Source organism: Arthrobacter sp. D1-17 (assembly GCF_054130535.1).
In genome coordinates this window covers 1,254,420-1,367,868 of the sequence record NZ_CP096382.1, presented here as the reverse complement: position 1 = coordinate 1,367,868, position 113,449 = coordinate 1,254,420, and the positions used below count along the sequence as shown (strand labels likewise).

The following is a 113,449-nucleotide window of genomic DNA, read 5'->3' as shown; positions in this document are numbered from 1 at the left end:
AGTAGCTGCCGACGGAGTCCCCAGTGGGAACAGTCCGGGACTCGTCGGAGCCGGGGACACCGGCCTTGGGAGCACCAAAAATGTTTGACATACCCCCATTCTTGCCCAAAAGGATGGGTGTGAGCTGAAATTCAGCTAAAAGTGAGCAGACTCGGTAGCCTGTAGTGGTGAGCACAAACCCTACCCGCGTCTTCGTTGCACGCCTCCTCGGGCTGGACGTCTTCGACCCTCTGGGCGACCGTCTGGGCCGGCTGCGCGACGTCGTCGTGCTCTCCCGCGGCACCCGCGGCGCCCCTCACGTGGTGGGCATCGTCGTCGAGGTGCCCGGCAAGAAGCGCGTCTTCGTTCCGATGACCCGCATCACCTCTATCGACCAGACGCAGATCATCTGCACGGGCTTGGTCAACCTGCGCCGTTTCGAACAGCGCGGCGCCGAGACCCTTGTTGTCGCCGAGATGTTCGACCGGCGCGTGACACTGCGCGACGGCAGCGGTGACGCCACCATTGAGGACATCGCGATGGACCAGCACCGATCCGGAGACTGGTTCGTCAGCAAGCTCTTCGTCCGCCGCGGGCACTCCCTCGCGCCGCTGAGCAGGCTCCGCCGCAACGAAACCCTGATCATCGACTGGGCGGATGCGCTTCAGGGCGCCAAGACAGAACCCCAGGCAGCAACCCAGTTCGTGGCCACCCACGAGGACCTCAAACCCGCGGACTTCGCCGAGGCGCTGCAGGAGATGAGCGACAAGCGGCGGTTTGAAGTAGCCAGCGAACTTCAGGACGAACGTCTGGCCGACGTACTGCAGGAGCTCCCCGAGGACGACCAGGTGGAAATCCTCTCCGCCTTGGATGTCCAGCGCGCTGCTGACGTTCTGGAGGAGATGGACCCGGACGACGCCGCCGACCTCCTCGGTGAGCTTCCCTCCGCCCAGGCCGAGGAACTCCTCCAGCTGATGGAACCGGAAGGCGCCGAGGACGTGCGGCGCCTGCTGGAATACGACGAGGACACCGCCGGCGGTCTTATGACTCCCGTGCCGGTCATCCTGCCGCCGGAAGCCACAGTGGCTGAAGCCCTTGCGCACGTACGCCGTGAGGAACTGTCACCGGCCCTGGCATCGTCCATCTTCATTACGCGGCCGCCACTGGAAACCCCCACCGGGCGGTTCCTTGGGGTTGTCCACATCCAGCAGCTGCTGCGTTTTCCGCCGTTCGAACCGCTTGGCAATCTCGTGGACAAAAACCTGGAACCTCTGTCGGACCAGGCGCATATCAGCGAGGTGGCGCGTACCCTGGCCACCTACAACCTGAATTCCCTACCCGTGGTCAACGATGCAGGGCGGTTGGTTGGTGCAGTAACGGTCGATGACGTCCTGGATCATCTGCTGCCAGACGATTGGCGGGCAAATGACGGCGAAGCTCCGATCAGAAAGCTTGGAGGCCGCATTGGCTGATAACGCAGCAAAGAGCCCTGGCCTGCGGGGCGCAGGGAAGGCGGCAGTAAAAGGCAGCCTGGACACCCCCCTGAGCGGGCGCCAGCGAATCCTGCCGAAGTTCTCGCCGGACCCCGATGCCTTCGGCCATGCCACCGAGGGTTTCGCTCGTTTCATGGGCACGCCGACGTTCCTGCTCTACATGACCTTCTTCTGCGTCTTCTGGCTGGCTTGGAACACGTTCGCGCCCGTTCAGTGGCAGTTCGACAAAGTGGAGCTTGGGTTCACCCTTCTGACGTTGATGCTGTCGCTGCAGGCGTCCTATGCGGCGCCGCTGCTCCTGCTGGCTCAGAACCGGCAGGACGACCGTGACCGTGTCTCCCTGCAGCAGGACCGTCAGCGGGCAGAACGCAACCTGTCCGACACGGAGTACCTGACCAGGGAGCTGGCCGCACTGCGGATCGCGCTGCGGGAAGTGGCTACCCGCGATTACGTGCGGGCTGAACTTCGGAGCCTCTTGGAGGATCTGGTGGAGGCCCAAGAGGAACTCCGCAGCCACGATCCCTCCAATGAGGGCAGCCACGAGTCACCGCGGGACCTGGTCCGGGAAAAGCTTAAGGAAAAGCGGGAGCGTCAGCGGAACCCGCGCACGCAGCAGATTCCCAAGATCAAGTCAGAAAAGCACCGCCATAGCCTGCCGGCGGACCCGCGCCCCACCACTCCGGAAAGCTGAGCCACAGCATGAGCACCTCCCTTGCTTCGGCAGTTGATGCTGCCCTGGCAACCGTTATTGATCCCGAGCTGCGCCGTCCCATCACGGAGCTTGGCATGGTCGACGCCGTAGAAATTTCCGACGGCGGCGCCGTGCGCCTTTCCGTCCTGCTCACGATTGCAGGCTGCCCGCTGCGGGAGACCATCACGAAGGATTCCGAAGCAGCCCTGCTGGGAGTGCCGGGCGTCACCTCTGTTGACGTCGAGCTGAAGGTCATGACGCAGGGCCAGCGCGAGGCCCTGAAAGAGCAGCTCCGTGGCCCCGGGGGCAAACGTGGCATCCCGTTCAACCAGCCCGGATCACTGACGAAGGTCTTTGCGGTAGCCAGCGGCAAGGGCGGGGTGGGGAAGTCCTCGGTCACTGTAAACCTCGCCTGCTCACTGGCGGCCCAGGGCCTGAGGGTAGGAATTGTGGATGCAGACGTGTACGGGTTTTCCGTGCCGGCGCTCATGGGCATCACCCAGGCTCCCACCCGCGTGGACGAGATGATCCTTCCGCCGGTGGCCTTCGGGGTGAAGGTCATCTCGATCGGCATGTTCGTCGCGGGCAACCAGCCCGTTGCCTGGCGGGGTCCGATGCTGCACCGCGCGCTGGAGCAGTTTCTCACCGACGTCTACTTCGGCGACCTGGACGCACTCTTCCTGGACCTGCCGCCCGGCACCGGGGACATCGCGATCTCCGTGGCGCAGCTGCTGCCCAAGGCTGAAATCCTCGTTGTCACCACCCCTCAGGCGGCTGCCGCGGACGTCGCTGAACGTGCAGGGGCTATTGCGACCCAGACCGGTCAGACCGTGGCTGGCGTCATCGAGAACATGTCGCATCTTGAGATGCCCGACGGCAGCCGCATGGAGCTGTTCGGAAGCGGAGGCGGGCAGCTGCTCACCGGGCGCCTGAGCGCCACGACCGGCACGCATGTGCCGCTGCTCGGCCAGATTCCCCTTGACATCCTCCTGCGTGAGGGCGGAGACGCAGGAGTTCCCATCGTACTCAGCCGGCCCGAAACGCCCGCTGCCGCTGCGCTTTCCGGCATCGCCGCGAAGCTCGCGTCCAAGCCCCGGGGGCTGACCGGAATGAAACTCGACGTCCAACCCCGCTGAACAGCAGGCGTTCGCTCAGGCGCCTGTCGACATCCGCTGAGGGAACCTGTAGGGAAACGCTCCCAGCGCGGGCCGGAATCCCGGCTAGGTAGCCTCGGTGTCGAAGGGTGCAGGCTCGCCGTCCGGCAGGCGCTCAATAGTCCGCCTCGACGGCTGTGCGGGTGCCTGGGCAGCCCCGGCGACAGCGGCAGTGACTGCGGGCCCTCCTGCACTGACAGGCTTCGGAGCATCCTCGAGCAAGGCTTCCCTGATGATGCGGCGCGGATCGTACTGCCGAGGGTCGTACTTTCTCCAGTCGACGTCATCGATATCGATGCCGACTTCTTCCTTGATCTGTTCCCGGGCTCCGGATGCCATCCGCCGGACTTCGCGGACCACGTTTGTCAGTTTCTGGGTGTATTCGGGCAGCCTCTGGGGGCCGATCACCAGAATGCCGATGAGCAGCAGAAGGAGAAACTCCGGGCCGTTGATTCCAAACACTATAGGAAGATTACCCTCTCGGGCGAGACGCTGACGATTTGGCCCCTGTCACGGCAGCGCGGCGCGGCGTCATCGGTCGGAACGGCCGGTCATATTGTCCAGCTGCAGGGCGATCTTGCGGAGTCCGCGCTGCAGCCGCTCCGTCATCTGTTCCCTGCCAGTGATCCCTGCGGAACTACCGGCATCGGCTGCCGCCGAAACGCCCGCCTGGTTCCCGCCGCTGCTGGCCCAGGCGCGTTCCGCCGCTGACAGCACCGCCAGGGCATCGTCGGCAACGTTCGCGGGCAGGTCGGAGACATAGGTGAATGTGCTGCTTGCGGTCTGGTAGATGGCGCTCCACGGCGCCGACGTCTTGACCCAAAGACGACCATTCCCGGCGCCGGACCCGGCCACCCGGGATCCATCCAAGGCGACGAAGCCGTCCTCGCTTGCGGCATGCCCCGTCAGGGGGTTCACCGGAATCGCTGTATCCGGTGCCGCTCCCTGCTGCCCCGCGCCACCCGCCGTCGTGTGCTGTTCCAGAACAGTTGCTGTATGTCTACCGTTTGAGAGTCGAAGTTCGACGGCGGGCTGGCCGCCGTAGGTCCTGGACGTTGCAGACGCCACGTGGAAGCCCATGGACGCAAGGTCCGGGCAGGCCCAGCCGCGGGAGCGCAGCGCCGCCACGAATGAATCTGCGGACGTCCCGCCGGCAGGTTGCCCGTCCCGCTGCGCCCTGTCCCCCGACTGCGCCGTCTCCACCGACTGCACCATCTGCTCCGGCTGCCCGGTCTCCTCGGACTGCACCGTCTCCTCCCACTGCGTGCCGCCTGGTTGCCCCGAGAATGACGCAGCCGCATACTGGGTAGGATCCCCCGCGGCCATGTATGCACCCGCCGCGACGGCACCGGCAGTCACCATGGCCGCGCCTCCAGCAGCCAGTCCAGCCAGCTTCAAGGGAGCTGTCCGGGCCGCCGGAGTTGGAGGTGCCGCAGCCAGCTCCCGCGTCCGGAGCAGGAGCCTCTCGGTCAGGTCCTCGCTCACGGCGGGGACTGCGGCGTCACGGAGCCTCTCAAGGTACTGGCGTTGCCGGCGTAGCGCAGCAGCACAATCGGCGCATCGGTCCGCATGTTCGGACGTACCCGGGTGCTGCGTTCCTGCCAGAGGAAGAGAGGCAGCTGCGTTCCTGAGATCCTTCAGCACGTGGGTGAAGCGGTGCATGGCGCCGATCAGAGAATCCCGGCGATGCGGGGCAGCTTGAGCCGCGGCGCCCGTGACTGCTGGGGTCGCGGATCGCGGTGGGCGAGCTTTTCACGCAGCATGGTGCGTCCGCGGTGGATCCGCGAGCGCACAGTGCCCAGCTTCACGCCCAGCGCCTCTGCCACCTCGTCGTAGGACAGACCCTCCAGGTCGCACAGCACGACGGCGGCACGGAAGTCCGGCGGCAGCTCCTCCAGGGCTGCCTGGACGTCCAAGTCAAGGTTGTTGAACTCGAAACTTTGTTCCGGCCCCGGTTCCCTCCCCGGCAGCCGTGATTCAGCGTCCTCCGCCAGGGCGTCAAAGCGGATCCGGGTCTTGCGCCGGGCCTGGTCCAGGAACAGGTTGGTGGTGATGCGGTGCAGCCAGCCATCAAGGGTGCCCGGCTTGAAGTTCTCCAGTGAACGGAAAACGCGGACGAACACCTCCTGGGTGAGGTCCTCGGCGTCGTACCTGTTGCCGGTGAGGCGGTAGGCAAGCCGGTACACCTTGGCCGAGTGGTTGGTCACCACTTCCTCCCAGGTGGGCATGACCCACTCTGCTTCGGGTTCTTCAACTGCAGGGACAGGTGCCGCAACTGATCCTGACATCGTCCACTCCCCTCGTGGATGTACTAACGCCTGATGTTTATTACATCATTGGTTCGACGCCGATCACCCCCTGGATGAGCGGATAATTATCATTTCAAACCTGGCTGGGAATTTCCTGATGGTGGGCCGGTCTTCAGCCATGGGCACAACCCTCACAGCCGTCCGCGCAACCCGCACGGAAAGCGGCCCCGCGGGGCCTGCCAGTTCCTCTGCCGGGGCGACCTTTGCCGGGTCCCGTCGCACTGCTGCACCGGGCCGTCACCGTCCGGCGCCACACTCCCGGACACAGTACTCTGTATGAAACACCCTCCTGCCGCCCAGAAAGCGATACCAATGAGCGCCGATAAGTCCACGAGCTGGTCCTATGCAGAAGATCTGCCTGCCGAGGATGAGGTCCTGTTGCGCGCCCGGGAACGCTCCTTCGAGCTGGGCGTGACCCCCATCGGCCGGGGCGTGGGGGCAGTACTCACGGTTCTGGCCGCAGCATCCAAGGCGCAGACCGCCGTGGAAATCGGCACAGGGGCCGGCGTATCCGGCGTCTGCCTCCTTCGAGGACTCGGGCCGCAGGCTGTGCTGACCACAATCGATGTGGATGTAGAGCACCTGAGGGCTGCGCGCGAGGCCTTCCAGGAAGCCGGCAGCCCCGCAAACCGCACCCGCACCATCTCCGGCCGGGCGGGCGACGTCCTGCCCCGGCTGACCGACGCAGCCTACGACCTCGTTTTTATTGACGGGGACAAGCCAAACTTCCCGCGCTATGTGGACCAGGCCGTGCGCCTGCTCAAGTCCGGCGGTCTCCTGATCGTCAACGACGCCCTGGATAAGGACCGCGTTTCCAATCCCGCTGCCCGTGACGCCACCACAGTGGTTCTGCGGCAGGTGGGCAAGGTTGTCCGCGACGACGATCGGCTGGCTTCGGCCATGCTGCCCACCGGCGATGGCCTGCTGGTCGCTGTCAAAAAGTAGGGCTGAGCGGCGCCGGGACTCGGATGTAATGCTGAGAGGTGGCCTGCTGCAGAGTCGTCAAGAGCGCTGGCCAGCGTAAAGGCCGCGGATAAGAAATGAGGCAGGGCCCGCAGCCTTCCGGCTGCAGGCCCTGGCTGCAAGCTATTCGGTGACGCCTACGAGGCATTCCTTGAGGTTGGCCGCTTCAGCGGCATTGAGTTCGACAACGAGCCGCCCGCCGCCTTCGAGCGGCACACGCATGATCAGGCTGCGGCCCTCCTTGGTTACTTCCATAGGGCCGTCGCCGGTGCGTGGTTTCATAGCCGCCATGAGGAATATCCCCTCCAGTAGTCCCAGGACTGAGCAGCCCGGCCGGGCTGAGTCCGCATGGTCAAACAAGCCGCTTGGCGACTGGTTTGGCAGCCGCCATGACTGAAGTCTTCGGAATGCTATTTGTCCTTGCTTAACCCCTATTATCCTGTAATTACCCGTCTGTAGCTAATCGATGGACAATCGCTCCGGGCGGCATTCCCGGCGGTCCCCGGTCCGGGATAGGACAGGCCGTCAGGGCGGGTAGTCACCGCCGCCGGGCAGTTCGGCCCATGCCCACAGCCAGACAACCCAGACAATCTGAAGCAGGATGAACATGGTCAGGACGGCTCCCCTGTAAGCCTTCGAGCGGGATACCAGGACAGCGCCCAGCGCAAGGGGAAAAAGCGGCAGCAACATCCGGAAGGTGCTGGTCTGCGGATGCAGGAACACGATCAGGTAGCCCATGTAGCAGACACACCACAGCCGCAGTTCGGTGCCCAGCTGCGCAACCGGCCGCGACAGCAGGAACAGTGTGAACACCGCGACAAACACGAAGGGCGCCGCAAGGCCCAGCACGGGGCCGAAGAGGAGGACGCCGGTATCAAACCACGGCTTGAAGGGAACGAGGTCGTGCCCGCGCCACACCGTCTCGGTCTTGGTGTAGGCCGCGATGTCGCCGGTGGTTGCCCAGGCGATGGCCGGCCAGAGGAGCGCGGATAACCCGCTGACTCCGGTCAGGGCTGCGAGTGCGCAGAGCTCGCGGGAGCTGTGGGCCTTTCCGTCCTGGTGGCCCGGGACAGCCTTCCTCCCGCTGCCCTGCCAGGCCTCCCACAGGCGGTACAGGAAGAGGATTCCAGCCATGGCTGCGAAGGGAACACCGGTCGGCCGGGACAGGGCCATCAGCACCACCACCGGTATCGCCAGCACGTAATGCCGCCGGAGTACCAGCAGCAGGGCTGAGGCGAGCAGGAGGATGTTCAGCGATTCCGCATAGGGAACCTGGAGTATGGGACTGATGGGGAAGGACGCAAAGAAGGCCACTCCCCACAGCGCCGGTCCATGTGCCGCCCTGTGACGGAACAGAAAGTAGACGACAAAGGACGCAGCGAGGCCAGCAAGCACTGCGATGAGGGTCAGGGAGACAGGCGGAATGAGTCCGGTGGCCGCCGAGAGCGCCCGTCCCAGCAGTGGAAATAGCGGATAAAACGCCCAGGCGTTCTCCTGGACGTTGCCTGCGCTGTCCACCGGAAGTTCCGCGGGATAACCGTTGTCGATGACTTCGCCGTACCAGCGTGCGTCCCAGATGTTGATGAAGTGCCAGTAATCGGGCTTGGCGGGGAACCACGGGTTGACTCCTTGGTGCAGGGCAGCAGCCATGAAGATGCAGGCACTGACCCCGCGGGCCGCCACGTAGATGGCGGCCACCTGTACCCACCAGGGCCACCGCATGGCTTTTCCCCACAGCCGTCCCGCGACGGCGCCCAGCGTTGCGGTCACGGCAGACGGCCGCGGGCGCTCATCTGTTTGTGCTGCATCAGCTACCGGACGGGTCACGACCGCTCCTCGGCGACAGGCCGTTCGCTGGGGGCCGCGCTGTCCTCGCTGCTGATACGGAACCCTGTGCCGTCCAGGGTAGAAGGCTTCGCCGCGGAGCCGGGGATTTCACCCCGTAGGTGGGCGCGAAGCCCTGCAATTTCGGCGTCCTTGGCCGCGAGCTGGTCCCGCAGATCATCGAGGACCTGGTCTACCTGATCCATCCGGTAGCCCCGCAGGCCGAGGGCGAAACGCACCCGGTCGACGTCGTCCGGCTTCGCTTCCTCCGGCAGCAGGACGGGAGGGAGCGACGTCACCGGCTCCTCAAATCCGCCGTCGGTCAATGGTGTGTCCGAAGGCTTCTTTCGAAAGATCTTGGCTCCAAGGTCGGTCCCGAAGATGACGGTGATGCCGATCAGGACGATCGCAAGGAAAACGAGGAAGTTGCTCACATCACCCATCGTGCCAGAATCGGGCGCCTCGGCTACTCAGGCCGCTGCTCCTCGTCCGGGGACGGCTCCCGGACGTGGCCGTGGAGGACGAAATTCACTGCCTCCTCCGGGGTGTCCACCACTTGGATGAGGTCCAGATCCTTCTCGGACACCATCCCTTCCGCCACAAGCGTGCCCTTGATCCATTCGAGCATGGGGCCCCAGAAAGCAGAGCTCAGGAGAACGATGGGGAACGAGGTCACTTTCTGTGTCTGGACCAGCACCATCGCTTCGAACAGCTCGTCGAGTGTGCCGAGGCCGCCCGGCAGGACGATGAACCCCTGGGCGTACTTCACGAACATCGTCTTCCGTGCGAAGAAGTAACGGAAATTGATGCCCAGGTCCACCCACTGGTTCAGGCCCTGCTCGAATGGCAGCTCGATTCCCAGGCCGACGGAAACGCCGTTGCCCTCCACAGCACCCCGGTTCGCGGCTTCCATGGAGCCGGGACCGCCGCCGGTGATGACGGCCACTCCGGCTTCTGCAAGTTTGCGCCCCACCTCAACGCCCATGTCGTAGAACATGCTGCCCGGCTTGGTACGCGCGGAACCGAAGACACTCACGGCCTGGCCGAGGTCGGACAGGGCGCCGAAGCCTTCAACGAATTCGCTCTGGATGCGCATGACACGCCACGGGTCCGTATGTATGAAATGGCCCGGCCCCTTGGTGTCAAGCAGCCGCTGGTCCGACATCTCCACTGCCGCCTGCTTGCGTCGGAGCTCGAGGGGCCCCTTACGGCGGGGTTGGGCGGACTTAGACGGATCTGCATTGATGCTCATCGTCCAAGGCTAACCTGCTGGCGTGCAGGTATCTCTTGAATTACGATCAGCAGGAAGTTGGAGTGATTGCCGTCATACGTGAGAGTTCTTCGATAGATTCATCTCATGACAACTCAAGTGCCCGACAATGCGCTCGTCTCCCTGAATGCCGTGAACAAGCATTACGGCCAGCTGCATGTTCTGAAGGACATTAATCTCCAGGTCCGCAAGGGCGAGGTCGTTGTGGTCATTGGGCCGTCGGGGTCAGGCAAGTCCACCCTGTGCCGAGCCATCAATCGCCTTGAGACCATCGACAGCGGCGAAATCAGGATCGACGGCAAGGTCCTGCCTGAGGAAGGCAAGGAGCTTGCACGCCTCCGCGCCGACGTGGGAATGGTGTTCCAGTCCTTCAACCTCTTTGCCCACAAGACCATCCTTGAAAACGTCACCCTCGGGCCCATTAAGGTCAAAGGCATGTCCAAAGGCGAGGCGGACAAGGAAGCCATGGCCCTCCTCGAGCGTGTAGGTGTGGGCCATCAGGCTCCGAAGCTTCCGGCCCAGCTCTCGGGCGGCCAGCAGCAGCGTGTAGCAATCGCACGCGCCCTTGCCATGAAGCCGAAAGTCATGCTTTTCGACGAGCCCACCTCGGCGCTCGATCCGGAGATGATCAACGAAGTCCTTGACGTCATGGTGCAACTGGCCAAGGAAGGCATGACCATGATTGTGGTCACCCACGAGATGGGATTCGCACGCAAGGCAGCGGACCGCGTGGTGTTCATGGCGGACGGCCAGATCGTAGAAGACGCCACACCCGAAGAATTCTTCACCAATCCCCAGAGCAGCCGGGCGAAGGATTTTCTGTCCAAGCTCCTCACTCACTGAACCCTCCGGTTCACTCTTGGCCGTCCTTGGCGGCCGCCCAATGAAAGGAATGTCATGAAGGCATTTTTGACCCGAAGGAAGTCCCTTCTGGTAGCAGCATCCGCAGCCCTGGCGCTGACACTGAGCGCATGTGGCGGCGGCACCGGCGGCGGTACCAACCCCAGCCCCGCTGAAAAGCCAAGCTTTGCTGCCGGTACCACCATGGAGAAACTCTCCTCCGCCGGCAAGATCACCATTGGCACGAAGTTTGACCAGCCGTTGTTCGGTCAGAAGGGCCTGGACGGCAAGCCTGTTGGTTTTGATGTGGAGATCGGCAAGCTCCTTGCAGCCAAGCTCGGCATTCCCGCAGACAAGATCGAATGGGTGGAAACCGTTTCCGCCAACCGTGAGCAGTTCATCAAGCAGGGCAGGGTGGACATGATCATCGCCACCTACACGATCAACGACAAGCGCAAAGCCGAAGTGGACTTCGCCGGCCCGTACTACGAAGCAGGCCAGGCTCTCATGGTGAACAAGGACAACACGTCCATCACCAAGCCCGAGGACGTTAAGGGCAAGAAAGTCTGCTCCGTGACTGGTTCGACTCCCGCCGCCACCATCGTGGAAAAGTACGACGCTGTCCTCGTTCCGGCAGCCACCTACTCCGCCTGCCTTGAGCCGCTGCGTAACAAGCAGGTAGAAGCGATCACCACGGACAACGTCATCCTGGCCGGCTTCGTCAACAAGGAGCCTGACGCCTTCAAGCTCGCCTCGGACGAGACGTTCACCAAGGAGCCCTACGGCATCGGCCTGAAGAAGGGCGACACCGAATTCCGCACCTGGGTCAACGACCAGCTCGAGGAGTTCGCAAAGGACGGGTCCTACAAGAAGGCATGGGAGGACACGGCCGGCGCAGTCATCAAGACGGCTCCGGAGCTTCCCACAGTCGACCGCTACTAAAACAGGGATGGCGGTCACCGGTAACCGGGCAATCCCCGGGCCCGGTGGCCGCCGCTTCCATTTACCGCAGATTTCCCACAAACGCAGCTGAAGGACCCTATGGACGTCATCATTGAAAGCCTCCCGCAGTACTGGGACGGCTTTCTCAGAACCCTGTTCCTGGCCGTCGTTTCCGGCATCATTGCACTCGTCGTGGGCACGCTCCTTGCAGCCGCCCGGGTGTCCCCGGTCGCGGCGCTGCGCGGATTCAGCATGGCCTACGTGGAGGTGGTGCGAAACACGCCGCTGACCATCGCTTTCTTCTTCGCCGCCATTGTCCTGCCCCGGCTCGGCGTCACGTTCGAGCAGTTCGAAATCGCAGCCATCATCGCACTTAGCGCATATACTGCCGCCTTCATCGCCGAAGCGGTCCGCTCGGGCGTCAACAGCGTCCCCGTGGGCCAGGCGGAGGCCGCCCGCAGCATCGGTATGACCTTCGGCCAGGTGCTGTCCCTGATCATCCTTCCCCAGGCCCTGCGCACGGTAATTCCGCCTCTGATCAACATCCTGATCGCGCTCGTCAAGAACTCATCCGTGGCCGGCGCCTTCTTCGTCCTGGAGCTGTTCGGCTACGGCAAGCAGCTGGCCAATGACCACGGCGACGCAGTCATGTGGGTCCTCGTTGGCGTTGCCTTCTTCTATCTCCTGATCACCGTGCCGCTGGGCTACATCGCCCATCAGGTCGAACGAAAGGTGGCGATCGCGCGATGACCTCCGTTCTCTACGACGTCCCCGGGCCCAAAGCCCGCAGAATCTCACTCATCGGCTCGATCATCGGCGTCATTCTCATCGGCGGCCTCCTCGCCCTTGCCCTGTACACACTCGGGCAGCAGGGAATCTTCGAGGCGCGGCGGTGGGCGATCTTCGGCCAGGCCGACGTCTGGTCCCTTATTTTTGACGGCATCGGCGCCACCTTGGGAGCAGCCGCCATCGCGGCCGTGATCGCCTTCCCGTTGGGGCTGCTGCTCTGCCTCATGCGCATCTCGGATATTGCCTTGATCCGGATACCGACGAGGATCGTGCTGGAATTCTTCCGCGGCATGCCCGTGGTGCTGATGATGCTGTTCGTCCTGCTGGTGTTTGCCACCAGTCCGTTCATCGCCGTGGTGGCCGGGCTGGTCCTGTACAACGCGGCGATCTTCGCCGAGATTATCCGCGCCGGCATCCAGTCCCTCCCGAAGGGGCAGCGCGAGGCCGGCTTGGCAATCGGCCTGACCAGTTTCCAGTCACGGCTCAGCGTGGAATTGCCCCAGGCCATCCGCCGGATGCTTCCGTCCCTGGTTGCCCAGCTTGTGGTCCTCCTCAAGGACACGTCACTGGGCTACATCGTCGCCTACGGCGAACTCCTGCGCGCGGTGCAGGTCATGGCGGACTTCCTGGGACCGCAGTTCCTGTTCCCCGTGTTCTTCGTGGCTGCGGCAATCTACATCGCCATCAACCTGGCTGTGTCCCGCCTGGCGATCTGGATTGAGCGCCACGGCTCCAAAAAGGCTGCCGGAGGCGTGGCGAAGGCTCCCACAGCCGGGGTCACCACCGCGATCAAGTAACCGCGATCAAGTCTGTGATCGAGTGACGGCGCCGCCAGCTCCCTCACGTGGAAGGGCCCGCAACCTTGAGGTTGCGGGCCCTTCTCTATTTGTCTGCAGACGCTCTGTTTGTCTGCAGACGCCGGTGTCTTTCTCAGGCCAGCCACTTCTGCAGCGCCCGAAGGCAGGCGCGGACGGCCTCGGCCTCCACGTGTTCGTTGTCCTTGTGCGCCAGGAGCGCATCGCCAGGACCGAAGTTGACCGCGGGGACGCCGAGCTCGCTGAAGCGCGCGACGTCGGTCCAGCCGTATTTGGGCTTGGGCTCGCCTCCCACAGCGGCCACGAAGGAGGCGGCGGCGGGATGGTTGAGTCCTGGCCGTGCGCCCGCGGCACTGTCGGTGCGCACTACGCTAAATCCCGCCAGCAGATCGCGCACGTGGGCCTCCGCCTGGGCCGGAGTCTTGTCAGGTGCGAAGCGGTAGTTGATCTCCACCACGCAGCGGTCCGGGATGACGTTGCCGGCGGTTCCTCCATGGATCTTCACCGCATTCAGGCTTTCCCGGTATTCCAGGCCGTCCACAGTGATGGTCTGGGGATCGTACGTGGCAAGTTTGGCAAGAATGGGTGCCGCAGCGTGGATCGCGTTGCTTCCCATCCAGGCCCTTGCTGAGTGGGCAGCCTCCCCCAACGTCGTAGCCTCGAACCGCATGGTGCCGTTGCAGCCTCCCTCGACGGTTCCGTCCGTCGGCTCGAGGAGGATTGCAAAGTCGCCATGCAGCAGCGCACCGTGATTACGCACCAGCCTGCCGAGGCCGCTCTTGACGGCTTCCACTTCCTCGTGGTCGTAAAAGACAAAGGTGACGTCCTTGGACGGCTGCGCACCGCCGTCGAACAGTGACGCAGCCAGCGCCAGTTGGACGGCGACCCCGCCCTTCATGTCGGTGGCACCGCGGCCGTACAAGACCCCTTGACCCGGCTCGCCGGAAGGCCAGGTGGACGGGACAGTTCCCAGCGAACCGCCGGTGACCGGCAGCGGAACGGTGTCCAGGTGGCCGGCGAGAATGACGCGTTCACTGTGCCCCAAAGACGTGCGGGCGATGATGGAGTCACCGTCGCGCACGAGGTCAAGGCCCGGGAGTTCCCGGAGGGCCAGTTCCACGGCGTCCGCCAGTTGGGTCTCGTTGCCGGACACACTGTTGATGTCGATGAGTGCCGCCGTCAGCAGCGCCACGTCCTGGCGGAGGTCGAGGGTTATGGGTTCGGTTTCGGCAATCACTCTCCAACTGTATCCCCCGCCGCGCCCGTTCCATTCGGGGCGGGCGCCCGTTCCATCCGGGGCGGGCGTCGGCCAGGAACAGTCCGAAATACGACTCCGTTGGTCGCGGACAGGTTTCGGTGCATGCAGGCCGTCTCGGTAGACTGGGGCCATGACTGAAACCGCTTCTTCCGCCGTGCCCACTGCCCAGCCACTGTCCGACGAATCACGTTCGGCCTACGGATTCGGGGTGGCCACCATCGCCACTGGCAATGGTGATGCCACGGTGCTGGATGTCTGGTTCCCCGCCCCTGCCCTTGGGGTGGCAGCCGATTCCCTTCGAGCGGTTGAGAACGCCGATGAATCTCTCACCGTAATCGCTGCAGACGGTGCCGACGCGGACCGCGGCACGGAGCAGAAGGTGGTGTTCGTCCAGATCGACCTGGATGAAGCTCCGGCGGACACCGCCGACGCCTACCTCCGGCTGCACCTGCTCTCACACCGGCTCGTCCAGCCGAACACCCTGAACCTCGATGGCATCTTCGGCAAGCTGCCGAACGTCGTGTGGACCAACTTCGGCCCCTGCGCCGTAGACGGCTTCGAACTGACACGCGCGAAGCTGCGCCGGCGCGGCGCTGTGACCGTGTACGGCGTCGACAAGTTCCCGCGCATGGTGGACTACGTTGTGCCCACCGGGGTGCGCATTGCCGACGCCGACCGTGTCCGCCTGGGAGCCCACCTCGCCGAAGGCACCACGGTCATGCACGAGGGCTTCGTAAACTTCAACGCCGGGACTCTGGGCACCTCCATGGTGGAGGGCCGCATCTCCGCGGGCGTCGTAGCCGGCGACGGCACCGACGTCGGCGGCGGCGCCTCGATCATGGGTACCCTCTCGGGCGGCGGCAAGGAGAAGGTTGCGCTGGGCCGGCGTGTCCTCCTGGGCGCCAACTCCGGTGTGGGCATCAGCATCGGCGACGACTCGGTTGTGGAAGCCGGACTTTACGTCACGGCCGGCACCCGGGTCCGCGTTGTCGGCCCGAAGAATGCCGACGGCGAAGACACTGCCAGGATCGTCAAGGCCGTTGAGCTCTCCGGCGTTCCGAACCTGCTGTTCCGCCGCAACTCCACCACCGGTGAGGTGGAGGTACTCCCCCGCAAGGGCGGAACGGTGGAACTCAACGACGCTTTGCACGCCAACTGACCCTTTACGGGCGGCCGGCGGTCCTGCCGGCCGCCCGTGGCTTTAAACCCGGCTTCTAAGGGAGTACCAACGTGACACGGCGACGCAAGCTGCGGGCAGCAGTGGTTGCAGCACTCTCCGTGGCATTGGTCGGCGGCGGCATTTATACGGGAGTGGCGCTGGTGCAGCGCTCTGAGCGGCTCATCGTGGAAGGGTGCACGGCCAAAGTCGGCGCACAGCAGGCAAACCTGGCCACCGACCAGGCCTCAAACGCCGCCCTGATAGTTGCTGTTTCGGTGCGGCGCCGGCTGCCTCCGCGCGCGGCCAGTATCGCCCTGGCCACGGCCATGCAGGAATCGAAGCTGCGCAACATCGATCACGGCGATCTGGCCGGCCCGGATTCGCGCGGGCTTTTCCAACAGCGCCCCTCACAGGGCTGGGGTACCAGCGCACAGGTCATGGATCCCATCTACGCCACCAATGCCTTCTATGACGCACTGGCCGAGATCCCTGACTATGCAGCCATGGACATCACCGACGCTGCCCAACGTGTGCAGCGCTCCGCGTACCCGAGGGCGTACGCACAACACGAGATAATGGGGCGTTCCTTTGCCTCGGCCCTGAGCGGGCAGACCCATGCTGCCTTGGACTGCACTCTCCGCTCCCCCGAACTCAACGGAGACCCGGAGGCATTGCTGACGCAGTTGGAAGCAGCGTACGGAAGCCTCCCCGCGTCATCGCGCGGACCGGTCGTGGAAGTGGAGGCCTCGGACAATCTCGCATGGTCCGTGGCCCACTGGGCTGTGGCCCATGCCAAGGAACTGGGCGTAGTGCAGGTGGATGTGGACGGAATGAGCTGGAACCGGCAGGCCAGGAACGGCTGGCAGGATTCCCCGGCAGCCGGCAGCACCGTGACGATTACATTGGCCGCGGAGGCAGGATGATATGTCCGGGTCAGACCAGGATTTCCACGACGGGCTGAAGGTAGCTGCGGAAGACCTCCGGCTGCTTCAGCAGGTCATGGCTCATGATGATCTTGTCCGGTTCCAGGAACCAGGCGCGCTGCTCGTCAAGAGGCAGTTCGATGATGGTCAGGTCGAAGTCCCGCGAATCCCTGCCTACCTCCAGCAGCCGGTCCTCCACGATGTCCTCGAGCAGGTGGGCGGATCCCCCGGCTGACCGCTCGGCTTCCAGCTCCGCGTACTCCTTGCGCCGTTCGCGGGCCCAGGTCAGGGCAGCGCCGAAATGCGCCTGCAGGACCCGGCGCAGTGCCGGGGAGTTCGCGAAGGCAGTGAATCCGGGCGGCGACATCTCCGGAGACATCTGCGGATGCGCCTTCAGCAGCTGCTCCCACCAGGCTTCCCACTCCGTCTTAAGGGCACTGATCCCGCCTACTTCGGCTGTCAAATGGGAATGGTCCGCGTGTCTGATTTTCGGGGCAACGTGTGAAAGCGCCGGAAAGCCGGCACCGTCGAGCCCCGCGACGTCTCTGATGTAAAGGGCAATGAGCATAGGCCCTGACGTGTCCATGGTGATCCGCCAGCCTGGACCGCCTGTGTGCTGCATCCGCATGCCTCCCTTGGCATCTAGACAATTCGCCCGATAGACGCGGCAACCCGCTCTCCGGCTCCAGTCTATGCCTCCAGCCCGGGGAGGGTAACGTCTGGCAGCTGGGCTCCTTCAGCCCCCTCCAGAGCGAAAAACGGCGGCCGCCCACCGTAGAAGGTGAGCAGCCGCCGTCGTAATCCCTAAAGAGGATCCACGCCGAAGAGGGGCCGAACCGAGCGTGCGGGGTCCGGGGCCGGTGGATTAGCGCGCCGGGTAGTCGCGCTCGGGCGATCCGATGTAGAGCTGGCGCGGACGGCCGATCTTGGTTGTGGGATCGCTCATCATTTCACGCCACTGTGCAATCCAGCCGGGCAGGCGTCCGATCGCGAACAGCACGGTGAACATCTTCTCCGGGAAGCCCATCGCCTTGTAGATCAGGCCGGTGTAGAAGTCCACGTTGGGGTAAAGCTTGCGCTGGATGAAGTAGTCATCGTTCAGGGCCTTCTCTTCAAGGCGAAGCGCGATGTCCAGCAGCTCGTCGTTTCCGCCGATCTTGCCGAGGATCTCATGGGCCGTAGCCTTAACGATCTTGGCGCGCGGATCGTAGTTCTTGTAGACGCGGTGTCCGAAGCCCATGAGGCGGACACCGTCCTCCTTGTTCTTCACCTTCTCCATGTAGTCCTCCGGCTTGGTGCCGTCGGCCTGGATCTGGCGCAGCATCTTCAGGACAGCCTCGTTGGCACCGCCGTGGGCGGGGCCGAACAGGGCGTTGATTCCCGCAGAGACGGAGGCGAACAGGTTCGCGTTGGAGGAACCAACCAGGCGCACGGTCGAGGTGGAGCAGTTCTGCTCATGGTCGGCGTGCAGGATCAGGAGCAGGTCAAGGGCCTTAACCACCACGGGGTCCAGTTCGTACTGCTCCGCAGGCAGGCCGAAGCTGAGGCGGAGGAAGTTCTCCACCAGGTTCATGGAGTTGTCCGGGTACAGCATCGGCTGCCCGATCGACTTCTTGTGCGCATAGGCGGCGATGACGGGGAGCTTGGCCATGAGGCGGATGGTGGAAACTTCCACCTGCTCGGCGTTGAACGGGTCCAGGGAGTCCTGGTAGAACGTGGACAGCGCGGAGACGGCGGAGGACAGCACGGGCATCGGGTGCGCGTCACGGGGGAAGCCGCCGAAGAAGCCTTTCAGCTCCTCATGCAGGAGCGTGTGTCGGCGGATCCGCTGGTCGAAGTCCTCCAGCTCGGTGGGAGTCGGCAGGTTGCCGTAAATGAGCAGGTAGGACACTTCGAGGAAGCTGGAGTGCTGTGCGAGCTGCTCGATCGGGTAGCCGCGGTACCGCAGGATTCCTGCGTCGCCGTCAATGTAGGTGATCGCCGAGGTGGTAGCAGCGGTGTTCATGAAGCCAGGGTCATAGGCGACGGCGCCCGTCTGCTTCAGAAGTTTGGAAACGTCGTAGCCTTCGTTTCCCTCTACAACCTTGATGCGCGGTAGTTCGAGTTCGCCGCCTGCATGTCGCAGGGTCGCACTGGTGGTCTCAGGCGCGCTGGTGGTCTCAGTCATGGAGTCCCCTTCATGAGGCCTCTTGGCCTCTCTAGAAAGCTTGATCCAACATCAGGTGAGCCGCGCGGGGATCCCGCACGGGCGGGACGTCCAACGGCCGTGCTGCCTTCTTGTAGAAAGCCACCATTGATAGTCAGTTAAAAGCTACCGCCACTTTCGGCCTGCCACTAATCCGGGAGGGCCGGTTCACCGCAAAAATGCGCCGGTTGTGGCCGGTGTCACACCTATTGTTACGAGGCCAGCCGGGCTACGGCGGCCTCGATCCGTTCATCCGAGGCGGTCAGTGCCACGCGCACAAATCCGCTCCCGGCCTCACCGTAGAAGACGCCGGGTCCTGCAACGATTCCCCGTTCGGCCAGCCTGCCGATCGTGTCCCAGGTAGCCTCTCCTGCTGTGGACCACAGGTACAGCCCTGCGTGGGATTCATGGATTGTGAGGCCGAAGCCTTCAAGTGCAGGAACGATCCGGTCGCGGCGGCCCCGGTACAGATCTTTCTGCTCCTGCACGTGCGAGTCGTCGCCGAGTGCCACGCGCATCGCTTCCTGGACGGGGTAGGGCACAATCATCCCTGCATGCTTCCGGCTGTTGACCAGGTTCGCCATAATGGCCGAATCACCGGCCACGAAAGCAGCCCGGTAGCCGGCGAGGTTGGACTGCTTGCTCAGCGAGTAGACGGCGAGGAGGCCCTCGTGGGAGCCTCCTGCAACGCGGGGATCAAGGATGCTGGGCACAGCCTCCCCGCCGCGCTGCAGGTCCCATTCGCCCCATCCCAGTTCCGCGTAGCACTCGTCCGAGGCCACCACAGCCCCGACCTCCCGAGCCTGGCCGACAATCCTGCGCAAGGACCTGGCGTCCCTAACGCTCCCCGTGGGGTTGCCCGGGGAATTGACCCAGATGAGCCGGACTTTGGACCGCGTAGCTGCATCGAGTTCATCAAGGTCATCGGCGGCAACTGCTGTGGCACCGGCAAACGTGGCTCCGATGTCGTAGGTCGGATAAGCGACAGTTGGACGCACCACAATATCGCCCGGCTTCAGCCCCAGCAGGAACGGCAGCCATGCCACCAGTTCCTTGGAACCGACCGTGGGCATAATGTCGCGCGGGTCAAGCCCGTCCACGCCGCGGCGGCGTGCAAACCAGGCGGCAATGGCCTCCCGAAGGGCGGCGGTGCCGTGCACCGTGGGGTAGCCGGGGGCGTCAGCCGCAGCGCGGAGCGCTTCCTGGATCACCCCGGGCGTCCGGTCCACCGGCGTTCCGATGGACAGGTTAACGACACCGTCCGGATGTTCGGCCGCTTTGGCGAGGTACGGTGCCATGGCCTCCCAGGGGTAATCGGGCAGGCTCAGGCCGAAACTGCGGACAGCTGTAGTCACCTACCCGCCTCAGTGGTCCTGGTTCTGCGGCGGAAGCGCTGCAATCATCGGGTGGTCGGTGTGGGTGTTGCCGATCTTGGCTGCACCGCCCGGAGAGCCCAGCTCATCGAAGAACTCGACGTTGGCCTTGTAGTAATCGGCCCACTCCTCCGGCGTGTCGTCCTCGTAGTAGATGGCCTCGACGGGGCAGACAGGTTCGCAGGCGCCGCAGTCGACACACTCATCCGGGTGAATGTAGAGGGAACGCTCGCCTTCGTAGATGCAATCGACGGGGCACTCCTCAATGCATGCCTTGTCCTTGACATCTACACACGGCTGCGCGATTACGTACGTCACGTCCCTTGCCTCTCCAGGTTGGTATCGGCCCATTGCCGGTTGGTGCTTCCGGCCTGCATGCCGGACTCTCTGACTTCAGAGCCTATTATCTCCCAGCCCCGCTTAGCGAACGTAGCGGTGCGTCACAGTCCACCAGGGTACTGCGTGCAGGCGTCACAGTAGGAGGTCGTCATACGATGATTGCGTGAACCAGCAACCCGCCGCACCCCGTGAGTTCCTCGCCACAGCCTCCGCCGGTACCCGGGTGGTCGTCCGGTACAAGATCGACGGCGGATTCACCGACGCACTGGGAGACCTGCTGGGGTGCAGCCCCACCGAATGCACCGTGCGTACCCGAAGTGCCGACGTCGTGATTCTCCTTGAGCGGGTGGTGGCCGCCAAGCAGGTGCCGCCCCCGCCAGCCCGGCGGGGTTCCCGTACCTAGCTGCCCTCCACCTGGTTGGGCAGGCTGCGCATGCGCAGCAGCGGCGAGAACACCACCGGGGCGGCTGCCAGGAAACTGCCTGCAGTTCCGATCCAGATGACTGCGATGAGGCCGAACTGCTCCGCGAGAAGGCCGGACGCCAACGCGGCCAGCGGCATGACCCCCCATACCACAAACCGGATGGATGCGTTCATCCTCCCCAGCAGGCGCGGCGGACAAACACGCTGGCGCATGCTGAGCTGCGTGATGTTGTAAACCAGCACCACGAACCCGAAGAAGAACTCTGACACCAGCACCAGCAGCAGGGAGGCAACTGGTTCGGCCACCATGGCAGCCAGCGGCAGGGGAACCAGGAGCACGGAACTGGCCACCGCGCAGAGCGGTATCACCCTGCCCTCCCCCACCCGGGCCGCCAGCTTTGGGGCCATCACTGCCCCCAGCAGGCCGCCGGCGGCGCCCACGGCCATGACCAAGCCCATCCCCTGCGGGCCCAGTCCAAGGGTCCGCAGAATCAGCACCGGCATCATCGTGAAAATCATCATGCCGCAGAAGTTCATGGCAGCTGTACAGGCTGCGATGCGGCTGATGAGTGGATGCCGGATCACGAACCCGAGCCCTTCCTTGATCTCGGCGCGCAGGGGGCGCCGGCCTGCCACCGGGGCGGCCACCTCCCGGTCGCGCGTGCGGGCGAGGAAGATCGCGGACAGCAGGTAGCCGACGGCCTCACCGATGAAGAGCACCGGAGCCGTGACCACCGCCAGCAGCAGACCAGCGGAGGCCGGCCCGCCGATCCGCGCTATCTGGGCTGTTGCCTCCAGCTTGGAGTTGGCCTGGTTGACTTGGCCGGGCGCGACAAGGACCGGGACGTAGCTCTGGTACGAGACGTCGAAAAACACCGTGGCTGTTCCGACGATCGCCGCGATGACGTAGAGGTGCCACATCTCAAGCAGTCCGGCCCACCAGAGCAGCGGCACGGCTGCCATCGCGGCCATACGCGTGACGTCGGCCCGGATCATGGTGGGACGCTTGAGCCATCGGTCCACCCAGGCGCCCGCTGGAAGGCCCACGATGAGGAAGGCGGCAAGGCCGGCCGCGTTGAGCAGGCCCACCTCGAATTCCGAGGCACGCAACATGGATACTGCCAGTACCGGAAACGCCAGTTGCCCCAGCTGTGCTCCGAGTTGGCTTATGGCCTGCCCGGACCAGAAGGTGGTGAAGTTGCGGTCCAGTAACAGCGACTTGGATGCTTCCCCTGCAGCGGTCCGTTCGGCTGTCACCGCATCAGTTTCCAGCAGCGATTGATATATGTCAATCAGTGATTGCTGACTAGACTGGCGCTATGACACCCGCGCCGGAAAGCGACGATGCTGACCTGGTGGCGAAGGGCCGTGCGCTCAGTTCTCCGCTCAGGCTTCGGATCCTGCGGCTGTGCCTTCACCAGGCCCGCACCAACAAGGAAATCGCGGAGCTGTTGGGGATTAATCCCGCGTCCAGCCTGCACCACGTGCGCACCCTTGTGCGGACCGGCTTCCTCCTCGCCGAAGAGCGCCGGAAAGGGCGGCGGGGCGCCGCTGAAGTGCCCTACATCGCAAGCCGCAAGTCCTTGGCCACATCGGTGGACAACGTCGCCCCGATCCTCATCGAGACCTTCCTGCAGGAGACCCGGGACCTTCCGCCGGAGGACATCGAGGTGTGGCGCCTGGGCGTGAAGTTCAACGCGGCCCGGCGGCAGGAAATGCTGGACAAACTGCGCGCTGTCCTCGACGAGTACATGGCCCTGCCGGCCGATGACGACGGCGAGGCCACCTCGCTGATGATCGCCCACCACCGGGATCCGACAGCTGACTAGGCACGGCTCTGGGAGCCGCTTTCGGGGATGACCAAAAAGAGCTGCCGGCCGGCGGCGGCCAGGCCGCCTGCCGTTCCGGCAGCTCTTTCCATCAGACTCTTGCGGTGATCGGCTTTGCGCTGATTCTCTCCGTCTGATCTTCTCCGTCTGGGACGGAGATTAAGCCTTCGCGCGGGCGCGGTTGGCCTTGGCACGCTCGTTCGAGTCGAGGATGAGCTTGCGGATGCGGATGTCCTCCGGGGTGACCTCGACGCACTCGTCTTCGCGGGCAAATTCGAGGCACTCTTCGAGGGTGAGCTCGCGCGGAGGCGTGAGGTTCTCGAAGCTGTCGGACGAAGCGGCACGCATGTTGGTGAGCTTCTTTTCCTTGGTGATGTTGACATCCATGTCGTCGGCGCGGGAGTTTTCGCCCACAATCATGCCTTCGTAGACCTCGGAGGTGGGCTTGACGAAGAAGGAGCCGCGTTCCTGAAGGTTGATCATGGCGAACGGAGTCACCACGCCGGCGCGGTCAGCGACCATGGAGCCGTTGGTTCGGTACTCGATCGGTCCGGCCCAAGGCTCGTAGCCTTCAGAGATTGAGGCCGCGATGCCAGCGCCGCGGGTGTCTGTGAGGAACTTCGTGCGGAAACCGATAAGGCCGCGGGCGGGAACGATGAATTCCATGCGGACCCAACCCGTGCCGTGGTTGGCCATGTTGGTCATGCGGCCCTTGCGTGCGGCCATCAGCTGGGTCACGGCGCCGAGGTACTCTTCGGGAACGTCGATGGTCATGTGCTCCATCGGCTCGTGGATCTTGCCGTCAATGGTCTTGGTGACGACCTGCGGCTTGCCAACCGTGAGCTCAAAGCCTTCACGGCGCATCTGCTCCACGAGGATAGCCAGCGCGAGCTCGCCTCGGCCCTGGACCTCCCAGGCATCGGGACGCTCGGTGGGGAGAACCTTGATGGAGACGTTACCGATCAGTTCCTTGTCCAAGCGGTCCTTCACCTGGCGGGCGGTTACCTTCGCGCCCTTGACCTTGCCGGCGAGGGGCGAGGTGTTGATACCGATGGTCATGGAGATCGCCGGATCGTCCACGGTGATCAGCGGCAGCGGCTGGGGGTTTTCGAGATCGGTGAGGGTCTCGCCGATGGTGATGTCCTCGATGCCGGCGACAGCAACTATCTCACCGGGGCCGGCGGACTCAGCCGGAACGCGCTCAAGGGCCTTGGTGGCGAGCAGTTCGGTGATCTTGACCGTCTTGAGCTCACCGTTGTGGCGGGCCCAGGCGACCTGCTGGCCCTTGCGGAGGGTGCCGTTGTAGACGCGCAGCAGGGCGAGGCGGCCAAGGAACGGGGAGGCGTCCAGGTTGGTCACGTGGGCCTGCAGCACGCCCTCGGGGTTGTAGGTCGGAGCCGGAATGTGCTCGATGATGGTCTTGAACAGGGGCTCAAGGTCCTCGTTCTCCGGGGCCGTGCCGTCGGCCGGCTGCTCCAGGGACGCGCGGCCGACCTTGGCGGCTGCGTAGACGACGGGGACATTGAGGATCTTATCCAGATCCAGGTCCGGCACTTCGTCCGCGAGGTCAGAGGCCAGGCCGAGCAGGAGGTCCATCGATTCGTGGACAACTTCGTCGATGCGGGCGTCAGGACGGTCGGTCTTGTTCACCAGCAGGATCACGGGCAGGTGTGCGGCCAGCGCCTTGCGCAGCACGAAGCGCGTCTGCGGCAGCGGGCCCTCGGAGGCGTCCACCAGCAGGACGACGCCGTCCACCATGGACAGGCCGCGCTCTACCTCGCCGCCGAAGTCGGCGTGGCCGGGGGTGTCGATGACGTTGATGGTGATGGTTTCACCGTTGGACGAGGGGCCGCTGTAGGCAACGGTGGTGTTTTTCGCCAGGATGGTGATGCCCTTTTCGCGTTCCAGGTCACCGGAGTCCATGACGCGGTCCTCAACCTCCCCGTGCGAAGCGAAGGAGTTGGTCTGCTTGAGCATGGCGTCCACGAGAGTGGTCTTGCCATGGTCAACGTGGGCCACAATCGCGACGTTGCGCAGATCACTGCGCGATGCAGTGGCTACCGCGGTGTTGGTGGTGGTTTCAGACATGCGTTATTGCTCGATTCAGTGGTGAAGTCAGCTGTTGTATCGCGACATTTCCAACCGGAACGCACGACGATAAGACCCTTTAGCACAGGGCACCTACACCAAGTCTAGACGCTCTGCCTTTTATTGGCCTAAAGCCGGGCACGTCATTGTCCTGAAGCCGGGCACACCCGCCCCCTCGCCCGTTAGCAAATCGTGAATGCGAAGCGGCGTCATGTGGTCAATATCACTGGCTTTTGGAGAACTGATCCACCACTATTGCTAAACCAGTACAAGCAGGCCAGGAGTTCCACGCATGTTTCAAGCCTCAGTGAGGGCACTCCTGATGGGCCCGCTGATCGCCGCCGGCCTTTTATTGAGCGGCTGCGGTACCGCCGTCGGTTTAGGGACCGGCGCCGGAAGCGGAACGCCGGTTCCCGTTTCTTCCCAGGAGGCTACCCGCGCGCCCGCCCCGGTCGCTGGCCCCGGAGAAGCGGTGGCCGCCGGTGCTGCGGTCACAGAGGACCTGGCGGCCGGCCCAGATCCCGCCGCCCTCCCGGCCGGGTCCTTGTACCGGAACCCTGCGAACGGTCGGGACGAGGTGATCGTGGAAGACATCGGCCGCACCGTACTGCTGATCGGCGACTCGCAGTCAGAGCCAGACAGTAGCTGGCCGCGCCGCGCCCTCGCGGGGCTCGGTTACGACGTCTTTTTCTGTGGCAAGGGCGGCACGGGCTTTGTTGCCTCGAACGGCGCTACGGGTAATTATGTCGACGCCCTCCACCGGGGCGACTGGCATCTCCCCTACGGCCAGCCTCCGCTGGTGGTCATTGAGGGCGGCGGGAACGACGCTAAGCAGGGGGCGGGCGACGAACAAATCAGGGCCAATGCCGGGCAACTGATCGCCACGCTGAGGCAGCGGTACCCCGCTGCGAAGTTCGTCATGGTCGGCACGCTGGCCAGGGGCGCTGCTCACGGCGGCGGCCGGCGTTCGGAAGTGGACGCACTCCTTGGGACCGTGGCTGCGGAACAGGGGATACCTTTCGTCAGCGCCGGGGACTGGCTTACCAGGTACGGGCTGGACGTCCACCTCGCCGACGCCGTCCACATGAACGACGACGGCCACCGCGCCCTGGGCGCGCTGCTGCTGGACCGCCTCTCCTCGCTGGGCCTGCAGCGCTGACCCCGGTCCCGGTAGACCCGGTCCCGGGGTCACTTGCCCGGGACACGGCAGGCTGCGACGGCAGGGCGGCTCATTTCGCTCCCGCCGCCAGCAGCTGGGCCCGAAGTTCGCGGCGTTCGCGCTGCCGCTCCGGGTCGGGCAGGGGAACTGCGGCAAGCAGTCTCTGCGTGTAGGGCTCCTGCGGATTGCGGAGGATCTGGTCACGGGTCCCCTGTTCCACGATGCGTCCGCGCTGCATGACACAGATCCTGTCGGCGAGAACGTCGACGACGGCGAGGTCGTGGGTGACGAACAGGCACGCGAAGCCCAGCTCCCGCTGCAGGTTCTGGAAAAGCTCCAGCACCTTGGCCTGCACTGAAACGTCCAGCGCAGAGGTGGGTTCGTCTGCCACCATCAGTTTGGGCTTCAGTGACAGGGCGCGCGCAATGCCCACACGCTGCTTTTGCCCGCCTGAGAGCTCATGCGGGTACCTGTTGCGGTATCCGCGAGGCAGCTCCACCTGGTCCAGCAGGGCTTCGATCCGTTTCTGGAGGTCGCTGCCCTTGGCCACCCCTGCGAGGTACATCGGTTCGCCGATGCTTTCGCCAATGGGCAGGCGCGGGTTCAGTGAGGAGGACGGGTCCTGGAACACCATGCCGATGTGCCGTCGGACCTGATGCAGTTGCCTGCCGTTCTTTTTCGCTGCCGAAATATCCTGGCCCACCACCCTCATCCTACCGGCAGCTACCGGCAGCAGTCCCACGGCTGCCCGTCCGATGGTGGTCTTGCCGGAACCGGACTCCCCCACCAGCCCGACTACCTGTCCGGGATAGACCGTGAGGTTCGCGCCTTCGACGGCCCGGAATGCCGGTACACGCCCCTGTTTGGGGTACTCGATGGCGACCTCCTCCAGTTCCAGGACGGGTTCTCCAGCAGGCCGGGCGGACTCGGCGGCTGCCAGCGCCGCAGCATTCTCCTGCTCCCGCCGGAGCAGCTCTTCGCGGTTGACCGATTCCAGTTCGGCATGGGTAGCTGCGGCGAGCGCGGCGATGACGTCCACGTCAGCGACGGCATCGGCACCGCCCTGGCCGAGGTGCGGCACCGCTGCCAGGAGGGCCTGCGTATAGGGGTGCCGGGGGTGGTGGAAGATCTCTTCGGCTGTCCCGGTCTCCACGATGACTCCGCGCCGCATGACCGCAATTCGGTCGGCCAGGTCCGCCACAACGCCCATGTCATGGGTGATCAGGACGATGGCGCTGTCCAGCTTGTTCCGCAGGTTCCTCATGAGGTCCAGGATTTCCGCCTGCACCGTGACGTCAAGCGCCGTGGTCGGTTCGTCGGCGATGAGCAGTCTGGGATCGCAGGAGAGTGACTGCGCGATCATCGCCCGCTGCCGCTGCCCGCCGGAGAGCTGGTGCGGATAGGACTTGAAGGCCTTCTCCGGATCGGGCAGTTCCACGAGGTCCAGCATCTGCAGGGCCCGTTCGCGGGCCTGTTCCGGGGACACCTCGTTGTGCAGCCGGACCGTCTCCACAATCTGGGCGCCGACGGTGTAGACGGGGTTGAGGGCGGTCATCGGCTCCTGGAAGATGACGGCCACGTCCTTGCCCCGGACACTCCTGATGTTTGAGGCGTCCGCGCCCAGCAGCTCCTTGCCTGAGAGTTTGACGCTGCCGGAGACGCGGCTGTTGCTCGGCAACAGGCCCAGCAGCGCCATGGAACTGGCACTCTTGCCCGAGCCGGATTCGCCAACGATGGCCAGTACCTCCCCGGCGCGGACTTCGTAGTTAAGCCCGACGGCGGCAGGCACCCATGCCTTGTCCACGCCGAAGTCGACACTCAGATCGCGCACCTCAAGAACGACTGCGCCCTTGCTGTCGGAGCCGGACCTGGCGGAGCTGGGGCTGATGAAGTCAGTCATGGTGGGGTTTTCCTTTCACACGTGCCGGCGGAGCAGCTGGGATTAGTGCACCGGCGCGGAATCCTGAATTATGGGGGCATGAGCACTGCGCCGTCCGCCGCAAGCACGGAGATCTTCAAGGCCCGCACGAACAAGTGGTTCGCCGGGCTTGCCTGGGCCGTGGCCGGCGCCGGTCTGGTCAGCACGGCCCTCAGCGGCCGAGCAGAAGCCGTCTCCGGCACCGGTCCGCTGGTGCTGACCGCGTACCTTGGCTGGGTGCTGTTCTGGCGCCCGTCCGTTGTGATTCAGGAAGCCGGCGTGAGCCTCGAAAACCCGTTCCGCAGTATTGCTGTGCCGTGGGCTGCCTTGGTCCAGGTGGATACACGTTATGCTTTGACGCTCATCACGCCGGCCCGTAGCTACGGCGCATGGGCGGCGCCGGCGCCAGGAATCTGGGGCGGCCGCAACGCCCGGCCGGAGGACCTTCAGGGGCTGCCCGGCAGCACCTATGGCCCGGGCCAGTCGGTTCGCCCCGGCGATCTGAAGAGCACCGACTCGGGCCAGGCAGCTCAACTCGTGCGCGCCCGCTGGCAGCAGATGGTGGAATCCGGGGCCCTCGACGCCGGCGCCGCGGCCGACACCCCTGTCACTGTGAGGATCCGGTGGCTGGACCTCGGCGTCACGGCAGCCCTCGTGCTGTTCAGCATCTGGGGCGTGGCCCTGGTGTAGGCCGGACAGCACGTCAGTCTCCCCTGCCGGAACCGGCTGCAGGGCCGTTCCCGTCCCTGCTGTCCCCTGTACTGCCTTCAGCGGCGGTGATGGGTGTCTTCTCCGGAGTCTTGGGACGGCGGCGGTCTTCCCGGGCCTTCTTGGGATTGAATTTTTTCTGCCGGGGATCAAAGGCATCCCGCAGTCCGTCGCCGATGAAGTTGATGCTCAGGCAAATGAGGACAATGAACAGGCCGGGAAACCAGAACAGCCACGGCCGTGTGGTAAAGGCCTCCTGGTTTTGTGAGATGAGCAAACCCAGGGACGTGTCCGGGGACTTCACGCCCACGCCAAGGTAACTCAGCGCGGTCTCGGTAAGGATGGCCGCGGACATGGTCAGGGTGACATTGACGATCAGTACGCCGACGGCGTTCGGCAGGATGTGCTTGAAGATGATCCGCGCGTTGCTGGCTCCGGAGATCCGGGCTGCGTCGACGAATTCGCGTTCACGCAGGGTGAGGAACTCACCCCGCATCAGCCTTGCAAGGCCCACCCAGCTGATCAGTCCAAGGAAGATCCCAAGGGCCAGAACACCGTTGGTGCTGGCAAAAGAGGCAAACCAGCTTCCTTCGTCCCGCCGGCCCGCGAACTGTGCCATGACCGCTGCCAAAAGCAGCGCGGGAATGATGATGATGACGTCGGTGAGGCGCATGAGAATGGCTTCTGTCCAGCCACGGAAGTACCCGGACAGCGCGCCCACGGTTACGCCGATCAGACCTGCAATGAGTCCGATGACCACCATGATGGTGATGGATTGCTGGGCACCGCGCATCGTCATGGCAAACAGGTCGCGGCCGATCCGGTCCTGGCCGAATGGATGCTCCCCCCAGGCAATCGGCCAGAGGGAGGCCGTGGGCGCGCCGTCGTTGACGAGCGGTGAGACGGCCTCGTGGGTGTACTTCCACCATCCAGGAATGCCCGCATATCCAACTGACGTGAAGGCCATGACGAAGATGATGGCGAAGACGACGAGGCCTGCAATGGCACCGGAGTGCCCGAGGAACCGCTTGCGGACAATCTGCCCCTGGCTCAGTCCTTTGGCCTCGATGACAGGCTCGATGCCGGCGGCCGGCTGCCCCTTCAGGCTGGCCTGTTCAGCTACTATTTCGTCCTGCTGGCTCGGCTGGCTCATGCTTTTACCCTTACTCGTGGATCCAGCGCGGAGTAGGCAAGGTCCGCTATGAGGTTGAACACCATGGCCGTGATGGCGACGCAGATGAAGACGCCCATGACCGGATTCGGGTCAACGTGCAGGATGCCGTCAAGGAACAGGAATCCCATGCCGCGGACGGAGAACACCGTCTCTGTGATGACGGCGCCGCCGATGAGCCCGCCGATGTCGAAGGCGACGATCGTGGCCACGGGGATGAGGGCGTTCCGGAAGGCGTGGCGCATGACCACGGTCCGTTCCGAGAGGCCCTTGGCGCGTGCCGTCCGGATGTAGTCCATGTTCATGATCTCGAGCATGGAAGAACGGGTGAACCTCGTATAGCCGGCCAGGGAGATCAGGATGAGCGCAGTGGTGGGCAGGATCAGGTGGGTGAACGAGTCGAGCCCGAGGATCCAATAGTCCCCTTCAATATTCGGGGTGCCGGCGCCGATCGTTGCAATGGGGCGGCCGCGGACCCTGCTGTTATTGAAGTACGCCGGCCACGCCTGCATGTACCGATCCAGGACGATGAGGAACCCGAGAAGAAAAGAGGTAATAGCCGCCGCCCGCATGGACTGCCCCCGGTCATACCCGCCCACAAGGTAGCCGATGCCGGTGCCGACCAGGACCGTTGCGACCGCAAGGAGCACGATCATGAGGACTGTTGCCTGGTTGAGCAGCGGCTGGACGAGGAAGTAGGCAACCACGCCCGCGCCCGCGGCAATGAGTGCGGCGCGCAAGGCCTTACGGTTCTTCAGGCCGGCCGTCAGCAATGTCACGGCAAAGGCGAGGCCCACTCCTGCGATGGCGATGACGACCGGGCCGAGTCCGGGCGTCTTGAACCACAGCGTGACGGAAAAGTAGACGAGCACCGCCGTGACGGCCGCGAAAACTATTCCGCCGACCAGCACCCGGCGCTTGAGGTCACCCCCGGCGATGATCAGGGCTACGAGGCCAAGGACAGCACCTATGCCCGCAGCGACAGGCAGGGGAATCTCCGGGTTCCTAAGGAAGTTGTTGAATCCGATGGCGCCGAACTCCTTCAGCAGCACGGCCACCCAGAAGATCGGCAGGGAGAAGAACAGAAACGCCATGAAAGTCACGCCATAGTCCAGGCTGCTGTACTGGCGCAGCGCGGTGATGATGCCCAGGGTGATGCCGATGAGGATCGCCAGCACGGTGGCTGCCGTGACGAGTGTGAGTGTCTGGACCAGCGCATGCCCCAGCGCATCCGTGATGGGCTGGCCGGCGATGTTCTTGCCAAGGTCACAGGTGCCGGCAAAGGGGACAAGGCACTGTGCGGCGCCGCCAAGCCACTTGAAGTATCTGATGGGAGCAGGGGTGTCCAGGTCCAGGAGGGCCGACCGCGAATCCATCAGCTGCTGTTTGTTGGGGGCACTGCTCGCCCGGAACTCCGCGAGCGGATCGCCGGATGCAGCGGTCAGCAGGTACACCAGGAATGACGCACCCAGGAGGATGAGTGCAGCGGTGACGAGCCGCCGGACAATGTAGGTCACCATCGGAAAAGAACCTCAATATTCGGGTCCGGGGGTTGCCAGGACCGGTCGCAGGTTTGGCCGTGCCCGCCGTCGTGGTGCCGGCACGGGGCGGAGTTGCCGCCACTAAGGCGCCGGGACCATGGTGCTTGATCCCGGCGCCTTAGTTAGCTTCTTGCAGTTGTGGTCACGGGCTTACTTTTCGGCCCACTCCCAGAAGTTCCACCAGACACCCGTCTGGTTGGGCATGAACTTCACGCCTGTGATCCGGTCGCTGTAGGCATCCACACCGATGGACTGGAACAGCGGGAGACCGTAGGAGGAAGCCCAGATCTTCCTGTCGATCTGCCTGATGAGGTCGTCCTGCTTGCCGCGGTCCGTCGTCACGATGAGCTCGTCCATCAGCTTGTCGGCCTCAGGGTCGCTGAACTTGTTGAAGTTGGACCCGTTGCCCGTGCGGAAGATCTGCGGTACGCCGGAGACGCCGACGCCCGGGTTGATCCAGCCGAAGATGGTGGCGTCGTAGCCGCCCTTGCCCAGCGCCTTGCCCCAGTCGGAGCCGCCGAGCCCGCCGTCGACGATCTTGAAGCCTGCCTTGGTGGCAGATTCACGGACCAGGGAGAAGGCGTCCACACGGTTGGGGTTGTCCTTGTTGTACATGATGCGGATTTCCGGAGTCTTGCCGGCGAGCAGCTTCTTGGCTCCGTCGATGTCAACATCCTGGTACGCGGCGGAGCCGTTTTCCTTCACGCTGTCCGCGTAGGCGGGCTGGGCCGGAACGAAGAGCTGCGAATCCAGCGGCTTTGCTTCCGGATCCAGCTTCTTGACGATCTTGTCCACGATGTCCTTGCGGGGGACCGTCTTCAGGAATGCTTCACGGACGTTCTTCTCGGCGAATACGCCGTAGAAGTTCAGGTCAATGTGGTCGTAGGAGAGCTGGTTGCCCTGTTCCACCGTCACGCCTTGGCTCTCGAGTGCCTTGAGCTGCTCGATCGTGTCGGCGGAGGCCTGCGGGGCAATGATGTCCGCTTCGCCGTTCTTCAGTGCCTGGACCTGTGCCGGTGCCGAGCCGATGTAGCGGACGGTGATTTCGTCCAGCTTCGGTTCAGGGCCCCAGTTGTAGTCCTTGTTCCTGACCATGGTCAGGGACTGGTCCTGGTTCACGCTCTTGACGATGAACGGGCCGTTGGACAGGAAGAGGCTCGGATCGCCGGGCAGCGTCTTGGTGTCGAAGCCCGTGTTCCAAAGTTCGGACATGGCCTTGAGCTTGCTGTCCGCCGGCTTGGGTGCCTTGGCATCGCCACGGGGCAGGCCTTTGAGGTGGTCGATGAACTCCTGGGTGTCGGCCATGCCGGCCTTCTTTGCCAGGACGTGGGCCGGGATGTCGATACCGGGCCCTCCCAGCGCGATCTCCCAGTCCGCGAACGGCTTCGAGTACTTCAGCGTCATCGAACGGTTGTCGTCGCCGATCTCCGGAAAGTCGGTGAGGGCGAGGCCGGTTGGATCCCCGGCGTAGGAGAAGTATGACGTTCCTGCCTTGCCGTCCGCATCGGCGTCGTTGTAGTACCCGGAGAAAGCAGCCCACTGGAGAAGGAGGTCAGCCGCCGTAACAGGCGTGCCGTCCGACCACTTCACGCCTTCATTGATGGTGTACCTGACGGTCAATGGATCGTCAGAGGTCTTTTCCATCTTGCCGAACTTCTCATTCCGGACGATGTTGAGCTGGTTGTCGATGTAGTAGAAGCCGGAGTGCGTTGCGTAGCTGATCTTGGAGTTGATGTCAGTGTTGCCGTCGGCCGTGTTGGGGTTGAAGGTGTTGAACGCGTTCACTTCGACCACGGTGGCTGTGCCGCCCTGCTTGCCGGCGGCATCGCTTGTCGGGGTTGTCCCGGTGTTGGTGCTTGCGCAGGCGCTGAGTGCCAGCGCCGCTGCCGCGGCGACGCCTACTGCTTTGGAAATACGACTGAATCGCATTCCGCCTCCTATGTCTCTTTAGTGGAAAGGACCGCCGTTGAAGACGCCGGCCAGACCGCCACATCCCCCCAGTGAACATGTGGCATGTCTCACATGGGAAGTAGCCTAGACCCGCGCACCGTACCCGCGGTCCGAAAGTTGCCCCTCAGTAAAGGTTGTTATCGAGATGCAACCTAGCATGCCCGCCTACCAGGAAAACAGTGTCTGCCCGCCGGCGCCAATCACAACCGAAGCCTGTTTTCCGAGGGTCCGGGGCTACTGCTTGTTAATCCTCAATCACTGAATAGGGAGGAGGCTGACGTAGCAGTGGACTGGGCCGGGCCGCACATGCCGCCCCTAAACCTTCCTGATCTCCGGCGGACAGCAAAGAACCCCCGCAGGCTTGTGGCCGCGGGGGTTCTTCTGGTCGATGCCTCCATGTTTGGGGGAACACGGAGACGCCTGAACAAAACTAATAGAAAGCGTGCTTAGGGTCCAAATCCGCCCATCCGGCAGGGCTGGGGAACATGTCCTGGGAGACGTTGAAGGCTGGTCAGACGTTGAAGCGGAACTCCACCACGTCGCCGTCGGCCATCACGTATTCCTTGCCCTCGATACGGACCTTGCCGCGGGACTTCGCTTCCGCCATGGACCCGGCCTCCACCAGGTCTTCGAAGGAAACAACTTCGGCCTTGATGAAGCCACGCTGGAAGTCCGAGTGGATGACTCCCGCCGCCTGCGGCGCCGTGTCTCCCTGGCGGATGGTCCAGGCCCGGGCTTCCTTGGGGCCGGCCGTGAGGTAGGTCTGCAGGCCAAGCGTGTGAAACCCCACGCGGGCCAGCTGGTCCAGGCCCGATTCATCCTGGCCGTTCATTTCAAGCATCTCGCGGGCCTCAGCCTCATCCAGCTCTACGAGGTCGGCCTCAAGCTTGGCGTCAAGGAAGATGCAGTCAGCGGGCGCAACCATGGCGCGCAGCTCGGCCTGTTTCTCGGGGCTGCCGAGGATTCCTTCGTCGGCATTGAAGACGTAGATAAAGGGCTTCGCCGTCAGGAGGCTGAGTTCCTTGAGGTGCTCCATCTCCAGCTTGTCGCTCTTGATGGAGGAGTAGATCGTGTCACCGCGTTCCAGCACGGCCTGCGCGGCCTTGATGGCTGCGAGTTCCGCGCCTTCCCGCTTCTTGATCTTGACCTCTTTCTCGATCCGGGGAATTGCCTTCTCGATGGTCTGCAGATCGGCGAGGATCAGCTCGGTGTTGATGGTTTCCATATCCGAGCGGGGGTCGACCTTGCCGTCGACGTGGATAACGTCGGGGTCGTCGAAGACGCGCACCACCTGCGCGATGGCTTCCGCTTCACGGATATTGGCGAGGAACTGGTTGCCCAGTCCTTCTCCTTCGGATGCACCCTTCACGATGCCGGCGATGTCGACGAAGGACACTGCGGCGGGCAGCACCCGCTGCGATCCGAAGATCCCTGCGAGCTTCTGGAGCCTGGGGTCGGGCAGGTTGACGACACCGACGTTCGGCTCGATGGTGGCAAACGGATAGTTCGCCGCCAGTACCTGGTTCCGGGTCAGTGCGTTGAAAAGAGTTGATTTGCCGACGTTGGGCAGTCCGACGATGCCAATAGTAAGAGCCACGGACAACGATTCTACCTGTTACCGCAGTGACCGGCCGCAGGCAGCGGACAGATCACGTGCAGGCGCACGGGCACGGGCAGGGCTGGTGCTGGCGGCGTCTTCGGCAAAATTGTCGTACCTGCGTGCCACAGTGAAGGCATGGATTCTTTTGCACTGATTTTGGGCCTCCTGATGCTGCTGCTCGGCGGGCTGGCGGGCGCGGCCTTCGCGTACGTGGTGATGCGGCGCCGCAATGTGGCACTCGAGGCGGATTTCGACGGCGTTTCGGCGCGGCTCTCGGAGGTCACCGCCCACTACGCCGCAGCTGAAGCGGAGCGGAAGCTGCTGGCGATGCAAAACCGGGAGCTCGGGGAATCGCGCCAGCAGGACGGCAGCGTTCTGCGTGCCCTGGCGCCCGTGGCCGAGAAACTGACTGCCGTCCAGCAGCAGGTTTCCCTCCTGGAACGCGACAGGCTGGAACAGTACGGGCAACTGGCTCAACAGTTACAGGAGGCCAGGCTCTCAGACCAGCAGCTCATGAGGTCCACCCATGCCCTCGAGGCGGCCCTGCGCTCGAACAGCGCCCGCGGCCAATGGGGCGAGGTCCAGCTGCGCAGGGTTGTTGAAGCGGCCGGGATGCTCCGTCATGTGGACTTCTATGAGCAGCTGCACAGCCCGGGTGTGGATGCTTCGGTCCGCCCGGATCTTGTGGTCCAGCTTCCGGGCGACAAGCAGCTGGTGGTTGACGCGAAGGTGCCGCTGTCCTCCTATCTCGAGGCCCAGGACCTTGGCCAGACTGATCCCGACAATGCCGGAAGCCGCTCCAACCAGCAGGCCCTGCTGGCCGCCCACGCCAAAGCGCTCAAGTCCCATGTCGACGCCCTCAGCAACAAGAAGTACTGGGACATCTCAGGCAACTCCCCCGAGCTGGTAGTCTGCTTCCTGCCTGCCGAGTCCATCCTCGCTGCCGCCCTCTCTGCTGATCCGGGGCTTTTGGACCACGCCCTCTCCAAAAACGTGGTGCTTGCCTCACCCGGCACCCTGCTGGCCGTGCTGAAGTCCGTTGCCTTCACATGGCGGCAGGACGTTCTGACGGACAGTGCCCGTGAATTGTTCGAGCTGGCCCGGCAGCTCTATGAGCGGATGGGCACTCTCGGTGAGAATGTCAGCAAGCTGGGAAGCTCCCTGAAGACGTCGGTCGACCGGTACAACTCGATGGTCGGCACGCTGGAGGCCCGTGTGCTGCCCACAGCCCGGAAACTCAATGCCCTCGACGCCGCAGGCCTTGTTGCACCGCCGGCGGTTCAGGTGGCTCCCCGCGCCGTTTCCGCCCCTGAGCTGCAGGAGCACGCTCACAGCGCGCAGCTGTTGGAGGAGGCGTCCGAGGAGGACGCTGCGTAGGGGCAGGTGCCCGGCGGCTACCCGAAGCGCCGGTTGAGCGCCGGCCCCTAATCGGAGCGCCGGCTGCTCATTTGAGCGGCGGCCGCTAGTTCGAGCGGCGGCCGCCCAGGGCCCGCGAGACATCGCCGGCTGCCTTGAGGGTTGCGCGAAGCTCCTTGGGCAGTGAGAAGAGCAGATCCTCTTCGGCCGTGACGACTTCCTCGACGGCGCCGTAGCCGTAGTCGGCCAGCAGGCGGAGCACGTCCTTGACCAGTACCTCCGGCACGGACGCCCCGGATGTGACGCCGACGGTGGAAACGCCCTCAAACCAGGCCTCGTCCACCTCGTTGGCAAAGTCCACGCGGTACGACGCCTTGGCACCGTACTCAAGGGCAACCTCAACCAGCCGCACTGAATTCGAGGAGTTCGCGGACCCCACCACAATTACGAGGTCCGCCTGCGGAGCGATCTTCTTGATGGCCACCTGGCGGTTTGTGGTCGCGTAGCAGATGTCATCGCTGGGCGGGTCCTGCAGGGTGGGGAACCGCTCTTTGAGCAGCCGGACCGTTTCCATGGTCTCGTCAACGCTCAGGGTCGTCTGGGAAAGCCAAATGACCTTTTCCGGGTTTCGTACCGTCACCTTGTCCACTTCATGCGGACCGTTGATGATCTGGATGTGCTCCGGAGCTTCGCCGGCGGTGCCTTCAACTTCCTCGTGGCCATCATGGCCGATCAGCAGGATGTCAAAGTCGTCCTTTGCGAAACGGACCGCTTCCTTGTGGACCTTGGTAACCAGCGGGCAGGTGGCGTCGATGGTGCGCAGCCCCCGGTCCTCAGCGGACTGGACCACGGCGGGTGACACGCCGTGCGCTGAGAAGATCACCAGCGCACCCTCAGGCACCTCGTCGGTTTCGTCGACAAAGATGGCTCCCTGTTCTTCCAGGGAACTGACCACATGCACGTTGTGCACAATCTGCTTGCGCACGTAAACGGGCGGCCCGTAGTGCTCCAGCGCCTTTTCCACAGCAATGACGGCCCGGTCGACGCCCGCACAATATCCGCGCGGGGCCGCGAGCAAGACCTTCTTGGGGCCGGCCACAGGCGCGGCCGCCAGCACTTCCTCAGGCGAACGGCGCCGGCGCGGAACGGTTGGCATCGAGAGGGAGACAGCAGAGGAGGTCATTGCTCCATGCTACCGGCTGCCGCATGGCCTTCCGGTGGCACTATGCCTGCAGCGAACCACGCCGCGCACCTGGTCGGGAACCTGCCTGCAACGGTCCCGATTCCGCCCTGACCCGGAAACCGTGGTGGAACTCAGGCCTGGCGGGCCCGGCCGCTGAGCAGACGACCGGCAAGACCGGCGGCAACCAGCACGGCGCCGGTGATGGCCGCCGTCGTTATCCATGAGCCGAAGCCGCGGGTTGATGCACTGACAAATTCCTGCACGAACAGGTCGGCCACCTCGTTTCCGCTCGCGGTGCCGACAGCGGTCTCGGAGGCCAAGCGCGATCCCACGGTCCACACCCCTGCCAGACCGAGGGCACCGATGCCAGCTCCGACGAATACTGTCCACCGGCGGCGGGCCGCTACAAACGCCAGGAGAAATGCGATTCCCGCCCCGATGGCCAGGCTGTAACCGAGAGGGGCGTACGCGGCCACCTGTTCAATCTGCTGCCGCTGGTTTGGCTGTCCAACCGTCAGCAGGGTCTGGGCCGGAGCTTCCAGCGGAACTCCTGCGCGCTCCGAAATCTGGGTAGTGGCGAGCGCAACGAGGGGTGCAACATCCAGCGTGACGGTCGTGCCGGGCCCGGCTTCGGAAGAGGCAGTGCCGGCGGCGAAGTTGAGCCGGTGGCTTTTACGAAGAGTTTCCTCCCAGGCGGCCGGGTAGCCGGGCAGCCCGCTGAGGGAGGCTGCCGCTGATTCCAGCAGGGGCCTGACGATTCCTGCCACGGGTTCAGGTATTGCCCCCCCGGCATCGATCCCGCCCACGGCGGCGGCCGCGAGCCTTTGCTGAAAGACCGGATCCTTACCCAAGGGAGCGGCCAACGCAACGAAGCCGTCTTCCTGAACGATGTTGCGGTCCACCCAGATGGCCGGGACGGCGACGGCGGACAGCAACAGGGCAATGACTACGGCCAAGGCCGAAACAAAAGAACGCAAGGGATTCCTAGCTGGTGGGGGTTCTTGGCGGGTCCTGGGGACATTGCCATCCTAGGCAGGTCTGTCCAGGGCAAAAAATGTCGTCATCGGGTGATAAAGCTATGGATAGAGTTGATGAGCGCAATGGCGAAGTGCGAAGCACAAGGTAAGCCACAACGTTAAGGACGGGCACATGCAACAGGCGAACGCCTCCACCCGGGCTGCACATGGCTGAAAATGCCATTGTCCCCGGCACGGCGACGACCGTGCCCGCCACCGCCGCCGAGACAACACCGGACAACCCGTGGCCGCTGCAGTTGCTGTCCCAAAAACTCAAGGCGCATATCGAGCGTGCTCCGGCAGCGTGGGTCGAGGGCCAGGTAATCGAGCTGAACCGGAGGGGCACCAGCGCTTTCCTGACTCTTCGGGATGTGGACGCCGAGATTTCCCTGCCGGCTTCCGTCTGGACCAAGATCCTCGACCGCCAGGAGAGCCCCCTGGAACGTGGCAGCAGGGTGGTGGCACTGCTGAAGGCAGAGTTCTGGCTCAAGACCGGACGCCTCAACATGTCGGTCAAGGACATCCGCCCTGTGGGGCTGGGCGACCTCCTCGCCCGGATTGAGAGGTTGCGCCACGCCCTCGCCGCCGAAGGCCTCTTCGCCGAATCGCGGAAGAAGCGGCTCCCGCTGCTGCCGCACCGCATCGGCCTCATCACCGGGCGGGACTCGGATGCGAAGAAGGACGTCCTGCGGAACGCGGCGCTGCGCTGGCCCGCCGTCGAATTCGAGATCCGGGAAGTTGCCGTCCAGGGCAATACTGCCGTTGCCCAGATCATCCGGGCACTGAAGGAACTGGACGCCCGCCCCGATGTCGACGTCATCGTCGTCGCCCGCGGCGGCGGCGCACTGGAAGATCTCCTCCCCTTCAGCAACGAGGAACTGATCCGGGCCGTCGCCGGGGCGGTGACTCCTGTTGTGAGCGCCATCGGGCACGAGGCGGACCGCCCCATTCTCGACGACGTCGCCGACCTTCGCGCTTCCACGCCGACCGATGCCGCCAAGCGGATAGTTCCCGAAGTTTCGGAGGAGCTGGCCCGCGTGCGCCAGGCAGAGGCCCAGCTGCACCGCTCAGTGACGCAGCTCGTTGCCCGGGAATCCGACCGTCTAGCCGCCCTGCGTTCGCGTCCCGTTCTTGCCGCCCCCGACGTCATGGTCAATGTGAGGGAGGAGGAAGTTGAACGTCTGGCACGCCGGTCCACTGCCGCCATCACCGCTGCCCTCACGAGGGCCGCCGACCAGCTCGGGCATCTCCAGGCGCAGGTCAGGGCGCTGTCCCCGCAGCAGACGCTGGACCGCGGCTACGCCGTCGTCCAGCTCGCCGCGGGCAGCGGGCCATCAGCCGGCGCTGTCGTACGGCATCCGGCAGAGGCGCCCGGCGGGACCAGCCTCTCCATCCGGGTCGCGGGCGGAAAATTCAGTGCAACGTCAACCGCCGCCTCGCAATCCGCAGGCTCCCGCCAGCCTGCCGGGGCCTGAACTTTCCTCCGCGGATCAATCAACCAAACGACACGACAGGTGAAAATCATGACCGACAACTCCCCCGAGGCCCACGCGGGGTCACCGGCAACGGCCATACCCGCGGACATCGAGGCGCTGAGTTACGAGGAGGCGCGGGAGCAGCTGATAGGCGTCGTCTCCAAACTCGAAGCTGGCGGGACAAGCCTCGAGGATTCGCTCGCCCTCTGGGAGCGGGGCGAGGCTCTGGCCCGGCGCTGTGAGGAATGGCTGGAGGGAGCCCGGAAGAGGCTCGCCGCCGCGCGCAAAGACAGCTGAGAAGCCCGGTCAGAAACCTGCTCCCTAGTCAGGACCTTTCGACCAGGCGCCGTTCTGCTTCCACGTCGAACTCGGCCTTGGGCCATTCGAGACTGAGGCCTTCCAAGGCGGCGAGCAGCAGTTCCTGCACAGCGATTCGTGCGTACCATTTCCTGTTCGCCGGAACCACGTACCAAGGGGCCAGCTCCATGCTGGTGGCTTCGAAGGCGGCCTGATAGGCCGCCATGTAGTCTTCCCAGAACGCGCGCTGCTTCAGGTCCCCGCTGCTGTACTTCCAGTGCTTCTGCGGATTGTCCAGGCGCGCCAGCAGCCTTTTCTTCTGCTCGTCCCGGCTGATATGCAGCATCACCTTGACGACTGTTGTTCCGGCGTCCGCCAGGCGTTGTTCGAACTCATTAATGGCGGCGTAGCGGCGCCTGATCTCCTCGGGCGGCGCCCAGGCATGGACGCGGTGTATCAGCACGTCCTCGTACTGCGACCGGTCGAAAACGCCCATCATGCCGGCAGCAGGAACTTCCTTTTCGATGCGCCACAGAAAGTCGTAGGACTTCTCCTCATCGGTCGGCGCTTTGAAGGCCTTGAGCTGGACACCCTGCGGGTCCATGGCGCCCATGACGTGGCGGACGATGCCGCCTTTGCCGGCCGTGTCCATGGCCTGCAGGACCAGCAGCACACGTTTGGTGCCGCCGAACCTGGATTCCGCAAACAGCTTCTCCTGCAGCTCGGCCAACTTCCCGTCCTGATGGGTCAGGAGCGCCTCGCCACCGGCTTTGTTTCCTGTGTATCCGGGCGTCGCGTCGGGGTCGACGGAGGCAAGCTGAAATCCGTCCGTAACCCGCAGGGCCATGGCCGGAGACTCCACGAAATCCATGACATCGGTCATGCTGCCTCTTTCCCGCAGTTTCCCACAGTTGTCTGTGGGAACAGGCTAGTTCCCCTGATACCTGGTGAGGAAGTCTCCCATGCGGCCAATCGCTTCTTCGATGTCCTTCACGTTTGGCAGCGTCACCATCCGGAAATGATCGGGCCGCACCCAGTTGAACGCCCTGCCGTGCGACACGAGGATCTTCTGCTCCCTGAGCAGGTCCAGGACGAACTTCTCGTCGTCGCGGATGTGGAAGACCTCGGGGTCCAGCTTGGGGAACAGATACAGGGCTCCCCTGGCCTGCTGGGTGCTCACCCCGGGAATGGCGTTGAGCATGTCATAGGCCTTGTTCCGCTGCTCCAGCAGACGCCCACCCGGCAGGATGAGGTCGTTGATGCTCTGGTAGCCCCCGAGCGCGGTCTGGATAGCATGCTGGGCGGGAACATTCGCGCACAGCCGCATGTTTGCCAACAGGTTGATGCCCTCGAGGTAGTCCGAGGCATCCTTCTTCGGTCCGGATATGGCCATCCACCCGGCACGGTAGCCGCAGACCCGGTAGGCCTTGGACAGTCCGCTGAAGGTCAGGCACAAGACATCGTCACCGGTAAGGCCGGCCATGTTCACGTGGACAGCATCTTCGTACAGGATCTTTTCGTAGATCTCATCGGCGAACAGCACCAGGCCGTGCTTTTCTGCCATTGCCACGATCTTGCGGAGCGTACTTTCCGGATAGACCGCACCGGTGGGGTTGTTCGGGTTGATGACCACAATGCCCTTGGTGCGCGGCGTAATCTTGGCCTCGAGGTCTTCCAGGTCCGGCTGCCAGCCCGACTCTTCATCGCAGAGGTAATGCACTGGCCGTCCGCCGGCCAAGGCGACGGAAGCAGTCCACAGCGGGTAGTCGGGAGTGGGGATCAGGATCTCGTCCCCGTCCTCCAGCAACGCCATCAGCGACATCGTGATGAGTTCGCTGACCCCGTTGCCGAGGTAGATGTCGTCCACGTGGATGTTCTGGATGCCGCGGGTCTGGTAGTACTGAGAGACTGCAGTGCGGGCGGAGAAAATACCCTGGGAGTCGCTGTAGCCCTGGGCGTGCGGCAGGTGGCGGATCATGTCCACCAGGATCGCGTCCGGCGCTTCAAAGCCGAAAGGTGCCGGGTTGCCGATGTTCAGTTTGAGGATTCGGTGGCCCTCCGCCTCCATCTGCTGGGCGGCCTGAAGAATCGGTCCACGGATGTCGTAAAGGACATCACGAAGCTTGGTGGACTGCTTGAAATCTGCCATCCATCAAATATGCCATATGCGGGATGTTCTTCCGGGGAGACGTGCCTCACACCACCAGCGATCCGGCAGCTGTCGGCACGCCCGGGTTAACGCCCGGAGGGACGGCCGGATCAACGGCCGACGGCGGCTTCCGGCCTTCACATGGGAGGCCGGAAGTCGCCGTCGTCCTCGCGGTAACGGGGGCGGGAGGACCCGCGGACCGTCCCTTACTTGACGATGCCCTTTTCCTTGAGCCACCCTGCAGCGGCATCCTTCGCGCTCTGCTTCTGGTCGCCGCTGACTGCCCGGTTGAGGTTGATGAGGTCCCCGGTGGTCAGGATCCTGGACACGTTGTTCAGGGCTTCCTTGGCCTTGTCGGTCATCTTGGCGCTGTTGTAGAGGGGCAGCACCTGCTGTGCCTTGAAGTTGCTCTTCGGGTCTTCCAGCACCACCAGGTCGTTGTCCGCAATGGAGGGCGTGGTGGTGTAGATGTCGGCCACCTGGACCTCGTCCTTCAGGAGTGCCTGCAGGGTCAGGTTGCCGCCGCCGTCGCTGAAGGGCTTCAGGGCCTTTAGTTCGCAGCCGTAGTTCTTCTTGAGGCCGGGGAAACCGTAGGGACGCGTTTCGAAGGTGGCCGGCGCCGCCATGGTGAAGTCCTTGCACACCTTGGCCAGGTCCTCGATGGACTTGAGCTGGTGTTTCTCGGCTGTGGCCTTGGTGACCACCATGGCGTCCTTATTCTCCGCCTTTGCCGGCTCCAGCACGCCGAGGCCCTCGGGGAGCTTCTCCGGCAGTGCCTTGTAGACATCCTCGGCGGAGACCTCGGGCGCCTCCGGGTCCACGTGCGAGAGCAGGTTGCCGGAGTAGTCCGGGACAACGTCCACGGAGCCGTCCTGCACGGCCTTGAAGTAGATCTCGCGGGAGCCGATGTTCGGCTTGGTGGTGGTCGTGATGCCCGCCGCGTTGAGGGCACCGGCGTAGATTTCGGCAATGGTCTGGCTTTCCGGGAAATCCGCAGAGCCGACAACCAGGGAGCCCCCGGCCGGCGCGCTTCCAGCGCTGGTGGTGGGGCCGGACAGGGGGTCGCCGCCGCCACCGCAGGCGGAAAGCGCCAAGGCGATGCCTGCGCCTGCGGCGAGGCCGCCGAGGCTGCGGCGGGTGAGAGTCGTGTGGATGGGATGCTTCATGAGGTGCCTCCTTGAACAGCGGCAGGCGCAGGTGCGTCAGCCGAGAGATCGGTGGCGGCCTTGCGGCCGCCCTTTGGACCGGTGGTAAGCCCGGGAGAAACCAGCAGCCGCTGCGCCGCGGCAAGGACGAGGTCGACGGCGATGGCCAGGGCGGCGATGAGGAGCGAACCGGCCAGCATACGGGGGAAGTCCTGCAGGACCAGCCCGTCGAAGAGATAGCGGCCGAGACCGCCAAGCGGCAGGTAGGCAACCACGGACACGGTCGCGATCACCTGCAGCACGGCGGTGCGCAGGCCGCCGAACATCACCTGGAATCCGTTGGGCAGCTCGACGCGGAACAGGATCTGGAGTTCCTTCATCCCCATGGCCCGGGCTGCATCAACCACCGTTTCGTTCACGCTGGAGATGCCGGCATACGTGCCGGCCAGCAGCGGCGGGACCGTGAGGATCACCAGTGCCCACACAGGCGGCATGAGCCCACTGCCGGCGATCAGCGCGAAGAGCACCAACAGGCCCAGCGTCGGCAGCGCACGCAGGGCACCGGCGACGGCCACGGCCGCAACCCTCCCCCGCCCGGTGTGGCCGATGTACAGTCCCACGGGCACGGCGAGGGCGGCGGCAATGAGCAGGACCAGGCCGCTGTACTGCAGGTGCTCGAGCAGCCGGGCCGCTATGCCGGAACTCCCCTGCCAGTGGGCCGGGTCGGCGAGCCAGACGAAGGTTTCCGTGAACAGATTCATGGCCGCGCTCCCGGGTGGACGTGGGTGTCGGCGATGTATCCAGCGCCTGTCACCGTTTCGGCGCGCGTTGATGCGGTGGTCGCCCGTGTCCAGGGCGTGAGCAGCCTTTCCAGGAGGACGAGCACGCCATCCATCAGCAGCGCCAGCAGCAGGATCGCGAGGATTCCCACCACCACCTCGGTGACGAACGTCCGCTGCAGCCCGTCCGTGAAGAGGATCCCCAGGTTGCCCACGCCGAGGAGCGCGGCGACGCTCACCAACGAGATGTTGCTGACGGACACCACGCGCAGCCCGGCGAACAGGACCGGCAGGGAGAGGGGCAGGTCGATGTGCAAGAATCGCGCCGCAGGTTTGTAGCCCATTGCCACCGCGGCCTGCCTGAGGTCATCGTCCACCGAGTCGAAGGCATCCATGGCCGCCCGCACCAGGAGGGCCACGGCGTAAATGGTCAGGGCGACGATGACGTTGAGGGGGTCCAGGATCCGGGTTCCCAGCAAAGGAGGCAGGATAATGAAGAGCGCCAGCGACGGGATGGTGTAGAGCAGTGAGCTGACGGTGCTCACAAGGGACCTCAGCGCGGCGTGGCGGCGGGAGGCCTGCGCCAGCGGGATGGAGATCAGCAGTCCCACGATCATCGGGACCAGCGCGAGCACCATGTGTTGCGCCGCGAGCCCGGCAACCATGCCGATGTTGGCCAGGAACCAGTCCATCAGAGGGCACCCTGCCGCACCCGGCGGGCCGACTCGATGACGGAAAGCACTTCCGCTGCCTGCACCACGCCGAGCACCCTGCCGTCCCCGTCCACCGCGACTCCCAGTCCGGACGGGGAGGACAATGCCGAGTCCAGTGCGCGGCGCAACGTGTCTCCGGGCCGGAACAGTGAGCCGCCGGGAACAAGTCCGGAGTCAGGGCCGGGGGCCTCCCACCCCAGCGGCCGTGACTCCTCGTCCACGACGAGGCGCCAGCCCTGATCTGAGGTGCCGTCATCGGGCATAGCGGCGTCGGCGGAGCCGGCCCTCGTTACGGTCTGGACGGGATGGACGGTCACGCCGTCGGCCGCGGTGAACCCAAGGTGCCGGAACCCGCGGTCACGGCCCACGAAGGAGGCGACGAACTCGTTCGCCGGAGCCCGCAGGATCTCCTCGGGGGTGGCGTACTGAGCCAGCTTGCCTCCGATGGCGAACACCGCCACCTTGTCCCCCAGCACGGTGGCCTCGTCAATGTCATGGGTAACGAAAACGATTGTCTTGGCCAGGTCCCGCTGCAGCCGGAGGAGCTCCTGCTGCAGCTCCTCGCGCACCACCGGGTCAACTGCGCTGAAGGGCTCGTCCATAAGCAGCACCGGAGGATCCGCGGCCAGTGCCCGCGCCACACCCACGCGCTGCTGCTGGCCTCCGGAGAGCTGGGACGGGTACCGCTTGCCCAGGGCCGGGTCCAGCCCGACGACGTCGAGCAGTTCCGCGGCGCGGTCCCGTGCCCGCCGTTTGGGAACGCCGTTCAGGCGCGGCACTGTGGCGATGTTGTCCAGCACCGAACGGTGGGGCATGAGGCCGGAGGACTGCATGACGTAGCCCATGGAGCGGCGGAGCTCCGCGGCCGGCACCGAGGTGACGTCCTTGCCGGCCACGGTGATGGTTCCGGATGTCGGCTCCACCATCCTGTTGATCATTCGCAGTGACGTGGTTTTGCCGCAGCCCGATGGTCCGACGAACACTGTGATGCGGCCCTTGTCGATGGACATGCTCAGGTTGTCCACCGCCGGCTGTCCACCCTGGTACTGCTTGGTGACGCTCTGGAACTCAATCATGGCTTCGGCCATTCCCCGGGCTTACCTAACTGTTGGCACCATCGGACGGTGGAGCGAGCCGATCATAAGCCCGCTGATTTTTGGGTGTAAAGCTCATCCTGACAAAGCGTAACCAGTGCCTGCGGGATTGTAACTGCGGGCGCGGATACCGTAACCATTCGGAAACAACCCTGCCATTCCATAAACAGCCCTGCCCTTCGGAGACAGCCGCCGCGCGGATGGGTGGTTGCGCGGTGGCGTAGCGCGTCCGCAGCGGATGGGCCAGGAGCTCAGGCGTTGCGGTAGCGCTCCGCCGCGCGTTGGCTCCTGCCGGCAGCCACCACCTTCTGGTGCCATTCCCTTTGGTAGGCGCGCCGGGCCGCGGCATCGGAGCGCCGGTTCAGGGCCGCAAGTTCGCGCTGCAGCTTCAGGTAGCTGCCCCACCGCCTGGCGTCGAGGGAGCCGCCGGCGAGCGCAGCCTGCACGGCACACCCTGGCTCGGTGTCATGGGCGCAGTCCGAGAAGCGGCACTGCCCGAACAGCTCCTCAAGATCACCGAACATCTCCTCCATGCCTTCGTCGGCGTCGAAAAGCCCAAAGCCACGCACCCCCGGCGTGTCCATGAGCACCGCACCGCCGGGCAGCGGCACCAGCTCCCGTGACGTGGTGGTGTGCCGTCCCCTGCCGTCAACCGCCCGCACTGGCCCGGCAGGCTGCACCTTCCGCCCCGCTAGTGCGTTGATGAGCGTGGATTTGCCCGCGCCGGAAGGACCGAGCAGGACGAGCGTCCCTCCTGCCGGTATCCGTGCGAGGAGTTCGTCCAAGCCATCCCCGTGCTCAGCATACGTCGTCACCACACCCGCTCCGGCCGCCTGCAGCACCACCTTCCCGACGACGTCATCAGCGATGTTGACAAGGTCGGCTTTTGTGATGATCACCAGCGGCACGACGCCGGACTCCCAGGCGGCGACGAGGGTGCGTTCCAGCCTGTTGTGGGTCAGCGGCCGGTCCACCGGGACAACAACGCCAACCACCTCGATGTTGGCGGCCAGGACCTGAGCCTCCGAGGAGCCCTCAAACGCCCGCTTGCGGCTCAGTTCGGTCGTGCGTGGAAGCACCGCAACGATGCCGGGTTCATGGGCCTGGACTGGCCCTAGCCAGACCCAGTCACCGCTCGCGGGCAGCGGTGGGCCCGGCGGGTAGGGCACTTCCACCAGGCCGTCCGCCGTTGCGACACGGATACGGTTGCGGTCTACCCGGACCACGCGGGCAGGCACCTGCCCGCCGTCAACCGGGAAATCGGTAAAGTACGCCGCCGTGCGTTCGGTGAAGCCGTATTCTGCCGGGCCCCGCAATTCCCGGGTGTGGTTGCCGGAAAGCTCCCGGCTTTGATGATGGATACCGGCCGAGAATCGGTCAGAAGAATTGTTCACTGTGGACCTTTGGACTGGCCCCGGGCACTGCGCCGTCCTGCCGCGGCCGGCGGCAGGCGAATCATGCTGTTAGGCGGTGCCTTTGAACGGGGCTGGATTATTGGAGGACTTTTTGCCGTTGCGCGCCGCGCGCAGGAGTTCTGCAGTCATCAAGTCCACCTCCCCGCTGTCTGCCCTGTCCGGGCGGTATCCGGACGCTCCCAACAGGATAGCCAGCAGGCCAAATCTTGGCCAGGAGTACTTTGCGGGCCGGGATCATGGGAGCCGGAAAGGGCTCACTCCAACTTGCCGTTGGCCGGGCGTTCCTTGAACAGCCGCAGTGCCGCATCCACCAGTGAGACCCTGTTCAATGAGTTGACCTCTTCCAGAGGAACCCATGCAGCGTGAGTGGTGGTGCCGTTAACCTCATGGGTGAGTTCGCCGCCGGTCACGCGTGCCTCGTACACAAGCCGAAGGGCCTGGAACTCGCGGTCCATGCCGTCCAGCCGCGTTCCTGCAGGCCAATGGCCCACATCGATGCCGAGCATGCTGCCGATTTCGGCGTGGTAGCCCGTCTCCTCGAAGATCTCGCGGATGCAGCCGTCCACCGGGTGCTCCGCCAGGTCTAGGCCTCCCCCGGGAAGCGTCCAGCCCTCTTTGCCGTCCTGTTTCCAGTAGGCCAGCAGGATGGCCCCGTCTTGGATGATCACCGCGTACGCGGCCGGACGGGTGTCGAAAAGAACGCTCATGAACCAAGCCTAGCCGGGTCTCAGCGTTGCTCTTCGACGAGCTGCAGGACTCCAAAAACCGGCTCCTGTTCCAGCACCCGTACGTCGGTGACGCCGGCTGACGCAAGGTGGTGCCGGAATGATTCCTGCAGCCGGACAACATTCATTCCGAGGCCGCTTCCCAGGATGACCGGGCCGTCCAGCCGGAGTTGCCTTAGCACCTGGGCGGCCATGTCCGCGAGGTCCTTGCCGGCCTGGTTAATGAGTTCCTGGCTGGCGCGGTGGCCGGCGTCGGCGGCTTCCACCACCAGCCGTGCCTGCTGCGCCCAGTAACGGCGTCCCGTGTCGGGCGAATGAAAGAGGGCGATGAGCTTGTTGGGGTGGTCTATCCCGCACGCCTCGAGCAAGGCCCGCGTCAGTTCGTCGGTTTCCAGTCCCTGGTTCATCCGGCGCAGGCTGTGCCGGACGGCTTCACGGCCGAGCCAGTAGCCGCTGCCTTCGTCGCCCAGCAGATAGCCCCAGCCGCCGGCCCGGGCTTCCTCGCCCTGCCGGTTCCTTCCCCACGCTGCCGACCCCGTACCAGCGATGACGGCCACACCGCTGCTTGCCCCGCCTGCGGCCAGCAGCAGCCGTGAATCGTGGACCACGGTGATCGTGGCTCCCGGAACATGGGGCTCGATCAGGGCAGCCAGCGCCGCGGCGTCCTCGTCCGTGTCAATACCGCCGGCACCCGCATAGACGTGGGCAACGGCGCCCCCGCCGATTCTGCCGAACAGCTCTGCCAGGTGCGCTGCCGCTTCGTCACGGCTGACGTTTTGGACATTGGAGCTGCCGACGATCTCGTCGGCCACAGGCTGCCCGTTCTCGAAACGGATTCCCCTCGTCTTCGTGCCTCCGATGTCCAGGCCGATCACAGCGCCGCCACCATAGCCGGCTCCCCCGGAGGGAAAACCCTCCCCGGCAGGAAGAGCCTCCGGCGACGGCGGGGCTTTAGGTGTTGGGCGGGCGTCGCTTGCCGGAGCAGAGGGGGCATCGGCTACGTTGTCAGAGTCAGTCACTGGAACAGCCTACTGAAGCGTCCCCGAGGAGGAGAGAGTGATGTCCACTGGCTTTTTTGGCACGAGGGTTATTGCCGCCCCTATGGCCGGAGGAACCTCAACCGTCCGTTTCGTTGAAGCGGTAGACCGCTCCGGCGGCCTCGGCTTCCTCGCCGCCGGCTACAAGAGCGTTGACTCCATGAGAGACGAGGTCAGGGCTGCCAGGTCGGCCGGCATCCGCTTTGGCATGAACGTGTTTATGCCGGACATGCGGCAGCTGCAGCCTTCCGCGCACGCGCGGGAAAGGCTGGAACGGTACCGGGAGAGCCTGCGGGGAGAGGCCGCCCGCTACGGCCTCGACGTCCCGCCCCTGAGGCTGGACGACGATGATGCCTGGCAGGCCAAGGTTGACCAGCTACTGCTGGATCCTGTGGAGCTGGTCAGTTTCATGTTCGGACTGCCCGACTCGGACACCGTGGCCAGGTTCCGCCGAGCGGGCTCCATGGTTCTTGCCACCGTCACGAGCAGGGCTGAAGCCGGGTTCGCCAGGGATCGGGGCGTTGACGCCCTGGTCGTCCAGCACGGCAGCGCCGGCGGACACAGCGGTGCCTTCCTGGACGCAGCGCGGAGTGGCGCTGGCCCAGGGGGCGCGTCCACGACGGCGGACCTGGTCCGGGAGGTGCGCGCCGCCGTCGGGCTTCCGCTCGTAGCGGCTGGTGCGCTGTCTGACGCCGGCGCTGTGCAGTCAGTGCTCGCGGCGGGAGCCGAGGCAGCGCAGGTGGGCACGGCACTCCTGCGGACGGAGGAAAGCGGTGCGCGGCAGCTGCACAAGGACGCACTTGCCTCGGACCGGTTCACGGAAACCCGTCCGACGCGCGCCTTCACCGGCCGCTACGCACGGGCCCTGGTCAACGAGTTCGTGCGGGACCACGGTGACGCTCCGGAAGGCTATCCCGCGGTCCACCACCTGACGGCTCCCATCCGCGCTGCTGCAGCCGGCGCAGGGGACGCGGAACGGCTGAACCTGTGGGCAGGAACCGGATGGCGGAAGGCCCAGCCGGCTTCCGTCTCCGAGGTGATGGAGACCCTCCTCTGCGGGGCGTAAGCCCTTAGGCACCGGAACGGGAACCGATCAGCCCGGCCAGCAGCGCGGGCCCCTCCCCCAGCACGAGTTCCCGGAAGAGCCGCACCTGGTCCGGTTCCGCGGTGTCCCGGCGCTCCCGCCAGGCCACGCCGATTTCCCGGTAGGCCCGGTCCGACTCCAAAGGAACCTCCACCCAGCCCAGGTTTCCGGCCCCGGCTTCGCGGGCCTCCCCGCCCGCTGGCACCGGACCTGGACCGCCTCCGGGCGGGAGGATGCTTACGCCCAGCCCCGCCGAGACCAGGCCGCGGACCGTGTGGGCATCCTGGCTCTCAAAGGCGATCCGGGGCCGGAACCCCGCGTCACGGAACAGGGCGTCGGTGAGGGAGCGCAGTCCGTACCCGGGGCCCAGCGCCACAAACGGCTCGCCTTTGATGTCAGCCAGCGCGGCGGACCGTAGCACGGCGATCCGGTGCTCATGGTGCACCACCAGGCGCAGGGGTTCCCGGTAGAGGGCTGCCGAACAGATTGTCCGGCTGGCAACTGCCACCGGCGCTGTCAGCGCGAGGTCCGCTGCGCCGGAAGCCAGTTCGCTGAGGCAGGTGTCCCTGGCTCCCTGGTTGAGGTCGAACTCCGTCTGGGGGTGCCGGCTCCGGAACTCGCTGATCAGGAGCGGCAGCGTCGCTTCACCGAAGGTGTGCTGGAACGCCACTGAGATCCTTCCCCGCACTACTTCGGACTCATGGCGAACCAGGTTGAGTCCGGCCCGGAATTCCGCGAGCGCGGACTCGATATAGGGCAGCAGAGCCTTTGCCGCCGGAGTCAGGCGGACACCCCTGCCCTCACGGATGAGCAGCTCAGTGCCCACCACAGCACTCGCCCGGGCGAGGGCCCGGCTCACCGTGGACTGCGGAACGCCCAGAAGTTCGGCCGTTTCCGTGATGTGCTGCGTGCGGCCCAGTTCCGCCAGGACCGGCAGGACGGGCAGCAGCTGGACCAGTTGCCTGTGCTCGATATCCATGGTCCTCCGTCACCTTCAACCCATCCGCTGCTGCATCATTTGCTGCTAAATCATGCATTGGATACTGGATCAGGGTAGACCTACCCTCGAAGTATGCCAACGCCCGGTGTCTCCGTCCCCAGCAATCCGCCCGACCCGGGAGCCGGCGGAGCCAGGCCACGGCTCGAGACCGGGTGGGACGGCCATCCGAAGGGGTCCACCGCCTACGGCAGAATATTGGCGGGCCTTGCCTTCGCGGGCGTGGCAACCTTTGCCCAGCTCTATTCCACCCAGGCCGTGCTGCCCCTGATGTCCAGGGAACTCGGGGTCACGGCGGCAGAAGCCGCGCTGACGATATCGCTGGCAACGGTGGGGTTGGCAGTCACCGTCATCCCGTGGTCGTTCCTGGCCGACAGAATCGGACGCGTACGCGCGATGACCTGGGGCATTTCCGTGGCTACGGTTCTGGGGCTGCTGGTACCGCTCGCCACCTCCTTCCCGTTGTTGCTGGCACTCCGGACGCTGGAAGGCATGGCTTTGGGCGGGATCCCGGCGATCGCCATCGCTTACCTGAACGAGGAAGTCAACAAGGCCCATACTGCGATGGCCGCGGGCAGCTATGTGGCCGGAACAACCCTGGGAGGCCTGGCCGGACGGCTCGTGGCCGGGCCTGCCGGTGAGCTGTGGGGCTGGCGCGCAGCAGCGCTCGCCGTCTCCGTACTCGCAACCGTTGCCGCCATTCTGTTTCTGGTCCTGGTCCCCAAGGCCAGGAGGTTCACGCCGACCCCCGCCCGGGGCTTCCGGGGAGCGGCCCGGACCCTGGGCACCCATCTCCGTAATGCCCGGCTCCTGGCACTCTATGTGCAGGCATTCCTTCTCATGGGCGGGTTCGTAGCGGTTTACAACTACCTGGGGTTCCGGCTGTCGGGGGAACCGTTCAGCCTTCCCGCAACGGTCATCAGCCTGATCTTCCTGGCCTATCTGGCCGGAACGGTGACCTCCCGCTGGGCGAGCGGGCTGACCGAGCGCTTTGGCCGGCGGGCTGTCCTGCTGGCGGGCATTGCGCTGATGACTGCTGGCCTTGCCCTTACCCTCACCGGGATGCTCGTGCTGATCCTCGTTGGCCTCCTTATTTTCACCGGCGGGTTTTTCGCCGCCCACAGCATCGGCGCGGGCTGGACCGGTACCATCGCCGCCTCCGGGAGGGCGCAGGCCGCGTCGCTGTACAACCTCGCCTACTACCTGGGCTCCAGCGTGATTGGCTGGGCCGGCGGCATCGTGTTCCAGTCGCTTGGCTGGACAGCGCTCGCCGTCGCCGTGATCGCGCTGGGATGTACGACGGCGGTGATTACCGCCGTCGTACATCCCCCGAAGAACGAAGGCAGGCGCGAATAATCCTCGAGTGAAGGCAGTGCGCGCCCGGCAAAAATTCGGGCACGCAGGGCGGCGGTGCATGGATCGGCCGGAAAGCCACGGCTAAGATGAACTAGCACACCCTGAGGAGGATCCGTGAGCACCAATGCGAAGAACGTCCGGTCCGGGTCGGGACATGCCGAGCCGCTGGACGCCATTGATGAGCGGCTGCTGGCTGCCCTGGTGGACGACGCGCGGATCTCCAACAAGCAGCTTGCAGAACTGGTGGGGATTGCCCCATCCACGGCTCTCATGCGGACCCGGGCCTTGTCGGAGCGGGGGATCATCGAGGGGTTCGAAGCAAAGCTCAGCCTCTCGGCCATCGGCCGCTCGGTCCAGGCCCTGATCGCCGTCCGGCTCCGCGCGCATGACCGTGAGCAGATTGACCGGTTCACGTCGCGGGTTCCCAAGCTTCCGGCTGTGCTGTCCACGTTCCACACATCCGGTTCCGTTGACTACCTGCTGCACATCGCGGTGGCCACCACAGAGGACCTTCGCGACTGGGTACTGGACAACCTGGCCACAGATCCCGTCGTGGGCCACACCGAGACCACCCTCGTGTTTGAGCACATGCCCGGCAACCACGGGCCCCTGCCCGAACAGGACTGACAGCCTGCAGTGCTAACAAACCAGGGCCCGGCAGCCTACAGTCGGGCAGTCCGGAGGGCCCGCCGAAGCGTGAGTAAAGCCAGAGCGGTGGCGGCGGCGCCGCAGAGCATCACGAATCCGGTGACGGCCTCCCCCAGGCCATAGGCCGCCGCCGCAAATCCCAGCCCAACCACCGGCAATGCGCTGCCCATATACGTGATGACGTAGACGGTGCTGATGATCTGCGCGTGGCGGGAGGCCTCAACCTTGCGCGCCACATCGTTGAAGACGGTACGGAAGGCAATACCCTGGCCGGCACCGGCGGCCAGGCTTGCAGCAACAAGGAGCCAAGGGCTGCTCCACGCACCGGCAGCGGCGATCAGGATCACGGAGACGCCAAGCACAGCCAGCCCCGCCGGAACGGCGAAGCGGCTCCGGACCGTGACCAGCTGGCTCAGGGCGGAGGCCCCAAGAGTCAGGCCCGCCAGGATACCGATGACCGGCCGGGAGTCCACACCCAGCATCCCGGCAAAGTAACCGGGGGCCAAGGACAGGCAGAAGCCAAAGACCGCGAAGCTCAGGAACCCGACGGCGGCCGCCACCCAGAACGCGTCCCGCGCCTCGTGCGATATCGACGGCAGGCGCGGTGCCAGGGCCTTCAGCGGCCTCGGACCGTCGGCCGGTTTAATGGCCGGGCGCGCGCGGAGAAGGTAGAGCGGAACTAGGAGGGCCACGAGGACCAGCGAGTGGACGAGGTACGGTGTGGACGTGGATGCCGGCAGCATCGAGAGGACGCCTCCGATGACCGGGCCGGCCGCAACTCCTCCGGCTGAGGCCAGCAGCGTGAAGCGTGACGCCCACTCGGGCCTCTGCGGAAGCAGTTCCCGCAGCGCGGCGGAACTGGCGCCGGTGGCCAGGGCCACGGCAATCCCCTGCAGCGCCCGCCCGGCAGAGAGCACCGCCAGGTTTTCGGCTTGGGCAAAGACGACACCGCCCGCGAGGCCTGTCAGCACGGCCAGCAGCAGCGCCGCCCGCCGGCCGATGTGGTCCGACCAGTGCCCCGCCAGCATCAGTGCGGACGCCAGGGCAAGGACATAGGCGGCGAACGCCACCGAAATGTCCAGCGAGGTCAGGCCAAACCGAAGCTGAAGCAGGGGATACAGCGGAGTGGCAAGATTCGCGCCGACGAGGAGCGTAAAGATCACGATGCCGGCCATCGCCAGGCGTGCAGTGTTGGAGGCGTCCCAGCCGCGGCGGTTAGCGGCGGCGGGCAGCATGCGAAGTTCGCTGAAGACAGTCATGCCGTGTCCTTGCCTGTTTCCGGCAGCCCAGCCCTTGTGGAGGCTTTCACTGCCGATGACGGTCGATGTCTCCAGAATGGTCGGTGGCAGCCTCAGACGGACAATTTCCATGGCAGAATTGAGCAAAATACTCAATTTATGCTTCTGCACGTGACCTGGAGTGATGATTTGAACGCCTTGGACTCCACTGACCTCAAAATCCTGCTGGAACTTATCCGTGATCCGCGGATCCAGATCGGGGACCTGAGCGACAAGCTGGGCATTGCCCGGAACACCGCCCAGTCACGGTTGCGCCGGATGCTGCGTTCCGGGGTCCTCCGAGACGGCGGCCGGGAGATCGACCTTGAGTCCGTGGGGTACGACGTCGTTGCCTTCGTGACCATCGAGGTGACCCACCGCGAACTCGACGGTGTGGTGGGCTCCTTGCGCCTGCTGCCTCAGGTCCTGGAGGTGCACGAGATTTCAGGCCGCGGCGATGTCTGGTGCCGGGTCGTAGCCACCGACACCCACAACCTGCAGGCCGCGCTTCGGTCCATCCTGAGGATCCGGGGGGTCATCCGCACGGAAACGGTTTTGGCGCTGCATACGCACATCCCGTACCGAACAGAACCGCTGATCAGCCGCCTCGCCCAAGGAGCCGCTGCCACCGACAGCCGGGTCCGGGAATAGGATTCAAGGATGGATTGGCTCTCGTACATTTCCCAGATCAACTGGCTCGCCGTGCTGCTGGCCTTCATCGCCACCATGGCCATCGGCTTCGTCTGGTACCTTCCCCCGGTGCTGGGCACCCGGTGGATGGAGGCGATCGGCAAGACGGAAGAGGACCTGAAAAACACGGCGGGCGGCTCGGGGATCTGGCTGCCCATGATGCTTGCCGCGGCGCTGACTGCGGTCCTTCTCGCAGTACTGATCGCCGGGCTGGCGCTGGACACTGCTCTGGCGGGCGGCCTGTTTGCCCTGGTGCTGGCCGTTGTGTTCCGGGCCGGCGGCCATGTCATCCATAACGGTTTCGCGGGCCGGCGGGCAGCCGTGACCCTGATCGATTCCGGTCACGACGTGCTGGCCATGACCGTGGCCGGCGCCATTATCGGCGCAATGTCCTGAACCGCCCGGCAGAGACGAGCCCACCGTGACCATTATTGACAACGCCGTCTATGTTGACGGCATCCGCAGCCCGGATCCGGTAAGCCTGGAGCAGACGTTCGAGACTCTGTCCGCCCAAGGCGGCATGGCGTGGATCGGGCTCTATCGTCCGACCGAGCCTGAAATGGCCGCCGTAGCGGCAGAGTTCGGCCTACACGAGCTTGCTGTCGAGGATGCCATTTCGGCCCACCAGCGGCCCAAGCTGGAACGCTACGGGGACCACCTGTTTACGGTGCTGAGGCCTGCCCGCTACCTTGACGACACCGAGACCGTTGAGTTCGGTGAGCTGCACATCTTCACCGGCAAGAACTTCGTGGTCACTGTCCGGCATGCCGAGATGTCCGGCGTGGGAAAGGTCCGGCGCCGCCTGGAGTCGCGGCCCGACCTCCTGCGCCACGGCCCCGAAGCCGTGCTCTATGCCCTGTTGGACCAGGTGGTGGACGACTACGCCCCCGTGGTGGCGGGGCTCGAAAACGACATCGACGAGATCGAGGACCAGCTGTTCTCCGGCGACACGGCAGTGTCCCGGCGCATCTATGAACTGGCCCGGGCGGTGATTCAGTTCCAGCGCGCCATCCACCCCCTGCCGGGCATGATGCAGCAGCTGAGGCGGGGATTCGAAAAGTACGTGGTGGACACCGACCTGCAGCACAGCCTGCGAGACGTGGAGGACCACGTGGAGCGCGTGATATCCCGTGCCAATTCCTTCCGTGATCTGCTGCAGAACGCGCTGACGCTCGACGGTACCCTGACGGCCAACCGGCAGAACGAGGCGAGCGCCCAGCAGAACGAGCAGGTCAAGAAGATCTCCTCCTGGGCGGCGATCTTCTTCGCTCCGTCCTTCGTCGCAGGCGTATACGGAATGAACTTCGACTACATGCCCGAGCTGCACTGGACGTTCGGCTATCCGCTGTCGATCGCGCTGATGGCCGGCACGGCCGGGCTGATGTACGCGATCTTCAAGCGGAAGGGCTGGCTGTAGCGCTGTGTCGGATTTTGAGCGGGGCCTCATCCTCACCCCCGGAACGGACCGGCAGCTGGGCACCTACGGGCTCTTCCGGCCGGCACCATCCCAGCAACAGGCCCTGGATCTACCCTCGTACACGCTCACCGCCAAGAGCGCAGCCCCGGACCTGCTCTGGGTAAGCTTTGCCGAACTGTGTGCCGGGCACCTGCAAAGTGCCGACTACCGCGCGCTTGCCGGCAGATACCCTGTCTGGGTCATCGACGCCGTTCCATCACCCCTCGTGGAGTCCGAAGCAGGATCCCGCGCGGGCGCTGCCGGGTCTAACGCGGGCGCCGCCGGCGTCTGGGAGCGCTTCCTTGAGGTACTGGACCTGCTCCGTGAGCAGGACGCCACTCTCTTCCTTATCGGCCGTGGCCCCCTCGGCTGGGACTTTCCGGGCCGGGCGGATGGACAGCCGCAGGCTGCCCCAACGTTTGCCAAAATCGCGGACAGGCTCGCCGTGCTTCGCCGGATCGAATCCGACGAACGGCTCGAGGACGAACAAACCGGCGGCTGTTAAGCAGTACTCCGAAGCAAAGGGGTGCAGCCCTCACCAACCGCCGCGCGTCGGCGTATGTCCCTTGCGGGCATCGCCGGGCATTGCCATTTCGGCGCGCAGACCCAGGAGCCGGATCGGACGGCCCGCTTCGACTCCGGCTGTAAGGTCAAGGGCCCGCGCAAGGATTTCGTTCCGGTCGAATGTCTCGGGGATTTTCTTCGCGTGGGTTTTGGTGAGGAACGGCGCGTACCGGACCTTGAGGGTCAGCCCGATCACGGGCCGGCCTTCGGCCACAACATCCTCAAGAACACGCGCTGTCAGCTCCCTCACGGCGCCGTCCACCTGGGCAGGCTCGGTCAGGTCCCGCTGGAAGGTGGTTTCCCGGCTGTGACCGCGGGCAACCCACGGGGTGTCGTCCACAACGGTGGCACCGTCCCCGCGTCCGAGCTCCGCGTACCAGGGACCCATCCTGGGGCCGAACTCGGGTACCAGGTCTTGGGGGTCGGACGCGGCGAGTTCGGCGACAGTGTTGATGCCCAATTTGGCCAGCCGGGCGGATACTCTGGTTCCCACGCCCCACAGGTCCTTGGTGGGCCGATTGCCCATGACCTCGAACCAGTTCCCGGACGTTAGACGGAAGACGCCGGCCGGCTTGCCGAAACCGGTGGCGACCTTGGCCCGGACCAAGGTGTCGCCGATGCCCACGCTGCAATGCAGCTGCGTCCGCTCCAGAACAGCGGCCTGCACCTGCCGGGCGTAGGCTTCCGGGTTGTCTGTCTCAGTGCCTACAAAAGCTTCGTCCCAGCCCAGCACCTGCACTGTGGCGCCGGGCTGCTCGCGCAGCGTGGCCATCACCGTTTCAGACGCCGCAAGGTAGGCCTCCTGATCAACGGGCAGGATCACGGCGCCGGGCACTTTCCGGGCGGCAACGCGTAAAGGCATTCCGGACCCGACGCCAAAGGCCCTGGCTTCGTAGGAGGCGGTCGATACCACAGCACGTTCCGTCGGGTCGCCCCGGCCGCCGACGATGATCGGCTTGCCGGCAAGCTCGGGCCGCCGGAGCACTTCGACCGCCGCGATGAACTGGTCAAGATCGACGTGCAGCACCCACCGGATTCCGCTCACACCATCAGTCTGCCCTAAACATCCCTGGCAGGCATCGGTCCTCAAAGTGTCTTTGGCAACCAGGAGGGCGGGATCCGGGAAAGCTGTAGAGCCCGGGAAAGCTGTAGAGCCCGGGAAATCTGTGGAGCTAAGGGGATCCGAACCCCTGACCTCTTCGATGCGAACTGTGGATAACGTGAGTTCACGCGTGCTCACGAAAGCGCGCTCTAGCGCGCTGTTTCGCGGATTCAAGCTCACGGAGCCTCACGTACGGTCACATCCGATTCACGCTCGTTCACGCTCAAAGTGTTATTCCCCGGGTGCCGCGCAAAGTGACCGCTCTCGGCGTTCGAGGCGCATAGGACTCTCTGTGAACACAGCAGACGTAGTAGCAAACGCCCCCTCATGGATGCCGTCGGAATTGATGACACGAGAAGAATCGGCGGCATATTTGCGCCGCTCTCCCGGGACCCTGGCCAACTGGGTTCCAGTGAATCTCCGCCAGACTGGCCGGTCTTGCGGTGGTTCAGGTAAGTAGCGGCTGGGACGGACAGCAGCCCCCGGCGTGATGCCGGGGGCTGTTGCTGTCCGTTCTACCTGGCGACGGCCACCTTGTACTTCGTGTTGCCGAACAGATCCATGAAAGCGCCAGCGAACTGCTGGGGCAGGCGCCGGATACCCTTGGGCATGTTGTCGGCGAGCTTCTGAGCGGATGGGAAAGCCACGTCCGGCTTGCCGCCTTCGGCGCACTTGGCGAGGACCAAGGCTGCCTTGCGCCACAGGTCGGCGTCACCGGACAGGCCCAGCGCGGTCACACCCTGGACGAGGGCGAACAGGCGGTCGGCGCGTTCGTTCTTCCAGTTCACCAGGACGGTACCGTCGATGACTTCGGCCGGGTCGTGCAGGTCAGCGGCGGCGAGCCAGGAGAACGTTTTCGAGCCAGTTGGTGGTGTCGAAAACCCATTTCAGGTGCATCATGCGGTTGGCCATCGGGGCCGGGAGGTCGTAGGCGTCCACAGCGGTTTCGACCGGGTTCATCAGGGCCACGATGGAGACGGAGTCGTTCAGCTTCGTGTCGCCGACGTAGCGTTCCTGCACGACGCGGAGCATGCCCTTCGTGGTGGAGGGTGCGGACGAGTTGAACTCGTCGAGCAGGAGCAGGCCCTTTTCGGCGCGGTTCAGGTTCTGAACCCACTGGAAGGACGAGTACTTGATCTCGCCCTCATCCTCGATCATGACGCCCAGGAAGTTGGTGGCTTCGCGGTTGGAACCGATGACGGTTTCCACGACGCGGCCCCAGCCGGAAGTAGCTGATTCCATGCTGGCGGTCTTGCCCTGCCCGGGTTCACCGCTAACGCCGACGGGGACGTTGGCCTGGACTCTGGCGGCAAGTGCGCGCCGGAACGGGGAGCCGGGGAAAGTGTTGATCGTGGCCATGATGATCTCCTCAAAGAAGTAGGTGGGCGGTTGCCCTCTTGCTACCTCTCATGTGTGCGGAGTCCAGAAACCCTCTCCCCGCCCCTGCGGAAAAGAGAGCCAGGTCAGTCCCTCCCGTGACTGACCTGCTCCCGGCGGGCGGGCCATGGGTAGAGACTTGTCTGGCGGCTGATCGAATGGGTGCCGTCCGGGTTGTACTCCAGTGTGGAGTGTTCGTGGGTGCCGCCGGCATGGGATACGGCGGCCAGGACCAGCTCAAGGTTGTGGCGGTCCATGCCTGGCAGGACTTCTGACAGATCCACCGGTGCGCCCCCGCCCAGGGACGCGGTCAGCAACAGCAATCGCCGTTCCGCGTCTGAGAGCCCGCCAATATAATCCGGGATGGCCGGGAAATCGATCCACAGTTCGCCGTCCTCCATAACAACCCAGGGATTAGCCGGGGAGGCGAACCTGCCGCTGAACGCCCGGATCAAAAGCTCGGTGGCTGCCTCCAGATGGTGGAGCCCCTCGGCCCAGCTGCGCAGCTTCTCGTCAAATTCCATGCCGCCCCTTTGCTTGTCGTTGCGGGTATCTTCCCATGGGCGGCCCGGGGTCAGTCGGAGATCTTGTTCTCAAGATAGTTGCTGACCCACTGGTGGAGCCGGTCTGTGCTCCAGCTCGGGGTGGCGACCAGGAGAACTTCGCGGTCCTCCCGATGGGCGCGGGTGATGCCGTCTTCCTGTTTGAGGGCTTTGACCATGCGGTCTACCACCCGGCTATGTTCGTGGCCGATGTCCTCCCGCAGCGACACCTCAAGCTCGCGGCCGCGGATTTCGTCATCGCCCAGGTCTTCCACCTCCACGAGCGGCTCCTCTTCGGCCATCTCCTCGTCCTCGATGTCGCCGCGGTTCAGCTGCTCGATGAGGCGGCGTGCGTACTCGGCCATCGTGTCATCCGGAGACTCACGAAAGCCGGTGAGACTGCTGTAGGCGTGGACCCTCGGCAGTCCGGGGAGGTAGTGATGGTCCTCCCCTGTGCCGCTGACCAGGACAGGGTGCTTGTTGAGGTGGTATCGCTTGATGCGGTGGCGGGCGATTTCCCACCGCGCCTCCGGTGCGTGCTGCTGCACGACGTCGCCCAAGTAGGACACCAGTCCGTCCAGCAGGAACAGTGACTCCAAGGACAGGGAGTGCATTACCTCATACTCATGCCGCGCCCAGGAGGGCCATTGTTCCCGCGGCACGCTGTTCGGATCAGTGGCGCCGCCGGGTGCGTCGAACACCGTGAGGTGGGCCAGGATCCACCGCCACAGGGGAACCAGGCTCTCAATGGACCCGTCCAGGATGGCGTCCGGGTCCTGGCCGTCCGCCACCAGCGCCTCCCGCAGCCGCTCCAGCGCCGGCCCGCGCTCATCCAGGTACTCCCGGAAGGCCGACTCGGACTGCTTCTTGGTCATGTTGATGTAATCGACGTGCTTAGCCATCAGTTGCTCCCCCAATATCGCCGGTCCCCACGGAACATGCGTAGACCGCGAACACACGGACGCCGTCCAGCCCAATCTTATCCGCTCACCTACCTCCGCCGTGGGCCATACATAGGCGAGACCAGCCAGGTCTCCATCAGTAAACGGTTCGCTGCGGCTCAGCTTTTCCGGGGCTTTGGAGAATCAGGACCCCGGAGTGCGGTGGCGGCTGGGCGCGTAGATGGACTTGCTGCGTGGCTTGCGCGTTTCGACCGCCGATTCGGGCACCTTTTCCGGGCCGAACTCCTTCAGGTAGCGGTACAGGGTGGCGCGCGACCAGCCGACAGCCTCCGCCGCAGCCTTGACCTCTGTGCCCTCGCTGAGCAGCTGGCGAACGACGCGGACTTTGGTTTGGACGGTGTCAGGCTTCGGCGGCTGCTTCCCGAACTTCCGCCGCCACACCTGGTCCACATGGCGATGCGGCAAAGTGTTACCAAAGTGTTTATTCTCAAGGCTGCCGCCCGCAAAAAGCGCGGAATCTGTGGAGCTAAGGGGATTCGAACCCCTGACCTCTTCGATGCGAACGAAGCGCTCTACCAACTGAGCTATAACCCCTTGGACGCTGACTCCATCCTCAGAACCACAACCACTGTCCAGAGAACCACAACGCCGGTTTCCCTAGGCTACAAATTTTCCCGCCTCTTTGCCAACCAGGCCTCAAATGTCTCCCGGCCATAGGCCTGACCGGGCACGAGGTTCCGGCCTTCGCGCAGGAACGTGCCCATCGGGCCCGGCAGCGGCAGCGGTGCAACAAGGCCCTTGCCGCCGGTGACCCGCTTCCAGGTCCGGGCCATGGACGTCATGTCCTGGACCTCCGGCCCGCCAATCGTCCTCAGCTTGTGCTGCTGTCCTAATACCGGAGCGAGCGCCTCCTCGAGCAGGGCGGCGGCCACGTCGCCGGCGAAATGGACTGGAGCTGTGCGTCCCGGATCACTGGGATGAGGCGCACCTTGGAGCCGGCGGAGAACAGCCGGGCCACTAGGCTGTGGAACTGCGTGGCACGCACCGTGGCGGTTTCCAGCGCCGCCCTGGCATAGACCCGTTCCTTGTCCGCCTTCGACGGGTAAAAACCATAGCCCGTCTGGTCACAGTTCACGATAGAGAGAAGTACTGCCTTGGCGACCCCGGCTTCCAGCGCTGCCGATATCAGGAGCGCGCCGCCGGCAGCAGACTGCCTCATCGCTTTACCGCTCTGCCCTTCCAGGCAGTCAATGACGACGTCGACCCCCGCCAGCGCCTCCGGAAACCCGTCATCGGTGGTGACGTCCCCCCCGAAAGTATGGGCTACGCGCGGCGGCGCTGCAGGACGTCATCCAGGTTGCTCAATGCGCTTTGCGCTTTGCTTTGCTGGCCCGCTGGCCCGGCAGTCGGAGCTGCAACGGCGGGTGCAGCTGCCGTACCCTGCTTGAGCGAAGGCTTCCCCGACGACTTCGGCGCCTCGGGCAGGTCAAGAGGCTCCGGGGCGGGGCGTTCCGCTTTGGCTGCCTCGACATAGGTGGGTTTGGGAACCTGGACAGGCTCCCAGCTGGGGGCTTCTTCGGCGGGGCGGCTGGCAGCCGGCTGGGCTGCAGCGGCCAAGCCGCTGTTGTCCCCGGCAGCGATCGCTACAGCCAAGGCAGCTTCGCGCAGCTCGACGGCGGTCAGGGGCTTTGGCCGGGACTCGACTGCCTCGGCGTCGAACAAAGTGCTTTCGGGACGTTCAGTGGCATCTCCCGCTTCCGGATGCGCGTCGGCAACCGGCGTACGGTTTTCCCGTTCAGCGGGTGCTCCCATCGCTGCCGAGAAGGCAGCACTGACCTTCCTGCGGCGGTCCCGGACGGCGAGCGAGCGGAGAAGAACGACGGCGGCCAAGCCCGCCAGAAACGATACCGGGGGAACAAAGCCCGCACCGACACCGAACAGCAGCAGGACGCCGGTGACCAAGGCAGTGGCGAAGAACAGGAGCCCGGCCAGGGCGATCGAGGCACGTCCATATCGGATGCGGAAAGCGCCTTTGGGCTTCGTGGCGGACTTGCCCCCGGGCTGGCCCGGCGTGAAGCCCGCTGCGGATGCGCTGCTCTTCCTGGTATCCATGCGATTCTCCTGCTGGACGGTCATGTGAAGGACCGTGCCGGCTTGCTGGTTTGCAGTTTCGTGGTCAACGCTCTCCAGCATCAGGTCACCGGCAACCTGGAAGCGGTGCCTGCCGTTGCGGAGCACGTAAGGGGCAACCCAGACCATCCACAGCGCAACAGCGACCACAAGGATGACTGAGCTGCTCAGAGGGAAGTCCACATACAAAACCGTATGAGTAATACTGCACCCCTTGTGGCATTCGTCTCGGTGTGTCGCTCACCGACTCTCAAATCATTGGATTTAAAAGCGGCAGGGTGTCAGGCTGGCCTTGAGCGCAGCCACCTGCTGAGCAGCCCCTCCGGAACATCTTCCGACGTCAATGCAAAAGACCGGTGGTCGGCCCACTGCCCGTTGATGTGCAGAAACCGTGGGCGGTATCCCTCGTCACGGAAGCCGAGCTTCTCCACGACACGCAGGCTTGGCTTGTTCTCGGGTCGGATATTGATCTCCATGCGGTGCAGCCCGAGCGTCCGGAAACAGTGGTCGGTGGCCATGGCAACCGCGGTCGGAGCGATGCCCTGCCCGGCCCGCGCCTGGTCCACCCAGTAGCCCAACGTCGCCATCATGGCAGAACCCCATACGATGGAGGACACCGTCAGTTGTCCGACGATGACAGGCTCCCGCTGCCCGGGCGTCCACACTGTGATGAGGAACGGCAGCGCCGTGCCTTGAGCCGCTTGCGCCTTGAGCGACCGGACCATCTGCCGGTAGTCGGGCAGCCCCCCGCCAGGGGCCGGGTTGGAAGCTTCCCAGGGGGCCAGCCACTCGCTGTTCCGCGAACGGACCTCGGTCCATTCCCTGCGGTCCCGGTACCGGATGGGGCGAAGAACAATATCGCCGCATTCCAGTGTGACCGGCCAGATGTGGCTGACCCTCATTGGAAGTTACTTGGTCAGTCCGGCGGCAACTTCGCCAAGCCACTCACGCAGACCGGGTCCGAGGTCCTCGCTGTCGATCGCGAGCTGGACGCACGCCTTAAGGTAGCTGAGCTTATCGCCGGTGTCGTAGCGGCGGCCACGGAAGACTACTCCGTACACGCCTCCCCCTTCGCCGTCCCGGCCAGCCAGTTCCTGCAGCGCGTCGGTCAGCTGAATCTCGCCGCCGCGTCCGGGTTCGGTCTTTTCCAGGACATCGAATACGTCAGGGTGGAGGACGTAGCGGCCGATGACAGCCAGGTTCGAAGGCGCCTCGTCGACGTCGGGCTTCTCCACGAGTTTGTTGATCCGGACATAGCCTTCGCCGTCAATTTCGGAAATGTCCGCACAGCCATAGGCGCTGATCTGGGACGGCTCCACCTCGATGAGTGCCACGACAGAGCCGCCGGTCTTCGCCTGCACCTCAATCATGACGCTGAGAAGCTCGTCCCGGGCATCGATCAGGTCATCGCCCAACAGCACTGCGAAAGGCTCCTGCCCCACGTGCTGGCGCGCCCGCAGCACGGCGTGGCCCAGCCCCTTGGGATCTCCCTGGCGGACATAGTGGATGTCGCCCAGGTTGCTGGCGGCCTGGATGGATTCCAGCTTGGCCGTGTCGCCCTTGGCCTCCAGCGTTGCCTCTAGCGCGGGAACCCTGTCGAAGTGATCCTCCAGCGCACGCTTGTTGCGGCCGGTGATCATGAGGACATCGCTCAGGCCGACCTGAACGGCTTCTTCAACGACATACTGGATAGCCGGTTTGTCCACCACCGGCAGCATCTCCTTGGGCATGGCCTTGGTGGCAGGCAGGAACCTGGTGCCGAGTCCCGCTACGGGGATGACGGCCTTGCGGACTGAAGGATTAGTGGAAGTCACTGGACTAATCTATCGGAGGGAACATTCATACGGTTAATGCTTCCGGTCCTCGGCTGGCCGGACAGCATTGCACGCGAAGGACGAGGCGCCATGTCACGAGAGACCCTGTCGAAGGATGAAATCCGCTTGCAGCACCGGATAGCCCGGGCGGGAATGCAGCCGGAGACCCTTGCGGCTGCAGCGGCGGGAATAGCCCTGCACGGGTTGTCATGGGCGCAGACCATTACCGGCGGCAGGCCGTCAACGTTCACGGCTTATCTCGGCGTCGGTTTTGAGCCACCCACTCTCCCGCTGATCTCGGCGCTTCACAACGCAGGCCACAGGGTGCTGCTGCCGGTGTGCGAACCAGACCGGACTCTTGGCTGGGTTTTCTGGGATCCGGCCGTGAAGTTTGTCCGCAGCCGCTACGCCCCCATCCAGGAGCCGGACGGGGAGCGCCAGGGATTGGACGTGATGAGAACTGTGGCAGGAATCTTCCTGCCTGCCACAGCTGTCGACATGAGCGGCAACAGGATCGGCCAAGGCGGCGGGTACTACGACAAATTCCTGGCGAAGGCCGAGTCCAACGGCGTGCAGGTGCCCAGGACCGCGGTCATTTTCGACGCCGAACTCCTGCCGCCTTCCAGCATCCCCGCCGAGGGCTTCGACCGGCCTGTCGATGCGGTTCTGTCCCCGTCAGGCCTAATCCGGCTGACCTAATGCCCTTGCGCAGCGAGGTGAGAGAATTGGCACTCAGGCCCTGCGACTGCTAAAAGAGCCCCTCCCGCACGGATCTCCTTCGGGATCCGGCCAAGGAAGGTACCCGGCAGCACGGGACCTGTCGTTTGTCCAAGAGGAGGATCTACAGTGCCCACGTATGCCTATGCCTGCAAAGATTGCAGCCATGCCTTCGACATCGTGCAGTCGTTCACTGACAGCACTCTGACGTCCTGCCCCGAATGCCAGGGGACCCTACGCAAGAAGTTCAACAGCGTCGGTGTGGTCTTCAAGGGCTCAGGCTTCTACCGGACCGATTCGCGCGACTCAAAGGGCAGCACTGTTTCAGGGTCGCCCTCTGCTTCTTCGGCTGCGCCTGCTGCTTCCTCAGCAACGCCTGCAGCCTCTGCTTCTTCTCCCGCACCCGCGGCCGCCGCGAGCTAAAGCCGTCTGCCCGTCGTGGGGCCGGGACTTGGTTTCCACAGCCTGGTCTCCACAACCTGGTTTCCACATAGCGTTCGGCTGTGCCGGCCGTTTCCACATACGGCCGGCTTCATCTGTCCGCCTGCCGGGACGTTTCATAGCGTGTCGTCATGCCAGGTATCAGATTGCTTCCCTCCGCGACCGCCGCACGTTCCCGCCGGCACATACCGCTGCCCGCGCCGCGAGGACGCCCTCGGCGTGGACGTCTGGGTGCCTGGCTGAACCGCAACCGCAGGCTCGCTGTCGCGCTGCTCCTGTGTGTGGCGGCCGGAATCACGGTCCACCAGCTGACTCCGGCACCGTCCCACACAGTCCAGGCCATGGTGGCGGCACGGGATTTGCCTGCAGGGCATACCTTGGGCGGCACTGATGTCTCTGCCGTGAATGTTCCGCCCTCCGTTCTCTCCAGCGGAACCTTTGCTGCAACCGCGGAGGTAAGTGGCAAGCAGCTCGCTGCGCCGCTCAGGAAGGGGCAGCTTTTTACAGACGCCCAGCTCGTCGGGCCCGGCCTGCTCACGGGAGCGCCGCCGGGTTCGGCCGCGGTTCCGCTGCGGATGGCAGATCCCACATCGATCCAGCTGGTATCGCCCGGCCAGCTCGTCGATGTTGTGCTGACAAGCGGCGTGGGCTACGAACAGAAATCGGCTTCCAAAGTACTGGCGGCGGCGGTGCCGGTTCTCTGGACTTCAGAGCGTGAAGGCCAAAGCGGGCAGTGGCTCGCCGCCGGCGATTCCGACGGCCTGATGGTCGTGGCCGCCACCCCGTCCCAGGCCAGCGCTTTAGCGGGAGCCTCAACGCAGGGCAAACTCTTCTTCGTTCTGGTGAGCCCGCCTCCCCGATGACCACCTACGAAAATACCGGCGGGCAGAGCCCCACCCTGGCGTCAGCCCCAGTGAGGCGGCCTCTGCTCCCTGAGCCAGGCGTCACGGTCACCCTCGGGTTCAGCGTCTCCCCATGCCCGTGGATCATCCTCTGCAGCTTTCTTTGGAACCGCGCCGCCCGGTGTCACGGGCGCCTTAGCTGCCTGTTGAGTTGCGGATTTCCCGGCAGCGGGGGCTTCCGGGGAAGGCTGCGCATTCGTTGGCGGTTCATGCTCCGCTTCGCTCTTGCTCATCCGGCGTTCTCCCTCCGGTCCCTGCTGCCACCGGGATATCCATCATCCATGATGTCGCCGGGCTCTGTAAGCTCCCGGGGGCCACCCTCTGCGAGGTCGGATCGGTCCTGAGCCTGCCCAGCACCGATCTGCTTACCCTGGAACTGCTCTCCCGGGAACTGCCCGTCCGGGAACTGCCCGTCCTGGTCCGCGTCGACACGTTCTGCTTGGTCCTTAGCGTGCCAGCCCACGTTGTGGCCGGGCTCCGGCTCATAGCTACGTTCCTGGTCAGGAAAGGATGCATAGGACCCGTCGTCGAAGCCCGTGACGTCCTCATCGAAGAAGTTCGGCGAACCCATTCCGCGGACGGCGGGTGCGGGTTTCTCGAGCCCGAGGTAGCCGCCGATGCGGTCGGCGCACGCCGAGGGATCGGTGAAGACCTCTATCGTCCACAGCGGCATGTACCGCCACCCCAGGCGCTCCAGCAGCTGCGGCCGCAGCCGGCTGCGTTCCCTGACCGTCATCCGGCGGTACTGCTCTGTTCCGTCGGACTCGATGGCCACCGGACGGGGGATCTCGGCTTCGTCCTGGCCCATCGTGCTCAGGGGGTCCGCCGCCGCCACGACGTCGATGACGCCGTCGTACTGGTGCCAGACACGAGCCCCGCGTGCCCGGAGCCGGTCCCCCAGGTCCGCCACCAGCGGATCAGCACCGAGGGCCTGCTCGCTCGCCGCTGCCCGGGAAGCCGGGGTCCCCAAGGTGGTGTTACCCGCGATTTCCCGGTCCAGCAGCTCGTACAGGTCCACGGCACCGTGGGCCAGACGGGTCCTGTCCAGGTCCTCGGGCTTGAAGCAGGTGAGCACGTGCAGGGACTGCCGGGCCCGGGTCATGGCCAGGGCGAACTTGGCCCGGCCGCCTTCGGCAGAGAGCGGCCCGAAGCTGTGGAGCGCCCGCCCGTGTGGGGTGCGGCCATAGCCGGGCGAAAAAATGACATGGTCACGGACCAGGCCCTGCGCCCGCTCCAGGTCCACCACGCGAAACGATTCCTCGCCCGCCGTGAAGAATCCGGAAAGCATCGGATAGCTGGGAAGCTGCTGCCTGATCGCCTCGCCGATTCGTGCGGCATGCCGAAGGCTGGCTGTGACGACGGCTAGGGATGTGCGGGGGCGGAGCCGGGCGTGTTCGAACACCAGCTCCACCACCCGGTTGACCTCCGCCACCACGGACTCAACGCCTTCGTGGTCTGCGCTCGGCAAGCCGGTCCCGTCGGGCAGGTACTCAACGAGCAGGGCACGGTCCAGCCCCGTGGCTGACTGGCCTTCGGGCAGGCGACGGAGGCCGCCGTCGTAGAAGCTCTGGCTAAGCTGAAGCACCAGGTCCTCATCCACAGCGCGGTACACCGAGTGCAGCCGCCGGGCCGGAAGGACCCGTCCAAGCGCGGTGAAGGCGCTCTCCACGCTCTGGTGTGTCGGTTCGCCGGCGGCCAGCCGCTCCACCGCCACGGTGAAGGTGCGGGGGCTGGCAATCTTGTCGTCGCCGAAAGCGATCACCTGTTTGGCCCGGGCCATGGCGGGCAGGACAGCCTGGAGCGAGGTCGCCTCGGCATCGAGGATCACCACGGCGTCAAACTTTTGCTCGGCCGGAAGGAGCCCCGTCATGAGGTAGGGGCTGACGGACCATACGGGGACCAGCATGGGGACAAGCGCGGGCGCCTGTGCCGTCAATGCGGCAAGCGTGACCCGCCCGTCCTTGAGCAGGCTCCGCAGGAGGTCAGCCTGGCGCGGGTGCTCTTCGATGCCGGTCCGCCAGCGCTCGGCCAGCTGCCAGCGCAGGCGACCCGCGCCGCTGGCGATGTGTGCGTTGTCTGCGAGCCGGTATTCCGCTTCAAGCTGGCGCAGCGCATCGCCGTCAGACATGGCGAGGTAGTCATCGCCGCTGATCATTGCTTCGAGCGCGGACTGCCACCAGGCCAGTTCGAGTTCCGCGGCCACAGACTCGGCAGGGACCTGCCGCGCCGAGAGGTCTGCGAGCAGCTCGCCCAGGCCGTGCTCGCGCATGTTCTCAATGAGGAGCGTGCGCTCAGGCAGCGTCTTGAGCGTCTCGGAGTCGGCCACGAGCCGCTCGAGCCGCTCCATCAGTGCGGGATAGGGGGCGTTTTCGAGCGCGCCGCCGTCCGGCGTGTGCCGCAGCGCGTCGCCCAGCAGCTTCAGTTCGCGGGTGAGCCCGCGGTGCATGATACTGATCTCTGCCAGGCCGGACGGTACGGCAGGGTGCCGCTGGGTGGTGGCGTAGTCCGACCACAGCGCACGCTGTTCCTGCACGAGCACCAGTGACGTGTGAAGGTCCGAAATGTGTACTCCCGGGCGGACGTACTCCTTGGCCACCCGGCGCAGGCGCGACCGCTGCATGGAGGGCATCTCGATGCCGCGCTCACGCCGCCAGGACGAGGAAGCCGTAGCGGAAATCAGGTCGTGCACGGGACGGTCAAAAATGTCCGGGGTGAATTTGTCCAGGCTTTCCCGGACAGCCACCAGCAGCCTGAGCTGGGCGCCCCACTCGGCAAAAGTCGTCCCCAGCCGGATTTCGGCGTGGTCCGCGACGCCTTTCATGCGGCGTTGCAGCTCGGGGAGTTTCTTCTCTACCGAGCGCGCCAGTTCCTGGGCCTCTTCCGTCTCCTTGCGCGTCACCAGTCGTGCGCCATGCCAGGGGCTCGAGGTGGAGGCGCTGCTGAAGCTGCCGAGCTCCGCCGCACGCTTCAGCCTGCCCGCCAGCTCCTCGCGGTCACGAATGTTGTCCAGCACGCTGCGCTTCAGCCGTACGGTGGTGGCAGGGGCAGGTTGGATCGAGGTCAGTTCCGCCAGTGACTGCATTGCTTGGTATGGAGAGCAGCCCCACCGCTCACGGACGTTGTGCAGGGACGCCACATGGTCCATCAGGGCGTGGCGGTGCTCGGTCAGGGTTTTGTGCAGGTTGCCCAGGCGCGGCTCAGCCGTCTTTTCGTTCCGGACGATGGCCTGGACCAGCTGCCCCTTGAGCTGCTGCGGCGTGGCACTGCCAGAGAGCTGGAACAGAATAGACTCCAGGCCGAGGGCTTCGAGGCGGGTGGCAACTTCATTGAGGCTTGCCCGCCGGTCCCCCACCACAAGGACCGTTTTGCCCTCATCCACCAGCGCGCCGATGGCATTAATGGCGGTCTGCGTCTGGCCGGTGCCGGGAGGGCTGCTGACCAGTAGCGAGTCCCCTGCCCGGACAGTGTCGATGACGTACTGCTGGTCCGCGTCCGCGTCCAGCAGGAGCAGCTCCTCGGCCGGGTTCCGTTCGTCCACGCTAGGGAAGCGTTCGGGCTGCAGCACCGGAATGTCGATCTCTTCGCCGGCGGCGGCACGGGCCAGGGAGGTTACAAGGGTGTTCTGCTGGTTAATCCAGGGGTCATCCAGGTTGTCCGCGAGGTCCGCAAAGGTGGAAACCAGCAGGTTGTGCTCCACCTCGGCCCCGGGGATCGGCTTGACGAGGGTGCCAATCCGGTCCAGGACCGGCTGCGGATCAAAGCGTGCCGTGCTGTAAGCCATCCGGGTGACGGCATTGACATCGAAGACGATGCCGTGGATGGTCTTCAGGTGGCGGATGAGGGCAGGGTTGATCCGCGCCTGCTCGGTCAGCTGAAGTTCGTAATCGTCTTCCCCGGGCCTGATCGTCAGGGAGATCGCGGTGAGCATGACGGGCGCTGAAACACGCTGCGGCTTGCCTCCGACAGCGGACGTCCACACAACGGTGCCGGAGGACAGGTACCCGGCCTCAATGCCGCGGTCGTTGGCCAGTTCGAATATCTTGGAGCGAAGGTTCCGGGATGCACGGGCGGCCACGACGTACTGCTGCTGGTCCCGGATCAGGGTGGACAGCCTGGTTCGCCGCCCTGCCATGAGCTGGGCCAGGCCCGACGGGTGGGCATGCGTCAGGTCAATGGAGCCCTCAGGGGTCTTGGTGAAGCGCAGCATCGTGTCCGCCCCTGTGACGGGTTTAAGCCCGGACAGCCACTTTTGGAGCTCCTCCGAACCGTCGGGGTCGGCCTGACCAACTGACACTACTGCCTTCTTTTCTGCGCTTGCACGTGACGCCATGGACCATACGGGCATAGATTCGAGCGTAGCCGGAAACGGCTGCGCGTGAGAGACCGCAACACTGGAACGGGCCAAGTTGCGGTGCATTTCACCCGCTGGAGCTTAATGCCAAGCGACCGGCCTCCCTCAGGAGACCGGCCGCCGGTAGATGCTATTCCCACTCAATGGTTCCCGGGGGTTTGCTTGTGACGTCCAAGACCACCCGGTTGACGCCGTCAACCTCATTGGTGATGCGGTTTGAGATGCGCGCCAGCAGATCGTACGGCAGGCGGGACCAGTCGGCGGTCATGGCGTCCTCGGAGGAAACCGGGCGCAGCACGATCGGGTGGCCGTAGGTACGGCCGTCGCCCTGGACGCCGACGCTGCGGACGTCAGCGAGCAGCACCACGGGCATCTGCCACACGTCGTTGTCGAGGCCGGCTGCAGTCAGTTCTGCCCTGGCGATGGCGTCGGCCTTGCGAAGCAGGTCGAGGCGTTCCTTGGTGACTTCGCCGACGATCCGGATCCCCAGGCCGGGCCCGGGGAACGGCTGGCGGCCCACGATTTCCTGGGGCAGGCCGAGCTGGGCCCCAACGGCACGCACCTCGTCCTTGAAGAGGGCGCGCAGCGGCTCGACCAACTCGAACTGCAGGTCCTCCGGCAGTCCGCCCACGTTGTGGTGGCTCTTGATGTTCGCAGCACCCTCACCCCCGCCCGATTCGACGACGTCGGGGTACAGAGTGCCCTGCACGAGGAATTTGATCTTCTCGCCGTGGGCTGCCGCTTCGGCGATGATGGCTAGTTCCGCCTCTTCGAAGGCGCGGATGAACTCGCGGCCGATGATCTTGCGCTTGGTCTCGGGGTCGCTGACCCCGGCAAGGGCGGCCTGGAAGCGCTCCTGCTCGTTGGCCACGTAGAGATTGACGCCCGTGGCGGCCACGAAGTCCCGCTCTACCTGTTCGGCTTCGCCTTCGCGCAGCAGGCCGTGGTCCACGAAAACACAGGTCAGCTGGTCGCCGACGGCACGCTGGACAAGAGCGGCGGCTACCGCGGAGTCCACGCCCCCGGACAGGCCGCAGATAACGCGGTCGGTGCCGATCTGCTGGCGGATCCGCTCGACCTGCTCTTCGAGGATGTTGCCGGTAGTCCAGTTCGGTTCCAGCTTGGCGCCCTTGAAGAGGAAGTTCTTCAGGACCTGCTGGCCGTAGGCCGAGTGCTTGACCTCCGGGTGCCACTGCACGCCGTACAGGCACTTTTCCTCGTTGGCGAAGGCGGCGACCGGTGCACCTGCCGTAGTGGCCAGGACCTCGAAGCCGTCGGGCGCTTCCTGGACGGAGTCACCGTGGCTCATCCAGGTATTCTGCTGTTCCGGTACGCCGGACAGGATGGAGCGTGCGCCGCCCACTGCGGTGGCTTCGGTGGAACCGTATTCGCGCAGGCCGGTCTGGGCGACCTTACCGCCGAGGGCGTTGGCCATCGCCTGGAAGCCGTAGCAAATACCGAACACCGGAACGCCTGCCTCGAAGAGGTCGGCTCCGACGCTCGGGGCGCCGTCCGCGTAGACGCTCGCGGGTCCGCCGGACAGGATGATGGCGGCGGGGTTCTTGGCCAGGAGCTGCTCGGTGGTGTACGTATGCGGAACCACTTCCGAATACACATTCGCTTCCCGGACGCGGCGGGCAATCAGCTGCGCGTACTGGGCACCGTAGTCAACAACCAGCACCGGCTTCTGGGAAGTCTGGGATGCAGTGGGAGTAGTCACTGTTCTAGACTACTTGGCCCTGTTGCCCGGATGCATCTTGAAGGGCCCTGCTGTGACGCATAAAACGCCGGCAGCGGCGCTAGTACCGGCTGGCCGCTTCCGGATGGGCTGCCAGCTCGGCCTCCACCTCGGCGTGAAACTTTTTCTCCACGATGAAGGAGAGAAACGGCACCACCCCGCCAAGTGCAAGCAGGATCAGCTTCAGGAAGTTCCAGCGCATCAGTGCCCACAGCCGGAAGTTGGACATGAGGTACACCACGTACATCCAGCCATGCACAATCAGCACTGTGACCGACAGGTTTACGCCCCCCAACACGCCCTTGGGTTCGGCGCCGGCAAACCCGAAGCCGAACGGCTGACCGGTGACGGCGCTGGTCCCCCCGGCGAACAGGTACTGGCCGAAACCGTAGCGTGCCACCAGTTCCGCGCAGAGCAGCAGCAGCATGGCACCGGTGAGGTAGGCCATCACCTTGTAGAACTTCAGGGCGGAGCGGATCTGGGCCTGCGTGCCGCCGAAGCGCCGCTTCTTCTGGCCAGGGCCTTTGGAGTTCGAGGGCTGCGGCTCGATGGCAGGCTTGGGTTCAATCATGGCTGTACCTTTGGTTGGTTCTGGTCGTGTTCGGTCCGGGCCGGCTGCACCTGGTGAGCCCCGGCGTCCGGTCCGGGGATGCCGTGGCTGTCCTCGTGTTCCTCGAGGCTGCGCTGGTAGTCGTCCTTGACCAGTCGCCACCAGATGAAGAGGGCAAAACCGGCGAAGACAATCCATTCCACCGAATAGAACAGATTCAGCCAGTTGACCTTCGCCGGCGGCGGCTGGGCACCGATGTTGAGCGGCTCGAGGCCGCCAGCGGCGGCGGCAGCACCGACGTCGGACGCTCCGGAGATTTCGGACGTGGCGGAAACGAAGGCCGGGTAGCTGCTGACGTTCCAGACGTTGATGAGCTCTGCAACGGAAACGGCGGTGGCCTGTCCGGGGGCCGGGGCCTTGCCCGGGACCGGCGCTTCGGACGGCAGGAGCCGCCCGGTGAGCCGGATAGTGCCCGACGGCGGGGCACCGGCTTCGGCGGGATCGGCGACCCAGCCGCGCGCCACAGGTATCCAGGTTTGCGGGGATACGGCTGCGCCCTTGAGTGCCGGGGCGCCGTCGACGGCGAAGGCGTTTACCACCCAGTAGCCCATTTTCCCGGCGTTGAGCCGGCCCGGAATGAATACCTGTTTGGCGGGATCGTAGCTGCCGGTGGCAGTGACCATCTGGTCTGCCACTGAGCCGCGGAAGAATTCGCCGGGCTGCAGCAGCCCCGTCAACTCCTTGACTTCCTCCGTGGTCGGGCTGACCGGCATCTCAGGCTGTGTGGACCGTCCGAACTGCCATTGGCTCAGCAGCACGAAGACGCCCGAAACGGCGATCGCAAAGATAAGGCCTGCGATCCACCGGGGCTGGAGGGCTGTTTTCCACACCCCTTAACCGTACTTCGTCTTTGTGTAGAACAACGAAACGCAGATGGCGCGAACGGACACTTGAGGCCCTCGCGGAGGGCCCCAAGTGTCCGTTCGCGCAGTTTGCCTGCCCTAGAGTGGGGCAGCGGGTCCCTGCGTGGCGACGGAGTCGACACGAAAGCCTCTAGTGGTCGAAGAAGACCAGGCTTGAGTTGATGAGCTCGGCGATGACTTCAGCGTCGTAGGCACGGCGGAGGGATTCCCGGAAGGATTCCTTGGACAGGGAGCGGGCCAGGGTGGCCAGCACTTCCAAGTGGTCTGAAAAGGAACTAGCCGGCGTGGCTATCAGCAGAACCACAGTGGCCGGTCCGTCGGCGGCCCCGAAGTCAAGGGATTTTCCGTACTTGGTAATGCCCACAGCGATGGACGTGCGCGACACGAATTCACTGCGGGCGTGGGGCAGGCCCACGCCTCCCGGGAGGCCGGTGGCCAGCTGGTGTTCGCGGGCGTTGACGTGCTTCAGGAAACCGTCAAGATCGGAGATCCGCCCGGCGTCGAAGAGCCTGCGGGCGAGCTGGGCAGAGGCATCCAGCCTGTCTGCCGCGTCCATCTCCAGAATCACCATCTCCGGTGTGGTGAGCTCCGCATCGTAACGGTCCAGTGCTTCCGCCAAGTGGTGTCCCTTCGTGAGGCTCGCGCCTCTTGCGCGGCAGGTTGCGATCTCAGCGCAGCGGCACAATGTCCTCAGCGCCCAGTCGGGCAGCGTCGGCAGACTCGTCGTCCGGCTGCTGCTGGCTGAGTCTTTCGGCTTCCACCCGCGCGAGATAGTGCTTGATTTCGCTCTCCCGCTGCGCATCGCTCCAGCCGAGAATTTCTCCCATAAGCTTAGCGACTACCGGCGCGGCCGACACACCCCGGTCCCAAGACTCGATGGAAATGCGGGTTCTTCGCGTCAGGACATCCTGCACGTGCCTGGCGCCTTCGTGGCTGGCAGCATAAACGGCCTCAGCCTGCAGGTAGTCATCAGCTCCGGGCAGGGGTTCCGCAAGCTCTGGGTTCTCTTTTATAAGGGCCAGCACTTCCGGCGTCATGGAGCCGTAGCGGTTCAGCAGATGCTCGATGCGGGCCACGTGGACGCCCGTCTCCTCTGCCGTCCTGTTGCGGCGGTTCCAGGCAGCCTTGTACCCGATGGCGCCCAGGAGAGGAATCGTGTCCGTGCAGCTCGGCGGCACGCGCTCGTCCATGCTGCGGGTGGCTTCGTCCACCGCGTCCTTTGCCATGACCCGGTAGGTGGTCCATTTGCCGCCCGCCACCACCACGAGCCCGGGCACCGGGTGGGCCACCACGTGCTCGCGGGACAGTTTGGCTGTGGAGTCGTTCTCGCCAGCCAGCAATGGCCGAAGCCCGGCGTACACACCCTCGACGTCTTCCCGGGTGAGCGGGCGCTTAAGCACGGCGTTGACGTGTTCCAGCAGGTAGTCGATGTCCTTGCTGGACGCGGCCGGGTGGGCTTTGTCCAGGTGCCAGTCCGTGTCGGTGGTGCCGATGATCCAGTGCCGGCCCCAGGGGATGACGAACAGCACAGACTTTTCCGTACGAAGGATAAGGCCGACAGTGGACTGGAAGCGGTCGCGCGGCACCACCAGGTGGATGCCCTTCGACGCCCGGACCTTAAGCTGCCCGCGCTCGGTGACCATGGCCTGCGTCTCATCAGTCCAGACGCCGGTTGCGTTGATGACCTGCTTGGCTCGGATATCGAAGGTGGAACCGTCCTCGTGGTTGACCACCTTCGCCCCCACCACGCGTTCGCCTTCGCGGAGGAAGTCAACCACAGCCGTCTGGTTGACGGCGTGGGCCCCGTAATGAGCGGCGGTGCGGACGAGGTTGGCCACGTACTTGGCATCGTCCACCTGCCCGTCGTAGTACCGGATTGATCCGACGAAGGCATCGTCCTTCAGGCTAGGAGCTGCCCGCAGTGTCCCCCGGCGGGTCAGGTGCTTGTGGAACGGGACACCGCGCTTGTGCCCGCCCGAAATGGACATGATGTCGTAAAGGGCGATGCCGGCCCCGATGTACGGGCGTTCAAAAAACGGCTTATGGAGCGGATACAGGAACGGGACCGGACGGGCGAGGTGCGGAGCGAGTTCCGACAGGAGGAGGCCGCGTTCCTGCAGTGCCTCCTTGACGAGCCCGAAGTCCAGCATTTCCAAGTAACGCAGACCGCCGTGGATGAGCTTGGAGGACCGGGATGAGGTGCCGGCCGCCCAGTCGTTGGCTTCGACGATGCCGACACTCAGTCCCCTGGTGACTGCGTCGAGCGCTGCTCCGCAGCCGACAATGCCGCCGCCGACGATGAGGATGTCGAGCTCCTTGCCGGGCTGCGTGGTGGCCTTGAGCGCCGCGAGGGAGGCCTCCCTTGTTTCCGGCCCGAGGGCGCCCCGGGCCTCTGCAGATCCACCGGCGAAACTGGTCATGATGCGCCTCCATCCTCGTCGAACCTCGTAGTTCACCAGACTACTTCGTACCCCTGCCGATGGGCAGGGTGCGCGAGGAGCAGGGTGCGCGAGGAGCAGGGTGCGCGAGGAGCAGGGTGCGCGAGGAACAGGGTGCGCGAGGAGCAGGGTGCGCGAGGAGCAGGGGAAAGTCAGTTCCCGCCGTACGGCGACACCACGACGTCGACCCGCTGGAACTCCTTGAGGTCCGAGTAGCCGGTGGTGGCCATGGAGCGGCGCAGCGCACCGATCAGGTTGGAGGTGCCGTTGGTGTGGTGGCCGGGTCCGAAAAGGACCTCTTCGAGGGGCCCCACGGTGCCAACGTTCACCCTGTCCCCGCGGGGCGACTCAAGGTGGTGTGCTTCCTGGCCCCAGTGCCAGCCCTTGCCGGGCGCCTCCTCGGCGCGGGCCAGAGCGGAACCGAGCATGACGGCGTCCGCGCCCATGGCGATCGCCTTCACGATGTCGCCCGAGGCGCCCATGCCGCCGTCGGCGATGACGTGGACGTAGCGGCCGCCGGATTCATCCATGTAGTCGCGGCGTGCGGCGGCGACGTCGGAGATGGCCGAGGCCATCGGCGAGTGGATGCCCAGCGCCCGGCGGGTTGTGGTGGTGGCGCCGCCGCCAAATCCAACCAGCACGCCGGCAGCGCCGGTGCGCATGAGGTGCAGTGCGGGTGTGTAGCCGGCGGCGCCACCTACGATGACGGGCACGTCGAGTTCGTAGATGAACTGCTTGAGATTCAGCGGTTCATGATCCTTGGAGACGTGTTCGGCGGAGACGGTGGTGCCGCGGATGACGAAGATGTCGACGCCGGCGGCCACCACGGTTTTGTAGTGTTCCTGGGTGCGCTGCGGCGTCAGGGACCCGGCCACGGTTACGCCTGCGGCACGGATCTCCGCTAGGCGCGTGGTGATCAGTTCGGGCTGGATGGGGGCCCGGTAGAGCTCCTGCATCCTGCGGGTGACGGCAGGGCTGTTGGTTTGGTCTTCGAGCGAGCCGATTTCGTCCAGCACTGACTGCGGATCCTCATACCGGGTCCACAGACCTTCAAGGTCCAGAACTCCGAGGCCGCCGAGCTTGCCGAGGGCGATGGCCGTTGCCGGGGACATGGCGGAGTCCATCGGCGCCGCGATGACGGGCATGTCGAACTGGTAGGCATCGATCTGCCACGAGACTGAGACGTCCTTGGGGTCACGGGTACGACGGTTGGGGACGATCGCAATGTCATCCAGGGAGTAGGCACGACGCCCACGCTTACCACGGCCAATCTCAATCTCGTAAGTCACTGCTCTAGGTTATCCCAGCCGCGCTCCTGCCTGAGGACGGGTCACATTCCCCCGCCCTTCCGAGTCCACACCGGCAGGGTTCCCTGGCAAGGGAACCGATTCGGCGAGGGCCCCAGCCCGAGCTTGCGAGGCAGGGAGCCGCATTGGACTTCGGGACTAGGCGCTGGTGGGGGCGCTGAGTTGGGATTCGAACATCCGGAAATAGCGGCCTCGGAGTGCCACGAGTTCCCGGTGTGTTCCCTGCTCAACGATCCGGCCGTCCTCGAGCATGTAGACGGTGTCCGCTTTCTCAATGGTGGCAAGCCGGTGGCTGATGGCGATGATGGTACTGCTGCGGTCCGCAAAGAGCCTGGTGAAGATACGGTGCTCAGCCAGGGCATCGATGGCGGACGTCGGCTCGTCCATCACCATGAATGCGGCGTTCCGGTAAAAGTTCCTCGCCATGGCGAGCCGCTGCCACTGGCCGCCGGACAGGCCGCTGCCCTTCCTGCCCCGCGGATCCTCCATCCAGTTGCTGACATGGTTGTCGAGTCCGTTGGGCAGCTTGGTGATGAAGTCCAGCGCCTCCGCGTCGGCGGCGGCGCGCCGGATCCGGCCGTCGTCGCGGGGTGAATCGACGTCGCCGAAATAAATGTTTTCCGCAGCGGTGGCGAACTCGTATTTGAGGAACTCCTGGCTCAGCACCGCCAGGTGCCGGTGCCAGGACGTGACGTCCACCGCGGCGAGATCGACGCCGTCGAGCAGCACCTGTCCCGAGTCTGGCCGGTAAAGTCCCGCGAGGATGCGGATGAGAGTGGACTTCCCCGCGCCGTTCTCCCCCACGATGGCGACGTGCTGTCCTTCGCGGATGGTCAGCGAGATGCCCCGGATCACTTCCAGGTCGCTGCCGGTGTAGGTAAAGCGGACGTTGCGCAATTCCACTGTCTTCGGCGCCTGCAGCAGCGGCGGGGTGTGGCTGGAGTGCACCGGCAACGCCATGAACAGCTCGTAGTCCTTCAGGTTCGCCAGGTCCTCGTCGATTGAGCTGAGCGAAGACACCAGGTTGTTTGCCGTGGACAGCGCCCGGCTGACAATCTGCTGCACGTAGAGGAACTGGCCCACCGGCTGGGCACGCGCGATGATCTGTCCCACTACCCAGATCAGCGAAATGACTTCAGCCCCATACTGCAGCGCGTCCGCCGCCAACTGTTTGGGAATGTAGCGCCGCTGGAAGTCAAGACGGCGGCGCTCGTCCGCGTCCCGGAGACGGGACCGGAAATCCATCAGGAACCCCACGATGCCGTACAGGCGCATCTCGGCGATGTGCTGCGGACGCAGGAGATTGGTTTCGATCATCCTCCTCTGGCGCCGGGAGTCCACCTGGGTGTTCCAGTGGGCAATCTGTTCGCGGGAGAGCTTGAACTGCAGGTAGACGCTCGGCACGATGGCGATCAGGACGATCACCGAGATCCACCAGCTGACCAGCAGGAGCGCCCCGACGGCCAGGATGACCGACACAAGCTGGGTGAAGATGGCCGCGATGCGGTCCAGGACCCTGGCATAGGAGTCAGAGAATCTCTTGGCCCTGTCGTACAGGTCCACGGTCTCTTTGTCGTCGTACCGCCAGAATTCCAAGGCAAGGAAGCGCTCGTACATCTGGTCCCCCACGATGGCGCCCACTTTAAAGCTCATCAGCTGCTGGATGTACCGGTCGACGCTGCTGAAGGCTCCCCAGAAAAGACCGAGCGCGGCAGTGATGACCACATAGACGATGGCCAGCTGTCCGGCCTCGGCGTCACCGCTATAGGCGGCGGCCAGCGCGGTGGTCGTCAGCGCGGCGAAGAAAGTGGTGACCAGCGGCAGCACAGCTGAGATCAGCGAGCCGAGCACTTTCATGATCACAGCGCCCGGGGAGGCACGGAAGCTGACGCGAAGCACCTGGGCTACCGCCCCGGCGTATGGCCGAAGTGCCAGACGCCGGGAAGGTTCCCTTTGAGGGCTCAGTTCGGCGGGATGGCGTGGCTGGGACATGGCCCCAGCCTAGTCCGGTGCCCCCGCCCGCTTGGTTGGGCTTGCCGGAAATCCGGTTTCGGCAAGCCCAGCCAGTGTGCCGCTCAACCGGCGTTAGCGGGAACCGTAGTTCGGTGCCTCCACCGTCATCTGGATGTCGTGCGGGTGGGATTCCTTCAGGCCGGCAGGGGTGATGCGGACGAACTTGCCGCGGGCCTTCAGCTCAGGAATGGTCGGAGCACCGGTGTAGAACATGGTCTGGCGCAGCCCGCCAACCAGCTGATAGGCGACTGATGCCAGCGGCCCGCGGTACGCCACGCGACCCTCGATGCCCTCGGGGATGAGCTTGTCGTCGCCCGAGACGTCGGCCTGGAAGTAGCGGTCCTTGGAGTAGGACGTGTTCTTCCCGCGCGACTGCATGGCGCCCAGCGAACCCATGCCGCGGTAGCTCTTGAACTGCTTGCCGTTGACGAAGATCAGCTCGCCCGGGGACTCGTCACAGCCTGCGAGCAGGGAACCGAGCATGACGGTGTCAGCACCGGCGACCAGCGCCTTGCCGATGTCGCCCGAGTACTGGAGGCCGCCGTCGGCGATCAGCGGAACGCCGGCCGGGATGGCCGCCTTCGCGGACTCGTAAATGGCGGTGATTTGCGGCACGCCCACGCCGGCCACCACGCGCGTGGTGCAGATGGAGCCGGGGCCGACGCCCACCTTGATGCCGTCAGCACCGGCATCAATCAGCGCCTGGGCGCCTTCCCGGGTGGCCGCCTGGCCGCCGATGATGTCCACGTGGGCAGCCACCGGATCGGACTTCAGGCGGCGGATCATGTCCAGCACCCCCTGGGAGTGGCCGTTCGCGGTATCCACGAAAAGGGCGTCCACGCCGGCGTCGATAAGCTTCATGGCACGTTCCCAGCCGTCACCGAAGAAACCGATGGCGGCACCCACCCGGAGCCGGCCTTCGTCGTCCTTGGTCGCCAGAGGGTACTGCTCCGCTTTGGTAAAGTCCTTGGTGGTGATCAGGCCCTTGAGGCGGCCCTGCTCGTCCACGAGCGGCAGCTTCTCGATCTTGTTGGTGGCCAGCTTGTGCGACGCTTCGTCACGGCTGATGCCGACGTGCCCCGTCACCAGCGGCATCTTCGTCATGACGTCACTGACGAGGCGGATCGAGAAGTCCGACTCCGGCACGAAGCGGGTGTCGCGGTTAGTGACGATGCCGAGCAGGCGGTTTTCCTCATCCACTACGGGAAGGCCGGATACCCGGTACTGCGAGCAGAGCTCATCGAGTTCCCGCAGGGTGGCTTCGGGGCGGATAGTCAGCGGGTTCGTGATCATGCCCGACTCGCTGCGCTTGACCCGGTCCACCTGGTCCGCCTGGTCGTCAATGGCCAGGTTGCGGTGCACGACGCCGAGGCCGCCCTGGCGGGCCATGGCGATGGCCATGCGGGATTCGGTGACGGTGTCCATCGCGGCCGACAGCAGCGGCGTCTGAACCGTGATCCGCTTGGAGATCCTGGAGGACGTGTCGGCGTCGGACGGGATGACGTCCGTGTGGCCGGGAAGCAGCAGGACGTCGTCGTACGTCAGGCCGATAAAGCCGAAGGGATCGTGTTCGGGCTGGGTCATGAGTGCGCCTCTTACCTTGGTTACGGGTTCACGGGTAGGGGTTGCAACTGATGACCAGCCCGTCATTACGGGACTGGCCTGTGCAGAAGTAATGAATAAATTCTAGAACCTTTGGCGCGTTCCCCATATTCCGTACCGGCTTTGTGAGCAACGGCACGGGCGGGCCAATTACTTCCAGCCGGTCGCTGTGAGCAGCCGCTTCTCGAACATCGGGATCATGGACTGCACATACGTCTTGGTGAGGTGGTTGTCATCCTTGTAGACGTACACGTTGCCCACCACCGCCGGGCAGGTCCCGTCGGCGCAGATGAAGTCGCTCATGTCCATCAGATGCAGGCCGTCCACCTTGCCCTGGTACGCATCGAGCGGCGACGAGGCCGCGAGGGACTGGGCCAGCGGCGGGTTGCATTCGGGTGCTTCGGCACCGTACTTCTGTACGCATTCGGGCATGTTGATCGTGAAGCGGGGGTTGTCGCGAACGCCGACGACATCCATCCCGGCGTCGGTAAACGGCTTGATGCCGTCCAGGTAGCCGGGCACTTCGGTTTCGAAGGGAGCTTCCTTGTGCGTCAGGGACGCGACGGTGAACACGGCGTCGGGCCTGTGTTCCATGACGTACGCGGCGCTGGCCTTGTTGAAGGCGTTGCACTCGGCGTTGCGGTCTGGTGACTCGGCGCCGAACCTGCAGTTGCCCTTCAGGAGTGTGACCACCTCCCAGCCGTGCTCTTTCGCGATGGGCCCGAGGGCCGCCATGTACTGCTGGGCGTGGGAATCGCCGAGCACCACAATCCGCTTCGTGACCTTCTCCGGCCTGGTGTTCTGCAGGCAACCGCTGAGCAGCGGGTCGCTGGGGACGTTCCCGTCAGTGCACAGCCCGTCGATGTCGGCCCATTCGTTCTTCATGGCGGCGGGCGCCGGGATCACAGTGGCCTCCGGCGTCGGCTTGCCCGCATTTTCGGGAGCCAGCACTGCAGCGCCGGGAGTCAGCTCGCGGGGCTGCGCCGCCGCCGCCGCTTCATCCGCCGTCAGCTTGGTCTGCCATACCGCGACGGGACCGGCCAGCAGGGCGCCGCAGGCAACTATGACGACGGCGGTCCGCCAGGCCCGCAGTTGGGGCCAATGCCATTCGCGCAGCGGTTTTTCCACAAAGCGGGTCGTGAGCACGGCCAGGACCACCGAGCCGGCCACGATCGCGAGGCCCTGGACCAGGTTGGGCTGTTCGATTCCCGTGCCCGCAAGCGCCAGGACCAGGATGGGCCAGTGCCAGAGGTACAGGGCGTAGGAGTTGTCTCCAAGTGCCACCAAGGGCCTTGAGCTCAAGATCCGGTCCACGCCGAAGCGGCTGCCGCTCTGGCCGGCGATAATGATGGCTGCGGCGGCCAGTGTGGGCCACAAAGCGATGAAGCCGGGGAAAGACCGGTCCACGGTCAGGACGAGGCCGCAGGAGATCATGGCCACGAGCCCTGCCCAGCCCAGCACGACACGGAGCACCTTGCCGGGCTTGACGTAAGGAAGGGACAGCGCCAGCAGCGATCCGAGCGCGAACTCCCAGAGCCTGGTGCGGGTGTCGAAATAGGCGTACGCCTGGTTCGTGTAAGTCTGTTCGATCGAGAAGATCAGGGACACGACGAAGAGACCGCCAAAGGCCACCAGCAGCACCTGCCGGTAGCTGACGTCCCGGCGTCTTTGCAGGAACCGGCTGTGCAGGAATCGGCGGATCAGTTCGGCCGCGGCGAAGATGAGCGGCCAGAGAATAAACACCTGCCCTTGGATGGACAGGGACCAGAAATGCTGCAGCGGGCTGGCCCCTGCATGGTCCTGGGCGTAGTAGTCGACGGCGGTTTCGGCGAGCAGCCAGTTCTGCCGGTAGAGCAGCGACGCCCATGCCTCGTTCAGGACATCAGGCCAGCGGCTTTGGGGGATCACCAGCCAGGTGCCTGCCAGGACACCGAGGATCACCACGACGGCAGCCGGGATGAGCCGCTTGAACAGGTGCAGCCAATGGCGGACCAAACGCAACGGAGTGCCGGTCTCCACTTTGCGGACGAAGGACAGGGTCAGCAGGAAGGCGGAGACGAGCAGGAAGATATCCACGCCGCCGGAAACGCGTCCCAGCCAGACGTGGTAGGTGACCACCATGAGCACAGCAAGGGCACGCAGACCCTGGACTTCGGGCCGGTAGCCGGCTTTTGCCTTCAGCCTTGCGGCCCGCGGCTCGCGGCTGGCTTCCTTTGGTGCGTCCCCGCGCGGCAGGGTTCCTGCCGGTTCCCTCGTTATCGCTTCTGGCACAGACAATCCCTCAAACGGCAGCACAAAGCATCTACGTTACCGTTTCGTGATTTTTCGGACCAGTTGGACACGCGGGATGTGACCGGACTCTCAGCTGAAGCAGACGGAGTCAGGGACGCCGGATGGGACGAAGGAGGCCCGGCCCGGCAACAGCTGGACCGGGCCTCCCCCGAACGTTCAGGCGTGAGCAGCCTAGTGGCTGTGGCCTGCGTGCTCGTTGTCCTCGGCCGGCTTCTCAGCCACGAGCGTTTCGGTGGTGAGCACCAGCGCAGCGATGGAAGCCGCGTTGCGCAGGGCCGCGCGGGTGACCTTGACCGGGTCGATGACGCCGGCCGCGATCAGGTCCTCGTACTCGCCGGACTTGGCGTTGAAGCCGTTGTTGTTTTCCAGCTCGGCAACCTTGGCGGTCACGACGTAGCCGTCGTGGCCGGCGTTCTGGGCGATCCAGCGCAGCGGCTGGACCAGTGCACGACGGACAATTCCAACGGCAGCTGCCGCGTCACCTTCAAGGGCCGTCACTGCCGGATCCTCGTCGAGTACCTTCAGCGCGTGGATCAGCGCGGAGCCGCCACCGGCCACGATGCCTTCTTCGAGGGCTGCGCGGGTGGAGGACACGGCATCTTCGATGCGGTGCTTCTTTTCCTTCAGCTCAACCTCGGTGGCAGCGCCGACCTTGATCACGCCGATGCCGCCAGCCAGCTTGGCCAGGCGCTCCTGCAGCTTTTCGCGGTCCCAGTCGGAGTCGGTGCGGGTCAGCTCGGCACGCAGCTGGGCAACCCGTGCAGCGACATCCTCCTCCGAACCGGCACCGTCAACGATGGTGGTGTTGTCCTTGGTGACCGTGATGCGCCGTGCAGTCCCCAGGACCTCCAGGCCGACGGTGTCCAGGCTCAGGCCGAGCTCCGGGGAGACAACCTGCGCACCGGTGAGGGTGGCGATGTCCTGCAGCATGGCCTTGCGGCGGTCACCGAAGCCGGGAGCCTTGACGGCAACGACGTTCAGGGTGCCGCGGATGCGGTTGACGATCAGCGTGGACAGGGCCTCGCCTTCGATGTCCTCGGCGATGATGAACAGCGGCTTGGAGCTCTGCAGCGCCTTTTCCAGCAGCGGCAGGAACTCCTGGATTGCGGAGATCTTGCCCTGGTTGATCAGGATGAGGGCGTCCTCGAGGACAGCTTCCTGGCGCTCCGCGTCCGTGACGAAGTACGGGGACAGGTAGCCCTTGTCGAACTGCATGCCCTCGGTGAGGACGAGCTCGGTCTGCGTGGTGGAGGATTCCTCGATGGTGATCACACCATCCTTGCCGACCTTGCCGAACGCTTCGGCCAGGAGCTCGCCGATTTCCTCGCTCTGAGCGGAGATGGCAGCCACGTTGGCAACCTGGGTGCCTTCAACAGGGCGTGCGTTCTCGAGCAGGCGGGCGGCAACGGCTTCGACGGAAACCTCGATGCCGCGCTTGATCTGGCCCGGAGCGGCGCCGGCGGCCACGTTGCGCAGGCCTTCCTTGACCAGGGCCTGCGCCAGCACGGTGGCGGTGGTGGTGCCGTCGCCGGCGACGTCGTTTGTCTTAGTGGCGACTTCCTTGGCCAGCTGGGCGCCAAGGTTCTCGTACGGGTCGTCGAGCTCAACCTCACGGGCGATGGTCACGCCGTCGTTGGTGATGGTGGGAGCACCCCACTTTTTGTCCAGCACGACGTTGCGGCCGCGGGGACCAAGCGTCACCTTGACCGTGTTGGCGAGCTTGTCGATGCCGGCTTCAAGAGACCGGCGGGCAGCGTCGTTGAACGCAAGCTGCTTTGCCATGGTTTTGTCCTTTCAAGACAGAAACCCCGTGCCGCTGGTGAGCCAGACAAAAGTCGGGCGGCACCGGCGGCACGGGGATCCAAAGAGTTACTTTACGACGATCGCCAGAACGTCGCGGGCAGACAGCACGAGGTACTCTTCGCCGCCGGTCTTGACTTCGGTTCCGCCGTACTTGGAGTAGATGACGACGTCGCCGATGGCTACGTCAACCGGAACGCGGTTGCCGTCCTCGAAGCGGCCGGGGCCTACTGCTACAACTTCGCCTTCCTGCGGCTTCTCCTGTGCGGAGTCCGGGATAACCAGGCCGGAAGCCGTGGTCTGCTCGGCTTCGAGCGGGCGGACAACAATACGATCCTCAAGAGGCTTAATAGAGACCGACACTCGGACCTCTCCTTTTCGTCAGCAAAAATTCATGGACAGTAAAACTGTCGCGCCTTGGCGGCAGACCGTCGTCGCGGTGCCGGCAGCAGCCAGGCTGGCAGTTTTTCATGTGTTAGCAGCCTCCTAGGGAGAGTGCTAATGATGACTCTATGTAAGGGGTTAGCACTCGGTCAAGGCGAGTGCCAGAAGTTCATCTGCTGTAACAGACGGAACGGGCGGATTGGCGGCCCTCAGCGGCCGGTGAGGGCATCGAACCCGACGTCCTCACCGCCGTCGTCCCCGCCGGTTGAAAGGTCCTTGCCCCAGCGGACCAGCGCGACGGCGGCAGCGGCTGCGGCGAGCGCCGAAGCAGCAAGGAACACCACGGCTCCGATGCGTGCGCCCACGTACAGGTCCCGGATCTGGCGGGCTTCATCGGTCGCATCGTTGATGTTCTTGCCGCCCACGGAATAGACAGTGGAGTTGAAGGAGTCCAGCAGGAAGATAATGCCCAGCAGGACGAGGCAAACGATGACGCCGCCTGCCCCCACGATCAGCACGGGGCGGGCATACCGGGCAGGATGTGCACGGTGGACCTGACCGGTCTGGTTGTCGGCGGGCTTGTCTGGGCTGGGCGGTGCGCTGAAGTCCATTCAAACCACCCTATCGGGAAGCGGCGGCCTGCACTCCACTAGGCTTGAACCCATGTCTGACGCACCGCAGGACCAGATCGCACAGCTTTTGACCGAGGAAGGGTGGCAGTTGCTGGCATCGCTTGGCCCCTACCGCGAGGACGAGTCCATGGCGCTGGCTTCCCGTCTCCGCAAGGCCGGCCACTCCCCCGAGCTGGTATCCGCCGTGCTGACACAGTCGCGGTTGCGGACCAAGGCCGAGGGCAAGTTCGGCGAGTTCGCCCGCCAGATGCTGTTCACCCAGGCGGGCCTGGAACAGGCAACCCGTTTCAACGTGGCCGCCCGGCACGCCCAGCGCTTCGCCGAGGCGGGCGTCCGGCACGTGGCCGACCTGGGATGCGGCCTGGGCGCTGATGCCATGGCACTGGCTTCCCTGGACGTCGCGGTGACAGCCGTGGAGAGGGACGAAACCACAGCCGCCTGCGCCACCATCAACCTCATTCCGTTTCCGCAGGCCACGGTGGTGCATTCGGACGCCACCTCCCTTCCGCTGGGTGACGAGGACGGGGTTTGGCTGGATCCTGCGCGGAGGACGACGTCCACGTCCGGGACCAAGAGGATCTGGGACCCGGAGGCGTTTTCGCCGCCGCTGTCCTTCGTGGAATCCCTCGCCGCGGCGGGCCGGCCCGTCGGCGTCAAGATGGGCCCAGGCATGCCGCACGAAGCCATTCCGGCGGGCTGCGAGGCCCAGTGGGTCTCCGTGGGCGGCGATGTTACAGAAGTGACCCTCTGGTTCAACGCGGTGGCCCGGCCGGGAATCCGGCGCGCGGCGCTCCTGCTCGGCCCGGCAGGTGCGGCGGAACTCACCAGCGGGGAGGATTTCGACGGCGGACCGGCAGCCCCGGTGGGACCGGTTGAGGGCTTTCTCTACGAGCCGGACGGGGCGGTAATCCGTGCCGGACTCGTGGCCGACCTGGCCCTGCAGCTTGGCGGACACCTCCTGGACGAGCACATCGCCTACATCTGCGCCCCGCAGGCCGTGGATACGCCGTACGCCCGGGCGTACCGGGTCCTAAAGGTCATGCCCTACAGCGTGAAGTCACTCAAGACCTGGGTGAAGGACAACGGCATCGGAGTCCTGGACATCAAGAAACGAGGCACCGCCGTCACTCCCGAGGAGCTCAGGAAGCAGCTGCTGCCGGGCGGAAAAGCGGCCGCAAAGAAGGCGGGCAAAAAGACCGCCACCCTGGTCCTCACCAGAATCGGCGAAGAGCGGGTGGCGGTCTCGGTGGAGCCGGTCTAGCCTTCTGCCCGGACAGTACTGGGCCCCGACCTACTGGGCCCGGACCTACTGCGCCCGGACGAAGGCTTCGGCGTCGCGCACCTGCTGGTCCGTGGGGCGGACGCCGGTGTACAGCACAAACTGCTCAAGCGCCTGGATGGTGGCCACCTCCGCACCGGTGATGACCTTCTTGCCCGCAGCCCTGGCAGCTTTGATCAACGGAGTTTCGGGGGGCAGGGCCACGACGTCGAACACCACCTCGGCCGCCTCAACCGCGGCAGCGGGAAAGGACAGGGAATCTGCCTCAGGGCCGCCTGCCATGCCGATGGGCGTGACGTTGATGATCATGTCGGCCGTGGCCCCGCCCAGCTCACCACACCATGTGAAGCCGTAGAGGCCAGCCAGCGCCCGGCCTGTGGCTTCATTCCGGGCGACGATGGTGACATGGCGGAAGCCGGCATCCCGCAGGGCTGCAGCGGTGGCCTTGGCCATGCCGCCCGCCCCGCGCAGCAGTACCGAGGAGTCCGCGCGCACCGCGTTGCGTTCCAGCAGCTGCTCGATCGCCGTGTAATCGGTGTTGTAGGCCGTAAGCCGGCCAGCGTCATTGACGATGGTGTTCACTGAATCGATGGCCTTCGCGGACGGGTCCATGGCGTCAACCAGGGCAATCACGTCTTCCTTGTATGGCATGGAGACGGCGCAGCCCCGGATTCCGAGGCCGCGGACGCCGGCGATCGCCAAGGCGAGGTCTGTGGGGGCGAAGGCCTTGTAGATCCAGTTCAGCCCGAGCTGGTCATACAGATAGTTGTGGAAGCGGGTCCCGTTGTTGCTCGGCCGGGCCGAGAGCGAGATGCACAGGGTCATGTCTTTATTCAGAATCGGCACCCCTCCATTAAACGGGCAAGGCGGCATTGAACGGACAAGGCGGCCAGCCGTTGAACAGGCAAAGTGTTCAACGGCAGCCGCTGCCCTGCCGGTAGGGCCCGACGGCGGCCGGCAGCTTTCCGGGAGCCGTAGCCTTGCCTGCCAGCACCGCCAGCAGCGCCTTGAAGGCGCCCGGCGTCCGTCCGTAGAGCGCCACCTTGGTGGGGGCGGCTGATCCTGCCAGCGGCCAGGGTGCATCGAGAGCCACGGCAATGTCTCCGCCCGCCGGGGCACCGCGGTAACCGATCAAGGTCACCAGGGGGCCGGTCCCCAAGGTAATTCCTGCCTCCCGCGCTGCAGCGGCGAAAAGCGCCTGGTCCGCGGCGGTGCCTCCTGCCAGCCGGACAGCGCCGGGCACCAGCGGGCCCCGGCATGGCCCGGAGACTACCGTTACGGCGCGGGCGGACACTTTCGCTGACGTCCCTGCGGTGCTACCGGCAGCGGCGCCATGGTTCCGGGGAGCTGTCCGTGCCCGCCACAGCATCATGGTCACTACCCGGCGCGCGGCTTCGTCGAGGCGCGAGGCCGGGAGCCTGCCGGAAGTAACGGCGTCGACGATGGCTGCATGGGCGGCGTAGACGTCAGTCGGCATCAGCAGGAGGTCCGCGCCCGCGGCCAGCGCTGCCGGCGCCGCTGAACCGCCCGGATACCGGGCGCTCACCGCTTTCATGTTCAGGGCGTCGGTCACCGCGACACCCTTGAACCCCATGTTCCGAAGCGCCGCATAGCTGGCTTTGGAGAGGGACGCCGGCACATCCGGCTCCAGTGCAGGGACGGCGATGTGCCCCATCATGATCATGGGCGTTCCCGCCGCGACGGCCGCCTGGAAGGGTTTCCAGTCCCTGGCCTTCAGCTGCGGAACCGTTGCCGGCTGGACGGGCATGTGCAGGTGCGAGTCCACAGTCAGGGAACCGTGGCCCGGGAAGTGCTTGACGGAGGACAGCACGCCGGCCGCCAGCATGCCGCGGGAGAACCCGATGCTCAGGTCGCCGGCTGCCTTCGGGTCGGCGGACATGGACCGGGCGCCGATGGTGGGGTCGCCGGGCCCCACGGTCAGGTCAGCCGTGGGCGCGAAGTCAACGGTGAAGCCCAGGGCGGCCAGTTCCCCGGCCAGGCCCTTGCCGGCCTCGGTTGCAAGGGGCACGCTCCCGGCGGCCCCGTAGCTCATGGGAGAAGGCCATGCCGTGAGCGGGGCCCCCAGCCGGGACACCAGGCCTCCTTCCTGGTCGACGGCGATCATGCCGGGCCACGTGCGGCCGCCTGAGCGGGATGCCTCACCGAGCCGGCGCGCCACGTCGGTCATGGCCCGGACGTTCACGAGCCCGTCTGGGCTGCGGGGGACGTTATCGCCCATGATGATGGAGCCGGCCAGATGCAGACGTTCGATGGTGGCGGCCTGCGCCTCGTGATTGAGGCCGGAGAAAAACGGAAGCAGTACCTGCCCGGCCTTCTGGCCGGGTGTCATTCTGGCCACAGCGGCGGCCGCGGCGTCCTGGTCCCGTTGCTGCGGTCCCCAGCCCAGCGGTGCCGTGCCCTTCACTGCTGCCCCCTTAGCAGGCGTTGACGCCGGAGGCCGTGGCGCCGTCGTCGTTTTCTTCCCTTGTGGAGCCGACGAGGCGGGGGAGCCCTCTGCCGTCGCAGGGGCCGCCGAAGTGGCTCCCGGTGGCCCCGCTTGTTGTTCCGGCGGTGTGCAGGCGCTGACGCCTAGCACCACCGACAGCGCGGCCGCGGCCAGTGATTGCTTGTTTTTCCTGCGGGTTTTCCCAGGGGTTTTTCCGGGGTCGCCGAGAAAGCTCCTGTGGTCACTGTCACGCGTTCTGTGTTGCCAAGCCATCATCCCGATGCTACCCCTGCACTAGACTTGGATGACCGTTCCCCTGCCAGTCGTTCTGCCAGAAGCGGCCAGCGACGGGACAGCAGTTTAGCGAGAGGAACACATGAAGATTGATTTCGCTTCATCCCGGCAATCAACTCTTGGTGTGGAATGGGAGCTCGCGCTCGTCGATGCGCAGACCGGTGAACTCGCCTCCGTGGCGAACGAGGTGCTGCGCGGTGTGTCGGCAAAGCACCCGGAGCTGAACGAGGACGACGAACACCCGCACATCAAGCAGGAACTGCTGCTCAACACCGTTGAGCTTGTGACCGGGATCTGCGAAACAGCCGCCGAAGCCAAGGAGGACCTCAACCGGTCCCTTGCCGCACTCCGCGAAGTCACCGATCCCATGGGCGTAGAGGTGTTCTCGGCCGGCAGCCACCCCTTCAGCCCGCCGCAGCTCCAGCCCGTCACGGACAAGGCACGGTACGCCAAGTTGATCGACCGCACCCAGTGGTGGGGACGCCAGATGGTGATTTACGGCGTCCACGTGCACGTGGGTCTCGACCGGCGGGACAAGGTGCTTCCGGTGCTCGACGGGCTGGTCAATTACTTTCCGCACTTCCAGTCGCTGTCCGCGTCCAGCCCGTTCTGGGGCGGCGAGGACACCGGCTACGCCTCCCAGCGTTCCCTCATGTTCCAGCAGCTGCCCACCGCAGGGCTGCCGTTCCAGTTCGCCACCTGGGAAGAGTACGAGTCCTACGTCCAGGACATGTTCACCACCGGCGTCATCGACACGATTTCCGAGATCCGCTGGGACATCCGGCCGGTACCGGCCCTGGGCACCATCGAAATGCGCATCTGCGACGGCCTGGCCACGCTGGAGGAAGTGGGCGCCGTAGCTGCGCTGACCCAGTGCCTGGTCCACGAATTCTCCACCACGCTGGACAACGGCGGCACCATCCCCACCATGCCCCCGTGGCACGTCCAGGAAAACAAGTGGCGCGCGGCCCGGTACGGGATGGAAGCCATCATCATCCTGAACGCACAGGGCGACGAGCAGCTCGTCACCGACCATCTGCTGGAAACCCTGAACCGGCTGGAACCCGTTGCTGCGAAGCTGGGCTGCGCCGACGAGCTGGCGGACGTTGAAAAGATCATCAGCCGCGGCGCCGGATACGAGCGGCAGCGCCGCGTGTCGGCAGAAAACGGAGGCAACCTCCAGGCCGTCGTGCTGGATCTGGTGAAGCAGATGCGCAACGGCCCCACGGCATAAGCCCGGCCTTCCCGGGCAGGAACCCTAGTCGGCCGCGTTAGCCGGCTTCGTTTTGCCGGGCGCTGGCTGGGGCTAAACGGCGACTGCCGGGGCTGCCGCCGGCGCCGAAACCGTTGTGACGGGCATGGACGAGTCGGGTGCGAACGTGACGCCGCTGGGCGAAATGCCCGCCATCACCAGCTGCGCGCCGAGCGCCGCCACCATCGCTCCGTTGTCCGTGCAAAGGTCCAGCGGCGGTACATGCAGCACGATGCCGGCGGCCGAGCAGCGCTGTTCGGTCAGCTGGCGGAGACGCGAGTTAGCTGCTACCCCGCCGCCGAGCAGGAGGCTGCTGATGCCCTGCTCGCGGCAGGCGAGCACGGCCTTTGAGGTGATGACATCCACCACGGCCTCCTGGAAGGCCGCAGCGATGTCGGCCACCGGCACGGTTTCGCCTCTGGCCTCGAACTGTTCCACGCAGCGGGCCACGGCGGTCTTCAGGCCGCTGAAGGACCAGTCGTAGCGGTGCCGTCCCGGTTCCTCCGCCGTCCCCATGTACTTCGGCTGCGTCAGGCCCCGCGGAAAGCGGATGGCCTTGGCGTTCCCGCTCCGGGCAATCCGGTCGATGGCGGGACCGCCCGGGTAGCCCAGGTTGAGGATCCTGGCCACTTTGTCATAGGCCTCCCCTGCCGCGTCGTCGATGGTGGAGCCGAGCAGTTCCACGTCGTCGGTGATGCTGCGGATCCGGAGAATTTCCGTGTGGCCGCCGGAGACGAGGAGGGCCCCGAGGTTACCGGGAAGACCATTCCCTGCAGGCCCGTGTCCTGCGGGCAGTGTCCCCTGCCCTGCATCCAGCAGGCCGACACCCACGTGGGCCACAAGATGGTTGATGGCGTACAGCGGTTTTCCGGTGGCAACGGCCAAGGCTTTGGCCGCGCAGACCCCCACCATCAGCGCTCCCGCCAGGCCGGGGCCGGACGTGACGGCAATGGCATCGACGTCGTCCAGCGTCACCTTCGCCTCGGCGAGGGCGGCCTGGAGAGTCGGCACGAAGGCATCGAGGTGCGCGCGGGAGGCGATCTCCGGAATGACGCCGCCGAATCGGACGTGTTCATCCATGGAGGACGACACGGTGTTTGTCAGTAGTTCGGTTCCCCGGACAATCCCGACGCCGGTTTCGTCGCAGGAGGATTCGATGCCGAGCACGAGCGGCTGGGAACGGTTCATTGCTGGTCTGCCTCCGTGGGGGTGGTCTGGCCGGTCCTGCCGCCGGCATTCCTGCCATCGGAGCCGTCATCCTGGGCGTCCTCGTGCACGATCTCCTGGTGGAGTGCGAGGACGTTGGCGAGTTCGAGCCGCATGATCAGGGCATCGACGCCGTCGCGGTAGTACTTCCGCCGGACGTGGATCTGTTCAAACCCGAACCGCCGGTACAGCTGCTGGGCCCGGGGGTTGTCTGCCCGGACCTCAAGCAGGAGGTCTGCCGCACCGCGCCGCCGGCCCTCGCTGATCAGTTCCCTGAGAAGTGCCGAACCGATCCCTCTGCCCTCGTATTCCGGAACGACGGCGATGGTCTGCACATCGGCGATCGGCTCGATGCACATCAGGCCGGCGTAGCCGATGATGCCGTCCGGTGCTTCGGCGATCAGATAGCGGCGGGTTTCGGGCTGGGACAGCTCATCCACGAACATCTGCAACGGCCAGGCATCCACCGGGAAGAGCCGCTCCTCCAGCTGATGCACAGCGGGAATGTCGGCCGGAACCATGTCCCGCACCCTGATGCCGGCGGCCGCGAGCGGCCCCTGTCCTGGCTGGCTGCTCACAGGGCGCGCTTCCGGGGCCCGGGCACCTGGGCGTCCGATTCGCGCAGGTACAGAGGGGTGGAGACGGGAAGCTCCTCGCCGGCGGCCAGCCGCGCCAGCGCGAACTGCCCCAGGTAGAGCGCATCCGGCTGCTCGGCGCTGAAGTCCGGATCCGCGCGCAGCACATCGGCATACAGCCCGGCGCCGGCGCCATAGGCGGGCAGGTCGGGAAGGTCTGCGGCGAAGCCCACATGCGGCCCGTCCACGAGTTTCGGGAGCTGGCCCTCCTGCAGGGTGTACCGCGCCCAGTAGACCTCTTTGCGGCGGGCATCGGTGGCAACGAGGAACTCCTCGGGAGCGTGGGTGGCCTCAGCCACCTCCAGCGCCACGGCATCGAGACTCATGAGGCCGTGCAACGGCTTGTTCCAGGCGAAGGCAAGGGTGCGGGCTGTGGCAATGCCTGAGCGGAGTCCAGTGAACGGGCCCGGGCCGACGCCGACGACGATCGCGTCCAGGTCCGGCCCCGTCACGCCAGCCTCGGCAAGCAGGTTTTCTATCCCCGGGGCGAGCACCTCGGCATGGCTGCGGGTGTCCTCAGTGGAAAAACTGCCCACCACGCCTTCAAGGGCATCATCGGACACGAGCGCGGCACTGGCCACGGCAGATGTATCAATCGCAAGGATGAGCATCAGGAGGTTCCTTCCACGGCCGGATCCAGAACCGGCTGATCCGTCCAGCGCGGTCCGAAGCCACGGATAAGGATTGTGCGGGGCTCCTCATCGTCCTCCGCATCGAAGTCCAGGACGCCTGATGAGCTGGCAGCCAAAGACTTGCTGCCCAGGGAGCGGTGCAGTTCGACCTCGAGCCGGCTGTCGCTCAGGTGCTCCACGCGGCCGCGTCCCCACTCCACCACGGTGACGGACGAATCCATAGTGTTCTCAAGGTCGATGTCGTCGATTTCCGACGCCGATCCCAGCCTGTAGGCGTCCACGTGGACCAGGTCGGGGCCGCCGGGGTTGGGGCCGTCCGGAAGGTTGGGATGGATCCTGACCAGCACGAACGTGGGTGAGATGATGCCCTCGCGCACGCCCATCCCTTCCCCGAGGCCCTGCGTGAATGTCGTCTTGCCGGCGCCCAGTTCACCGATGAGGACCAGCAGGTCGCCTGCCCGCAGCACCCCGGCGAGCGCCGCGCCGAGCGCGTGGGTCTGTTCCGCCGTCGTGACCTTCAGGGTGATCACCCAGCGGGGCGCGTCAAGGAGTGCCGGCTCGCTCACGGCACCTCCGTTTCACTGATAGGTGTTTCATTGATGAACGTGCGCGGCACCCGGGGGCTGATCCGGGTGACGATTTCGTAGTTGATGGTTCCGGCGGCGCGCGCCCAGTCATCGGCGGTAGGGCCACCGCCTTCGCCGTTGCCAAAGAGCACTGCCTCGGCACCCAGGACGCTGTGCCCGCCCGCGGTAACGTGCCGCGGTCCGAGGTCGATGACCATCTGGTCCATGGCGATTCTGCCGACCACCGGGTAGGTCACGCCCTCCACCAGCACGGGTCCGCCCGTTGCGACGCGCGGGATGCCATCGGCATAACCGAGCGGGATGAGTCCCAGGGTGCTCGCGCCCGAGGTGTGGTAGTTAAAGCCGTAGGAAACTCCCTGGCCGGCGGGAACATCCTTGCAGTGGGATACGAGGGTACGCAGGGTCATGGCCGGGCGGAGACCGAGTTCGGCGGATGTCTGGCCCTCGAACGGCGAGAGCCCGTAGATGCCGAGGCCAACCCGGACGAGGTCGAAGTGGGTGTCGGGCCGGGACAGGGCGGCCGGGGTGTTCGCCAGGTGGCGGACCTCGGGGTCAACCCCGGCGTCCTCCGCAATGGCGAGGACCGCGCGGAACGCGGCCAGCTGCTCGTCGGTTTCGGGCCGTTCGGGCTCATCCGCCACCGCGAGGTGGGAGAAGATGCCCACCACGCGCAGCAGGCCCTGGTCCTGGTATTCCATGGCCTCGCCCACGAGCCGGTCCCAGGTCTCCATTGTCGCGCCGTTCCGGCCAAGACCGGTATCCACCTTCAGGTGGACGCGGGCGGGACGCTCCTGTTCCCGGGCGGCGGCGACGATCGACGCGAGTTCCCAGCCGGAGCATCCGATATCGACGCCGGCGGCCACCGCCGCGCCGAAGTTGCTGTCCGGGGTGTGCAGCCAGGCCAGCAGGGGCGCGTCGATTCCGGCGGCGCGGAGAGCCAGGGCCTCGGAAATATGGGCGACTCCGAGCCACTTGGCGCCGGCCTCCAAGGCTGCGCGGGCCACCGGCACGGCGCCATGGCCGTAGGCGTCGGCTTTAACTACTGCCATGACCTTCGCCGGCGAGGCGGCGTCCGCCAGCCTCCGGACGTTGTGGCGGATGGCCTCAAGGTCGATGATGGCGGAGCGTTCCTGGGAGAGGTGCGGCACCGGACCTGCTACCGGAGGGAGGTCGCCTGTTGCTGCTGGATAAGTCACTCTACTGATTCTAGTGCTGGCGCTTCCCACCGAATAATTGCCCCGACCCAATCGTGTTCAGGCGTCGGACAGATGGGCGATCGTGGCAGCCGCCCGCCGCATGGCTTCCGGCGGAACATCCCGGACGATGTCGGCGAGGAAGGCGTAGCGCCGCAGCCACTGGCTGCCCCGCCGCTCCGGCCTGGCATTTGCCCGCTTCCACCAGTCGGCGATGTCTCCCCATCCCGGCGCCGCCAGGGAGCCTCCAACTTCCTGCACGGCGAGCGCGGCGCACAGGTTGGCGAAGCGCAGCCGGTCCCCCAGAGGCCATCCGGCCAGGCATCCGACGACGAAAGCGGCACCAAAGCAGTCCCCCGCCCCGGTGGGGTCATAGGCGGTGACCGGAAGTGAGGGCACCCATTCCTCCTCGCCGGTTTCCGAGTCGACGGCCATGGCCCCCTGCTGGCCGAGCGTCACCACCGCCACGGGCACGCGGTCTGCCAGGGAATACAGCGCGGCCCAGGGGTTTTCCTTGCCCGTGAAGGCCATGGCCTCGCGCTGGTTGGGCATGAAAGCGTAAAAGTACTGCAGATTCTCCAGCCGGGCCTGGGCCCACTCGCCGCTGGGGTCCCAGCCCACATCGCCGAAGAGCTTCACGCCCTCGGAGTGGGCGGCAAGCACCCACGGCTCGAGTTCGTGGCCAAGGTCTGCCACCGCTGCCAACGCCGGCGGAGGGTCGCCCACAAGTTCCGAGGACGTCACGGGCGCGGCGTGGCCGTGGGTGACCATGGAACGATCGTGGTCCACGCTGAGGGACACCGTCACGGGGGAATGCCAGCCGGCTACGCGCCGGGACAGGGAGAGGTCAACATGCTCCTGCCCGGCAAGGATCTTCCAGTTGTAGTCTCCGTACCCGTCATCTCCGAAGGCTGCGGCGAGTCCTGTCCGCAGTCCCAGCCGGGCCGCAGCGATGGCCTGGTTGGCCACTCCCCCGGGACAGCTCCCCATGCCTTCGCTCCAAATCTCAGTGCCGGGCTCGGGCGCGTGCGGCAGCCCGGTGAAAATGATGTCCTGGAAGACCGTTCCGGCGAGGAGCAGGTCGAAGCCTCCGGCCGACGGCGTTCGGACGGAGGAGAGCGGATCGAACCGGCGCGCGGGAATCGCATCCATGTTCGGCACACTACGCCGTGTGCCCAGCTGGTGAAACCCCGAAATCTGGGGGCCGGGCACGTCACCCGCTTCCGGCCCCGGCCATGAGTGGCACGGAAAACGGGAGGCCCCAGCTGATTGGGCATAGACTCCTTGCCATGCGGCTCATGATTGCAGGCGGCGGCGGATTCCGGGTTCCCCTGGTGTACCGGGCGCTGTGTTCCGGCCCCTATGCCGGCCTGGTCCGGGAACTGGTGCTTTTCGACGTCGATCCCGCCCGCCTCGCTGCCGTCACCGCGGTGCTCCGTTCCTTGGAAGCAGCGACTGCAGCCAGGCTCATGCCGGCGGCGCACTCCGCGCCGGACCGTACTGCCGCCGTCGGGCCTCCCCCGAAAATCACGGCCACCACCTCGCTCCCGGAAGCACTCGCCGGCACCGACGTGGTGTTCGCAGCCATCCGACCGGGCGGGACGGTCGGACGCATTGCCGACGAGCGGGTTGCCCAGGAACTGGGGCTGCTCGGCCAGGAAACCACCGGCGCCGGGGGCATCTCCTACGCGCTGCGCTCCATCCCCGCCATGCTGGAACTCGCCGAGTCCATGCGGGCGCATTCCCCCGACGCATGGCTGGTCAACTTCACGAACCCTGCCGGTATGGTCACCGAGGCGCTGCTGCCCGTTATGGGCCCCATGGTAATCGGCATCTGCGACTCAGCCAGCGCCCTGGTCCACCGCGCTGCCCGGGCGGCGGGCGCGCCGCTGCCCGCGGGAAGGCTCGACGGCGTGGGCTACTACGGGCTCAACCACCTCGGCTGGCTGTACCGGCTGGAGTCCGGCGGCCGCGACCTCCTTCCAGAGCTGTTGGCGGACGCCGGCGCGCTGGCGGGCTTCGAGGAGGGCAGGCTGTTTCCGCAGCCCTTCCTGCAGGAACTGGGGCTACTGCCCAACGAATACCTGTTCTATTACTACGAAACAGCCCGCGCCGTCTCCGCGATGCAGGCCATGGTGGCGACGCGCGGCGAGTCCATCCACAGCCAGCAGGCAGAGCTGTACCCCAGGCTTGCTGCGGCCGGGGACGCGGCATTCGGGTTGTGGGACGCCGCCCGGCTGTCCCGTGAGGAGGGCTACCTTGCCGAGGCCCGCAGCGGCGGCCAGGGACGCGACGCCGGGGATCTTGCGGGCGGCGGCTACGAACAGGTGGCGCTGTCGGTCATGAAGGCCCTCGCCGGCGGGACGGGGAGCACGCAGCTTATCCTCAACACGCGCAACGCGGACGTTACCGGGGAGGGTGCCGCTGAGCCGGCCATTCCCGGGCTGCCGGCGGACGCCGTCGTCGAGGTTCCCTGCACGGTGACGTTCGGCGGAGCCGTGCCGATACGGCAGGCCCGGCCTGCAGCTCCGCAGCTGGAGCTGATGCAGCGCCTCAAGCGGGTGGAACGCCTGACGGTCCGGGCCGCGTCCCATGGCGACCGCGACGCCGCGCTCGAAGCCTTCGCCGCACACCCGCTGGTGGACTCTGCGAAGCTCGCTGGCCGGCTGCTGGCCGGTTATGAGGCTGCGTTCCCCGCCCTGGCACGCCGTTGGCACCGTGAGTAGCGGGGGTGCGAGGAGTAATGTTTTACCGGATGCAGTCGCGCGGCAGGCACCTGCATCCGCTAGGCCGAGAGGAGAGCCATGTCCCTGATCAAGCGTGTGGCTTTCCTGTCCCTGCACACGTCACCGATGGAACAACCCGGCTCCGGTGACGCAGGCGGCATGAACGTCTACATCCGCGGTCTGGCCGCTGCCCTAGCCGAAAACGGGGTTGAAGTGGAGATCTTCACCCGTTCCACGGACGCCGGCCTGCCCGCCGTCGAGCACCCGGACCCCGGAGTGTGCGTCCACAACGTTTTTGCGGGACCGCCGCGGAAGGTGCCCAAGGAGGAACTGCCGGAGCTGCTGCACAGCATGGTTGCCGAGATCGAGCGGATCCGCGGGAGCCAGCCGCACGGGCGCTACGACCTCATCCATTCCCACTACTGGGTGTCAGGCGTGGCAGGACTGGAGCTGTCCGAACTGTGGAACGTGCCCCTGGTACACACGATGCACACCATGGCCAAGGTCAAAAACCTCCTGCTGCAGTCCGGCGAAAAACCCGAGCCGCGCCGGCGCGAAGTAGGCGAGCACCGGATTGTGGACGGCGCCACCCGGCTGATCGCGAACACCAGCGCGGAGGCCGCGGAGCTGGTATCGCACTACGGCGCCGACTACGACCACATCGACGTCGCACCCCCGGGCGTTGACCTCTCTGTTTTCACCCCGGCCTTCCGCAGCCGCTCCCGTGCGGCCAAGGGCATTGCCCCAAGCACCTTCCATCTGCTGTTCGCGGGCAGGATCCAGCGCCTCAAGGGCCCGCAAATCCTGCTGAAGGCTGCCGCGCTCCTCCGCGAGCGCCGGCCGGACATTGATCTCAAGGTGACCATCCTCGGAGCTTTGAGCGGCGCCAAGGACTTCAACCTGAAGTCGCTGGTCACCGCGGCAGGAATGGACGACGTCGTCACTCATCATCCCCCCGTCGCCCCGCGCGAGCTCGCGGCGTGGTTCCGGGCAGCTGACGTGGTGGTGATGCCCTCTTACAGCGAATCCTTCGGACTTGTTGCACTGGAGGCCCAGGCGTGCGGAACACCCGTGGTGGCTACCCGCGTGGGCGGCCTTTCCCGCGCCGTTTTTGACGGCCGCACCGGACTGCTGGTTGACGGGCACAAGGCCGCCGACTGGGCCGATGTGCTCGAAGCCCTCTACGACGATCCCGCCACCAGGGAGGACATGGGCCGGGCAGCGTCCCTGCACGCGCAGAACTCGGGGTGGCAGCGCACGGCGGTCATCACGCTCGAAAGCTACCACGCCGCCGTTGACGAGTTCTTCGCCCGGCACAAGGTCGCCGCCGGCCTCGGCCCGCCGCTCACCGGCTGAGTTTTCCGTGGAGGACCCCACGGATATTTCCCCAACCATGAAGGACGACGATGTCTGATAAGCCCATGAGCGACCTCCACATCGCCCGCGCCGCTACCCTGCGGCCCATCGTTGATATTGCTGCCGCCGCCGGGATTGATGCCGCCGCTGTGGAACCTTTCGGCCGCTACAAGGCAAAAATTGATCCGGCAAAGCTGACCGCCGGGGCGCCCTCGGGGAAGGTGGTCCTGGTTTCCGCGATGTCCCCCACCCCCGCCGGAGAGGGCAAGTCCACCACCACCGTGGGGCTTGCTGACTCGCTAGCGAAGGCCGGCCACAAGGTGATGGTCGCCCTGCGTGAGCCGTCGCTGGGGCCGGTGCTGGGCATGAAGGGCGGGGCAACCGGTGGCGGGTACTCGCAGGTGGTCCCCATGGACGAGATCAACCTGCACTTTACCGGCGATTTCCACGCCATAACGTCCGCCAACAACGCCCTGATGGCCCTGGTGGACAACCATATCTACCAAGGCAATGAGCTGAACATCGACCCCCGCCGCATGACGTTCAAGCGGGTCCTGGACATGAACGACCGCGCCCTCCGGGAGGTGGTCATCGGCCTCGGCGGACCTTGGCAGGGCATTCCGCGCCAGGACGGGTTCGACATCACGGTGGCCTCGGAGGTCATGGCGGTGTTCTGCCTTGCCACGGACGTGGCGGACCTGCGCGGGCGGCTGGGCCGGATCACCTTCGGGTACACGTACGACCGGACGCCCGTCACGGTAGCAGACCTGGGGGTGCAGGGTGCGCTGGCGCTGCTGCTCAAGGACGCTATCCGGCCCAATCTGGTGCAGACCATCGCGGGTACTCCTGCCCTGGTGCACGGCGGGCCATTCGCCAACATTGCCCACGGCTGCAACTCCCTCATCGCCACCCAGACGGCACGCCGGCTCGCGGACATCGTGGTGACCGAGGCCGGCTTCGGTGCCGATCTCGGCGCGGAGAAGTTCATGGACATCAAGGCACGCGTCGCGGACGTGGCACCGGCCGCCGTCGTGGTCGTAGCCACGGTGCGGGCCCTCAAAATGCAGGGCGGCGTGGCGAAGGACCGCCTTACGGAACCCAATGTCGAGGCACTGGCTGCCGGTATCGCCAACCTTCGGCGCCATGTCCGGAACGTCGAAAAGTTCGGCGTCACTCCCGTGGTGGCCATCAACAGGTTCGCCACGGACACCGAGGAGGAGCTCGGCTGGCTGCTTGGCTGGTGTGCCGGGGAGGGCATCCAGGCTGCGGTGGCAGATGTCTGGGGCCGGGGCGGAGGAGGCGACGGCGGTGACGACCTCGCGGCCAAGGTGGCCGCGGCTGTGGCCGGCCCCAGCAGCTTCCGGCACCTCTATCCACTGGAACTGTCGGTGGAGGACAAGATCCGGACCATCGCGCAGGAGATCTACGGCGCGGACGGCGTGGACTTCTCTGTCCCGGCGCTGCGCCGGCTCGCGGACATCGAGAAGAACGGCTGGTCAGCCCTGCCGGTCTGCATGGCCAAGACGCAGTACTCGTTTACCGATGACGCGTCCCGGCTGGGCGCGCCCAAGGGGTTCACGATTCACGTGCGCGACCTGATTCCCAAGACCGGCGCGGGCTTCATTGTGGCCCTGACGGGCGCGGTCATGACCATGCCAGGTCTTCCCGCCGTTCCCGCCGCCCTGCGCATGGACGTGGACGACGACGGCAATCCCATAGGCCTCTTCTAACGCTCTCTCACATCCCGCCGCCAATCCCCCCACGCTCTCTCACATCCCGCCGCCAATCCCCCCACGCTCTCTCACATCTCGCCGCCAATCCCCCCACGCTCTCTCACATCTCGCCGCCCTTCCCCCAGACCCTCTGTCTGGGGCCAGCGCCAACCTGTGGATAACTCCTGCAGCGCGACAGCAGTTCGAGTAACAATGCCAGCATGCAAATGCGCAACGGTTTGCCGGACCACCTGGCAACGGCTCCATTCACGCTTGAATCCGCAAGGGCTTCCGGCGTGGCCATGAGCCGGCTGCGGCGAAAGGACATCATCCACGTTGGTCGCGGTCTCTACCGTCCATCGAACTGGAACTTTGAACTGGAAGCCGCAGCTCGGGCGCTCTCTGCTGCATCCCCCGGGTCCTGGATTTCCCACGTGACTGCAGCACGGCTTCGCTGCCAGCTACTGCCACCGTGGTTGGAAGACTCGATGGAGCTGCACTTGAGCAAGCCACGAGCTCTGCCCTCGGTGCGCCGCAAGGGTGTCCTCGGCCACACAGTGCTGGCCGCTGAGAATGAGGTTGAATTCATCGACGGCATTTGGCTCAGCACCCGGTCGCGCACATGGCTGGATCTTTCGCGACGCCTATCCGTCAGGGACTTGGTGTGCATGGGCGATCAGTTGATTCGCATCCCGCGGGTCGACTTCGAGGGCCGCACAGACCCTTTCGACACGTTGGAGGGGTTGCGTGCTCTGGTGGGGCGCCACCCGAACCTCCAAGGTGTGGTGCACGCCCGGGAAGCGCTGAACGTGATGCGGATCGGATCCGATTCCGCGCCCGAATCGCTGCTCCGCCTGGCCATTGCCGACGCCGGTCTCCCGGAACCGGACCTTCAAGTGGCACTGAGAGTTGGCGACTCCTCGTCGCCCACAGCGGATCTCGGCTACCGTCTCAGGCGCCTCGCCATCCAGTACGACGGCGAACATCACCTTAAGGATGCCCAGGCTTTCAGCGACAGGCGCCGTGACAAGGCGTTCGAAGCGGCGGGCTGGACGGTCATAATATCCAACAAGGACGATCTTGCTAACGGGTTCCGACGAACTATAGGAACCATCAAACGAGCATTTCGCACGGCGTGGATGGACCATCCCCTCGCCTCCGGTTTTGCCGACGCAGGGTGAGAGACCGCTGGGAGCCGAAAGCTACGAAACTGTCCGGGCGGCTGATTTTGTCCCTTCTGCCGGTTTGGCTCCTCGTCGCGCTGCCGCTCGCGGCCCCCGGTCCCGGTTCCTCAGCGGCTTGGAGCGTTTCCCCTCGCCGCGCATGAGTGACACGAAAATGACGAACATGCTGAGGACCACCAGCCCCGCAACGTGGAAGGCGGTGGGAGCGTCCTCTGCGAGGAGCCGTGGAATCGCGCGGCCGGGCACCGAGACGGCGAATATGAATGCCACAGTGATACCAATGTAGCTGCCTACCATGTTCCCGAAATGGGACTTGATGTTGCCGCGGATGGCGCTGACGAGCCCGAGCGTGACGGTGACGATCGTGAAGGCGGAAAGGCCGTGCAGCCAGCTGAAGTGCCCATCGCTGACGATCCAGAAGCTGCTGAGACACACGTAGTACATTGCCGCGACCCAGAGGTAGCCCATCGTGCGGTGAATGCTGTCGCGACGGCGGCGGAGGATCTGGAGCGGGCCGACTGCGAGGACAAAAAGCGCTGCGATGACGTGACTGGCAAGCAGTACATTCCAAGGCTCCATGCCTCTAGGATAGGAGCACTATCCAACCAAGTACATCAAGATAGTTCGCGCGTCTGCTGCTATCCAAGCGGGACGCCGTCTGCCTCGGAAGGAGTGGGCTGTGCAGCTGAAGGAGCTGAGCGAACGCACCGGAGTCTCCCCTGCAAGCACCAAGTTTTACCTGCGGGAGGGGCTGTTGCCGGCAGGCCAGGCCGTGCATGCAACGCGGGCGGAGTACACGCCCCAGCATGTCACCCGGCTCGAGCTGATCCAGGCTCTGCGACGCGTGGTCGGGTTGAACATAACGCAGATCCGCGGTCTCCTAAAGCTGGCGGACGACGGCGTGCCCCGCCTTGAGCTGTTAGCTGCAGTGCAGCGCACGGTACTGCAGCTAACTGAGGAGGGGAAGGACGACGGCGGCCTGCGCACCCAAGGGAGCGACGCCGTTGTTCGCTTTCGTAACTGCCCGGACGTGCCGAGCGACGCGAGGAGGGCCCTCGATGCCCACTTGGACCGCATGGAAAGCCTGGGCGTGCAGGTTTCCGACGAGGTCCTAGATGCTTACAGCCAGGCGCTGGACGGCATAGCGCACTTTGACATTACCGCCACCACAGCGCCAGACGATGTCAATCAGCTGATCCTGACTGCCGCAGTCGGGATGCACCTGCACAGGCAGCTGGTCCTCAGGCTGCTGGCCCTTGCGCAGGCCAGCCACGCCACTCGCAGATATCAGCAGGATGCGTAACGAGCAACGCTCCCCCACCAAATGGTGAGGGAGCGTTGAAGTAAAACCGGCAAAAATTGCAGGAGCGTCCGGTAAAACCCTGCGAAAAGTGAGAGAGGGTCGGGTTGGAACCTGCAGGAAGTGAGAGAGCGTCGGTGGTGAGTGGGGCGGTCAGCGTTCGAGGTCGCCGCGGATGAAGGCTTCGACCTTCTCGCGGGCGAGGTCATCGTTGAACTGCTCCGGCGGGGACTTCATGAAATAGCTCGAGGCCGAGAGCAGCGGGCCACCGATGCCGCGGTCCAGGCCGATCTTCGCCGCACGGATCGCGTCGATGATCACCCCGGCCGAGTTCGGCGAGTCCCAGACCTCCAGCTTGTACTCCAGCGACACCGGCGCGTCACCGAAGTTCCGGCCCTCCAGGCGCACGAAGGCCCACTTGCGGTCATCGAGCCACTGCACATAATCCGACGGGCCGATGTGGACATCCTTCGCCGCCAGCTCCGCCTCGACATTGGAGGTCACCGCCTGGGTCTTGGAAATCTTCTTGGACTCCAGCCGGTCACGCTCGAGCATGTTCTTAAAGTCCATGTTCCCGCCCACGTTCAGCTGGTACGTGCGGTCCAGCGTCACCCCGCGGTCCTCAAACAGCTTCGCCATCACCCGGTGCGTGATCGTGGCACCGATCTGGCTCTTGATGTCATCACCCACGATCGGCACACCGGCCGCAGTGAACTTATCGGCCCACTCCTTCGTACCCGCAATGAACACCGGCAGCGCATTCACGAACGCCACACCGGCATCCAGAGCGCACTGGGCATAAAACTCCGCCGCCTCCTGGGACCCGACCGGCAGGTAGCACACCATCACATCCGCCCGGGCATCCTTCAAAGCCTGCACCACATCCACCGGATCCTTGCCGGACTGCTCGATCGTCTCCAGGTAATACCGGCCCAGCCCGTCCAGGGTAGGCCCGCGCTGCACCATCACCCCCGTGGGCGGCACATCGGTGAGCTTGATGGTGTTGTTTTCGCTGGCCAGGATCGCATCGGCCAGGTCAACGCCGACCTTCTTGCCGTCCACATCGAACGCGGCAACAAACTGCACATCATTGACGTGGTACTTGCCAAACTCCACATGCATCAGACCCGGAATCGTGGCCTGAGGGTCGGCATCACGGTAATAATGGACACCCTGGACCAGCGAAGCGGCGCAGTTACCCACACCGACGATAGCGACACGAATCGGATTTGAAGACACGGAACTCCTTTGAGAACAAACTTCAAGTGCCCTGCGCGCCTGTACCTGATAGAGACAGCGTCTGACGGACACCGCGCCACGCGGCGCGTTTATCAGTCTAACCAAACCCCGTCGGAGCCGGCACTGTTCCTGCCGGCTCCGACGACTTCATTACTTCCTCCCGAATCAGACCTTCTGCGCCCACAGGTTGATGTCGGATTCGACGGCGAACTCGTCGATGGCGTTGAGCTCCTCCGGGCTGAATTCGAGGTTGTTGATGGCCGAGAGGCTGTCCTCGAGCTGGGCCGCACTGGACGCACCGATGAGGGCTGAGGTCACGGCCGAGCCCGTGGGCTGGTCGCGCAGAACCCAGGCGATGGCCATCTGCGCCAGGGACTGACCGCGCGCGACGGCGATGCGGTGCAGCCCGCGGACACGGTCCAGCTTGTCCTGAGTGATGGCCGATTCAGAAAGGAACCGGGCCTTGGCCGCCCGGGAATCGACGGGGATGCCGTGGAGGTAGCGGTCGGTGAGCATGCCCTGGGCAAGCGGGGAGAAAGCAATGGAGCCAGCCCCCACCTGGTCCAGTGCCTCGTACAGGCTGGGGCTGCCGCTCTCGGTCCACCGGTTCAGCATGGAGTAGCTGGGCTGGTGGATGAGCAGCGGCGTGCCGAGTTCCTTGAGGATCCGGGCCGCCTCCAGGGTCTGCTCCGGTGTGTAGGAGGAAATGCCGGCGTAGAGGGCCTTGCCGGAACGGACGGCGTGGTCCAGCGCGCCCATAGTCTCCTCCAGTGGCGTCTCGGGGTCCGGCCGGTGGCTGTAGAAGATGTCGACGTAGTCCAGCCCCATCCGCTGCAGTGACTGGTCAAGGCTGGACAGCAGGTATTTGCGGGAGCCCCATTCCCCGTACGGCCCGGGCCACATGTAGTAGCCGGCCTTGGTGGAGATGACCAATTCGTCGCGGTAGGGCTTGAAGTCTTCCTTCAGGTGGCGGCCGAAGTTGGTTTCGGCCGATCCGTCAGGCGGGCCGTAGTTGTTGGCCAGGTCGAAGTGGTTGACGCCGAGGTCGAAGGCACGGCGCAGGATGGCTCGCTGCTCGTCAAAGCGCTTGTCGTCGCCGAAGTTGTGCCAGAGCCCGAGCGAAATGGCGGGCAGTTTGAGTCCGCTGCGTCCGACGCGGCGGTATGGCATGGTCTTGTAGCGGTTCTCCGCAGCCAGATAAGTCATACCGCCATCCTTCCAGCCGGACGGAGTCCGCGGGCGTGGCGTCCATCATCTGGTCAGGATGATGGACGCCACTGGCTGCCGGCGTGACACCGTCAGTCGCGGATAACGGCCGCGCTCAGCCCGGGCAGCTCCACCTTGCCTGCGTCGATCTGCACGGCACCGTTGGTTGCCAGGAGCAATTCAGCACCCGCCCGGTCCAGGGTTACGGGCTGCTCGGCGAAGTTCAACAGGACCTGCACCCCGCCGCGGCGGAAGCGCAGCCAGCGGGCGTCGTCGTCGAACTCTGCCTCGGTGGCCTCGAATCCCGGCGCGGTGAGGTCCGGAGTGGAACGGCGCAGGCGGATGAGCGCGCGGTACAGCTCCAGCAGCCGCGCGTGGTCCCCTTCGGAGGCCTCCGCCCAGTCCAGTTTCGAGCGCGTGAACGTTTCCGGATCCTGCGGATCGGGCACGACGGCGGGGTCCCACCCCATGCGTTCGAACTCCTTGATCCGGCCTTCCGCAGTGGCCTTGCCAAGCTCGGGTTCCGGGTGGGAGGTGAAGAACTGCCAGGGCGTGGTGGCGCCATATTCCTCACCCATGAACAGCATGGGCGTGAAGGGTCCGGTCAGGGTCAGCACGGCAGCCAGCGCCAGGCTGCCGTAGGGCAGTGTCTGGGACAGCCGGTCCCCGGTGGCCCTGTTCCCGATCTGGTCGTGGTTCTGCGAGCAGACCACCAGCGCCGCCGGATGAACGGCGTCGAAGTTGATCGGCCGGCCATGGTGCCTCTCCCGAAAGCTGGAGTAGCTGCCGTCGTGGAAGAACCCGTCCTGGAGCACCTTGGCAAGAGCGCCGAGCGAATCGAAATCGCTGTAGTACCCGGTGGTTTCCCCGCTCACGTTGACATGCACGGCGTGGTGGAAGTCGTCGCTCCACTGCCCGGCCAGGCCGTAGCCGTTGACTTCCCGCGGGTAGAGGAGGCGGGGGTTGTTGAGGTCCGACTCGGCGATCAGGGTCAGTGGCCGTCCCACCTCTTCGGAGATCTGGTCGGCCAGGGTCCCGAAGTCCTCCAGGATGTGGACGGCGCGCTCGTCCTTGAGGGCGTGGACGGCGTCCAGGCGGAGGCCGTCCACCCGGAAGTCGCGCAGCCACATGGCCACGTTGTCCAGGATGTACCGGCGCACGTGGTCCGAGCCGGGCCCGTCCAGGTTGACCGAATCCCCCCAGGTGTTCCCCTCGCCCTGCTTGAGATACGGACCGAACCGGGGAAGGTAGTTTCCGCTGGGACCGAGGTGGTTGTAGACCACGTCCTGGATGACGCCGATTCCTGCGGCGTGGGCAGCGTCCACAAACCGCTGGTACGCGGCCGGCCCGCCGTAACCCTCGTGGACGGCGAACCACTGCACGCCGTCGTAGCCCCAGTTGTGGGTGCCGTTGAAGGCGTTCACGGGAAGCAGCTCGATGTAGTCGACGCCCAGGCCGGCCAGGTAGTCCAGCTTCCCAGCCGCAGCGTCGAGCGTACCTTCGGGTGTGAAGGTCCCCAGGTGGAGCTCGTAGATCACGGCCCCCTGGAGTTCCCGGCCCTGCCACCCGGTGTCCCGCCATTCATGGGCACCGGGATCGAAGGTGCGTGAGAGGGCGTGCACGCCCTCCGGCTGGCGGCGCGTGCGCGGGTCAGGCAGCGGTGTATCGTCCCCGTCGAGGAGGTAGCCGTAGTCCACCTCTCCCCCTGCGGGAGCACCGGCGGCGGTCCACCAGCCGTCGTCCTCCGGTTCGGTGCCAGGCCGGCGCGCCATCGGGTAGCGTTCCCCGCCGGCCAGCAGCGTCACGGAACCTGCCTCCGGCGCCCAGATGTCGAAGCGCTCCGCGCCCTGCACGGGCTTGGCCGCTTCGCGGGGGTACGTCGCGTGGTGCGTCATGACTTTCCTCCTGTTTCAGGGACCAGCAGCGCAACCGGGTAGGTCCGGAAGATCCCGGCGATCTCCACGGGCCCCGGTCCGAAGCTGGCACCGGTCAGTTCGTCCTTCATGGCGGTATCGAGATCGACGGCGCTGTCCCGCCAGCCGCCCGCCTGCTCCAGACCGTACGGCAGCCGTGTTGCAAGGGTGACGGCGCCAGGCGCTCCGGCGGTGCCGCGGTGGAATCCCAGCAGGTGACCGGCGGCGGGACCGCTCGCCTCCACGGGCCGGTATCCGGTGAACAGCTCCGGCCGGTCGCGGCGCAGCCGGAGCGCGCGGGAGGTCACGAGCAGCTTTGTCCGCTGGTCCGTGAACGATGAGGGAAGTTCCCCGGCGTCCAGCTGTTCCAGCGCCTGCTGCCGCTCCGGGAAGCTGAACGGGCGGCGGTTGTCCGGGTCGGTCAGGGAGCGGTCCCAGAACTCCGTGCCCTGGTAGACGTCAGGCACTCCGGGCATGGTCAGCTGGACAAGCTTCGCCGAGAGGGAGTTCACCGCGCCGTAGGGTGCCAGGAGTTCCACGAGGGACTCAAGTTCCGCCCTGACCTCCTTGTTGTCAAACGCGGCGTCGACGGCTGCGGCCAACTTCTCTTCGAAGGCGGAATCGGGGTCCGTCCACGTGGTTGAGCTGCTGGCTTCGCGGGCAGCCTTAAGTGCGTAGGACTGCAGCCTCTCCCGGTCCGCAGGCCAGGCACCTGCAATGGCCTGCCAAAGGAGTACGGACAGCGGACCGTCCGGCAGCGGGGCCAGCGCGTTCAGCCGGTCCAGTGACTTTTCCCAGGCCTCAGGGACTTCGGTGATGACCGATATCCGGGCCCGGGTGTCCTCGCTCCGCTTGGTGTCGTGTGTGCTGAGGGTGGTCATGGACAGCGGCAGCTCGGCCTGGCGGCGGGCCATCCGGTTGTGGAACTCTTCCGGCGCGACCGAGAACTCGGTGGGGTCCGCGCCCACCTCGGTCAGGGTGCCGAGTCTGGTGTAGCGGAAGAACGCGGTGTCCTCCACGCCCTTGGCCATCACCATGCCCGAGGTCTGCTGGAACCTGCGGGAGAGCGGCAGGTCAGTGTCCTGCAGCAGCGGGTGGAGCACGGAGATGGTCTGGTCCAGCTCCGGCCGCCAACGTGCGGCAAGCTCGCAGGCTTCCTTGAGGACCTCCGCGCCTTCCGGCAGGTAGGTGCGGTACACGGGGAAGGCGGCGATGATCTCCGAGATGGCATCCGCGGCGGTTTCCGTGGCGAGCCCGGCGTCCTCCGGTACCAGCCGCGCCAGCCGCAGAATCTCGGAGTGGAGGATGCCGTCGGTGATCCGGCGCTTGGTGCCCCGGATCATCTCCTGGTAGTCCGCCGGAGCTCCGCCGCGCAGCCGGGCGTCGAGCCGGTCGAGGGCGCCCTGTCCCTGCGGGTCAACGAAGATCCGGTCGACGTCGGCAAGCGCGTCGTAGCCGGTGGTTCCTTCGCATTCGAAGCTGGCGGGCAGCTGCTCCCCCGGCTCGAGGATCTTCTCGATCAGCAGGTAGGCGCCGCCCGCGGCTTCCCGGAGCCGCTTGAGGTAGCCCCCGGGATCGGCGAGGCCGTCCGGGTGGTCGATTCGCAGTCCGTCCGCCAGTCCTTCGCGGAACCAGCGCACCACTTCCTCATGCGCCTCATCAAAAACCGACGGCAGTTCGACGCGGACCCCGGCGAGCGTGTTCACGGCGAAGAAGCGGCGGTAGTTCAGATCGTAGTCGGCGCGGCGCCAGCCGATCAGCTCGTAGTGCTGCCTGTCATGGACGTCCCGGGGTGAGTCGCCTTCGGTGTAGCTGCCCTCGGCCAGCGGGAACCGGTGGTCGTAATAACGCAGCTCTCCGTCCTTAACCTCGAGCTGGTCGAGGTCGTCGTCGCTGCCGAGGACCGGAATCCGGATGCGCCCACCGCCGAAGTCCCAGTCGACGTCGAAAGCCTCGGCGTAGCGGGATTCACGGCCCTCCTTGAGCAGCGACCACCACCAAGGGTTCTGCACCGGTGTGGCCACCCCGACGTGGTTGGGCACGATGTCGATCAGGACACCCATCCCGGCAGCGCGGGCAGCCCTGGACACAGCCGCGAGCCCTTCGGGGCCGCCACGCTCCGGGTCCACCACCGAGGGGTCGGTGACGTCATAACCGTGGTCCGAGCCGCTTTCGGCCTTGAGTACGGGTGACAGGTAGATCCAGTCAACGCCGAGTGATTTCAGGTACGGCACGGTGTCGGCGGCATCAAACAGCGTGAATCCCTGCCTGATCTGCAGCCGGTACGTGGAGACTGGCGTTCTCATGCGCCCTCCCCCTCCGGCTTGCCCGCCTTCGGGTTGCCGGCTTGCTTCCGCGCAGGCTTCGCCGCCGGCTGTGCCGGCCGTTCGGCTGGCCGTTCGGCTGGCTGTTCGGCTGCCTGTGCTGCCGGCTGTTCGGCTGGCTGTTCGGCTGGCTGTTCGGCCGCCTGTGCTGCCGGCTGTTCGGCTGCCTGTTCGACCGTCTGTTCAGCCTGCTTTTCTTCGGCCTGGCGTTCGGAGTGCTCCTCCGGAGCCTGCGCGGACTGTGCCCCCGGTTTCTTCGTCTTGGCCGGTTCCGGGATGGCGGGCGCGGTGAGCGCAGCGGTCTCGGCGGTGGCTGTCTGCGTCAGTGCTGCCAGTGAAGCCGCCACGGAGTGGTCGGGTTCCTCCTCCGGGGCGCTGTGGGCACGGAGCACCACGAGCGACTTCGCCGCGACGGACAGCATGCCTCCGGCGTGCACGGGCTTCGAGTCAGCACCTTCCCCGGCGGTGTCAATGATGATGTCCCAGGCCGGGGCGTACTCGTCCGGCGGAAGCGTGAACTCGACGTCACCGTCGTGGGCGTTGAAGTACAGCAGGAAGTTGACGTCCTGGATGCGCCGCCCGCGGCCGTCCTTGCCCTGGATGCCGTCTCCGTTGAGGAAGACGCCCACAGAACGGCCGAAACCGCTGTCCCAGTCCTCCGGCTGCATGACGGAACCGGCGGGGTCGAGCCATACGATGTCCGGCAGCCGCTCGCCTTCGCCCCGGCGGACGGGCCTGCCATCGAAGAACCTACTGCGCCGGAACGTGGGGTGCTTGGCCCGCAGGGAGTTGACCGCGGCGGTGAACTCAATCAGCGGCTGGTCCACGTTGTCCCAGTTGATCCAGGTCAGCTCGGAGTCCTGGCAATAGCCGTTGTTGTTTCCCTGCTGGGTCCGGCCGAGCTCGTCGCCGTGCAGCAGCATGGGCACGCCTTGGGAAAGCAGGAGCGAGCCGATGAAGTTCCGCTGCTGGCGGGCGCGCAGTGCCAGGACCTTGGCGTCGTCGGTGGGGCCTTCGGCCCCGCAGTTCCAGGACCGGTTGTGGGATTCGCCGTCGTTGTTGCCTTCGCCGTTGGCCTCATTGTGCTTCTCGTTGTAGGACACCAGGTCGGCCAGGGTAAAGCCGTCGTGGGCCGTGACGAAGTTGATGGAGGCCACGGGCCGGCGGCCGGAGTGCTCGTAGAGGTCTGCCGAGCCGGTGATGCGTGAGGCGAATTCACCGAGGGTTGCCGGCTCACCGCGCCAGAAATCACGGACGGTGTCGCGGTACTTGCCGTTCCATTCCGTCCACTGCGGCGGGAAGTTCCCCACCTGGTAACCGCCGGGGCCGACGTCCCAGGGCTCCGCGATCAGCTTCACCTGCGAGACGACCGGGTCCTGCTGGATGAGTTCGAAGAAGGTGGAGAGCTTGTCGACGTCGTAGAACTCACGGGCCAGTGTGGAGGCTAGATCGAAACGGAAACCGTCAACGTGCATTTCCGTCACCCAGTACCGCAGGGAGTCCATGAGGAGCTGCAGGGAGTGCGGCTGGCGGACGTTCAGGGAGTTGCCGGTGCCGGTGTAGTCCATGTAGTGCTGGAGGTCCCCCTCCATGAGCCGGTAGTAGGCCTGGTTGTCGATGCCCTTGAAGGACAGCGTGGGGCCCAGGTGGTTGCCCTCGGCCGTGTGGTTGTACACGACGTCGAGGATGACTTCGATGCCGGCCTGGTGGAGGGCCCGGACCATGGCCTTGAAGTCCTGCACCTGCTGGCCGGTGTCCCCCGTGGAGCTGTAGCTGTTGTGCGGGGCGAAGAACCCGATGGTGTTGTAGCCCCAGTAGTTGGACAGTCCCTTGTCCTGCAAAATGCCGTCATTGACGAA

105 protein-coding genes and 1 tRNA gene (2 of these 106 only partly in view) are annotated in these 113,449 nt (G+C 65.3%); 34 read left to right on the top strand and 72 right to left on the bottom strand.

Features of this window, described 5'->3' with window-relative positions; translation table 11 throughout:
* Positions 1–91, bottom strand: partial view of a general stress protein gene (locus tag M1E01_RS06435; RefSeq protein ID WP_457974241.1) — the beginning only. The gene continues 878 nt to the left of window position 1, outside the view; only the first 91 of its 969 coding nucleotides appear in the window; the start codon lies at positions 89–91; its stop codon lies off the left edge, out of view.
* A gap of 76 nt (positions 92–167) precedes the next feature.
* On the opposite strand from M1E01_RS06435, the gene M1E01_RS06430 reads away from it, so the two are divergent.
* Genes M1E01_RS06430 through M1E01_RS06420 form a run of 3 tightly spaced genes read left to right on the top strand, consistent with a single transcriptional unit; the run spans position 168 to position 3,299 of the window.
* Positions 168–1,451 carry a magnesium transporter MgtE N-terminal domain-containing protein gene (locus M1E01_RS06430; protein ID WP_457974240.1) on the top strand — a complete coding sequence of 428 codons (1,284 nt, stop codon included), beginning with the start codon at positions 168–170 and terminating at the stop codon, positions 1,449–1,451.
* Positions 1,405–2,163, top strand: coding sequence for a DUF1003 domain-containing protein (locus M1E01_RS06425; protein ID WP_457974239.1), 759 nt, complete (start codon positions 1,405–1,407; stop codon positions 2,161–2,163). Before M1E01_RS06430 ends, M1E01_RS06425 begins: the two co-directional genes overlap by 47 nt.
* Before the next feature lie 8 nt (positions 2,164–2,171).
* On the top strand, positions 2,172–3,299 hold the full coding sequence (locus M1E01_RS06420) for an Mrp/NBP35 family ATP-binding protein (protein ID WP_457974238.1): 1,128 nt from the start codon (positions 2,172–2,174) through the stop codon (positions 3,297–3,299).
* An 84-nt stretch (positions 3,300–3,383) separates the two neighbouring features.
* Here M1E01_RS06420 and M1E01_RS06415 read toward each other — a convergent pair whose 3' ends face one another.
* The 3 genes from M1E01_RS06415 to sigE form a co-directional block, all read right to left on the bottom strand.
* Positions 3,384–3,779 carry a twin-arginine translocase TatA/TatE family subunit gene (locus tag M1E01_RS06415; protein WP_457974237.1) on the bottom strand — a complete coding sequence of 132 codons (396 nt, stop codon included), beginning with the start codon at positions 3,777–3,779 and terminating at the stop codon, positions 3,384–3,386.
* 69 nt (positions 3,780–3,848) lie between these two features.
* Positions 3,849–4,802, bottom strand: a complete 954-nt coding sequence (locus M1E01_RS06410) for a hypothetical protein (RefSeq protein ID WP_457974236.1) — start codon at positions 4,800–4,802, stop codon at positions 3,849–3,851.
* Positions 4,803–4,987: 185 nt separating this feature from the next.
* The gene (gene sigE / locus M1E01_RS06405) at positions 4,988–5,605 is read right to left on the bottom strand and encodes an RNA polymerase sigma factor SigE (RefSeq protein WP_457974235.1); all 618 of its coding nucleotides are present in this window, start codon (positions 5,603–5,605) and stop codon (positions 4,988–4,990) included.
* A gap of 333 nt (positions 5,606–5,938) precedes the next feature.
* Between sigE and M1E01_RS06400 the strand changes: the two genes are divergently transcribed.
* A complete protein-coding gene (locus M1E01_RS06400) occupies positions 5,939–6,571 on the top strand; it encodes an O-methyltransferase (protein ID WP_457974234.1) in 633 nt (210 codons plus the stop codon).
* 141 nt (positions 6,572–6,712) lie between these two features.
* Here M1E01_RS06400 and M1E01_RS06395 read toward each other — a convergent pair whose 3' ends face one another.
* The 4 genes from M1E01_RS06395 to M1E01_RS06380 all read right to left on the bottom strand — a co-directional run bounded on the left by M1E01_RS06395 (position 6,713) and on the right by M1E01_RS06380 (position 9,665).
* Positions 6,713–6,880: a DUF3117 domain-containing protein gene (locus M1E01_RS06395; RefSeq protein ID WP_009357720.1), complete on the bottom strand. Its 168-nt coding sequence runs from the start codon at positions 6,878–6,880 to the stop codon at positions 6,713–6,715.
* A gap of 234 nt (positions 6,881–7,114) precedes the next feature.
* Positions 7,115–8,311, bottom strand: a complete 1,197-nt coding sequence (locus M1E01_RS06390; RefSeq protein WP_457974883.1) for a hypothetical protein — start codon at positions 8,309–8,311, stop codon at positions 7,115–7,117.
* 101 nt (positions 8,312–8,412) lie between these two features.
* Positions 8,413–8,856, bottom strand: a complete 444-nt coding sequence (locus M1E01_RS06385) for a DivIVA domain-containing protein (RefSeq protein WP_457974233.1) — start codon at positions 8,854–8,856, stop codon at positions 8,413–8,415.
* 23 nt (positions 8,857–8,879) lie between these two features.
* A complete protein-coding gene (locus M1E01_RS06380; RefSeq protein WP_457974232.1) occupies positions 8,880–9,665 on the bottom strand; it encodes an LOG family protein in 786 nt (261 codons plus the stop codon).
* A gap of 105 nt (positions 9,666–9,770) precedes the next feature.
* On the opposite strand from M1E01_RS06380, the gene M1E01_RS06375 reads away from it, so the two are divergent.
* From M1E01_RS06375 to M1E01_RS06360, 4 genes are all read left to right on the top strand, one after another.
* The gene (locus M1E01_RS06375; RefSeq protein ID WP_457974231.1) at positions 9,771–10,526 is read left to right on the top strand and encodes an amino acid ABC transporter ATP-binding protein; all 756 of its coding nucleotides are present in this window, start codon (positions 9,771–9,773) and stop codon (positions 10,524–10,526) included.
* A 54-nt stretch (positions 10,527–10,580) separates the two neighbouring features.
* Complete coding sequence (locus M1E01_RS06370; protein ID WP_457974230.1) at positions 10,581–11,465, top strand: glutamate ABC transporter substrate-binding protein; 885 nt, start codon at positions 10,581–10,583, stop codon at positions 11,463–11,465.
* Positions 11,466–11,564: 99 nt separating this feature from the next.
* Positions 11,565–12,215, top strand: a complete 651-nt coding sequence (locus M1E01_RS06365) for an amino acid ABC transporter permease (RefSeq protein WP_457974229.1) — start codon at positions 11,565–11,567, stop codon at positions 12,213–12,215.
* Complete coding sequence (locus M1E01_RS06360; protein WP_457974228.1) at positions 12,212–13,051, top strand: amino acid ABC transporter permease; 840 nt, start codon at positions 12,212–12,214, stop codon at positions 13,049–13,051. Before M1E01_RS06365 ends, M1E01_RS06360 begins: the two co-directional genes overlap by 4 nt.
* Before the next feature lie 133 nt (positions 13,052–13,184).
* Here M1E01_RS06360 and dapE read toward each other — a convergent pair whose 3' ends face one another.
* The gene (gene dapE / locus M1E01_RS06355; RefSeq protein WP_457974227.1) at positions 13,185–14,306 is read right to left on the bottom strand and encodes a succinyl-diaminopimelate desuccinylase; all 1,122 of its coding nucleotides are present in this window, start codon (positions 14,304–14,306) and stop codon (positions 13,185–13,187) included.
* A gap of 151 nt (positions 14,307–14,457) precedes the next feature.
* Between dapE and dapD the strand changes: the two genes are divergently transcribed.
* Together dapD and M1E01_RS06345 are read left to right on the top strand one after the other, a co-directional pair.
* Positions 14,458–15,486, top strand: a complete 1,029-nt coding sequence (dapD, locus tag M1E01_RS06350; protein ID WP_457974226.1) for a 2,3,4,5-tetrahydropyridine-2,6-dicarboxylate N-succinyltransferase — start codon at positions 14,458–14,460, stop codon at positions 15,484–15,486.
* Positions 15,487–15,557: 71 nt separating this feature from the next.
* On the top strand, positions 15,558–16,409 hold the full coding sequence (locus tag M1E01_RS06345) for a hypothetical protein (RefSeq protein WP_457974225.1): 852 nt from the start codon (positions 15,558–15,560) through the stop codon (positions 16,407–16,409).
* 10 nt (positions 16,410–16,419) lie between these two features.
* On the opposite strand, the gene M1E01_RS06340 is transcribed toward M1E01_RS06345, so the two are convergent.
* From M1E01_RS06340 to fdxA, 4 genes are all read right to left on the bottom strand, one after another.
* Positions 16,420–17,031: a hypothetical protein gene (locus tag M1E01_RS06340; protein WP_457974224.1), complete on the bottom strand. Its 612-nt coding sequence runs from the start codon at positions 17,029–17,031 to the stop codon at positions 16,420–16,422.
* A 243-nt stretch (positions 17,032–17,274) separates the two neighbouring features.
* Complete coding sequence (locus M1E01_RS06335) at positions 17,275–18,576, bottom strand: citrate synthase (protein WP_457974223.1); 1,302 nt, start codon at positions 18,574–18,576, stop codon at positions 17,275–17,277.
* Between the two features lie 230 nt (positions 18,577–18,806).
* Positions 18,807–19,949: a succinyldiaminopimelate transaminase gene (gene dapC / locus M1E01_RS06330; RefSeq protein WP_457974222.1), complete on the bottom strand. Its 1,143-nt coding sequence runs from the start codon at positions 19,947–19,949 to the stop codon at positions 18,807–18,809.
* Between the two features lie 9 nt (positions 19,950–19,958).
* The gene (fdxA, locus tag M1E01_RS06325; RefSeq protein WP_208749317.1) at positions 19,959–20,285 is read right to left on the bottom strand and encodes a ferredoxin; all 327 of its coding nucleotides are present in this window, start codon (positions 20,283–20,285) and stop codon (positions 19,959–19,961) included.
* Positions 20,286–20,469: 184 nt separating this feature from the next.
* Here fdxA and M1E01_RS06320 point away from each other — a divergent pair, with 184 nt between their 5' ends.
* Positions 20,470–20,709: a putative acetyltransferase gene (locus M1E01_RS06320; protein WP_457974221.1), complete on the top strand. Its 240-nt coding sequence runs from the start codon at positions 20,470–20,472 to the stop codon at positions 20,707–20,709.
* Here M1E01_RS06320 and M1E01_RS06315 read toward each other — a convergent pair.
* Positions 20,706–21,986: an MFS transporter gene (locus M1E01_RS06315; RefSeq protein ID WP_457974220.1), complete on the bottom strand. Its 1,281-nt coding sequence runs from the start codon at positions 21,984–21,986 to the stop codon at positions 20,706–20,708. The genes M1E01_RS06320 and M1E01_RS06315 overlap by 4 nt on opposite strands.
* A 62-nt stretch (positions 21,987–22,048) precedes the next feature.
* Here M1E01_RS06315 and M1E01_RS06310 point away from each other — a divergent pair, with 62 nt between their 5' ends.
* Entirely contained in the window at positions 22,049–22,558 is a 510-nt protein-coding gene (locus M1E01_RS06310) for a helix-turn-helix domain-containing protein (protein WP_457974219.1), read from the top strand.
* A 159-nt stretch (positions 22,559–22,717) separates the two neighbouring features.
* Here the strand turns inward: M1E01_RS06310 and typA are convergent, their stop codons facing one another.
* Positions 22,718–24,646, bottom strand: coding sequence for a translational GTPase TypA (gene typA, locus M1E01_RS06305; RefSeq protein WP_457974218.1), 1,929 nt, complete (start codon positions 24,644–24,646; stop codon positions 22,718–22,720).
* A gap of 292 nt (positions 24,647–24,938) precedes the next feature.
* Between typA and M1E01_RS06300 the strand changes: the two genes are divergently transcribed.
* A complete protein-coding gene (locus M1E01_RS06300; protein WP_457974217.1) occupies positions 24,939–25,805 on the top strand; it encodes an SGNH/GDSL hydrolase family protein in 867 nt (288 codons plus the stop codon).
* Positions 25,806–25,875: 70 nt separating this feature from the next.
* Here the strand turns inward: M1E01_RS06300 and M1E01_RS06295 are convergent, their stop codons facing one another.
* On the bottom strand, positions 25,876–27,705 hold the full coding sequence (locus tag M1E01_RS06295) for an ABC transporter ATP-binding protein (RefSeq protein WP_457974216.1): 1,830 nt from the start codon (positions 27,703–27,705) through the stop codon (positions 25,876–25,878).
* A gap of 78 nt (positions 27,706–27,783) precedes the next feature.
* Here M1E01_RS06295 and M1E01_RS06290 point away from each other — a divergent pair, with 78 nt between their 5' ends.
* Positions 27,784–28,413, top strand: coding sequence for a PH domain-containing protein (locus M1E01_RS06290; protein ID WP_457974215.1), 630 nt, complete (start codon positions 27,784–27,786; stop codon positions 28,411–28,413).
* Between the two features lie 13 nt (positions 28,414–28,426).
* On the opposite strand, the gene M1E01_RS06285 is transcribed toward M1E01_RS06290, so the two are convergent.
* From M1E01_RS06285 to ychF, 4 genes are all read right to left on the bottom strand, one after another.
* The gene (locus M1E01_RS06285) at positions 28,427–29,584 is read right to left on the bottom strand and encodes an ABC transporter permease (protein WP_457974214.1); all 1,158 of its coding nucleotides are present in this window, start codon (positions 29,582–29,584) and stop codon (positions 28,427–28,429) included.
* Positions 29,581–31,122, bottom strand: a complete 1,542-nt coding sequence (locus M1E01_RS06280) for an ABC transporter permease subunit (RefSeq protein ID WP_457974213.1) — start codon at positions 31,120–31,122, stop codon at positions 29,581–29,583. Before M1E01_RS06280 ends, M1E01_RS06285 begins: the two co-directional genes overlap by 4 nt.
* 171 nt (positions 31,123–31,293) lie before the next feature.
* Positions 31,294–33,072: an ABC transporter family substrate-binding protein gene (locus M1E01_RS06275; RefSeq protein ID WP_457974212.1), complete on the bottom strand. Its 1,779-nt coding sequence runs from the start codon at positions 33,070–33,072 to the stop codon at positions 31,294–31,296.
* 532 nt (positions 33,073–33,604) lie between these two features.
* Positions 33,605–34,690 carry a redox-regulated ATPase YchF gene (gene ychF / locus M1E01_RS06270; protein WP_457974211.1) on the bottom strand — a complete coding sequence of 362 codons (1,086 nt, stop codon included), beginning with the start codon at positions 34,688–34,690 and terminating at the stop codon, positions 33,605–33,607.
* A 138-nt stretch (positions 34,691–34,828) separates the two neighbouring features.
* Here ychF and M1E01_RS06265 point away from each other — a divergent pair, with 138 nt between their 5' ends.
* Positions 34,829–36,070 (top strand): DNA recombination protein RmuC, encoded by a 1,242-nt coding sequence (locus tag M1E01_RS06265; RefSeq protein WP_457974210.1) that lies wholly within the window; start codon positions 34,829–34,831, stop codon positions 36,068–36,070.
* A gap of 85 nt (positions 36,071–36,155) precedes the next feature.
* Here M1E01_RS06265 and M1E01_RS06260 read toward each other — a convergent pair whose 3' ends face one another.
* Together M1E01_RS06260 and M1E01_RS06255 are read right to left on the bottom strand one after the other, a co-directional pair.
* A complete protein-coding gene (locus M1E01_RS06260) occupies positions 36,156–37,232 on the bottom strand; it encodes a 4-hydroxy-3-methylbut-2-enyl diphosphate reductase (RefSeq protein ID WP_457974209.1) in 1,077 nt (358 codons plus the stop codon).
* 131 nt (positions 37,233–37,363) lie between these two features.
* Positions 37,364–38,209 (bottom strand): hypothetical protein, encoded by an 846-nt coding sequence (locus M1E01_RS06255; RefSeq protein WP_457974208.1) that lies wholly within the window; start codon positions 38,207–38,209, stop codon positions 37,364–37,366.
* Between the two features lie 206 nt (positions 38,210–38,415).
* On the opposite strand from M1E01_RS06255, the gene xseA reads away from it, so the two are divergent.
* Complete coding sequence (gene xseA / locus M1E01_RS06250) at positions 38,416–39,723, top strand: exodeoxyribonuclease VII large subunit (protein WP_457974207.1); 1,308 nt, start codon at positions 38,416–38,418, stop codon at positions 39,721–39,723.
* Positions 39,724–39,771: 48 nt separating this feature from the next.
* Entirely contained in the window at positions 39,772–40,020 is a 249-nt protein-coding gene (locus tag M1E01_RS06245; RefSeq protein WP_457974882.1) for an exodeoxyribonuclease VII small subunit, read from the top strand.
* Positions 40,021–40,048: 28 nt separating this feature from the next.
* Here M1E01_RS06245 and M1E01_RS06240 read toward each other — a convergent pair whose 3' ends face one another.
* From M1E01_RS06240 to M1E01_RS06200, 9 genes are all read right to left on the bottom strand, one after another.
* Positions 40,049–40,903, bottom strand: a complete 855-nt coding sequence (locus tag M1E01_RS06240) for a PPK2 family polyphosphate kinase (RefSeq protein WP_457974206.1) — start codon at positions 40,901–40,903, stop codon at positions 40,049–40,051.
* Positions 40,904–40,948: 45 nt separating this feature from the next.
* Positions 40,949–42,169, bottom strand: coding sequence for a pyridoxal phosphate-dependent aminotransferase (locus M1E01_RS06235; RefSeq protein WP_457974205.1), 1,221 nt, complete (start codon positions 42,167–42,169; stop codon positions 40,949–40,951).
* Positions 42,170–42,375: 206 nt separating this feature from the next.
* Positions 42,376–43,335: an ABC transporter substrate-binding protein gene (locus tag M1E01_RS06230; RefSeq protein WP_457974204.1), complete on the bottom strand. Its 960-nt coding sequence runs from the start codon at positions 43,333–43,335 to the stop codon at positions 42,376–42,378.
* Complete coding sequence (locus tag M1E01_RS06225) at positions 43,332–44,075, bottom strand: ABC transporter permease (protein WP_457974203.1); 744 nt, start codon at positions 44,073–44,075, stop codon at positions 43,332–43,334. Before M1E01_RS06225 ends, M1E01_RS06230 begins: the two co-directional genes overlap by 4 nt.
* On the bottom strand, positions 44,072–44,785 hold the full coding sequence (locus tag M1E01_RS06220; protein WP_457974202.1) for an ABC transporter permease: 714 nt from the start codon (positions 44,783–44,785) through the stop codon (positions 44,072–44,074). Before M1E01_RS06220 ends, M1E01_RS06225 begins: the two co-directional genes overlap by 4 nt.
* Positions 44,785–45,894 carry an ABC transporter ATP-binding protein gene (locus tag M1E01_RS06215; protein WP_457974201.1) on the bottom strand — a complete coding sequence of 370 codons (1,110 nt, stop codon included), beginning with the start codon at positions 45,892–45,894 and terminating at the stop codon, positions 44,785–44,787. The genes M1E01_RS06220 and M1E01_RS06215 overlap by 1 nt, the downstream gene beginning before the upstream one ends.
* Positions 45,895–46,151: 257 nt before the next feature.
* Positions 46,152–47,261, bottom strand: a complete 1,110-nt coding sequence (rsgA, locus tag M1E01_RS06210) for a ribosome small subunit-dependent GTPase A (protein ID WP_457974881.1) — start codon at positions 47,259–47,261, stop codon at positions 46,152–46,154.
* A 308-nt stretch (positions 47,262–47,569) separates the two neighbouring features.
* Positions 47,570–48,022, bottom strand: a complete 453-nt coding sequence (locus M1E01_RS06205) for an NUDIX hydrolase (protein ID WP_457974200.1) — start codon at positions 48,020–48,022, stop codon at positions 47,570–47,572.
* A gap of 20 nt (positions 48,023–48,042) precedes the next feature.
* Complete coding sequence (locus M1E01_RS06200; RefSeq protein WP_457974880.1) at positions 48,043–48,915, bottom strand: N-acetylglucosamine kinase; 873 nt, start codon at positions 48,913–48,915, stop codon at positions 48,043–48,045.
* Between the two features lie 184 nt (positions 48,916–49,099).
* Between M1E01_RS06200 and M1E01_RS06195 the strand changes: the two genes are divergently transcribed.
* Entirely contained in the window at positions 49,100–50,143 is a 1,044-nt protein-coding gene (locus tag M1E01_RS06195; RefSeq protein WP_457974199.1) for a nitronate monooxygenase, read from the top strand.
* A gap of 4 nt (positions 50,144–50,147) precedes the next feature.
* On the opposite strand, the gene M1E01_RS06190 is transcribed toward M1E01_RS06195, so the two are convergent.
* Entirely contained in the window at positions 50,148–51,140 is a 993-nt protein-coding gene (locus M1E01_RS06190; RefSeq protein WP_457974198.1) for a LysR substrate-binding domain-containing protein, read from the bottom strand.
* Positions 51,141–51,233: 93 nt separating this feature from the next.
* Between M1E01_RS06190 and M1E01_RS06185 the strand changes: the two genes are divergently transcribed.
* On the top strand, positions 51,234–52,514 hold the full coding sequence (locus M1E01_RS06185; RefSeq protein WP_457974197.1) for an MFS transporter: 1,281 nt from the start codon (positions 51,234–51,236) through the stop codon (positions 52,512–52,514).
* 114 nt (positions 52,515–52,628) lie between these two features.
* Positions 52,629–53,141 (top strand): Lrp/AsnC family transcriptional regulator, encoded by a 513-nt coding sequence (locus M1E01_RS06180; protein WP_457974196.1) that lies wholly within the window; start codon positions 52,629–52,631, stop codon positions 53,139–53,141.
* 35 nt (positions 53,142–53,176) lie between these two features.
* On the opposite strand, the gene M1E01_RS06175 is transcribed toward M1E01_RS06180, so the two are convergent.
* Positions 53,177–54,421 carry an MFS transporter gene (locus M1E01_RS06175; protein WP_457974879.1) on the bottom strand — a complete coding sequence of 415 codons (1,245 nt, stop codon included), beginning with the start codon at positions 54,419–54,421 and terminating at the stop codon, positions 53,177–53,179.
* Positions 54,422–54,559: 138 nt separating this feature from the next.
* Here M1E01_RS06175 and M1E01_RS06170 point away from each other — a divergent pair, with 138 nt between their 5' ends.
* From M1E01_RS06170 to M1E01_RS06155, 4 genes are read left to right on the top strand one after another with little or no spacing between them, the layout of a single operon-like run.
* Positions 54,560–55,090, top strand: coding sequence for an Lrp/AsnC family transcriptional regulator (locus M1E01_RS06170; RefSeq protein WP_457974195.1), 531 nt, complete (start codon positions 54,560–54,562; stop codon positions 55,088–55,090).
* Between the two features lie 9 nt (positions 55,091–55,099).
* The gene (locus tag M1E01_RS06165; RefSeq protein WP_457974194.1) at positions 55,100–55,525 is read left to right on the top strand and encodes a DUF1761 domain-containing protein; all 426 of its coding nucleotides are present in this window, start codon (positions 55,100–55,102) and stop codon (positions 55,523–55,525) included.
* Positions 55,526–55,550: 25 nt separating this feature from the next.
* On the top strand, positions 55,551–56,546 hold the full coding sequence (gene corA, locus M1E01_RS06160; protein ID WP_457974193.1) for a magnesium/cobalt transporter CorA: 996 nt from the start codon (positions 55,551–55,553) through the stop codon (positions 56,544–56,546).
* A 4-nt stretch (positions 56,547–56,550) separates the two neighbouring features.
* Positions 56,551–57,090: a hypothetical protein gene (locus M1E01_RS06155; protein WP_457974192.1), complete on the top strand. Its 540-nt coding sequence runs from the start codon at positions 56,551–56,553 to the stop codon at positions 57,088–57,090.
* A 30-nt stretch (positions 57,091–57,120) separates the two neighbouring features.
* Here M1E01_RS06155 and M1E01_RS06150 read toward each other — a convergent pair whose 3' ends face one another.
* The 12 genes from M1E01_RS06150 to galU all read right to left on the bottom strand — a co-directional run bounded on the left by M1E01_RS06150 (position 57,121) and on the right by galU (position 65,016).
* Positions 57,121–58,194: a DNA polymerase IV gene (locus tag M1E01_RS06150; protein ID WP_457974191.1), complete on the bottom strand. Its 1,074-nt coding sequence runs from the start codon at positions 58,192–58,194 to the stop codon at positions 57,121–57,123.
* 572 nt (positions 58,195–58,766) lie between these two features.
* Positions 58,767–59,039: a hypothetical protein gene (locus M1E01_RS06145; protein ID WP_457974190.1), complete on the bottom strand. Its 273-nt coding sequence runs from the start codon at positions 59,037–59,039 to the stop codon at positions 58,767–58,769.
* Positions 59,040–59,079: 40 nt separating this feature from the next.
* Positions 59,080–59,610 carry an ATP-binding protein gene (locus M1E01_RS06140; protein WP_457974189.1) on the bottom strand — a complete coding sequence of 177 codons (531 nt, stop codon included), beginning with the start codon at positions 59,608–59,610 and terminating at the stop codon, positions 59,080–59,082.
* Positions 59,611–59,714: 104 nt separating this feature from the next.
* Positions 59,715–60,152: a hypothetical protein gene (locus tag M1E01_RS06135; RefSeq protein WP_457974188.1), complete on the bottom strand. Its 438-nt coding sequence runs from the start codon at positions 60,150–60,152 to the stop codon at positions 59,715–59,717.
* 50 nt (positions 60,153–60,202) lie between these two features.
* Positions 60,203–61,072: a hypothetical protein gene (locus M1E01_RS06130; protein ID WP_457974187.1), complete on the bottom strand. Its 870-nt coding sequence runs from the start codon at positions 61,070–61,072 to the stop codon at positions 60,203–60,205.
* Between the two features lie 183 nt (positions 61,073–61,255).
* Complete coding sequence (locus tag M1E01_RS06125; RefSeq protein WP_457974186.1) at positions 61,256–61,537, bottom strand: helix-turn-helix domain-containing protein; 282 nt, start codon at positions 61,535–61,537, stop codon at positions 61,256–61,258.
* 56 nt (positions 61,538–61,593) lie between these two features.
* Positions 61,594–61,666, bottom strand: a tRNA-Ala gene (locus M1E01_RS06120).
* A gap of 68 nt (positions 61,667–61,734) precedes the next feature.
* Positions 61,735–61,914 (bottom strand): hypothetical protein, encoded by a 180-nt coding sequence (locus tag M1E01_RS06115; RefSeq protein ID WP_457974185.1) that lies wholly within the window; start codon positions 61,912–61,914, stop codon positions 61,735–61,737.
* A gap of 47 nt (positions 61,915–61,961) precedes the next feature.
* Complete coding sequence (locus M1E01_RS06110) at positions 61,962–62,291, bottom strand: hypothetical protein (protein ID WP_457974184.1); 330 nt, start codon at positions 62,289–62,291, stop codon at positions 61,962–61,964.
* A 104-nt stretch (positions 62,292–62,395) separates the two neighbouring features.
* Complete coding sequence (locus tag M1E01_RS06105; protein ID WP_457974183.1) at positions 62,396–63,385, bottom strand: hypothetical protein; 990 nt, start codon at positions 63,383–63,385, stop codon at positions 62,396–62,398.
* A 98-nt stretch (positions 63,386–63,483) separates the two neighbouring features.
* A complete protein-coding gene (locus tag M1E01_RS06100; protein WP_457974182.1) occupies positions 63,484–64,104 on the bottom strand; it encodes a GNAT family N-acetyltransferase in 621 nt (206 codons plus the stop codon).
* A 6-nt stretch (positions 64,105–64,110) separates the two neighbouring features.
* On the bottom strand, positions 64,111–65,016 hold the full coding sequence (galU, locus tag M1E01_RS06095; protein ID WP_457974181.1) for a UTP--glucose-1-phosphate uridylyltransferase GalU: 906 nt from the start codon (positions 65,014–65,016) through the stop codon (positions 64,111–64,113).
* Between the two features lie 90 nt (positions 65,017–65,106).
* Here galU and M1E01_RS06090 point away from each other — a divergent pair, with 90 nt between their 5' ends.
* The 3 genes from M1E01_RS06090 (at position 65,107) to cpaB (ending at position 67,037) form a co-directional block, all read left to right on the top strand.
* Positions 65,107–65,715, top strand: coding sequence for a 5-formyltetrahydrofolate cyclo-ligase (locus M1E01_RS06090; RefSeq protein ID WP_457974180.1), 609 nt, complete (start codon positions 65,107–65,109; stop codon positions 65,713–65,715).
* Positions 65,716–65,862: 147 nt separating this feature from the next.
* Positions 65,863–66,156, top strand: coding sequence for an FmdB family zinc ribbon protein (locus M1E01_RS06085; protein WP_457974179.1), 294 nt, complete (start codon positions 65,863–65,865; stop codon positions 66,154–66,156).
* A gap of 149 nt (positions 66,157–66,305) precedes the next feature.
* A complete protein-coding gene (gene cpaB, locus M1E01_RS06080) occupies positions 66,306–67,037 on the top strand; it encodes a Flp pilus assembly protein CpaB (RefSeq protein ID WP_457974178.1) in 732 nt (243 codons plus the stop codon).
* Between the two features lie 268 nt (positions 67,038–67,305).
* Here the strand turns inward: cpaB and M1E01_RS06075 are convergent, their stop codons facing one another.
* The 13 genes from M1E01_RS06075 to M1E01_RS06015 all read right to left on the bottom strand — a co-directional run bounded on the left by M1E01_RS06075 (position 67,306) and on the right by M1E01_RS06015 (position 87,085).
* Positions 67,306–71,421, bottom strand: coding sequence for an AAA family ATPase (locus M1E01_RS06075; RefSeq protein WP_457974177.1), 4,116 nt, complete (start codon positions 71,419–71,421; stop codon positions 67,306–67,308).
* A gap of 136 nt (positions 71,422–71,557) precedes the next feature.
* Complete coding sequence (guaA, locus tag M1E01_RS06070) at positions 71,558–73,147, bottom strand: glutamine-hydrolyzing GMP synthase (protein WP_457974176.1); 1,590 nt, start codon at positions 73,145–73,147, stop codon at positions 71,558–71,560.
* Positions 73,148–73,226: 79 nt separating this feature from the next.
* Entirely contained in the window at positions 73,227–73,736 is a 510-nt protein-coding gene (locus tag M1E01_RS06065) for a DUF3817 domain-containing protein (RefSeq protein WP_457974175.1), read from the bottom strand.
* A complete protein-coding gene (locus tag M1E01_RS06060; RefSeq protein ID WP_457974174.1) occupies positions 73,733–74,605 on the bottom strand; it encodes an SURF1 family protein in 873 nt (290 codons plus the stop codon). The genes M1E01_RS06065 and M1E01_RS06060 overlap by 4 nt, the downstream gene beginning before the upstream one ends.
* Positions 74,606–74,768: 163 nt before the next feature.
* Positions 74,769–75,257, bottom strand: a complete 489-nt coding sequence (locus M1E01_RS06055) for a PTS sugar transporter subunit IIA (RefSeq protein ID WP_457974173.1) — start codon at positions 75,255–75,257, stop codon at positions 74,769–74,771.
* Between the two features lie 49 nt (positions 75,258–75,306).
* Complete coding sequence (locus tag M1E01_RS06050; RefSeq protein WP_457974172.1) at positions 75,307–77,058, bottom strand: glycerol-3-phosphate dehydrogenase/oxidase; 1,752 nt, start codon at positions 77,056–77,058, stop codon at positions 75,307–75,309.
* A 170-nt stretch (positions 77,059–77,228) separates the two neighbouring features.
* Positions 77,229–78,365 carry a GuaB3 family IMP dehydrogenase-related protein gene (locus tag M1E01_RS06045; RefSeq protein WP_457974171.1) on the bottom strand — a complete coding sequence of 379 codons (1,137 nt, stop codon included), beginning with the start codon at positions 78,363–78,365 and terminating at the stop codon, positions 77,229–77,231.
* Positions 78,366–78,521: 156 nt separating this feature from the next.
* Positions 78,522–80,375, bottom strand: a complete 1,854-nt coding sequence (locus tag M1E01_RS06040) for an ABC transporter ATP-binding protein (RefSeq protein WP_457974170.1) — start codon at positions 80,373–80,375, stop codon at positions 78,522–78,524.
* Between the two features lie 93 nt (positions 80,376–80,468).
* Positions 80,469–81,980: an IMP dehydrogenase gene (gene guaB, locus M1E01_RS06035; protein ID WP_457974169.1), complete on the bottom strand. Its 1,512-nt coding sequence runs from the start codon at positions 81,978–81,980 to the stop codon at positions 80,469–80,471.
* 168 nt (positions 81,981–82,148) lie between these two features.
* Positions 82,149–84,179, bottom strand: coding sequence for an acyltransferase family protein (locus tag M1E01_RS06030; protein WP_457974878.1), 2,031 nt, complete (start codon positions 84,177–84,179; stop codon positions 82,149–82,151).
* Between the two features lie 282 nt (positions 84,180–84,461).
* The gene (gene groL / locus M1E01_RS06025; protein ID WP_457974168.1) at positions 84,462–86,072 is read right to left on the bottom strand and encodes a chaperonin GroEL; all 1,611 of its coding nucleotides are present in this window, start codon (positions 86,070–86,072) and stop codon (positions 84,462–84,464) included.
* A gap of 87 nt (positions 86,073–86,159) precedes the next feature.
* The gene (groES, locus tag M1E01_RS06020) at positions 86,160–86,453 is read right to left on the bottom strand and encodes a co-chaperone GroES (RefSeq protein WP_214837451.1); all 294 of its coding nucleotides are present in this window, start codon (positions 86,451–86,453) and stop codon (positions 86,160–86,162) included.
* A gap of 230 nt (positions 86,454–86,683) precedes the next feature.
* The gene (locus M1E01_RS06015; protein ID WP_457974167.1) at positions 86,684–87,085 is read right to left on the bottom strand and encodes a hypothetical protein; all 402 of its coding nucleotides are present in this window, start codon (positions 87,083–87,085) and stop codon (positions 86,684–86,686) included.
* Between the two features lie 52 nt (positions 87,086–87,137).
* Here M1E01_RS06015 and M1E01_RS06010 point away from each other — a divergent pair, with 52 nt between their 5' ends.
* Positions 87,138–88,367: a class I SAM-dependent methyltransferase gene (locus M1E01_RS06010; RefSeq protein WP_457974166.1), complete on the top strand. Its 1,230-nt coding sequence runs from the start codon at positions 87,138–87,140 to the stop codon at positions 88,365–88,367.
* 45 nt (positions 88,368–88,412) lie between these two features.
* Here M1E01_RS06010 and M1E01_RS06005 read toward each other — a convergent pair whose 3' ends face one another.
* Together M1E01_RS06005 and M1E01_RS06000 are read right to left on the bottom strand one after the other, a co-directional pair.
* A complete protein-coding gene (locus M1E01_RS06005; protein ID WP_457974877.1) occupies positions 88,413–89,210 on the bottom strand; it encodes a shikimate 5-dehydrogenase in 798 nt (265 codons plus the stop codon).
* Positions 89,211–89,298: 88 nt separating this feature from the next.
* Positions 89,299–90,735: a glycoside hydrolase family 3 N-terminal domain-containing protein gene (locus tag M1E01_RS06000; protein ID WP_457974876.1), complete on the bottom strand. Its 1,437-nt coding sequence runs from the start codon at positions 90,733–90,735 to the stop codon at positions 89,299–89,301.
* 472 nt (positions 90,736–91,207) lie between these two features.
* On the opposite strand from M1E01_RS06000, the gene M1E01_RS05995 reads away from it, so the two are divergent.
* The gene (locus M1E01_RS05995) at positions 91,208–92,359 is read left to right on the top strand and encodes a glutamate--cysteine ligase (RefSeq protein ID WP_457974165.1); all 1,152 of its coding nucleotides are present in this window, start codon (positions 91,208–91,210) and stop codon (positions 92,357–92,359) included.
* 72 nt (positions 92,360–92,431) lie between these two features.
* Here the strand turns inward: M1E01_RS05995 and tsaD are convergent, their stop codons facing one another.
* From tsaD to M1E01_RS05965, 6 genes are read right to left on the bottom strand one after another with little or no spacing between them, the layout of a single operon-like run.
* Positions 92,432–93,565 carry a tRNA (adenosine(37)-N6)-threonylcarbamoyltransferase complex transferase subunit TsaD gene (gene tsaD / locus M1E01_RS05990; protein ID WP_457974164.1) on the bottom strand — a complete coding sequence of 378 codons (1,134 nt, stop codon included), beginning with the start codon at positions 93,563–93,565 and terminating at the stop codon, positions 92,432–92,434.
* Positions 93,562–94,104 carry a ribosomal protein S18-alanine N-acetyltransferase gene (rimI, locus tag M1E01_RS05985; protein WP_457974875.1) on the bottom strand — a complete coding sequence of 181 codons (543 nt, stop codon included), beginning with the start codon at positions 94,102–94,104 and terminating at the stop codon, positions 93,562–93,564. Before rimI ends, tsaD begins: the two co-directional genes overlap by 4 nt.
* Positions 94,105–94,157: 53 nt before the next feature.
* Entirely contained in the window at positions 94,158–94,829 is a 672-nt protein-coding gene (gene tsaB, locus M1E01_RS05980; protein ID WP_457974163.1) for a tRNA (adenosine(37)-N6)-threonylcarbamoyltransferase complex dimerization subunit type 1 TsaB, read from the bottom strand.
* On the bottom strand, positions 94,829–95,416 hold the full coding sequence (tsaE, locus tag M1E01_RS05975; protein WP_457974162.1) for a tRNA (adenosine(37)-N6)-threonylcarbamoyltransferase complex ATPase subunit type 1 TsaE: 588 nt from the start codon (positions 95,414–95,416) through the stop codon (positions 94,829–94,831). The genes tsaB and tsaE overlap by 1 nt, the downstream gene beginning before the upstream one ends.
* Positions 95,413–96,633 (bottom strand): alanine racemase, encoded by a 1,221-nt coding sequence (gene alr, locus M1E01_RS05970; RefSeq protein ID WP_457974161.1) that lies wholly within the window; start codon positions 96,631–96,633, stop codon positions 95,413–95,415. Before alr ends, tsaE begins: the two co-directional genes overlap by 4 nt.
* Before the next feature lie 57 nt (positions 96,634–96,690).
* Positions 96,691–97,782, bottom strand: a complete 1,092-nt coding sequence (locus tag M1E01_RS05965) for a PfkB family carbohydrate kinase (RefSeq protein ID WP_457974160.1) — start codon at positions 97,780–97,782, stop codon at positions 96,691–96,693.
* A gap of 137 nt (positions 97,783–97,919) precedes the next feature.
* Here M1E01_RS05965 and M1E01_RS05960 point away from each other — a divergent pair, with 137 nt between their 5' ends.
* The 4 genes from M1E01_RS05960 to M1E01_RS05945 all read left to right on the top strand — a co-directional run bounded on the left by M1E01_RS05960 (position 97,920) and on the right by M1E01_RS05945 (position 103,605).
* Positions 97,920–99,356: a family 4 glycosyl hydrolase gene (locus tag M1E01_RS05960; RefSeq protein WP_457974159.1), complete on the top strand. Its 1,437-nt coding sequence runs from the start codon at positions 97,920–97,922 to the stop codon at positions 99,354–99,356.
* A gap of 78 nt (positions 99,357–99,434) precedes the next feature.
* Complete coding sequence (gene mshA / locus M1E01_RS05955; protein WP_457974158.1) at positions 99,435–100,712, top strand: D-inositol-3-phosphate glycosyltransferase; 1,278 nt, start codon at positions 99,435–99,437, stop codon at positions 100,710–100,712.
* A gap of 50 nt (positions 100,713–100,762) precedes the next feature.
* Positions 100,763–102,442: a formate--tetrahydrofolate ligase gene (locus M1E01_RS05950; RefSeq protein WP_457974157.1), complete on the top strand. Its 1,680-nt coding sequence runs from the start codon at positions 100,763–100,765 to the stop codon at positions 102,440–102,442.
* Between the two features lie 203 nt (positions 102,443–102,645).
* Positions 102,646–103,605, top strand: coding sequence for a hypothetical protein (locus tag M1E01_RS05945; protein WP_457974156.1), 960 nt, complete (start codon positions 102,646–102,648; stop codon positions 103,603–103,605).
* A gap of 21 nt (positions 103,606–103,626) precedes the next feature.
* On the opposite strand, the gene M1E01_RS05940 is transcribed toward M1E01_RS05945, so the two are convergent.
* Positions 103,627–104,187 (bottom strand): DUF2306 domain-containing protein, encoded by a 561-nt coding sequence (locus M1E01_RS05940; protein WP_457974155.1) that lies wholly within the window; start codon positions 104,185–104,187, stop codon positions 103,627–103,629.
* Positions 104,188–104,287: 100 nt separating this feature from the next.
* On the opposite strand from M1E01_RS05940, the gene M1E01_RS05935 reads away from it, so the two are divergent.
* Positions 104,288–104,911, top strand: coding sequence for a MerR family transcriptional regulator (locus M1E01_RS05935; RefSeq protein ID WP_457974154.1), 624 nt, complete (start codon positions 104,288–104,290; stop codon positions 104,909–104,911).
* A 150-nt stretch (positions 104,912–105,061) separates the two neighbouring features.
* Here the strand turns inward: M1E01_RS05935 and M1E01_RS05930 are convergent, their stop codons facing one another.
* The 5 genes from M1E01_RS05930 to glgX form a co-directional block, all read right to left on the bottom strand.
* Entirely contained in the window at positions 105,062–106,147 is a 1,086-nt protein-coding gene (locus M1E01_RS05930) for an inositol-3-phosphate synthase (protein WP_457973553.1), read from the bottom strand.
* A 165-nt stretch (positions 106,148–106,312) separates the two neighbouring features.
* Positions 106,313–107,353 (bottom strand): L-glyceraldehyde 3-phosphate reductase, encoded by a 1,041-nt coding sequence (mgrA, locus tag M1E01_RS05925; RefSeq protein ID WP_457974153.1) that lies wholly within the window; start codon positions 107,351–107,353, stop codon positions 106,313–106,315.
* Between the two features lie 92 nt (positions 107,354–107,445).
* Entirely contained in the window at positions 107,446–109,248 is a 1,803-nt protein-coding gene (treZ, locus tag M1E01_RS05920) for a malto-oligosyltrehalose trehalohydrolase (protein WP_457974152.1), read from the bottom strand.
* Positions 109,245–111,572: a malto-oligosyltrehalose synthase gene (treY, locus tag M1E01_RS05915; RefSeq protein ID WP_457974151.1), complete on the bottom strand. Its 2,328-nt coding sequence runs from the start codon at positions 111,570–111,572 to the stop codon at positions 109,245–109,247. Before treY ends, treZ begins: the two co-directional genes overlap by 4 nt.
* Positions 111,569–113,449, bottom strand: partial view of a glycogen debranching protein GlgX gene (gene glgX, locus M1E01_RS05910; protein WP_457974150.1) — the 3' portion only. It continues 618 nt past the right edge of the window; only the last 1,881 of its 2,499 coding nucleotides appear in the window; its start codon lies off the right edge, out of view; it ends in the stop codon at positions 111,569–111,571. Before glgX ends, treY begins: the two co-directional genes overlap by 4 nt.

Excerpts from the sequence above, each read along its gene's own strand:
- M1E01_RS06425 (WP_457974239.1), top strand. The coding sequence starts at position 1,405 with ATGACGGCGAAGCTCCGATCAGAAAGCTTGGAGGCCGCATTGGCTGAT.
- M1E01_RS06420 (WP_457974238.1), top strand. The coding sequence starts at position 2,172 with ATGAGCACCTCCCTTGCTTCGGCAGTTGATGCTGCCCTGGCAACCGTT.
- sigE (WP_457974235.1), bottom strand. The coding sequence starts at position 5,605 with ATGTCAGGATCAGTTGCGGCACCTGTCCCTGCAGTTGAAGAACCCGAA.
- M1E01_RS06400 (WP_457974234.1), top strand. The coding sequence starts at position 5,939 with ATGAGCGCCGATAAGTCCACGAGCTGGTCCTATGCAGAAGATCTGCCT.
- M1E01_RS06395 (WP_009357720.1), bottom strand. The coding sequence starts at position 6,880 with ATGGCGGCTATGAAACCACGCACCGGCGACGGCCCTATGGAAGTAACC.
- M1E01_RS06390 (WP_457974883.1), bottom strand. The coding sequence starts at position 8,311 with ATGCGGTGGCCCTGGTGGGTACAGGTGGCCGCCATCTACGTGGCGGCC.
- M1E01_RS06385 (WP_457974233.1), bottom strand. The coding sequence starts at position 8,856 with ATGGGTGATGTGAGCAACTTCCTCGTTTTCCTTGCGATCGTCCTGATC.
- M1E01_RS06380 (WP_457974232.1), bottom strand. The coding sequence starts at position 9,665 with ATGAGCATCAATGCAGATCCGTCTAAGTCCGCCCAACCCCGCCGTAAG.
- M1E01_RS06375 (WP_457974231.1), top strand. The coding sequence starts at position 9,771 with ATGACAACTCAAGTGCCCGACAATGCGCTCGTCTCCCTGAATGCCGTG.
- M1E01_RS06370 (WP_457974230.1), top strand. The coding sequence starts at position 10,581 with ATGAAGGCATTTTTGACCCGAAGGAAGTCCCTTCTGGTAGCAGCATCC.
- M1E01_RS06365 (WP_457974229.1), top strand. The coding sequence starts at position 11,565 with ATGGACGTCATCATTGAAAGCCTCCCGCAGTACTGGGACGGCTTTCTC.
- M1E01_RS06360 (WP_457974228.1), top strand. The coding sequence starts at position 12,212 with ATGACCTCCGTTCTCTACGACGTCCCCGGGCCCAAAGCCCGCAGAATC.
- dapD (WP_457974226.1), top strand. The coding sequence starts at position 14,458 with ATGACTGAAACCGCTTCTTCCGCCGTGCCCACTGCCCAGCCACTGTCC.
- M1E01_RS06340 (WP_457974224.1), bottom strand. The coding sequence starts at position 17,031 with ATGCAGCACACAGGCGGTCCAGGCTGGCGGATCACCATGGACACGTCA.
- M1E01_RS06335 (WP_457974223.1), bottom strand. The coding sequence starts at position 18,576 with ATGACTGAGACCACCAGCGCGCCTGAGACCACCAGTGCGACCCTGCGA.
- M1E01_RS06310 (WP_457974219.1), top strand. The coding sequence starts at position 22,049 with ATGACACCCGCGCCGGAAAGCGACGATGCTGACCTGGTGGCGAAGGGC.
- typA (WP_457974218.1), bottom strand. The coding sequence starts at position 24,646 with ATGTCTGAAACCACCACCAACACCGCGGTAGCCACTGCATCGCGCAGT.
- M1E01_RS06300 (WP_457974217.1), top strand. The coding sequence starts at position 24,939 with ATGTTTCAAGCCTCAGTGAGGGCACTCCTGATGGGCCCGCTGATCGCC.
- M1E01_RS06295 (WP_457974216.1), bottom strand. The coding sequence starts at position 27,705 with ATGACTGACTTCATCAGCCCCAGCTCCGCCAGGTCCGGCTCCGACAGC.
- M1E01_RS06290 (WP_457974215.1), top strand. The coding sequence starts at position 27,784 with ATGAGCACTGCGCCGTCCGCCGCAAGCACGGAGATCTTCAAGGCCCGC.
- M1E01_RS06285 (WP_457974214.1), bottom strand. The coding sequence starts at position 29,584 with ATGAGCCAGCCGAGCCAGCAGGACGAAATAGTAGCTGAACAGGCCAGC.
- M1E01_RS06280 (WP_457974213.1), bottom strand. The coding sequence starts at position 31,122 with ATGGTGACCTACATTGTCCGGCGGCTCGTCACCGCTGCACTCATCCTC.
- M1E01_RS06275 (WP_457974212.1), bottom strand. The coding sequence starts at position 33,072 with ATGCGATTCAGTCGTATTTCCAAAGCAGTAGGCGTCGCCGCGGCAGCG.
- M1E01_RS06265 (WP_457974210.1), top strand. The coding sequence starts at position 34,829 with ATGGATTCTTTTGCACTGATTTTGGGCCTCCTGATGCTGCTGCTCGGC.
- M1E01_RS06260 (WP_457974209.1), bottom strand. The coding sequence starts at position 37,232 with ATGACCTCCTCTGCTGTCTCCCTCTCGATGCCAACCGTTCCGCGCCGG.
- xseA (WP_457974207.1), top strand. The coding sequence starts at position 38,416 with ATGGCTGAAAATGCCATTGTCCCCGGCACGGCGACGACCGTGCCCGCC.
- M1E01_RS06245 (WP_457974882.1), top strand. The coding sequence starts at position 39,772 with ATGACCGACAACTCCCCCGAGGCCCACGCGGGGTCACCGGCAACGGCC.
- M1E01_RS06240 (WP_457974206.1), bottom strand. The coding sequence starts at position 40,903 with ATGACCGATGTCATGGATTTCGTGGAGTCTCCGGCCATGGCCCTGCGG.
- M1E01_RS06235 (WP_457974205.1), bottom strand. The coding sequence starts at position 42,169 with ATGGCAGATTTCAAGCAGTCCACCAAGCTTCGTGATGTCCTTTACGAC.
- M1E01_RS06230 (WP_457974204.1), bottom strand. The coding sequence starts at position 43,335 with ATGAAGCATCCCATCCACACGACTCTCACCCGCCGCAGCCTCGGCGGC.
- M1E01_RS06225 (WP_457974203.1), bottom strand. The coding sequence starts at position 44,075 with ATGAATCTGTTCACGGAAACCTTCGTCTGGCTCGCCGACCCGGCCCAC.
- M1E01_RS06220 (WP_457974202.1), bottom strand. The coding sequence starts at position 44,785 with ATGGACTGGTTCCTGGCCAACATCGGCATGGTTGCCGGGCTCGCGGCG.
- M1E01_RS06215 (WP_457974201.1), bottom strand. The coding sequence starts at position 45,894 with ATGGCCGAAGCCATGATTGAGTTCCAGAGCGTCACCAAGCAGTACCAG.
- M1E01_RS06205 (WP_457974200.1), bottom strand. The coding sequence starts at position 48,022 with ATGAGCGTTCTTTTCGACACCCGTCCGGCCGCGTACGCGGTGATCATC.
- M1E01_RS06195 (WP_457974199.1), top strand. The coding sequence starts at position 49,100 with ATGTCCACTGGCTTTTTTGGCACGAGGGTTATTGCCGCCCCTATGGCC.
- M1E01_RS06190 (WP_457974198.1), bottom strand. The coding sequence starts at position 51,140 with ATGGATATCGAGCACAGGCAACTGGTCCAGCTGCTGCCCGTCCTGCCG.
- M1E01_RS06185 (WP_457974197.1), top strand. The coding sequence starts at position 51,234 with ATGCCAACGCCCGGTGTCTCCGTCCCCAGCAATCCGCCCGACCCGGGA.
- M1E01_RS06175 (WP_457974879.1), bottom strand. The coding sequence starts at position 54,421 with ATGACTGTCTTCAGCGAACTTCGCATGCTGCCCGCCGCCGCTAACCGC.
- M1E01_RS06170 (WP_457974195.1), top strand. The coding sequence starts at position 54,560 with ATGCTTCTGCACGTGACCTGGAGTGATGATTTGAACGCCTTGGACTCC.
- M1E01_RS06165 (WP_457974194.1), top strand. The coding sequence starts at position 55,100 with ATGGATTGGCTCTCGTACATTTCCCAGATCAACTGGCTCGCCGTGCTG.
- M1E01_RS06140 (WP_457974189.1), bottom strand. The coding sequence starts at position 59,610 with ATGGCCACGATCAACACTTTCCCCGGCTCCCCGTTCCGGCGCGCACTT.
- M1E01_RS06135 (WP_457974188.1), bottom strand. The coding sequence starts at position 60,152 with ATGGAATTTGACGAGAAGCTGCGCAGCTGGGCCGAGGGGCTCCACCAT.
- M1E01_RS06130 (WP_457974187.1), bottom strand. The coding sequence starts at position 61,072 with ATGGCTAAGCACGTCGATTACATCAACATGACCAAGAAGCAGTCCGAG.
- M1E01_RS06115 (WP_457974185.1), bottom strand. The coding sequence starts at position 61,914 with ATGACGTCCATGGCCCGGACCTGGAAGCGGGTCACCGGCGGCAAGGGC.
- M1E01_RS06110 (WP_457974184.1), bottom strand. The coding sequence starts at position 62,291 with ATGAGGCAGTCTGCTGCCGGCGGCGCGCTCCTGATATCGGCAGCGCTG.
- M1E01_RS06100 (WP_457974182.1), bottom strand. The coding sequence starts at position 64,104 with ATGAGGGTCAGCCACATCTGGCCGGTCACACTGGAATGCGGCGATATT.
- M1E01_RS06090 (WP_457974180.1), top strand. The coding sequence starts at position 65,107 with ATGTCACGAGAGACCCTGTCGAAGGATGAAATCCGCTTGCAGCACCGG.
- cpaB (WP_457974178.1), top strand. The coding sequence starts at position 66,306 with ATGCCAGGTATCAGATTGCTTCCCTCCGCGACCGCCGCACGTTCCCGC.
- M1E01_RS06075 (WP_457974177.1), bottom strand. The coding sequence starts at position 71,421 with ATGCCCGTATGGTCCATGGCGTCACGTGCAAGCGCAGAAAAGAAGGCA.
- M1E01_RS06065 (WP_457974175.1), bottom strand. The coding sequence starts at position 73,736 with ATGATTGAACCCAAGCCTGCCATCGAGCCGCAGCCCTCGAACTCCAAA.
- M1E01_RS06050 (WP_457974172.1), bottom strand. The coding sequence starts at position 77,058 with ATGACCAGTTTCGCCGGTGGATCTGCAGAGGCCCGGGGCGCCCTCGGG.
- M1E01_RS06040 (WP_457974170.1), bottom strand. The coding sequence starts at position 80,375 with ATGTCCCAGCCACGCCATCCCGCCGAACTGAGCCCTCAAAGGGAACCT.
- guaB (WP_457974169.1), bottom strand. The coding sequence starts at position 81,980 with ATGACCCAGCCCGAACACGATCCCTTCGGCTTTATCGGCCTGACGTAC.
- groL (WP_457974168.1), bottom strand. The coding sequence starts at position 86,072 with ATGGCAAAGCAGCTTGCGTTCAACGACGCTGCCCGCCGGTCTCTTGAA.
- M1E01_RS06015 (WP_457974167.1), bottom strand. The coding sequence starts at position 87,085 with ATGGACTTCAGCGCACCGCCCAGCCCAGACAAGCCCGCCGACAACCAG.
- M1E01_RS06010 (WP_457974166.1), top strand. The coding sequence starts at position 87,138 with ATGTCTGACGCACCGCAGGACCAGATCGCACAGCTTTTGACCGAGGAA.
- M1E01_RS06005 (WP_457974877.1), bottom strand. The coding sequence starts at position 89,210 with ATGACCCTGTGCATCTCGCTCTCGGCCCGGCCGAGCAACAACGGGACC.
- M1E01_RS06000 (WP_457974876.1), bottom strand. The coding sequence starts at position 90,735 with ATGACACCCGGCCAGAAGGCCGGGCAGGTACTGCTTCCGTTTTTCTCC.
- M1E01_RS05995 (WP_457974165.1), top strand. The coding sequence starts at position 91,208 with ATGAAGATTGATTTCGCTTCATCCCGGCAATCAACTCTTGGTGTGGAA.
- tsaD (WP_457974164.1), bottom strand. The coding sequence starts at position 93,565 with ATGAACCGTTCCCAGCCGCTCGTGCTCGGCATCGAATCCTCCTGCGAC.
- rimI (WP_457974875.1), bottom strand. The coding sequence starts at position 94,104 with ATGGTTCCGGCCGACATTCCCGCTGTGCATCAGCTGGAGGAGCGGCTC.
- tsaB (WP_457974163.1), bottom strand. The coding sequence starts at position 94,829 with ATGCTCATCCTTGCGATTGATACATCTGCCGTGGCCAGTGCCGCGCTC.
- M1E01_RS05965 (WP_457974160.1), bottom strand. The coding sequence starts at position 97,782 with ATGGATGCGATTCCCGCGCGCCGGTTCGATCCGCTCTCCTCCGTCCGA.
- M1E01_RS05960 (WP_457974159.1), top strand. The coding sequence starts at position 97,920 with ATGCGGCTCATGATTGCAGGCGGCGGCGGATTCCGGGTTCCCCTGGTG.
- mshA (WP_457974158.1), top strand. The coding sequence starts at position 99,435 with ATGTCCCTGATCAAGCGTGTGGCTTTCCTGTCCCTGCACACGTCACCG.
- M1E01_RS05950 (WP_457974157.1), top strand. The coding sequence starts at position 100,763 with ATGTCTGATAAGCCCATGAGCGACCTCCACATCGCCCGCGCCGCTACC.
- M1E01_RS05945 (WP_457974156.1), top strand. The coding sequence starts at position 102,646 with ATGCAAATGCGCAACGGTTTGCCGGACCACCTGGCAACGGCTCCATTC.
- M1E01_RS05940 (WP_457974155.1), bottom strand. The coding sequence starts at position 104,187 with ATGGAGCCTTGGAATGTACTGCTTGCCAGTCACGTCATCGCAGCGCTT.
- mgrA (WP_457974153.1), bottom strand. The coding sequence starts at position 107,353 with ATGACTTATCTGGCTGCGGAGAACCGCTACAAGACCATGCCATACCGC.
- treZ (WP_457974152.1), bottom strand. The coding sequence starts at position 109,248 with ATGACGCACCACGCGACGTACCCCCGCGAAGCGGCCAAGCCCGTGCAG.
- treY (WP_457974151.1), bottom strand. The coding sequence starts at position 111,572 with ATGAGAACGCCAGTCTCCACGTACCGGCTGCAGATCAGGCAGGGATTC.